Consider the following 113373-nt stretch of genomic DNA (forward strand, 5'->3'; position numbering starts at 1 on the left):
TTGCCGCCGCAGTCTCCTCCGGCCGCTCCACCTGCCACCAGTGCCCGCACCCCTCAAAGCACGCGACACGCGCGCCCGTTGCCTCGCCGATGCGCTCGGCAAACCGAGGCTCCGCGTAGGGATCCGTCTCGCCCCACAGTACGAGACCTGGCACGCGATCCCGGATGCCGGCAAGCTCTGGCCCCCACGTCGCGAACACGTCCCGGCCCGACCGGTAGAGACCGAGGATCGACTCTTTCATGCGCAGGTCGATGTTGGCCGCCGTCACCCGCGCGTCGGTTTCCGAAAGGCCCGCCAGGCGCAGCATGTCCACGGCAATATCGGGCGTAAGCCGGTCCATCGCTTTTTCTCCCGCGCCCGGCGTCTGCCAGAGCCGCGCAGTCGGATGCCACGCGTAATCCGCGGAAAAGGGCGCCCCGCCCCCGGCCCAGCTTCGGATCAGATCCGGCCGCAGCGTCAGCACACGCAACATCAGGATGGAGCCCCAGTCGTGCGCCACCACGTCGAGCGGACCTGGAATTGCCTCGAGCGCGTCGATGATCCAGGCAAGATAGCGCTCCTTGGTCGGCTCGAACCCAGCAGGCCAGCCACACCCGAAGCCGGGAAGATCGAGGGCAACGACGTGCTCGTCCGGGAGCAGCGGCAAAAGACGGTCCCACACCCGCGCCGTGTCTGGAACCCCGTGAATGAGCACCGTCGTCATGCATCCCTCCCCGCTCCGAGCGAGCGTTCGCGCTGCCTTAGCATGGCCGTCAGCCCTGCAAGAGGCCCTGAGTTCACTGAAAGTTAGGCCGCTCCCGCCATGCTGTGCCGAGCGCTCCCCAGCCGGAGTGGAAACAGGGAACACCCCGCGTCACACATGGTCAGCCACGCCGAGCCCGATTCCAAGCCGCCTCGCATCGTGGTGCTCACCGCCCAAGGCGCGCTGAGCCGGATCGTCGTCAACGGACTCGCAGCCCGCCTCGGCCCCCTGACCGTGATTTCCGAGCAGCCGGAAAGCAAAGGCGAGATCCTCCGCAGACGCATCCGCCTGCTCGGCCCCGTCCGCGCGGCGGGCCAGGTCGCCCTGAGCTTCGCCCTTCGCCTCGATCCGAAGCGCAAGGCCCGATACCAGCGCGTTCTCGAGACCCATCGCCTCGACGCGAGCCCCGACAATCCCGCGGTGACGCTGCATAGCGTGCCGTCCGTCAACTCCGACGCGTGCCGCGATCTATTGACGAAACTCGCCCCCGCCGTGGTCGCCGTCTACGGAACCCGCCTGCTGAAGCGGGCGACACTCCAGGCCGTCGATGCCCCGTTCATCAACTACCACGCGGGTATCACCCCGAAGTACCGCGGCCAGGATCCCGGCTACTGGGCACTCGCCACGGGAGACGCCGGAAATGCGGGCGTGACCATCCATCTCGTCGACGAAGGGGTGGACACCGGCGCCGTGCTCTATCAGGCGCAAGTCACTTTCGATCCCCGCGATACCATCGCCACCTACCAGTACGTCCAGGCCGCGACCGCCCTGCCCCTTTTCGTCCGCGCCATCGAGGATGCCCTTGCCGGGCGCCTCACCCCCCGGCGGGTCGATCTGCCGAGCCAGAAGTGGTTTCCGCCGACGCTCTGGGGATACCTCGCCACCGGCCTCACCCGCGGCGTCTGGTAAGCGGGCTCCATAAATCTGATTTTCCAAATCAGGAATTGCGCCATTTTCGCCGCCCTCGCCGGGTGTGAAGCGCGACCTTTGCGCACGGTCAAAGCCCCCGTCTGCCCCCCTCGCTATAGGGTCGGAGTTTCACCAAAACAGGTGCCTCCAATGGCACATACGCCGAAGTTGCAGACACACAAGGCCGATAGCCGGATGAAAGCTGTGCCGCGCAAGGAACTCGCTGAGCAGGTCTACGAAGAAATGCGTGCCCTCTACGGCAACGATCGCTATCGCCCCTGGACGGAGCTCGGGCCGCTGACGCGGAGCCGATTCCTGATGATTGTGGCCGACATGGAGAACATCGGCCTCATCGATCCGCTCTATCCCGAGCACAATCCCTAGAGACGCGATCCACGTGCCGAATCCGCCAGAAAACAGCGTGAAATCGGCTTCAACCTGGGCATTTGGAGATGGCTGGGACGGGAGGGTTCGAACCTCCGAATGGCGGAATCAAAATCCGCTGCCTTACCACTTGGCTACGTCCCATTATCCGGCAGCCTTCGGCATCATAGGCCGGGAGCTGGGCGCCGCACCATAGTGACACCGCCGCGCGACGGCAATCCTCGGAGAGTGGAAAATCACATGCGGGATCAGCTTGCCCTCCGGGGGACGTGTCGCTATAAAGCCGCCTCGCGCTTCGCCACCCACCCGGGCTGACGAGGCGCAACCCTCATGCGACGTCTAGAGCACGTTGGGTTTTGATTGCACCAATCAAAGCCACGAAACACGCTCTACTTCATGAGTTTAGGCAGACGCACCGCGAACCCCCAGGGTTGGCGCGCATCGGTCTAGGACACACGGTCGGGCGGAGCGTAGCGCAGCCTGGTAGCGCACTTGCTTCGGGAGCAAGGGGTCGGGAGTTCGAATCTCCCCGCTCCGACCAGTGTCCCTAGTCGCACGGGACGAATCCGGCGACGCGCCCTTCACGGGCACCCACTTCTCACGGACGAGCCGTAACGAAAAAGCCGGGCGGCCTGACGCCACCCGGCCGAACGTAACGCGGGAAGCCGACTACTTCTTCTGCAGACCCTGCATGGCCTCGCCGACCAGACGGCCGAGTTCCTGCGCCTGCAGTGCGTAAGCCTGCATCTGCGCCTGGGCGAAACGGCTCTGGTGCGCGAGCACCTCCTGAATGTCCTTGGCGCTGGCGAGGTCGCTCGCGAGCGCGAAAGCGGCTTCGGCGTTCTGCTTGGCGAACTTCGTCGCGCGGTCCTGCACGACGCGGAAGCCACTGGAAACGTCGTTGGCCGGCAGCGATTTCGTCCAGAAGCTCATCGCCTGGGTCATGGCATCCATGAACTGACCATAGGCCGCCCGGGCCTGGTCGACGTTCTTCTCAGCCAGATCGCGCATCTGTTGAGGGATTTCGAACGGGTTTTGTGACATGAGCTTCTCCGGCTTTATTGCTGAACTTGGGGGTGACTGTATTGGTAGCGCCTATCGCGCTTCACGCATACTGGCTTCTTGTGACTCCTTGCATGAAAAGCCAGCACTCAAATTACTCCGGCAGCGGGATAAACTCTTGTCCGTCCGTCGGAACCGGGGCGAAACGCCGAGCTTTCCAGTCTGCTTTTGCCGCATCGATCCGGTCTTTGGAGGAGGAGACGAAATTCCACCAGATATGGCGCGGCCCATCCATCGGCTCGCCGCCGACCAGCATCAGGCGCGCCATCGAGGTCGCGAGGATCGAGATCCGGTCGCCCGGCCGGAACACCAGGAGCCGTCCCGCCCCGAACTGCTGCCCCGCCACGTCGATCTCGCCCGAAACCACGTAGACCGCACGCTCGTCGTAGTCGGCATCGAGCGGGAGCACCGCGCCCGGCGCCAGTGTCGCTTCCGCGTAGAAGCAGGGCTGGGGAAACTCGGCCGGCGACTGCGCGCCATAGAGCGAGCCCATGATGAGCCGCACTGTCTTGCCCTCGCCCGAGATGCGCGGAAGGGACGGCGCGTCGTAGTGCGCGAACGTCGGCTCGCCTTCCTCGTGCGATTTCGGCAGCGCGGCCCACGCCTGGATGCCGAACAGCCGCGGCCCCTTGGCCCGCTCTTCAGGGCTCGCACGCTCCGAATGCACGATGCCGCGCCCCGCCGACATCAGATTGAGCTCGCCTGGGCGGATCGGCAGCTCCGTGCCGAGGCTGTCACGATGCATGATCTCGCCGTCGAACAGATAGGTCACTGTGGCGAGACCGATATGAGGATGCGGACGAACGTCGATGCCGGTCCCGATCAGAAACTCGGCCGGGCCCATCTGGTCGAAGAAGATGAACGGCCCCACCATCTGCTTTGCGGCGGCGGGAAGCGCGCGACGCACCTCGAAGCCGCCGAGATCGCGCACCCGCGGCACCACGATATGCTCGATCGCATCGCAAGAAGCCGCGTCGCCAGGCTTCGGATCGTCACAAGGCTGCCAGCTCATTGCGTTCTCCTTCGCCCGAGGGGCAAGCGGCGATTGGGACCATAGGGGCGTTCTCCGACAGTCCCGTGACCCAACTTCGCCTTTGCCAGACTATCCACACACCATTACCGTGCATGAAAGATAAGGATTTCTGCCCGAGGATCACAAGACACCCCATGGCAACCGACGATACCGCGGACTTGATCGACAAGGCCGCAGCCAATCTGGGGCTCACCATCGCGCCCGAATGGAAGCCCAACGTGCAAATGTTCTTTGAGGTTGCACGCGGCATGGCCCGCATGATCGAGAGCACGAACGCGGTCACGGCCGCCGAAGCCGCCCCCGTCTTCACGCCAAGATCATCGGAATGAGCACTTTGCACAGCTTTGCCTCAGCCCGCACGATCGCGAACGCCGTCTTGCGCGGAGAAACCTCGGCAGAGGAGATCACCCGCGCCGCGCTCGATCGCGTGGCGGAGCAGGATGGAGCGATCGGCGCCTTCACCGACATCACCGCCGAGCGCGCTCTCGAGGAAGCGAAGGCGGTGGACCGCGCTCGCGCTGCGGGCGCGGCGCTGGGACCGCTCGCCGGCGTCCCCTATGCCGTCAAGAACCTCTACGGCGTGACCGGACTTGCCACCCGCGCAGGATCGAAGATCAACGCCGCCGATCCGCCGGCACATGCAGACGCGCTGCTCGTTTCGCGCATGAAAGCCGCAGGCGCCGTGCTTCTCGGCGCCCTCAACATGGGCGAGTACGCCTACGACTTCACGGGCGAGAACGCCCACTATGGCCCCTCCCGCAATCCGCTCGATCCCACCCGCATGACCGGAGGATCGTCAGGCGGCTCGGCGGCGGCGGTCGCGGCGGGCTTCGTGCCCGTGTCTCTCGGCTCCGACACCAACGGCTCCATCCGCGTGCCAGCCGCCTTCTGCGGCCTCTATGGGTTGAAACCCACCTACGGCCGCCTGCCGCGCACCGGAACCTTCCCTTTCTGCGACAGCCTCGATCATCTGGGACCGTTCGCGCGATCGGTCGAGGATCTCGCACTCACCTACGATGCGCTGCAGGGTCACGATGCGTCCGATCCGGTGTGTGCACGCCGCCCGGTGCAGAAGACGTCGCCCGAGATCGCGAAGGGCGGAGACGGCTTGCGCATCGCCGTTGCGGGCGGCTATTTCCGTAACGATGCCGAGCCCGGTGCGCTGGCCGCGCTCGATTGGGCGGCGAAAACCGTCGGCGCGGTCGACGAGATCGACGTCCCCCAGGTGGCCGAGGCGCGCGCCGCCGCATTCCTCATCACCAATGCGGAAGGAAGCGCCCTGCACCTCGAGCGCCTCCGCAAGCGTCCCGCGGATTTCGATCCCGACACCCGCGACCGCTTCATCGCGGGCGCCATGATTCCGGCCTCCTGGTACGTCTCGGCCCAGCGCTTCCGCCGCATTTTCGAGAGCACGATGGCGGAGCTGTTCGAACGCTACGACATCATCCTCGCCCCCTCCGCGCCATGCCGCGCGCCGAAGCTCGGCCAGAAGACCATCGTGCTCGGAGGCCGCGAGGTGCCGCTGCGCGCCAACATGGGGATCTACACGCAGCCGATCTCGTTCGTAGGCCTGCCCGTGGCAGCCGTTCCCGTGCGCGAGAGCGATGAGCTTCCCTACGGCATTCAGGTGATCGCCAAGCCGTGGCATGAGCACCATTGCCTGCGCATCGCAGCCGTTCTGGAGAAGGCCAGCGCCGCACGCGGCTAGGACGCGCGGCGCACCTTCCGCAAGCTCGGAGACGCCGGCGCGCCGAACGTCAGGCGGAATTGCCGCGCAAAGTGCGCTTGATCCGCGAAACCCGCCGCATGGGCGGCTTCCGTGAAGGTGCTGCCAGCCACGATCTCGCCGATCGCCGCACGCAGCCTCTGCCACACACGGAAACGCCGGAACGGCACACCAACCTCCTCGGCGAAGAGATGCTGGAACCGGGAGGACGAGAGCCCGACGCTGCGCGCCACGTCGGCGGCGGGCATCGCGTCCTGTGCGCGCTCGGACAGCAGCACGACGGCACGCGCGACGCGTCCATCGAGCGGGCGCTTGGCGCGCGGCTTCGAGAACGCGATGAGACTGTCGAGCGCGTCGCCGACGGCTCCCGCCCCCGACGATGTTTCGTAGAGATCGCGGAGGAGTGCGATCTCGCCATCATCACCGATCAGCGCGCCCCGCTCGTCGCAGGCCCCACGCACCAGCGGAGCGAGCGCATGAGCTCCCGCCTCGTTCGGTTCGAGATAGAGCACCGCGATGGGCGAGCCGCCCACATCGAGCTCGTAGGAGACCCCCGCCGGCACGACTGCTGTCCGGCAGCGTATCCATGCGCCGCCAGCGACCCGCAGTCCGAACGCTTCGTAGAGACCGGCGAGATAGACTGGCACGCTATGGGCATGCGGCGCATTGTAGGTGAGCGGTCCCACGAACAGCCCGCGGCCCCGATCCAGATGCCAGATCGGAAGGAAAGCACCGGAAGCTGTCGCAGCACGTTCGTACAAGCGCCTGGGGTCCCCGATCGCTAGCCTCTCCCGATCGCGCATAGCAATTCGGAGAGACGACCTCAATGTCCATCGCAGATTTCCGCCCGAGCCGCAGGCAAATGCTGGGCTCCGCGGCTCTCCTCGCCGCCGCGCCCTTGGGGCTCGACGCCGTGCTCTCGCCCGCCGGTGCAAAGGCCGGCAAGCTCGGTCCGTGGCAGCCGAGGCACTGGCGCTACAAAGTGGGCGGTTTCGAGATGACCGTGATCGCGGACAGCGAGGTCTTCATCGACGGCCCTTATCCCATCATCGGCGCCAACGCCAACGAAGCCGACGTCCGCAAGCTGATGCGGGAGAACCTGCTGCCCGAAGGGCGCTATCAGCCCGGCTTCACGCCCACCCTCATCAATACCGGCCGCGAGGTCGTGCTGTTCGACACCGGAAACGGCGAGAACGGCTTCGTGCCTCGCCCCAACGGCGGCTGGCTCGCAGCCGGCCTCGCGCCCGCGGGCTTCAAGCCCGAGGACATCGACGTGGTGGTGTTGAGCCACGGCCACCCCGATCACGTTGGCGGCCTCATGGAAGGCGGCAAGCCGCTTTTTCCGAATGCGCGGTATGTCATCGGCCAGGTCGAGTACGACTTCTGGGCCCCGGAAGGAAAGCACACGGGCGATCTCGAAAAATTCGCAGCCGTGTTCCGCACGAACACCAAGGCGATCGCCGGCAAATTCACGTTCCTGAAGCCCGGTGACGACGTCGTGCCGGGTATCCGCGCCGTCGAAGCCTACGGCCATACGCCCGGCCACCTGAACTTCCACATCGAGAGCGAAGGACAGGCCATCTATTTCTGGGGCGATTGCGCCCACCATCAGGTGGCGTCACTGGCCGAGCCCGGCTGGCACTGTGTTTTCGACAGCGACAAAGAACAGGCCGCAAAGACCCGCAAGCGCGTCTACGACATGCTCGCGACGGAGCGCATTCCCGTCATCGGCTATCATATGCCGTTCCCCTCCGTCGGCTACATCGAGCGGCGCGGAAACACGGCGTACAGCTGGCTGGCGCACACCTACCAGCTCAATCCCTGATCTGCGAAACGGCGCCCGGAAATAAGCAAGCGACCGGGCGCCGCCTTTGCGGCACGCCCGGGATCGACTAACGTCGGCCGCTTGAGCAACCTCCGGACGCCGATGTCGCACGAGCTGTCATTCAAGACGACCATGAATTTCGCGTATGGCGAGCCCGCGCCGGTGAGCCCTGGGATCGTGCGTGTCGTCGCCAACAATCCGAGCCCGTTAACCTTCAAGGGCACGAACACCTATCTGGTCGGCATGACCGAGCTCGCGATCATCGACCCGGGTCCGCTCGACGACACTCATCTGGCTGCCATTCTGAAAGCGGCGGCCGGCCGTCCCATCCGCCAGATCCTGGTTACGCACGCCCATCGCGATCACGTGGACGGCGCGGCCGCCCTGCAGGCCGCGACCGGCGCGCCGATCATGGGGCTGGGACGCGATCTGATCGCCGCCGAAGGTCCCTCCGTCAATCCGCAGGGCGCCGAGTTCATCGACTATGTTTTCACGCCCGACGTGAAGCTCGCCCACGGCGACATGATCAACGAGAAGGAATGGAGGATCGAAGCCATCCACACGCCTGGCCACGCTCCCGATCACCTCTGCTTCGCGCTTCACGGCCGCGGCATCATCTTCTCGGGCGACCACGTGATGGCCTGGAACACCACACTCGTCGCGCCGCCGGAAGGCTCCATGAGCGACTACGTCAAATCTCTGCAGCGGCTGCTCGAGCGTCCGGAAAGCCTCTATCTGCCGGCTCACGGCGGCAAGCTGGACGAGCCGCAACGCGTCGTCAAAGCCTACCTGCTGCATCGCCGCTGGCGCGAGGAGTCGATCCTGGAAGCGATCCGCGAAGGCGCAGGCACCATCGAGAGCATCGTGCCAGTCGTCTACCCCACCATCGACCAGAAGCTCACCCGCGCCGCCGCACTTTCCGTGCAGGCCCACGTGGAGCACCTCATTGCTCGCGGGCTCGTGACTTGCGACGGGTCTCCGACTTGGGACCGCCATCTCTCTCCGGCTTAGCGCCCTTGCGCTGCTTGGCCTGTTCGCGCCCTTCCTGCGCGGAGGGCATCGTGGCATCCACGCGCGCCTGGATCTCCTTGATCAGCTCCCGCACGCGCTCCGCGTTGCGGCCCATGTCGCCGGACCCGAAACGGGAGGCGGAGCGGATGTCCACGCGTGAAGTCTCGCCGTCGCCGGAAACCCGGATCGCGACGTCGTCATAGAAGCCCATGATCAGCGTGCGATCCACCGCTTCCACCATCCCGGGAGTGCCCGCATCGAGGTCGGGTGCATCCTCGCGCACGAGTTCCATCTTGAGGCGCTTCACGGCATCGACCACGAGCGCATAGACCTCCTCACTCGAACGGCCGATCGTCATCGGCTTGATATCGGGATAGGCGTGCGCCTGCGTTTCGGCCGAATGGCGCCGGTCGTAGGCGACGGAGTTGCTGCCGGGCGTTCTGAGTTGCGTAACGGCCGTAAATTCCGGCGGACGATCGAAATCCGTGGTGACGTCGAAAATCTGCGGATAGTCGCGCACCCAGACGACGAACAGAAGCGGCGCCGTCAGAATGGCGAGGCTGAAGCAGACTGCGAACAGCACGCGCGCGGTGCCCGGCCGCCCCGTCTGCCAGATCATGAAAGCCGCGGCCAACGCCGACGCGATCGAGAACACGGCAATGCCGAGCGCGACCATGACCAGGTTGAAGGCCACGGGCGTCGCCATGCCGAACACGCGATGGAGAAAAGCGGTCGTGACGATCAGGCCGAACGAGAACAACGCAGCGCGGCTTGCCCAACGGCTTGCGGACGGCTCTCTCTCGGGAACGGCGAGCATGGGGTTCGAGCAACCTTGCCTGTTTGGAGGACTCGTCGGAGGATAGCTACAGAATCAGACGAAATGTAGCACCGCTCTCGACCGATGACCGGTCGGCTTCGACAGAGGATGCCGCGTGCCACGGCCATTGAGACGCCTGCTCTCGAAAAAGCGCCACGGCCACGCTTTCGCGGCAGCGTGTACCGTCCTCGCGAGCCTCATCGTCGCCGCGCTGCTTGCCGCCCGGCCGGGCCACGCGGCCGAGGTCTCGCGCCGGGGCAACCCCGGCCCCCTCACCATCGCCATCCTCGATCTGGCGGACGCCTCCGACCTCGCCCCTGTCAAAGCACCCGAATCCTCGCGTGCCGCCTGGCGCACATCGTTCGGCTCCGAGCGGCAGAATGAGCCCGAGGTCAAACCCGTGACTGCCGATACACCGTTCGCGGCCCTCGCCGAAAGCGACGCGGTCCTCATTCAGGGCGTGAAGGCAGCAGCCCCCTTGCGGCGCCTCTTCCCGCCACGCACCTGGCGGCTCATCGTCTCGCGCAGCATCATCTCGCCCGGCGACCCAGAAGCGACCGAGACCGAGCGCATCGATCTTCCCGCCGCGACAGCCATCGCGGTGAAGGCGAAGCAGACGCTGCGCGTCACCGCCCGCGCCCACGCGCTCCGCCTGGACGATCCGGCGGCCCTCGATCAATCCCGGACGAGCGAGCAGACCGCCACGGCAACCGCCGTTCGTCTTGTCGATCGCGGGCGCACGCTGTGGCTCGCCTCCGTCGCCCTGCCCGCCTCTTGCACTACCGACGCCACGGCTCCCTGCCCCGCCCGGCAGGAGCTCGAAGCCTGGCGCGAAGCAAAACGCGGGGCGGGCGAGGCAACGCTCGTCGGAGGAAGGTTAATTGGCCCAGCCGCGGCCGATACTGGGCCGAAATCCGCGTGCCCATCCCACCGGATCGAATCCGATCTCCCGCCGCAGACCCTCCCGGCCGCGGACTCCACCAGGCAACCGGAGCCCGCCACCGGTTGCATCTCCATCGTCCGCATCGGTGGTTGAAGCGCGCTTACCGAGTTGCGCGCCGTCAGTAGAAAATTGTCAACAAGACCGGCTATTATTCGGGAATACCCAATTTTTCCCGGCAGCAATCTGCGCGCGCACATGGCCTTCCGTTTCAAGCTGGACGAGCCCATCGAGAAGGATTTTCGCCGCATAGGGCTGGAGCAGATCCAGCGCGCCCGCACGCAGTTGGCCGCGAACGCCGACGCGGCGACGGAGGTCCATGAAGCGCGCAAATGCATCAAGCGCATTCGCGCCTTGCTGAGGCTCGGCCGCGAGGGCCTGGGCGACCGGACGTTCCGCGCGGAGAACGCACGCTTCCGGTCCATCGCCGCGCTGATGGCACCCGCCCGCGACCAGCACGTGGTGCTGCAAACGATCCTGAAGCTCGAAACCGAAACACCGGAACATGCCGCCCCCGCGCTCGCACGCCTCAGAGCAGCAGTGCTCGATCCCAGCCTTGCAGCGGACACGAACGCAAGCCGCGAGAGCATGAACGAGGCGAGCGCCGCACTCGAGCGCGCCGCAAAGCGCTTTCGCAATCTCCGCATCGCGCCCGACGACTTCGCGACCTTGGTGAAGGGGCTGACGCGCAGCTACAAGCGCGGCCTCAAATGGCTCGAAACCGCCTACGCCGACGGCAGCGACGAAGCCTTCCACGAGTTGCGCAAATGCGTGCAGGCGCACTGGCGGCACATGGCGCTTCTCTCCCGCGCGTGGCCGGCCCTTTTCGAGGCCCGCATCGCGGCCGCCCGCGAGCTTTCCCAAATCCTGGGAGACGACCATGATCTCGCCATCCTGAAGCTCAAGGTCGCGAGCTTGTCCGGCAACGCGCTTGCCGACGACGATGCACGCGAGGCCGAAGCCCTCATCGCCGAGCGCCAGCAGGCGCTACGCCTGGCCGCCAAGCCTCGCACCCAGCTCATTTTTGCGGCGAGCGCCAAAGCCCATGGGCGCTGGATCACGTCCGTATGGGACGCTGCCACCGCAAAAAGCCGTCAGGATGCCGCCCTCGCCGCCAAAGGCGAGGCCGCCGAGCTCCTGCCCGCGGCCTCGTCTGCCCGCGCCTGACGAGACGCCGCCGGCGCCGTGCCATCCCGGAGCAAAAAGACGCATCCAATTCCCTGAGAACCGCGTAAAACAGACCCGTTAGACACCGAAGCGGGAGCACCACGCGGGGATGCCGCCACAATCGCAAAGCACGTTCGAGCCCGACCGCAGCCACTGGCCCAAGGACCATCCAAATGTCCAGCACGGCCGTATCGGCGTTCTTCTCCTCAACCTCGGCACGCCGGACGGCACGGACTACTGGTCCATGCGCCGCTACCTCAAGGAGTTCCTCTCCGACGAGCGCGTGATCGAGGAGCCGAGGTGGAAGTGGTGGCCGATCCTCAATCTCATCATCCTCACGGTCCGCCCCGGCCGAAAGGGCAAGGACTATGCGACCATCTGGAACAATGAGCGGGATGAAGGCCCGCTGAAGACGATCACGCGCGGCCAGGCCGAGAAGCTCAACCAGCGCCTCGCCAATCCCCGCGTCATCGTCGACTGGGCCATGCGCTACGCCAACCCCACCACGGAGAGCCGCATCAACGCTCTCGTCGAGGCGGGCTGCGACCGCATCCTTCTCGTGCCCCTCTATCCGCAGTACGCCGCCGCGACCACGGCGACGGCGGCCGACCAGGCGTTTCGCGCGCTGATGAAGCTGCGCAACCAGCCGGCCGTTCGCCTGGCGCCCGCCTATCACGACGATCCGGTGTACATCGCGAGCCTCGCCCGCTCGATGAAGGCAAGCCTCGCCAAGCTCGACTTCGAGCCCGAGCGCATCATCGCCACCTTCCACGGCATGCCGGAAAAATACTTCGCCCAGGGCGATCCCTATCACTGCCAGTGCCAGAAGACGTCGCGTCTTCTGCGCGAGGCGCTGGGCTGGCCGAAAGACCGCTGGCTCACGACCTTCCAGTCGCGCTTCGGCAACGATCCGTGGCTGCAGCCCTACACCGACAAGACCGTCGAGCGCCTCGCAAGTGAAGGCATCAAGCGTCTGGCCCTCGTCGCGCCCGGCTTCTCCGCCGATTGCCTCGAGACGCTGGAAGAGCTCGATGGCGAGAACCGCCACATCTTCGAGGGCGGCGGCGGCGAGAAGTTCGCCTATCTCCCTGCCCTCAACGACAGCGAGGAAGGCATCGACGTGATCGAGGCCGTCGTGCGGCGCGAGCTGTCCGGCTGGCTCTGATCGTCCGTGCCCGCCTGTTCCCGGCGAGACAGAAGCCGGGAGCAGTAAGGATCAATTTACCCGTCGGCAGACGCCGCCCTGAAACGCCCATAGATTGGTAATATCAGGGCGGTATGTCTCAGCAGACAGATTGATCGCGGGAAAGGACACTTGAGATGTATGGCGGCGGATTCGAGGTCTTTGGCCTCCTTCTCATCGTATTGGCGGCGGCAGTGCTGTGGTCGACCGTCAAGGTGGTGCCGCAGGGCTTCCACTATACGGTCGAGAGCTTCGGCCGCTTTACGCGCACGCTTCACCCTGGCCTGCACTTCCTCGTGCCCGTCGTCGAGCGTGTCGGCCACCACGTGAACGTCAAGGAGCAGGTGATCGACATTCCGAGCCAGGACGTCATCACCCGCGACAACGCCATGGTGCGCGTGGATGGCGTCGCGTTCTTCCAGGTGCTGAATGCCGCCAAGTCGGCCTACGAGGTGGACAACCTCGAGAACGCCATCGTCAACCTCACGATGACGAACATCCGCACCGTCATGGGCTCCATGGACCTGGACGAGCTGCTCTCCAACCGCGACCAGATCAACGCCAAGCTGCTGCACGTGGTCGACGCCGCGACGGAAGCCTGGGGCGTGAAGGTCACGCGCATCGAGATCAAGGACATCGCGCCCCCGCGTGACCTGATCGATGCCATGGCCCGCCAGATGAAGGCCGAGCGCGAGAAGCGCGCGCAGATTCTCGAAAGCGAGGGCCTCCGCGCCGCCGCCATTCTGAAGGCCGAGGGCGAGAAGCAGGCCGTCGTGCTCGAAGCCGAAGGCCGCCGCGAAGCCGCCTTCAAGGACGCCGAGGCCCGCGAGCGCGCCGCCGAAGCCGAAGCCAAGGCGACGGAGCTCGTGTCGAGCGCCATCGCATCCGGCAACGTGCAGGCCATCAACTACTTCGTCGCCAACAACTACGTGAAGGCCCTTGAATCCCTCGCCAAGGCACCGAACCAGAAGGTGATCCTGATGCCGCTCGAAGCCTCGTCGGTCATCGGCTCGCTGGCGGGTCTCGCCCAAATCACGGGCGAAGCCTTCGGAGGCCAGGGCGCATCCTCCGGCGCCGCTCCGGCCCCTGCGCCTCGCGGCGGAACCAGTGTCCCCTCGTCCCGCTAAGGACGACCGCGGAGACGATTCAATCGGCTCCGCTTCTGTGCCATGATTGCAATGCCATTGGAGTGCGGCCGCCTGAAAGAGATCGGCCGCACGCAGCAACCTCGGGGTTTCGCCCATGATCGTCGATCTCGTCACCGGCCTCGGTCCCTGGAACTGGTTCATCGCCGGCGTTCTGCTGATGGCGCTCGAGACGCTGGTCCCCGGCGTGCATTTCCTATGGTTCGGCCTCGCAGCCGTCGTCGTCGGCATTCTGGTGTTCGCGCTCACGGCATCGGGGCTCGGTGAGGCGCTGAGCCTGCCTTGGCAGCTCGTGCTGTTCGCCGTGATTTCCGTCGCAACCGTGTTCTGGGTGCGCCGCTTCGCGAACGCCCAGAACGTCGAAAGCGACGAGAAGGATCTCAACGATCGCGGTGCCCAGTATGTGGGCCGCATTGTGGTGGTGGAGGATGCGATCACTAGCGGGCGCGGACGCGTCCGCGTCGGCGATACGCTCTGGCCCGCCTCCGGCGCCGACGCGGAGAAGGGTGCGCGCGTGCGCATCACCGGCTCTCACGGCACGGTCTTCATCGTCGAGCCCGCCTGAGTTGCCGCTCCCCTCCCGCTTCGGGAGGGAGCCGGTGCAATCCTTAAACGCTCCTTAACCACCCCTCCCTACTGTCGATTTGAACGGCATCCGATTTCTCGGATGCCGCCGGTCATCAGTGTGCGTTCGCGTGCGGTTCTTTCCTCATGAGGGCGCCACTGTGGCAGTGGTCTGGCGGCTTGGCTTGATGCTTTTCGGCTTCGCGGCGGCAACGCTCGCGGCTGCGGTCTTTCATGCCCCCGGCGCCCGCGCGCAATCGGCTGAGACGGGCGCACAACGCCCCACCCTTTCCACCTCCTCACGTGACGGCGCGGCGCAAGGCGCAACGCGCACGCAGAAGCCCGCCGCGAGCGACCCCGCGACGGCTTACGAAACGCCGCCCAAGCGCTTGCGCGGTGCGGTGCCCGATAGCTTCGCGGACGGCGAAGCCTCCGAGCAGAGCGACGAGGCACGCGAGGTGGATTCGTCTAACGACCAGGACGGAGGCGAGCAGGCGCCCTCGGATGGCGTTGCCAACGGGGACGGCGTGATACCTGCCGACGGCGCCGCGACCGCCGATGGCATTGTCGATCTCAGCGAGCCGCAGCCCTTCGAGGATGGCTCAGATCCCACCCGCGACACGCGCCCTCCGGAGGACATTGAGGTCTTCGAGAACCCGCCTGCCGGCCACGATCCGCTCTTGTTCCAGATCGAGGACACCGATCCCATCGAGACGGACCGCCGTCCCGCGCGGCTCGCACGCTTCGAGCCTTACGATCCGATCGGCATCCGCGTCGGGAGCTTCGTGTTCTTTCCCGAAACCGAGATCGCAGGGCTCTCGACCAACAACGTGCTGAGCTCGCCTGACGCGCGATCCGACATCGCAGCCGTGATCCAGAGCACCTCGCGCCTCGTCTCGAACTGGTCGACACACGCCCTCGAGCTGAAGGGCACGAGCCTCGCGAGCTTCCACGACGATTTCCCGAGCGAGGACGATCGCGCCTGGGGCGTCGAAGCGCGCGGACGCCTCGACATCACGCGCCGAACCAACATCCAGGCTTTGGCCGCTCACAACCGGAGCCAGGAGTCTCGCTCGGCGATCGACGCCAACCAGATCGGCAACCGCGCCAACGTGACGACGGATCAGGCCCAGCTCTCGCTGAACCACCGCTTCAACCGCCTGTCGGTCCAGCTCAGGGGATCGGTCGCAGACACGACCTACTCCGAGACCGACGGCCAGAGCAACGCGGACCGCGATACCCTCGAAACTCAGCAGGCCGTGCGCGGAAGCTGGCAGTTCAAGCCCACATTCTCCGTGTTTGCGGAGCAGGAGCTGAACCAGCGCGACAAGAAAGCCGCGCCGAGCGACGGCATCCCGCGCGACTCGGACGGAACGCGTACCCGCGTCGGTCTCGACTTCGGCTCGACCGGCGCGATCCTGCGCGGCGAGGTGAGCGTCGGCTATGGACGGCAGACGCCGAACGACCACCGCCTTGACGCGGTGGATGCTTTCCTGTTCGACGCCAATCTCGCGTGGCGTCCCACGGAGATCACCTCGTTCCTGCTCACCGCCCGCAGCGATATCTACGACACGACCACGCCGGACTCGGGCGGCGTCGTCTCACAAACCGTGGGCCTCGAAGCGCGCCATGCCATGCGCCGTTATCTCATCGCGTCCGCTGGCCTCAGCTACACGCACTACGACTACGACGCTTCCCCCATCAAAGAGAGCGCGCTCACCTCGTTCCTGGGCGCCGAATACTATGCGAGCCCCGAATTGGTGCTATTCGCGCGCTATCAGCACCTCAGCTATGCCTCAAATCAGGTGAACAGTGACTATGACACCGACGAGGTTCGCGTCGGCGTCAGGCTGCGCAAGTAGGCCGTCTTATGCTCACCGGGAGCGTTGCGTCCCGGCCTTCGCGGATTATCTTGGTCACAGGATTGATTCGCTTCGAGTTTCGACCGCATGTCGCAGCAGCCCGATCGGCACGATCGCAGATTTGACAGCAGGGAGCCCGCCATGTCTGACCGTACTCAGTTCGCCGTCGGCCGCCATAAGGTGGCGATGCCCCGCGTTATGAAGAGATCGCTTCAGGTGGCCTCGGCTGCGCTTCTCACCGCAGGCGTGGTTCTGTTCGTGATGATGATCAACGGCTTCCTGGTTGGCCGCGGCGGCACGCTGGCCGGCGTCGACGTCTGGCTCGCCTTCATCAAGCGCAGCGACATCATCGGCACCATCATCCTCACCGCGCTGGTGACCACCTTCTTCCTCTACTGGCAGCGCGACAAGGAGCGCCGGTAGTCGAACACGATTTTCCATGCATCTGGACCCCGACCACTGTCGGGGTGACGTCATACTTGGGCGAACACACCGTCTCCCGAGACGTCACACCGCCAAAGGTCGGTGTCCGGATACGTAACGGCTAGAAAAAGCCGGCTACACTGCAGGCATCGGACCGCCCGGCCCGAGCTGTGGTTCCGGCACCAGCGCTTCCGCCCTGCGCGGCGCGCTCGCCATCTTCTCCTTGGCGAGCTGAAGCGCGGCCACGTAGTCCGGCTTGCCGCTGCCGAGAAGCGGAATGCCCGGCACCACCAGAATGTCCGCAGGCACCATCAGCTCGTTGGCGCCTTTCTGGCGCGCGTAGCGGCCGAAAGCATCGCGCGTGGCTGAAGCGTCGGTGGTCATCAACACCAGGCGCTCGCCTTTGCGCGCATCCGGCAGCGCAACCACCACACTCGTTACGGCGGGCCAAAGCTCGGTCGCCAAGGCTTCCACCGCCGACAGCGAGACCATCTCGCCCGCGATCTTGGCGAAACGCTTCGCGCGGCCCTTGATCGAGATGAAGCCGTGCTCATCGATGGCGACGATATCGCCCGTGTCGTGCCAGCCGTCCGCCGGCGGCTCCAGCACGCCCGGGTTCTCGGCCCGCATGTAGCCGAGCATGACGTTGGGGCCGCGCACGTAGAGGCGCCCCGCGCCTTCGATGCCGGGAACCGCCTCCAGGCGGGCTTCCATCAGCGGCGAAAGGCGGCCGACGGTGCCGGACTTGTTCGCAAGCGGCGTGTTGATCGCGAGCACCGGCGCCGTCTCCGTCACGCCATAGCCCTCGAGAATGCGAACGCCGAACTTCTCCATGTAGATCTGCCGCGTGCGCTCCTTCACGGCTTCCGCACCAGCGAGGATCAACCGCACGCGTGCGAAATCGTACGGATGCGCCGAGCGCGCGTACCCGTTGAGGAACGTGTCCGTGCCGAACAGGATGGTGGCGTTGGAACCGTACACCAGCTCCGGCACGATGCGATAGTGCAGCGGCGTCGGATAGAGATAGACCGGCACACCGCCCACCAGCGGCATCACGAGCCCGGCCGTGAGGCCGAACGAATGGAACACTGGCAGCACGTTGAACACCTTGTCCTGCCCGTTCACGGCAACACGCGTGAGGCTTTGCATGGCGTTCGCCAGCATGTTCCGGTGCGAGAGAACCACGCCCTTCGGCAGTCCTTCCGAGCCGGACGTGAACAGGATCGCGGCCGGATCGTTGGCCTTGCGCACGACCTGCGGACGCGAGCCTAGGAGAAGACCGCGCATCTTGTCTGAGAACGAGATGCTGGCCTTCACGTCCTCCAGGTAGACGATCTTCCGCCGCTCCGAGAGCTTCGCCACCACCGCTTCGAGATGCGCCTTCTCGACGAACGTGCGCGACGTGAGCACGACGTCGACCTTGGCGGCCGTGCAGGCCGCCTCGATGTTGTTCGGGCCCGCCGTGAAGTTCAGCATGGCGGGAACGCGGCCGATGGTCTGAAGCGCGAAGAACGTGACGGCGACGCCTGCCGAGTTCGGCAGCATCACGCCAACCGCCGCACCTTCCGGCGCGAGCGGCGCGAGCTTGGCGCCGAGCACCTGCGCGCCGAGGATAAGCTTGCCATAGCTGAGCTGCGTCCCGAGCGGATCCTCGATCGCGGGCTTGCCCGTGTCGCGCGTCGCCTTCGCTTCGACGAGCGCGGAGAACAGCGTCTGATCGAGATTGGCGGTCCGCACGGCCGTATCCACCATCAGATCCTGCAGCGCCATGCCGGCGGCCTGCCGCCGCGCCTTGCCCTTGAGGCCTTCGGGCACCGCGAGCTTCACGGGCGGAAGGATGGTGACCGTCGTCTTCGGGAACAGCGACTTGCGCGCCTGGAAGCGGTTGAGATAGCCGAAATAGGAGCGCTCCGGCCCGTCGATGCGCACCGGCACGATCACGGCGTCCGCTTTATCGGCGATCATCGCCGTGCCGTCATAGACCTTCATCAGGCCGCCAGTCACGGTCAGGCGCCCTTCGGGAAAAATGACGAGCGTCTCGCCCGCCTTCACCGCCTGGATGAGATGGCGCGTGCCGAGCGGCTTGGTGGGATCGATGGCGTGCGCCTTGACGAGCTTGAGGAACGGCTTGATCCAGCTCTTCTGCGCCATGCCCGTATCGATGGCGAAAGCCGCGTGCGAAGGCAGGATCGAGTGCATGATCGGCGCGTCGAGCAGGCTCACGTGGTTCGGCGCGATGATGGTGCGCGTGCCCTCTGGCGGAAGGTTTTCATAGCCCTTCACCTCGAGCCCCATGAACGTCTTGAACAGGAACGCGCCGACGTCCTGCACGCCCTGCTTGCCCCAAGCACGCAGGATGAGCGCCATGGCCACGAGATTGCCTGCGCCGAGCAGCACGAGCAGCAGACCGAGGCTCGCCCCCTGCCACTGCAACAGCGCGACACCGAGGCTGCCGGCGGTCATGAACAGCGCCGACATCACGTTGCACGCGCCGATGGTGCGCGCGCGCTCCGCGACGGGCGCCCAGAGCTGCACGGCGGCGAACGAGGGAACGATGAAGAGGCCGCCCGCGACCGCGAGACCAGCGAGATCGACGAGAACGCGCCAGCCGGACACGCTCTTGAGCAACGCGCCGACCGTCAGCACTTCCGGCGATTTCACGAGCCCCGAGACCGTCAGCGCGAGATCGAGCGAGAACGCGCCCATCAACAAGGCGCCGATCGGCACCAGCGCGAGATTGGGGCGTGTCTTGCTGGCCCGCGCCGCAAGACCCGAGCCGACCGCGATGCCGATTGTGAAGATCACGAGCGCCAGGATAGTGACGCTTTCCCCGCCACCAAGCGCGTCCTTGATCAGCACCGGCAGCAGCGACAGCACCACCGTGCCCACGAGCCAGAACCAGGCAGTGATCAAGCCGCCGACCCACAGACGACGGTCCCCGCGCAGATGGCGGATGAGCGTCATGGTCGAGGTCCAGGGATTGAAATCGATGGCGAGCCCCGGTGCGGCGGCTCCTGTCTTCGGAATGAGCGAAGCGGAGAACCAGCACAGCGCGGCGAGACCGACGACCAGCCCCGCGAGCACCCACACGCCGTTGGCATCGGATGCCGCGAGGCCGCCGCCGATGGTGCCGATTAGGATGGCGGCGAAGGTGGCGCTTTCCACGAACGCGTTGCCGGCGGGCAATTCGCGGGGCTCGAGCAGAGCCGGAAGAATGCCGTACTTGATGGGACCGAACAGCGCAGCGATCACGCCATAAAGACCAAGTGCGACGAACAGCACAGGAACCGAGTGCGTGACAAAGCCGACGGCCGCGATGATCGCGACCGGAATTTCCGCGCGCTTGAGCTTCTCGGCGACGACAGCCTTGTCATAGCGGTCCGCGAGCTCGCCGCCGATCCCTGACAGAATGAAAAAAGGCGCGACCAGCACCGCACCCGCAAGCGCCACCAACGCACCGCCCGATTGCGAACCGAGCTTGAACAGGATCAGGATCACCAGCGCATTCTTGACGAAGTTGTCGTTGAGCGCCGACAGGAACTGACACCAGAACAGCGGTGCGAAGCGGCGGCTTGTAATCAGCGCAGTGAACATGGGGAGAGATCCTGTAAACGGCCGTAAAGGCCGTTCGAGAAACGAATGAGGCCGAACCTAGAGCACGTCCGGCTCGATCAGTCACGGGTAGGCCGTCGAGCCGGGGGACGTGAAAACGAATGAGCACCAAGGCCGTGACGCCGCGATCCGAACATCCACTAGGGGCCTGATCATGGTCAAACCACGGCCCTTTATGGAGAGCCGAAAAAACGGTTTAAGACCAGTTGCATGGCCTCTGGAGTGCCGACGTCACCTAACTAAGCTTGAGAAACCCCGCAACCCTGTCAAATCACTGATAAAGTCACGTTAATTGACAGGCTCGCGCCGGGGGCCGATGCTAGCGGCCCAGATGTTATTTACGAACCTGAAAGACAAGATTTGAACGCCCATAAACCAGACGATCGAGGAGCTATCGCGGCCGCGGACCGGCTGCGCGAGGTCACGCTCAACGGCCGCCCGCTCTCCACCGCCGCCGAGACGCTGGCCGACCTCGTGGCGGAGCAGGGCTTCGGCGACGTCAAGGTCGCCACCGCCGTAAACGGAGATTTCGTCGCCGCGCGGCTGCGCGAGAGCGCCCCCGTTCGCAACGGCGATCGCATCGAGATCCTCTCGGTCCGTCAAGGCGGCTGAGCCATGAACCAGACAGAACCTCTGCGCCGCGCCATGGCGGGCGCCACCTCAACGCCCCTTTCCTTCTATGGCGTGCAGGTGTCCTCTCGCCTTCTGCTCGGCACCGCGCTCTATCCCTCGCCGCAGGTCATGAGCGAGGCGGTTCGCGCCGCCCGCGCCGGCATCGTCACGGTGTCGCTGCGCCGCGAGCAGGCACGCGGGCGCAGCGGCGAGCGCTTCCTGGATCTCATCCGCGCGCTCCCCGTGCATCTGCTTCCGAACACGGCGGGCTGCCGTACGCCGAAGGAGGCCATCACCACCGCCGAGATGGCGCGCGAGCTTCTGGAGACCGATTGGGTCAAGCTCGAGGTGATCGCGAACGACGACACGCTCCAGCCCGATCTGTTCGGCCTCGTCGAAGCCGCCACCGAGCTCGTGAAGCGCGGCTTCAAGGTGTTCCCCTACACCACGGAGGACCTCTCCGCCGCAGAGCGCCTCGTGGCCGCCGGATGCCGCGTACTGATGCCCTGGGGCTCGCCCATCGGCACCGGCCGCGGGCTGTCCAACCCCTTGGCGCTCAAGACCATGCGCGCCTACTTCCCAGACCTGCCCCTCGTCATCGACGCGGGCATCGGCGCGCCCTCCCATGCCGCCGCTGCCATGGAAATGGGCTACGACGCCGTGCTCTTGAACACGGCCGTCGCCAAGGCGCAGGACCCGGTCACCATGGCCGCCGCCTTCGCGAATGCCATAGACGCCGGCCGCGCGGCGTTCGAATCCGGCCTGATCGAGCCCAGCGACCGCGCGCAGCCCTCGACCCCGGTCGCCGGCACGCCGTTTTTCGATTTCGAGCCGCCACACTCCGGCGGCACCCGCCGATGAGCCTCCCATGACCGCCCATCCTGCCCCCGATGTCTTCTACCCGATCGTTCCCAGCGCCGCTTGGCTCGAGCGCATCGCACCGCTCGGCGTGCGCACCGTGCAGCTCCGCGTGAAGGACCTGGAGCCCGGCGAGGTGCGCGAGGAGATCCGCGCGTCGATCCCTGTCGCGAAGGCCGCGGGCTGCCGCCTGATCGTGAACGACTACTGGGAGGAGGCCATCGACCTCGGCGCCACCGAGATCCATCTCGGCCAGGAGGACCTGGCCCGCGCCGATCTCAAGGCCATCCACCGTGCGGGCATCGCGCTCGGGGTCTCGACCCACAGCGAGCACGAGTTGGAGATCGCACTAGAGGCTGATCCGGCTTATGTCGCGCTCGGTCCCATCTACGAGACCAAGCTCAAGGTCATGAAATGGGCCCCGCAGGGTCTGGAGCGCATCGGCATCTGGCGCAAGCGCATTGGCACGTTGCCGCTCGTGGCCATCGGCGGCATCACGCCCGAGCGCGCGGGCCCCGTGCGGACAGCCGGCGCCGACAGCATCGCCGTCATCACCGATTTCATGACGGCACCCCATCCCGAAGCCCGCGTGCGCCTCTGGCTCGACTGGGCGGCCACCGTCCGCACGTGAGCCTCTCACGGGTAAACCAGCGTCACTCCGCGCGATCGTCCGTCGCGCCGATCCCCGGATCGGCGACGATCGCCGATCGCGTGACGAACACCGTGCTGCTGTCGTGGCGTTGCACCCGGATGAACTCGTTGAAGCCCACGCCTACCTCAGGCTGGTCCAGCAATCTCTCGCCCGGATAGAGAAGCACGCAGCCGTCAGGCGCGGCCCCGTCGTGCGAAGCCTGCGATGGATCGAGCTTGGCGAGCGTCTCGCGATCCCGGCATCCGACGACGCCCGAGGATTTGACCATCCAAACCTCGGCATGGGCGGAAACTGCCAGGACCACGACGCCAACGATCAAAGTGACTATGCGCAGCATTGTGCCTCATCCCCGCGGGTGCCATGCAGGCATCTCACACTCGAGCGCGAGCATGTGCGCGCAGACGCAGCGTACGCAAGCTTCAAATCGTCCCTTGCGTGAGGGACATCCTTCCCGGAGACGCGCCTGATATTTTCGCACGCGCCAGGCTGCTATCGCAGCGGCTGCCAGCCTGGATGATCGAACTGCTTCGCGTAGCGCGCCAGCGCCTCGTCGATGGCCACGATCCCGTCGATGGCTTCCGTCGAGGACGGTGAGCGTCCGATGGCCTTGGCGCCGGCGAGAATATCCTGCGTGAGATTTTCGATCTCGTCGCGCTCGCCGCCGTCCAGCGTCGTCTCGGTCCGGAGACGTTCTACGGCCGCCTTGACGCGGGCGTGATAGGTGCGGGCATCGGCGGGCGGCATACGCCGGTGCGTCACCAGCGTGTGCACGTTCAGCGTCAGGTCGCGAATGGCCTTCATTTCGCGGCGAACAGCGTCATCCGTTGCAAGCTTATCTGCGGCAACGGCGGCGGAGACGGCAAGCGTCCACGCCAAGACCATGCCCGGCAAGAGGCTTGCGAACCGCCCCATCACGTCTCTCCCGCCTTCTCCCGCACGACTGCGCGCCACCCGATGTCGGTCCGGCAGAAGCCGCCCGGCCAATCGATCTTGGCGATCGCCGTATAGGCGCGCTCCTGCGCTTCGCCGACAGTGGCGCCGAGCGCGGTCACGTTGAGCACGCGCCCGCCGTCCGCGAGAAGGCGCCCCCCGTCTCGCCGCGTCCCCGCGTGGAAGATCTGCACGCCCGGCACCTGCCCCGCGATTTCGAGGCCACGAATCTCTGTGCCCTTTTCCGGCGTGCCGGGATAGCCCTTGGCCGCGAGCACCACCGTGAGCGCCACGTCCTCGCGCCAGCGCAGATCGCAGGCATCGAGCACGCCGTCCGCCGTCGCCAGCATCGCCGTCAGCAAATCGGAGGTGAGCCGCATCATCAGCACCTGCGTTTCGGGATCGCCCAAGCGCACGTTGTACTCGATGAGCTTAGGCCCTTCCTTGGTGATCATGAGGCCTGCGAACAGCACCCCCTTGAAAGGCGTGCCGCGGGCCGCCATGGCTTTGACAGTCGGCCGGATGATCTCGGCCATCGTCCGCTCGACCAGCTCCGGCGTCATCACGGGCGCGGGCGAATAGGCACCCATGCCGCCCGTGTTTGGCCCGGTGTCGCCGTCACCCACGCGCTTGTGGTCCTGCGCGGTCGCGAGCGCGAGCGCCGTCTTGCCGTCGCAGAGCGCGAAGAAGCTCGCCTCCTCGCCGTCGAGGAACTCCTCGATCACCACCTCCGCACCCGCCGCACCGAATGCGCCCGAGAAGCACGCATCGATGGCGGCTTCGGCTTCGGCCCGCGTCGTCGCGACGACGACGCCCTTGCCGGCCGCGAGCCCGTCGGCCTTGACCACGATTGGCACGGGCTGGCGCGCGAGATAGGCGTGCGCCGAGGCAGCATCCTTGAAACGGCCATAAGCGCCGGTCGGAATGCCCGCCTCGCGGCAGAGATCCTTGGTGTAGCCCTTCGAGCCTTCGAGCTGGCTCGCCGCCTGAGAGGGACCGAAATGCTTGATGCCCGCCGCCGAGAGCGCATCTCCGAGCCCGCCGACCAGCGGCGCCTCCGGCCCGATCACGACGAAGCCGATGCCGGTCTCGGCAATGAAGCGCAGCACCGCCGCGTGATCGGTCACGTCGAGCTTGACGCACTCGGCAAGCTCCGCGATCCCCGCGTTTCCGGGCGCGGCATAGAGTTTCGTAAGCAGCGGGCTGGCGCTCAGGGCCCAGGCCAGCGCATGCTCGCGCCCGCCGCCGCCGATCAGGAGAACATTCATAGGTAAGAAGATCCTGGCGATCTTGGATGGGGTTTTGCCCATCGTGTATCATGGATGGCTCGCCGAACAAGCAAGGACCGATTCGTGGTTTCCACTCCCTCCCCAGCCTCAAGCCAGGGCAACAACGTCGCCGAATTCACCGTTTCCGAGCTCTCGAACGCGGTGAAACGGGCGCTCGAGGACGGATTTGGCCACGTGCGCCTGCGCGGCGAGATCTCAGGCTACCGCGGCCCGCATGCCTCCGGCCATTGCTACTTCTCGTTGAAGGACGACAAGGCCAAGATCGACGCCGTCGTCTGGCGCGGCAACTGGAGCAAGCTGCGCTTCAAGCCTGAGGAGGGCATGGAGGTCATCGCCACCGGCAAGATCTCCTCCTTCCCCGGCTCATCCAAATATCAGATCGTCATCGAGAGCCTGGAGCCCGCTGGCCTCGGCGCGCTGATGGCGCAACTCGAGGAGAGGAAGCGCCGCTTCGCCGCCGAGGGCCTTTTCGCCGAGGAGCGCAAGCGGCCCCTTCCCTTCCTGCCCAAGGTCGTCGGCATCGTGACGAGCCCCACCGGCGCCGTCATCCGCGACATGCTGCACGGTTTCCGCGAGCGCTTCCCGACGCGCGTCGTCGTCTGGCCGGTGCGCGTGCAGGGCGAAGGCAGCGCGGCCGAGGTCGCAGCCGCCATCCGTGGCTTCAACGCGCTTTCACCGGAAGGCGCAATTCCCCGTCCCGACGTGCTGATTGTCGCGCGTGGCGGCGGCAGCCTGGAAGACCTCTGGGGCTTCAACGATGAAGCCGTCGTGCGCGCCGTCGCCGCGAGCACCATCCCCGTCATCTCTGCGGTCGGCCACGAGACCGACTGGACGCTGATCGACCTCGTCGCCGATGCCCGCGCACCCACCCCCACCAAGGCGGCAGAATGGGCCGTGCCCAAGCACTCGGATCTCCTGCAGGAGACCGGCAAGCTCACGCTTCGCCTCTCCGTCGCCATCCGCCGTCTTCTGGAGACGTTGCGCCGCGACCTTAAATCCGCAGAGCGTGGACTGCCGCGTGCGGAGGACCTCGCAGCCCTTCCCCGCCAGCGGCTCGACAATGTCGCCATGCGGCTCGACGCAGCGCTCAGAACCCGCGTTCAGCGCAGCCACACGCGCTTCGCTCAGGTGGCCGGACGTCTGCCGAGCCCGCGCACCCTCGTCATCCATCACCGCCAGCGCATGGATACGACGGGGCTGCGCCTCTCGCGCGCCCTCTCCGCCAACACGCAAGCCCATCACACACGCCATGTGCGCATCACGTCCCGGCTCGATCCCCGTCTCCTCGAAATTCGCTTCCAGCGCTCAGCCGACAGGCTCGACGGTCTCGCACGCCGCGCGCGCGACGGCCTTGCGCGCACAGCCGCCGTGCGCCGGGCCCGGCTAGAGCGCTCCTCCGGGCGGCTTCAGCCGGCTCCCATCCGCCATCGCGTGGAACGGTGCGGCGAGCGCCTCGAAACCCTCGCCCGCCGCCTCGATCGCGCCTTCACGGGCAGCCTCGCGCAGCGCCGTCACACCCTCGAAGGCCAGGCCAAGCTCCTGGGTTCGCTCGGCTATCACAGCGTCCTGGCGCGCGGTTTCGCCCTCGTCCGCGACGCCGATGGCGCCATGGTCCGCTCGGCCGCGGCCGTAACCGTCGGACAAAGCCTGGAAATCGAGTTCGGCGACGGACGCGTCCAGACCGACGTCAAGGGCGTGAGCCCCGGAAGGCCCCCCCCGACACCCTCCCCGCGCGCAGAGCCGGGCCGCAAAGCGCCCGAAAAGCCTGCAACGACAGCCCAGAAGCGGGGCCCGGGGGAGCAAGGCTCGCTCTTCTGATAACAAAATTCGAAGTCCGTCCCTTGACGCCGCCCCCCCAATTGGCGATTTGAACGGTGCGACAGGCTCACGAGCACGCATTTCGAGCGTTCCGGCCGGCACGTATTTGCAGGACAGAGGTAACATGAACCGCTTCGACAAGCTGTTTGGCATTCGGGGCGAAGCCCAGGTGCGCTACCTCGACGGCGAGTTCCAGGTGGTCTCGCCGGGCGATTTCGTGCGCTGCGCCGTGACGGGGCAGAAGATCGATCTGGCGGATCTGCGCTACTGGAGCGTGGAGTTGCAGGAGCCCTATGCCTCCTCCGAGATTTCGCTCCAGCGCTATCTCGAATCCGTCCGCAATCGCAAGGCAGCCGGCTGACCGCCCTCCGCCTCAGCCGCGCGCAGCCCCTTTCAGCACTCCGTCCACCAGAGAGCGCAGCCGCACAAGATCGCGGTCGTCGAACTGTACCTCGATAGGCAGCGTGCGCGAGAGCGACGCAAGCTCTCCAGGCGCACCCGAGCCCCCCGCGAGACGTGCCAGATCCTTCTCGGTCGTGACCAGATCCGCGCCCAGCGCCTTTGCTTCGGCGATCAGCCCCGCGGCTTCGCCCTCCGTGAACGCGTGATGATCGGGAAACGTGCGGCGCACTAGTCTGTCCGGCCCGAAGCTTTCCAGCAGACGGAAGAAGCGCTCCGGGTTCGCGATGCCGGCATATGCAAGCAGCGACTTTCCCGCGATCCAGCCGCAGTCCCCCGTCGGCGCCACCGCCCCTCTCAGCACCGGGCCGGGAAACCGCTTCTTCAACTCCTCGAAAATCGGCGACGGCCCCTCCGGTGGATCGGCACCCATCACCACGATGCAGTCAACGAGACCGAGCTGGAAATCGAGGCGTGCCCGCAACGGACCCGAGGGAATGACACGGCCGTTACCGAATCCGCGGCCCGCATCCACGACCGCGATGGAGAGGTCTTTCGCGAGGCTCGGATTCTGCAATCCGTCGTCCATGATGACGATCTCGACACCCTCGCTCGCCGCGATCGCCGCGAGGCCCGCCTTGCGATCGCGCGAGATCATCACCCGCGCCGTCCGCGCAATGAGCAGCGGCTCATCGCCGACCTCACCTGCGCTGTGACGCTCGGGCGCGACCCAGACGGGACCGGCAAGCGAGCCGCCGTAACCCCGCGTAAGACAGACCGGCGTGACGCCATCGCCTGCGAGCATCGAAACCAGAAAGCGTGTGAGCGGCGTCTTGCCCGTGCCGCCTGCCGTGAAGTTGCCGACACAGATCACCGGCAGGCCGCACCGGAAGGGCTGCACGGCCTTGAAGCGGCGCTCGACAACACGGCCGTAGAGATCGCTTATTGGACTGAGCAGGCGTTCGGCGAGGTGCGAGCCACCGGCTGCCCCATACCACCACGAGGGCTCCTCAAGAGGCACGGCGCACGCGCGAGCCTTCGGGCAGCATCTCGATCAGCGCCTCGACCGTCCGGTCGAGCGCGCCGGCGAGCGAAGCCAGCGCCGTCTTGGCGCCGCCTCTCATGCGCTCGAGCTCACCCTCCTGCGTGAGGATCTGCTCGACCGCCGCCGCAAGCTCCTCGGCCGAGCTCACTTCGCGCGCACCCTTGCGGCGCAGAAGCGCAGTGTAGAAATCGCGGAAGTTCGTCCAGTGCGGCCCGGTAAGCACCACGGCGCCATGGCCGACGGCCTCCACCGGGTTCTGCCCGCCATGCCGGATCAGTGATCCGCCGACGAACGCAATGTCGGTAAGCGAATAGAGCGTGCCGAGCTCGCCGATGGTGTCGGCGACGTAGATGTCGGTATCCGCATCCGGCAGCTTGCCCTCAGAGCGCAGCGCTACGCGGAACCCCTTGCCCCGGAGCATCTCGGCGATCGCCTTGCCGCGCGCCGGATGACGCGGGGCGATGATCGTGCAGAAGCGCGGAAGCTTGCGCGCGATGAGAGCGTGTGCACGGCCCACGATCTCCTCCTCGGGATCGTGCGTGCTGGCAGCGACCAGGATAGGCCGTCCGTCGAGCGCCTGGCGCAGCCGCTCGAGCTCCATCACGTCCACGACGGGAGGCGGCGCGTCGATCTTCAAATTGCCGATACCCTGCACGCGCCGCGCGCCCAATCCCTTGAAGGCGCGCGCGAGCTGATCGTTCTGCGCGAGCACCAGATCGAAACGCGAGAACAGCGGCAGCGAGATGCCCTTGAGCCGTTTCCAGCGCTTGGAGCTGCGCGCCGACATGCGCGCATTGACGAGCGCGATCGGAATGGAGCGTGCCGAGGATTCCATCACGAGGTTGGGCCAGATCTCGCTCTCCGCGAACACCGCGAGATCCGGCTTCCAGTGCGAGAGGAACGCGCGCACGTACTCCGGCACGTCGAGCACGATGAACTGGTGGAACGCGCGCGGCCCAAGCCGCCGTTTGGCAAGCGCCGCCGACGTCACCGTGCCGGTCGTGAGCAGAACGGACAGATCCTCCCGTTCCGCGAGCAGCCGCTCGATCACCGGCAGCACCGCATTGGTCTCGCCCACGCTCGCCGCGTGCACCCACACGAGCGGACCGTCCGGACGCGGCAGGCCCGCCTTGCCGTAGCGCTCACCGCGTCGCTCGGGATCTTCCTTGCCTTGCCGGCCGCGAACTGCGAGCAGCAGCGGCGCGACGAGCCCGAACAGGCGGGTTCCGCCCCGGTAGAGCTTGAGCGTCAGCCCCTCGGCCGCCGGAGCAGTCAACGCCTCGGGCGGAGCAGGCGGCGTCACGCGCGCCAGATTTCCGCCCACGATCTCATAGGCACGCGCCGTCACGCGGTTGAGGCCTGCTTCCACCGCGCGCCGGCGTTCTTCGAGCACATCCTCCCCCGCGTCGGGCGGCACCCAGATCGGATCGCCGATGACGTAGGCCAGCTTCGAGAACGGCAGGTTGATGGTCATTCGGCTCCACGTCGGCAGCACGAGAAAGCGCGACGTGGCGACCGCGAACGGAACGATGGGACGGCCCGAATAGCGGGCCAGCATGGTAATGCCGGTGCCGGCCTTGCGCGCAGGCCCCGGCGGAATGTCGGCCGTCATGGAAAAGGTGCTGCCGCCCTTGAGCAGCCGCGTCGCGATCCGGAGCGCCGTCGCACCTCCGCGATCCCGCTTGCGCTCGCCCGCGCCTGCTCCCTGCACGACCTCGATGTCGAACTCGCCGAGCATGGTGCGCACCACCGCCGCATCGGAATGGCGGGCCGCGATTGCCGACACCGGAAAGGCGCCCTGGTGCAGCGTCGGCATCAACACGAACTGGCCGTGCCACATTGCCAGGATGAACGGGTGTATTTCACCCGCGCGCGCAACTGCGTCGGACGGCTCGTAGACGACGGTGGACGTATTTCGGACGAAGCGCGTGTAGCGCGCCGCAAGCAGACCGGCGAATCTGCCAATTCTCGACTCTGGCTTTGGCGATTGTGCCATCGATCGGCCTCTCTCGCCTCTCCCTGCTCGAGCCGCAATAATCCTGACGCCGTTTTCCGGACATTTCCCTATAGAGCGCTTCCGGAAAAGTGTGAAGCGGTTTCCCACATAAGAAGCACGCCAGAACAAGGACGTAGCCGATGTGGATGTTGTGGCGACGCCTGTGGACGCTGAATCATCGACAGATCCGGCAGGATAATGCTAGGGAGCCCATAGACTGGACCGCTTTGAGAGGCCGCCGTGGAACGCTCCTCTCCAGACGCGGCAATTTACGCGGGAAATCAAAGAGCACATGGCATCCCTCACAAAACGGGCACGGCGCGTTCTACGCCGCTCGGGTTGGGCGGGGCTGAGACTTGTGACGTCGGCGCTGCCGGTGTCTTGGCGCCGGCGTGCGGAGCCGTATGCCCGCTATCTCGACATGCTGCTGCTTGACCATCTTATCATCCGCCTGTTTTTCCCCAACCGGCACCGCCTGTCCGATCAAGCTTGGCGTGCCGCCCAGCCCCTGCCCCACCAGATCCGAGACGTCGCGCGGCGCGGCGTGCGCACGGTGGTGAACCTGCGGGGTCAGCTCGATACCTCCACCTACGCCTACGAGCAGGCGGCATGCCGGGAGGCTGGAATCAATCTGGTCGACTACCGGGTCCGCTCGCGCGCGGCTCCGACGCGTGACGAGGTGCTCGGCGCCCGCGAGCTGTTCAAGACCGTCGAATATCCCATTCTCATGCACTGCAAATCGGGTGCGGACCGCGTCGGCCTGATGAGCGCGCTCTACTTGCATACGCGCCACCAGATCCCGATCGCAGATGCGCGCAACCAGCTATCCCTGAGATACGGCCACATCCGCCAGGCCGACACCGGCATCCTCGATCACTTCCTCGAAGCCTATCTCGCCTATGCGGAGAAAACGCCCATCTCGTTCTACGAATGGGTGGAGACGGTCTACGATCCGAAGGACGTAGAGGCCCGCCTTCACTCCCAGAGCTGGGCTAACCGCGTCGTCGACAAGATTTTCCGCCGCGAATAACGGCCGGCAGGCCGTGCCCTGCAGCCGGGCGAGCTGTCGCGCTTCAGTTCAAAGGCAATCCCGGCGGCGGGCTGTCCGCATCGGAATCCGACAGCAGTTGCGCGCGCACGAGGCGGGCATAGGCCCCACCCCGGGCGATCAACTCGCTATGCGAGCCGGATTCGACGATGGTCCCGCCGTCCATCACACAGATGAGATCCGCGTTCTGCACCGTCGAGAGGCGGTGCGCGATCACGATCGACGTGCGCCCGCGCGTGAAATCGGCCAGCGCCTGCTGGACGAGCCGTTCCGACTGGGTATCGAGCGCGCTCGTGGCCTCGTCGAGCAGGAGGAGGGGCGCGTCCTTGAGAATAGCCGCCGCCAGCGCGAGGCGTTGGCGCTGCCCGCCCGAAAGCCGCACGCCGCGATCGCCGATCAGCGTCTCGTAGCCCTGCGGCTGGCTGAGGATGAACTCGTGCGCCGCCGCCGCCTTGGCCGCCGCCACGATCTCCTCGTCGCTCGCGCCGAGCCTGCCGAGCGCGATGTTCGCGCGGATCGTATCGTCGAACAGCGTGACATCCTGGCTGACGAGGGCGATCGAGGAGCGCAGCGACGCCAGCGTCACCTCCCGGATGTCCTGCCCGTCGATGCGGATGCTGCCGCCCGTCACGTCGAAGAGCCGGGGCACGAGATTGACGATCGTGGATTTTCCGGCTCCCGACCGGCCCACCAGCGCGACCGTCTGCCCGCCCTTGGCCTCGAGATTGAAATCGATGATCGCCGGAATCGACTCGTCGCCGTAGTGGAACGACACGTGATCGAAGCTGACCGCGCCCTCTGTGATGTGCAGCGGCTTCGCCCCCGGCAGATCCTTGTTCTTCGGCTTCTCGTCCAGGATCTCGTAGATGCTCTCCACGGCCGCGAGGCCCTCCTGGAGACGCGCCATCAAACCGCCAACCGCCTTGAGAGGCTGTGCCGCCATCAGAAGAGCGGCGGTCAATCCCATGAAATCGCCGACCGTCGAGGCTCCGCTCGAAATGCGCCAGTAGGCGACCCAGATGACGCCAGCCACGGCCGCGCCGCCGAGCGCTTCCAGCAACGCTTCCAGCCGCGCCTTCACAGCGACGCCTTTGAGCCTCAACCGGAAGACCTCCTCGAAGCTCCGGTTCACGCGGGAGGCCGCGTAGTCCTCGAGACGATAGGTCTTGATGAGCCGCGTCGCGCCGAGCTTTTCGACCAGCAGCGAGGTCATGCCGCCGAGCTCGGCCTGCGTGCGCGTCGAATTGTGGCGCACCCGACGCGCGATGCTCGCGATTGGCACGGCCGCGAACGGATAGACGCCGAGAACGACCAGCGAAATGAGCCAGTCCAGATAGAACATCGATCCCACGAGCGCGACGATCGAGAGCGTGTCCCGCATGATCGAGTTCATCGAGGCGAGGGAAGCCTGCTGGATGAACTGCACGTCGTTCGTAAGTTTGGACATCAGCCGCCCGGGCGTATCGCGGGTGAGGCGCGCATAGTCCGCGTTGATCAAATGGCGGAACGTGACGCTCTGCATGTCCGCCATCAACCGGAGAACGATCCGCTGCGTAGCAACCGTCTGCAGGTAAAGGAACGTGCTTCGCGCGAGCGTGATGAAGATGATCGCGGCGAGCACCCACGGCAGCCACGAAACGTCACCCGCGAGCAGATTGTCGAACGAGAACTTGATGACCATCGGATAGGCGCCGGTCGCCGCCGCCAGGGCCGCCGTCAGCGCAAGCGCGACGAGCAGCTCGCGCCAGCGCGGCTTCACCCAGTCCGCCAGGAAGCGAGAGAGAAGCTTGCGCGAATGGGCGTCGAGGGCAGCCTTCTTCGGGCGCGCGGTTTGCCCATGCCGTGGTGTGCGTGCGGTCGCCATCGACTGTGAAGGGCTCCTAAAGAAAACGACGGCAGTCCGCCTCTGGGCTACGCACGGCTCGGGCACGCGAAAAACGCCCGATTTTATCTTCGAGCTTAGCGGAAGTCAGCACGGCAGCCGACCGACCTCCGGTGGAGAGCTGGTAATAAGTGTATGATTTGGCGCCCATGTGGCCCTTTTCGGGGCCGCGCGGAACGTCCCGTCAGGCCGGCGCCTGCCCCGCCTTCGCCAGGGGCTCAAGAAGGCGATGCATATGCACGATGAAGTAACGCATCGCAGCATTGTCGACCGACTTCTGGGAGGCCGCCCTCCAGGCAACGAGAGCCTCCGCATAATTCGGAAAAATGCCAACGATATCCAGGCTCTTGAGGTCCCGGAACTCGATCCCTTCGAGGTCCTGCAGCTCACCGCCGAAAACGAGGTGAAGGAGCTGCTTGGGAGCGGTTTCGAGCTGGACGGTCATTCTGGATCCTCTAGATCGACAATTGAGTGCAACTTCTTTTCCTGCCCCATCCCCCAAAAGGGTTCAAGGCTGCGGCAGCGCCTGCAGGGCCGCGACCTTTTCGCACCTGTTGAAGTAGCGCGGCGCCCAATTCGCCCCTTTTCCGGCAAAAACCGGCGAATGGATCAAATTTTCATGCGTTGCTAAGCAGTTTCTTTAATCGGATCTCCAATTTGCCGTGCCAATATCTCCCCATGGCCGCACGAGACGGCTGCTCAGAAGTTGACAGGGCAAACGGGGGAACGGCGCGGAAAAAGGGGGAAACCTTACCGCGCCGAAACCTTTTCTGAGATCCGGGCTTATGCCAGCCCGGCTCCTCGGCAGACCGCCGAGGCCGCGCGACTCACAGAAGCGCCCACGGCACCATCAAAACGAGCACCGCGACCACCCATAACGCCACGTTTTCTAGCTTGGGCTCCGTCATTTCCGCCTCCCTTGCAAAGAGGGACTGACGACACACCCGAAGATGCTATAGACCCGCGCCCGAGTTTCAAGGCACAAACCGCAAAGCTTCACAGTGAAGTTGCCCAATATGTCGGCAGACGCTGGCGTGCCGTCAGGCAACGACAAGCCCGTGCGCGGATCGACATTGCCGCCGCGGGTGTCCTTCGCTAGCGTTGACCGCACCACAACCAAACCAAGAACCGACGGCCCCTGATGAGCGAAAACCCCTACTCCATCGGTCTCGACAAGAACCCCGCCAACTATCAGCCGCTGACTCCGATCGGCCTCCTGGAACGGGCCGCCGCCGTCTATCCAGAGCACACCGCCATCATCCACGGCTCGAAGCGGGTGTCCTACTCGGAGTTCTACGCGCGCGCCCGCCGCCTTGCGTCCGCCTTGGTGAGCCGCGGCATCGGCCCCGGCGACACGGTCACCGTGATGCTCTCAAATACGCCGGCCATGCTCGAAGCGCACTATGCCGTGCCGATGACGGGCGCCGTGCTTCATTGCCTCAATACCCGGCTCGACGCGCCGATCATCGCCTTTCAGCTCGATCACGCGAACTCGAAAATCCTGATCTCCGACCGCGAGTTCTCGGGATTGATGAACGAGTCGCTCGCGCTCGCGAAAGCGAAACCACTGATCATCGACTACTACGACACCGAATACCCGGACGCGGCAGGCCCCGCGCTCTCCGATCTCGATTACGAGGCCGTCCTCGCCGGCGGCGATCCGGCCTTTACCTGGCGCACCCCGCCGGACGAATGGGACGCCATCAGCCTCAACTACACGTCAGGCACCACAGGCAATCCCAAAGGCGTCGTCTACAGCCACCGCGGCGCGGCGCTGATGTGCTACGCCAACACCATCGCCACCGGCATGGGCAAGCATCCCGTCTATCTGTGGACGCTGCCGATGTTCCATTGCAACGGCTGGTGCTTTCCCTGGTCGCTCTCCGTCGTCGCAGGCACCCACGTCTGCCTGCGCTGGGTGCGAGCCAAAGCGATGTACGACGCCATCGTCGATCACAAAGTCACGCATCTCTCCGGCGCGCCGATCGTCATGGCGACGCTGCTCAACGCCAAGGACGAAGAGCGCCGCGAGATCACCCATCGCGTGGCGTTCAACCACGCCGCAGCCCCTCCGCCCGAGAGCGTGATGGCGCGCATGAACGAAGCCGGGTTCGCGCTGACGCATCTCTACGGCCTCACCGAAACCTATGGCCCCGCGACGCTCAACGAATGGCATAGCGCCTGGGACGACCTGCCCAAGCCCGCCAAGGACGCGCGCCGCTCGCGCCAGGGCGTGCGCTATCCTGCCCTCGAAGCCCTCACCGTCATGGATCCGGTGACGATGACGCGCGTTCCCGCCGACGGCGAAACCATCGGCGAGGTCATGTTCCGCGGCAACATCGTGATGAAGGGCTACCTGAAGAACCCGGAAGCCACCGCCGAAGCCTTCGAAGGCGGATGGTTTCATTCCGGCGACCTCGGCGTGCTCCATCCGGACGGCTACATCCAGCTCAAGGACCGCTCCAAGGACATCATCATCTCGGGAGGCGAGAACATCTCGTCGATCGAGGTCGAAGACGTTCTCTACAAGCACCCCGCAGTCGCGGTCTGCGCGGTGGTCGCGAAGCCCGACGAGAAATGGGGCGAAACACCCTGCGCCTTCGTGGAATTGAAGCCCGGAACGAGCGCCACCGAGGAGGAATTGATCGCGTGGTGCCGCGAGCGCCTCGCGCACTTCAAGGCGCCCCGGCGTATCGTCTTCATCGACGTGCCGAAAACATCGACCGGCAAGGTGCAGAAGTTCAGGCTGCGCGAGCTCGCGAAGGACGCCTGACGGCAGCCCGCGCTTGCTCCGAGCCCGTTTCGCTCCAAGCCACAAAGCCACCGCCAAGCTCTTTCGCGAGCACGTCGCGAGAGCCTGTTTCGCACATACGCGCGACCCGGCAGACGACACACGAGCCCTTCGGCCGTGACGCCGCTTGTGAGGCGCAGCAATGTGGGAAATTATGAAACGAGGCGATGCCGGGAGATGCGATAGCAGCTGGGAGCCAGCTCCACCGCAGCTCCGCGGAGGATCACCGAGCGCGCCTTAGTGGCGTGTCTCGGCCCCAAGCCTTACGATCTCGTCTTTGAGTTTTAGTTTCTCCTGCTTAAGCCGGCGGATCGTTACGTCGTCCGAAGCAGGTCTTGCCGTCTCCTCTTCAATCCGACGCTCGAGTTGCCGGTGCTTCTCTGAGAGTTCCTGAAGATGAGCCGAAAGCGCCATCCTGACCTCCTTTTCAGAGTTTGAAGACCGAAGCATTGTTACAGATATGCCACGAATTGTCTATTGGAAGAGCAGTCGTCGCAAATAGGACATTAAACGGCGCGCGCCCGTTAACGCGTCGCTAAGCATCGGTTTATCCATGTGTTTTATCTCAAACGCATACCGACTTGCTTGCAGAACGCAGCAAATGAGACGATAGTCCCGCCGGACCTGCGCCCTGCGTTTTCTTTGAGCACCACGCAGATCCGGCTTTCGAACGAGCATCGACATGCAGCGGCAGAACGACAGGGAGCTTCGAGAAGAGCTTGTTAAGCTCCGCTCCGAGCACCGCTTGCTGGACGACGAGATCCTCGCTCTCGAAACGGGTGGGGCGGCCGATCAGCTCACCATACGGCGGCTGAAGAAGAAGAAGCTCGCCCTCAAGGATCAGATCACCAAGATCGAGGACCAGCTGCTTCCGGACATCATCGCCTGAGCGCTGCGGACGCGCGCCCGGGATTGCGCGAGCCTAAGAACGGGCCTGCCTGGAAACCGATGACGGCCGATCCGCATTCCTGAGCCTGTCGTAGATATATGCGGGGCCAGAGGTGAGGAGAGCTGCGGCGTGAGTGCCATGCGTTCTGCCGGAATAGACCGATGGCTTTACCCAACTGACCGCGGTCTCTACTGCGAGCCCGCCGACGCCTACATCGATCCCGCGAGCCCCGTGCCCCGCGCACTCATCACGCACGGGCACAGCGATCACGCCCGTCCCGGACACGGATCAGTCCTCGCCACCGCCGAAACTATCGAAGTCATGAAGGTGCGCCTCGGCGCCGAGGCGGCCGGACGCTTCGAGGCGACCCCTCTCGGCGCCACGCAATCGCTCGCGGGCGTATCGGTTCGGTTCGTTCCCGCGGGGCACATCCTGGGCTCCGCGCAGATCGTGCTCGAATGGAATGGACAGCGGGCGGTGATCTCGGGCGACTACAAGCGCAGCGCCGATCCAACCTGCCCGCCGTTCGAACCGATTGCCTGTGACGTGTTCGTGACCGAGGCGACGTTCGCGCTGCCGGTCTTTCACCATGAGCCCGCCATCTCAGAAGTCGGCCGCCTGCTCGCCTCTCTCCGCCGCAATCCAGACCGCACGCATCTGGTCGGCGCCTACGGCCTCGGCAAGTGCCAGCGTGTGATCCGCCTCGCACGCGACGCAGGCTACGACGCGCCGATCTATCTTCATGGCGCGCTCATGGGCACGACCGAGCTGTACCAGCGGCTCGGCATTCCGCTCGGCGAAATCCGTGCGGTCGCGGACACACGCCCCGCCGATCTCGCGGGCGCCCTCGTGCTCTGCCCGCCCTCCGCTCTCGCCGATCGCTGGTCGCGCCGCTTTCCAGATCCCGTGACGGCGTTCGCGTCGGGATGGATGCGGATCAAGGGTCGCGTGCGCCAGAGCGGCGTGGAGCTTCCGCTCGTCATCTCCGATCATGCGGACTGGCCGGAGCTGATCGAAACCGTGCTCGAAACCGGGGCCGAGGATGTCTGGGTGACGCACGGCCGCGAGGACGCCCTCGTCTACGAGCTCGGCCGCCGCGGCCTCAACGCCCGCGCGCTCGCGCTCGTGGGCTTCGAGGACGAGGGAGACTAGTCCGGTATGCAGCCCTTCGCGCTTCTCCTCGACACCCTCACCACGACCCCGTCGCGAAAAGGCAAGCTGTCGCTCCTCGTCGATTACTTTCGCGCGAGCCCCGATCCCGATCGGGGCTTCGCCCTCGCCGCGCTGACCGACGGCCTGTTTCCGCGCCTTCCCCTCCGGCGCAGCCTCGCAGTGCTGCTCGAGACGCGCGTCGATCCGGTGCTCTACGCGCTCTCGCGCGACTATGTGGGCGACACGGCCGAAACGGTCGCGCTCATGTGGCCCGAGCCGAAGCTCCGCGGCGAGCCCCCCCGCTTGAGAGAGGTCGTCGCTGCCTTCGCAAAAGCGCAACCGACCGAGGTGCCCGCCATTCTCGGCGACTTCCTGGATCGCCTCGATGTGCGCGGCCGCTGGGCGCTTCTGAAACTCATCGGCGGCGCACCGCGCGTCGGCGTCTCGGCACGCCTCGCCAAAACGGCACTCGCCGAGATGAGCGGCCACGACGTCTCCGACATTGAGGAGATCTGGCACGCCATTGCGCCGCCCTATACGGATCTGTTCCGCTGGCTCGAAGGCGAAGGGCCCCGGCCTGATGCCGGAGGGAAACCGGTCTTCCGCCCCCTCATGCTTGCCCACGCCATAGAAGAGCAGGATTGGACGACGTTCGAGCCCGGCGAGTTTGCCGCCGAATGGAAGTGGGATGGCATCCGCGTCCAAATCGCGGCGCACGGCGGGCACGCGCGCATTTTCTCGCGCACCGGCGACGACATCTCGCGCTCGTTTCCGGAGATCGTCTCCGCCTTCGAAGGGCTCGACGTGCTACTCGACGGCGAGCTGCTGGTGGCGAGACGCGGTATCGTCGCGCCTTTCAACGATCTGCAGCAGCGCCTCAACCGCAAGGCCGTCACGGGCCGAATGCTGAAGGATCATCCCGCCCACGTGCGCCTCTACGATCTTCTCATCGACGGGAGCGAGGATCTGCGATCCTTGAGCTTCAGAGAGCGCAGAGTGCGTCTCGAGGGTTGGTACGAAAGGAAGCGCCCTCCCCTCTCCGACATCAGCCCGCTCGTGCCCTTCGCCACGCGCGAGGAGCTGGACACATTGTGGGCCGACGCGCGCGACACCGGCATCGAAGGGCTGATGCTCAAGCGCTGGACGAGCCCCTACCTCTCGGGCCGCCCGCGTGGTCACTGGTTCAAATGGAAGCGCGCGGCGCTCACACTCGACTGCGTTCTGATGTATGCCCAGCGCGGGTCCGGCAAGCGCTCGTCCTACTACTCGGACTACACCTTCGGCGTCTGGCGCAGCATCGAGGAGCCGCAATCGGAGACGAGCCCGCGTGGAGACGTGTATCCGGGGCACGAGCTCGTTCCGGTCGGCAAGGCGTACTCGGGCTTCACCGACGCGGAGCTCACCGAGATCGATCGTTTCGTGCGCAACCACACCACCGAGCAGTTCGGCCCTGTTCGCGCCGTGGAGCCGAGGCTCGTGCTCGAGGTCGCCTTCGACGCGATCTTCCGCTCGCCCCGTCACAAATCGGGCCTCGCCATGCGCTTTCCGCGCATTCATCGCATCCGGTGGGACAAGCCTGCCCGTGAAGCCGATACCATCGAAGCCGCCCGCAACCTCATGGAAACACCCCGGACAGATCAAATTTCCGGCGCCAATTGACCGCAGCTCGACGCGCCGGAAGATTTAGGAAAAATTAGCAAATAGCTACTGTTAGATGAACAAACTGAAATTCAAAATTAAATCATCAGACATATGATCCTGCGCATTCGCATGAATATTTCAGCGCAGGACCGCCGCAATGTTGTCGCCGCCTTTCATCCCGAAATCACTGTCCGGCCGCGCAACTGTTGTATGCGGCGCCTGCCTCGTGGCCACGCTCATCGCAGCCACAACCAGCATCCTCGTACGCAACCGGCTGATCGAGAGTCTCGACAACTCCGTGGTCCTGACTACCGCAGTCCGTAACCACACCACGCTCGACATGTACCACGACGGCCTCCGCGCCATCGTGCTGGCCGCCCTCACCTCGGGAGAGCTCGGAACCTCCGAAAAGGAGATCCGGGCGGAGCTGGACGAGATGAGCACCCATTTCGTGGAGCTGGTGAACGCGAACAAGGCGCTGCCTCTTTCCGGCACCATCAAGGCCGAGCTGTCCCGCGTCGATGCCCCGCTCGCCAGGTACCTCGAAGAAGCCAAATCCACCGTGACCGCAGCGTTCGGCGATCGGCCCCGCGCCCTCGCCGCGATGCCCGCCTTCAACGCCCGTTTCGAGGAGCTGGAGCAGTCGCTCGAAGCCGTCGGTGAAAAGATCGAGCAGGATGCCAAGACCTTGGGCGCGGAGGCCGCGGCCTTCGCCGAGATGACATCGTGGATCACCAACACCGCCGTCGTGCTCTCCATCGCCGGCGTCCTGATGACGCTCGTCTTCATGATGCGCGGCATCGTGCGACCGCTCGCCGGCCTTGAGCAGGCGATGGTCCGCATGTCGGATGGGAAGCTCGACACCGTCATTCCGAGCACGGAACGCGCCGACGAGATCGGCAACATGGCACGCACCCTCGGCGTGTTCGCACGCGGCATCGAGGAGAACGAGCGCATGCGCAAGGAGCGGGTGGAGGCAGAGCAGCGCGCCGCGGAAGCCCGCCGGCTCACCATGCAGCGCCTGGCGCAAGAGTTCGAAAGCTCCGTCGGCGCCATCATCGAGAAAGTCAGCATCGCGGCCAATTCCCTCGAAGGCACCGCCAAGACGCTCACCCGCTCGGCGGATGCCACCCGCCAGCTCTCGACCATGGTGGGCACCGCTTCCGAGATCACGTCCGGCAACGTCGGCAGCGTCGCAACGGCCACCGAGCAGCTTTCCACCGCAGTGGGCGAGATCGAGCGACAGATCTCGCAAAGCGCCGCCGCCGCCCATCAGGCCGTCGAGAAGGCCCACTCCACGAACACATGCGTCACGGCGCTCCTGCAATCCGCCCATCGCATCGGCGACGTCGTGGGTCTCATCAGCACCATCGCCTCGCAGACGAACCTGCTCGCGCTGAACGCCACCATCGAGGCGGCACGCGCGGGCGAGGCCGGCAAGGGATTTGCCGTCGTCGCGCAAGAGGTGAAGGCGCTCGCCACCCAGACCGCCAAGGCGACGAACGACATCGCCGTCCAGATCCAGGGCATGCAGGGCGCGACGCAGGAAGCGGTCAACGCCATCGGCGGCGTGGTGGAGACGATCGGCAAGATCTCGGACATCTCGAACGCCATCTCCGCCGCCGTCGCCGAGCAGGCGACCGCGACCCAGGACATCAGCAACAACGTCATGGAAGCGGCCAAGGGCACGTCCGAAGTGACGGCCAACATCGTCGAGGTCAACAGCAGCGCCAGCGAGACCGGAACGGCCTCTGCCGCTGTTCTACACTCCGCGGTGACGCTCTCGAGCGAGAGCAGCGTGCTGAAGGCCGAGGTCGCCCGCTTCCTGAGCACGGTTCGCGCCGCCTAGGGTGGCGCGTGCCGAAACGTGAGAAGCGGCAGAGCGGTGTCGTGCACCGCTCTGCGCGGTCTTAGAACCCGCCGAAGAACGAGCCCAGGAAGTCGTCGTTCGCTGACTTCCCTCCGCTCGCCGCCTGCTTCTGCGGCTTGTCCTCCAGATGCGCCTTGTCCGGCACGACGGGCGCGAGATGATCGCGGCCCTTGGCGATCTGCTGCCACTTGCCGTCGAGTGCCTGCGTCACGCGCTTCTCGTGGCCGTAGATGTCCGAATAGGTCTTGAGCTTGCCGTCCTCGTCCACCCAGGCCGTGAAATAGGCAATGTGCATACGGACACGCTTGTCCATCGCCACCTCGTTGTTCATCGGCCCGTTCCGGGCGAGGTCCTGCACCTTGTCGGCGTCCCAGCCCTTGTCCTCCTTGAGGAGGATCTCGGCGACGGAGAGCGGATTGCGCAGCCGGAGGCAGCCGTGGCTCAACGTGCGCTGTTGCGAATTGAACATCCACTTGTCGGGCGTGTCGTGCATGAAGATCGTGTGCTGGCTCGGGAACGAGAACTTGATGACACCCATCACGCTCTTGCGCCCCGCGGGCTGTACCACCTCATAGTTGCGAATATCGAGCGTGCGCCAATCCATGGTGCGATAATCGAGGCGCCGTCCGTCCTTGGTCTCGACTTCGAGACCGTACTGGCGCATCAGCCCGCCGCCGCGCAGCAGGCTCGGCCACAGCTCGTTGACCTTGATGCTCTCCGGCACGCGCCACATGGGCCGGAACGTCACGCTCTTCAACGGCCGGGTGAAGATTGATGTCTGCTTGCCGATCTCACCGACGACGATCCGCTCCGTGTGCACGACAGCACCGTCCTTGACGACGCTGATCATGTAGGTCGGCACGTTCGCCAGGAGATAGAGATCGCCGAGATCGTCGTGCATCCAGCGCCACATCTCCATGTTGGCGAGGATCTTCTTGGCACCCGCATTCGGCTTGCCCCCGTTCTTGGCGAGCGCCTCGACATACTTCTCGCGCAAGCGCTGGAACTGCGCGTGCTGCGGATGCGTACCGACGAGATAAGCCGCCTTATCGGAAGCCGCCGCGAGCCCGTCGAGCACCTTCGCCGGATCGAGAAGCTGCGGCTTGCGGTCTAGATTCGAGTTGAGCTGCTCGGCAGGACGCATGATCCGCCCGCCGCGCGCATAGCGCGCATACTTGAGAACCGTGAGCGAAAGCTCAGCCTCGGCGGCGGCCTGGGCCTCGGGAGACAGTTCACCGCCCGCGATCTTCGGCGCCGGAAAATCCTCCGGCGCGAGCCCCCATGACCCGGCCGTCGAGAACGCCTCGATGACGCCGTTGGCGTCGCTGTTGAAGCCCTGGGCGTTCACCCACAGCGGCGCAAAGGCGCGCGCGCCGTAGAAGGCGATCAGCGCCGCGCGCTCCTTGTTCTCCTCGTCGGCTCCATCGCCGGGAATGGCGTCGAGCCGTGCCTTGAGCGCAACGGCCGCAGGGGTCGTGGGCTCCGCTGCAGCAGGCTTGGCTTCCGGCGCCGCGGCCGTCTCGGGTTTCGCATCCGCCGCTGCGGCGCCCCCCTCGTCGGTTGCGCCGGCAGCCTCTTGAGAGGCGGCGTCCGCCTCGGGTGACAGCGCCCGCGCGGCTGGCGCGGAAGTGGCCGCTGTGGCAGCAGGCGATGCGGTCTCGGCCAGCGCCGCACTCGAGGCCCCGGCCATCAGGAGCGAGGCAATCGCCAAAAGAATCAAGCGGCCCATCACGCGTCTCCGATGTGTTCCTGCAAAACCTAGATCGTCATCGTCCCCGGCGTCACGGCCGGAGGCTTTTGCCGCCGCCGGTTACCCGCCGGGTGTGCTCACGCCGCCGCAATGCTCAGATCCGGCGAAACCGTGGAGGCGGAGCCCGACCTCTCGATGACGCCAAGCGCATCGAGAATAGGCAACCGCTTCTGGGCGAAATCCTGACCCATGCTGGCGAGCTCGGCGATATTCTCCGCCGCCGACGCGATCGGCTTCCCATCCCGCATCAGCCGCTGGTTCTGCGCTTCCATCAGCGGCCAGATATCGAGCGCCCACTCCTGCGGCGTGGTCCGCCCCCTCCGGATCGCGCGCAGGAAAAGCTGCTGAATGCGCCCGACCGGAACGCCCGCGCCAGTCACCGGGCTCGCCAGGAAGCCGATTTCATTCGAGAATACAGCCTTGTCGACCAAGTGGCGGTTCAGCGCCTGCGTTCGTGCGCGCACGGCTGCCACCTGAACCTCGTCCTGCGCGGCGCTCACGTTGCCGAGCCCGGTGAGCACGAACAGGGCCTGGGCGAGCTGAGCGGGCGTCACCTTCTTCATCAGCGGATGAGCGAGCATCTCCGCAGCGCTCTTCGGCGCATGACCGCGCTCCGCGAGCACGGCCAGCATGGGCCGGTAGACCTCGGCCTGGAGGTGCGCCTCCCCGGCAGGGCCATTCAGCTTGAGCGCGACGTCCCCTTCGCCCACCTGCAGCACGAAGCGATGGCTCTGGAGGATCTCGAGCTGACGCTGTGGCGAAAGCCCGCGCGGACCTTTGACGAACACGTCGCGGCGGAACTGCTGGTTCTCGCAATAGTCGCGCACGGACTCGCGCAGCACCGGATGCGCGATCGACGCAAGAAGCTGTTGCTGCTGGGGCGTGAGATGCAACGTGTCGATGTGAGAAACGAGATTGGACGAGGCCGCGAACGAGAGCTTGGCCTGCGCGAGCAGGTCCGCAGCCTCCGAGAACGGCATCGGATGCCAATCCGCGTTGAAGAACTCGTGCGCGAGATAGTTACGGTTATGCCCCTTGATGCCCTTGAGCCGTTCCGCAACGGCCGGATTGGCGCGGAAATAGAGCGCGTTCGAATCCACGACCTGCTCGGCGAAATCGACGGCCGCGTCGATGCGCGAGCCGAGACCCGTCGCTTCACCCGTCGCCAGATTGAGATGCAGCGACATGAGATGGCGCAACGGCATCGCCGGAGACCAGCCGGGCGTCGTGTTGTAGCTCATGTAAAATAGCCCGCCGACCGCGAGCCGGTTGCGCGCAAGATCGACGATCACCCGCCGGTTCTCGTCCGAGATCCAGCTCCAGATGCCGTGCAGCACGATGATGTCGAACTCCGGCAGATCCGCGCGGTCGCGAAGCTCGGCAAAGGAGAGATCGAATACCTTGAGATCGGCGCCCGAAGCCGCCGCGAGCTCCCGCGCGTTCGCGGCCTGGGTAGGGTTGAAGTCTGTGCCCCAGAACTCGCCCTCGCAGGCGGCCGCGTGGATGTTGAGCGAAAGCCCCTGCCCGAAGCCCAGCTCCAGATAGCGCAGCGGCCGCTTCACGCTGTGCGCCTGCAGCCGCGAAAGCATGGCCAGCTCGAGATTGAGAGGGCTCATCTCACGGTAGTATCCGTGCGTATAGTCCAGCTCGGACACATAGCCGGCGGTCCAGGAAGGTGCGCTCGTTGTCATGAGGGAAGGGCCCAAAAGCCGACGCGGCACGCCGCCTGAGCCGAAAGCGCAGGCGGCGGAACAGTAGGCGATTCGAGCCTGACCGAGAAAAGCGCCACTCCGTCAGGGTCGCCCCTTGCCCACTGCCGTTAACCCAAGACGCCCCGGTTTTACCCACCATACCGCCGCTTCCGCCTTGCAACCGGACGCGGGCTCCTCTAAATGGCCCGTTTTCCCGAAGGGCATCCGCCGCCGGGCCTCGATTCGGAAGTGACGGGCCAATGACCAAACACCGCGCCGATGTGGGGATCATCATGGGCAGCCAGTCCGACTGGCCGACCATGAAGAAGGCCGCCGCCGTCCTGGACGAGCTGGGCGTCGCCTACGAGGCCAAGATCGTCTCTGCCCACCGCACGCCGGATCGCCTGGTCTCCTACGCCAAATCCGCCGCCGAGCGCGGTCTCAAGGTCATCATCGCCGGCGCCGGGGGTGCCGCCCATCTGCCCGGCATGACCGCTTCAATGACCGCCCTTCCCGTCCTCGGCGTTCCGATCCAGAGCAAGGCGCTCTCCGGTCTCGACAGCCTCTACTCGATCGTTCAGATGCCGGGCGGCATTCCTGTCGGCACGCTCGCCATCGGGGAAGCCGGAGCCACCAACGCCGGGCTCCTCGCGGCGCAGATCCTGGCGCTCTCCGACAAGGAGCTCGCCGCTCGCATCGCCGAATACCGCGCACGCCAGACCGCGAGCGTCTCCGAAGACCCCAAAAACGAATGACGAAGACGGAACGCATGACGACGGCCCTCCCTCCCGGATCCACCATCGGCATTCTCGGCGGCGGCCAACTCGGCCGCATGCTGTCCCTCGCCGCCGCACCCCTCGGCCTCAAGTGCCACATCTATTCGGATGTGCCGGGCCCCGCGTTCGACGTCGCCGCGGCTTCGACCGTCGGCGCCTACGAGGACACCGCGAAAATCCGCGCCTTTGCGGAAAGCGTCGATGTCGTCACCTACGAGTTCGAGAACGTGCCGCTCGAAGCAGCAGCCGCCGCCGAGGCGATGACGCCTGTTCGTCCCGGCCCCAAGGCACTGGCCGTTGCCCAGGATCGTCTTGAGGAAAAGACCTTCATCCGCGGCATCGGCATTCCCGTGGCCCCCTTCGCGCCGGTCGACAGCGACGCGTCGCTCGAAGCCGCCATTCACGCCATCGGCGAGACCGGCATCCTGAAAACCTGCCGCCTCGGCTACGACGGCAAGGGCCAGGTCCGCATCAAGAGCGCGTCCGAGCTTAAGCCTGCCTTCGAAAGCCTGAAGCGGGCCCCGTGCGTGCTCGAAGGGCTCGTGCCGTTCGCCTACGAGGTCTCGGTGCTCGTCGTCCGCAGCATCTCGGGCGAGGTGCGCTTCTACGACTTGCCGCTCAACACCCACAAGAACGGCATCCTCGATACCTCGACGGTGCCCTCCCCGATCTCCGAGACCCACGCCGCCCGCGCCAAAGAGATGGCCGCCGCCATCGCGACCGCCCTCGGCTACGTGGGCGTTCTCGGCGTCGAAATGTTTTACCTAGGCCCCGACGCGGCCGAGCCGCTCGTGGTCAACGAGATCGCGCCCCGCGTTCACAATTCCGGGCACTGGACCATGGACGCCTGCCTGGTCAGCCAGTTCGAGAACCACATCCGGGCCGTTGCAGGCTGGCCGCTCGGCCCAACCGGCCGGCATTCGGACGTCACGATGACGAATCTGATCGGCGAGGACGTGGACGCCTGGCAGGCCCTTGCGGCCGAGCCCGGCGCCGCCCTCCACCTCTACGGGAAGCCCGAAGCGCGTCCAGGCCGCAAAATGGGCCATGTTAACCGGGTGAAGCCCCGGTCATAATCAGCGAAAAAGGACGAAAACGTTAAGAAGAGCCCGTGGACAAGCGCTACGGCGTTTGATAGAAGCCAGCCAAACCAATTCCGCTCGAAGCGCCGGGGGCCGCCCGCCGGGGCTTTGAGTTGTGTTATTTTCTGAGAAGATTCAATCACAGAGGTCACCTTTGCAGGTTCTCGTTCGCGACAACAACGTCGATCAGGCCCTTAAGGCGCTCAAGAAGAAGATGCAGCGCGAGGGTATTTTCCGCGAGATGAAGCTCCGGAACTATTTCGAGAAGCCCTCCGAGAAGAAGGCCCGCGAGAAGGCTGAGGCCGTCCGCCGCGCCCGCAAGCTGGCTCGTAAGAAGCTGCAGCGCGAAGGTCTCCTCCCCGGCAAGCCCGCAGCAACGCGCGGCGGCCCTGGCGCCAAGGGCGCTGGCCGTGGTGGCCCCGGCGGCGGTCGTGGCCCCGGTGGCGGCAGCGGCTTTGGCGGCGGCGCTGGTGCTGGCGGCGGCGGCGGTTTCGGCGCTCGCTGATCCGAGCGGCCTCCGAGCCCACTCGATTGGAATTTCGCAACCGCTGGCAGGTCTGCCGGCGGTTGTTTTTTTGGTGGATCGCCGATCCGCGCCGGAGCTTTTGCGGGGTAATCACTCTGGCTCCGTATACGGAGCCAGACTATCGTCAGAACAGTTCTACGCACGAGATGAGGGCGACAGCGCGAGCATCGCTTCTCGTTGAAACGCTATTCCAGCAGGAGTGAGCGCGCACAGATGGCCAAGCTTTATTTCGCTTCCCTCGTGACCCTTTCACTCCTCACCGCGATGGTGGCAGGCGTGGTGATCGCCGCCCTCGTCGCAGCCGGCAGTCTGGACGTGGGCTTTGCCCTTGTCCTGGTTCTCATCATCAACGCCGTCATCTTCTTCATCAGCCCCTGGATCACGGACTGGATGCTGCGGTGGGTGAACAAGGTCGAGTTCATCGACGACGCCACGCTGAAATCGCGCTACCCGCACGTCCACGGCATCATTCATGACGTTGCGCGAGAGTACCGCTTCAAAGCGCCGTCCGTCGGCATCATCCCCGATCGCAACCCCACGGCCTTCACCTACGGCCTGTTCCGGCCCGGCGCGCGCATCGTGCTGACCGATGGCATCTTCGAGTTCCTGAACGAGGAGGAGACGCGCGCCGTCGTCGCCCACGAGCTGGGCCACATCGTCAACCGCGACTTCCTCGTCATGACGGTCGCCGGCACGCTCGTGCAGATGCTCTACGTCATCTACTCGAGCCTCACGCGCCAGACCCGGTCGTCCGGAAGCTCCAAGAGCAAGAACAATCTCGCCATCGTCGGCTTCGCCGCCTACGTGATGTACGTGCTCGGCACCTACATCCTGCTCTACCTCAGCCGCACGCGCGAATACCTCGCCGACAGCTTCGCCGCCGATCGCGTGGAAGCCCGCCACCTCGCCAACGCTCTCGTAAAAATCGCATACGGAATCGCGGAAGCGGCCGACACCGACCAGACCCGCGAGCTTCTCGCTTCCACGCGCCACATGGGCGTCGTGGACTTCAAGGGCGCGAGCCATCTGGGGCTCGTCGTGGAAGCCTCGAAGCTGCACCCCGAGGCCACGGCCAATGCGATGCTGTTCGACATCTACAATCCCTGGGCGAAGCTCATCGAGCTGAGCTCCACGCACCCGCTCACGGGAAAGCGCATCAACGCGCTTGCAGCCATCGCCAAGGCCAAGCAGCAGAGTTTCCAGGAGATCGACATCGAAGGAGCCGCGCGGCGCGCCAATGTCGACAAGCCCGCCTTGTGGCGGAAATTCCTGCGCGAGCTGATGCTGCCGCTGCTTCCCCTCGCGACACTCGTCGTCGGCGTCGGAGCGGGCCTTGCGACCGGCATCCCGATGATCGCCGTGCTGGCGGTTCCCGCCGCCATCCTCGCATGGGCATTGCTCATCCCCATCACCTATCCATTCTCGGCACCGGCGAACCAGACCGTTGTCGAGCTGATGGGGGACGTGGCCGCCTCACCCATCGTGGGCCGCCCGGTGCGTCTCGAAGGAGAGGTCATCGGCCGCGCCAACGCAGGCTCCGTGATCGGAGAGGACACCATATTCGCCGATCGCACGGGCCGCACGAGCGTCGATTTCCGCTCGCTCTGGGGGCCGCTCGGCGATCTGTGGACCGGCTGGAAGCGCGTGAAGCCGCATATCGGGGCCAAGGGCGAAGCAACGGGATGGTTCCGCCGCAGCATGGGCGGTTACGTCATCCTGAGCGAGCTGAACACGACGGCGGGACGGCTCAAGGCATACCCCTACCTCGCGGGGATAATCGTGCCGCTGCTGGTCTACGCAATCCTCGCCGTGATCGGGCTCGTGACGTTCGCCAGCGCCACACCGTGACGGCGGCGGTTCCGGCCTACCCCGATTTACTGCGGCGCAGGGCCTCGTTGCTTCGCAAGGCGTCGATCCAGGCGTGGATGGCCTCGTAGGAGCCGAAGAGGTAGTGGTCCGCGTGACCCGCGCCGCGAAACGTCTTGAGCGTCTTCTCGCCCGGCGCGAGCGCGTAGATCTTGCGGCCCATTTCCACCGGCACGATGTCGTCGGCCTCGCCATGGATGATCAGCAGCGGCGCCGTCACGCTCGCGATGTGCCGGTAGGTCTCGTAGCGGTCCGTCATGAACCAGCGGCCCGGGATGAAAGGATGATGGAGCGCCGCAAGGTCCACCATTGATGTGTAAGGCGCATCGAGCACGATGCCCGCGACGGGCTTCACCGCGGCCACCTGCACCGCCACGCTCGTGCCAAGCGATTCCCCGTAGACGATGATGTCACGCGCCGCGACGCCCTTCGCGACGAGACGGTCATAAGCAAGCATCGCATCCGCCACGTTCGCGGCTTCGGACGGATGCCCCGTGCTGCCGCCGAAACCGCGGTACGTCATCATGAAGATGCCGACGCCACGAGCCGTGTACTTGCGAATCCGTTCGGTGCGCGTCTCGAGTGAGCCAGCGTTGCCGTGGAAATAGAGAAGCGTAGGCTGTCCGGGCTTCGCCGGTCCGTACCACGCGAGCACGCGTGCCCCGTCCGGCGTTTTCAGCACCTCCTCGGATACGCCCTTGAGCCCTGCGCGCTCCGGCGTGAAGTACGTCGTATCCGGAAAGTACATGAGCTTGCGCTGAAGCGTGGGAACGATCGCCGCCAACAAACCCATCGCCATCACCACTCCCGCTGCTGCCCCGAGGATCACCCTCAATCTCAGATCTCCGCAACGCTTACCTTCGACGCGACCATATCACGGCCGGCGCCGCGATCCTTAAGGCTCCATTAACCAAAAGCTGCGCTTCTTGAGGTTGTATGCGTTTGCGGAGTAATTGGTCATGCGTTCCCGTCCCCGCTCAATCGGCGCCAGCGCGCTGGTTCTCTCCGGCCTGTCGGCCACTCTCGCCGGTTGCAGCTCCGGCGGCACCCAGGAATCCTTCACCTCCGCAAGCCTCTCTCAGCGCCCCGAGCAAGGCATGGTGCGCGAGCAGCCGCGCTCCTATCCGGACGGATCGTCGCCCGGCTCCTATTCAAACTACGGCAACGGCAGCGCCTACTCGAACGGCACCTACGGCCGCCCCTACGCCCAAGCTCCGCGCCAATACGTAGATCCCGGCCAGCCCACGCCGCGTCAGGTGGCTGCGGCCCCTTACTACGGCGGCCAGCCCGGTTACGCTTCGTCCCCCGTACAGACGGGAAGCCTTGGTCCTTCCGGCGACCCCGGCCTTCGCTGGCAGCAGACGCCACGCACCCAATGGACGCAACCTCAACCCCAAGCCTCGGCTCCGGTTCCCCCGCAGCAGCCGACGCATAGCCCGAACATCGTCGAGGTGCGGGAGGGCGATACGCTTTACGGTCTCTCGCGCCGCTACAATGTACCGGTCGGAGATCTCGTGGCCGCCAACCGGCTGCCCAGCGAACGCATCGCCATCGGCCAGCGCCTCGTGATCCCCACGCGCTACCGCTGAGGTTGGCGCTACCGGCTATGGGCGTAAATCGCGGGCTCGCTCGCAGGCGTATCGAAACACATCAGGATGTACGCCTGCCGCTCCGGTCCGGCCAGATGGCCGAACTTCGAGCCGTTGCTCTTCGCGAAGAAGGGCGCGAAGTCCTCCACGTCCTTGCGCGTGAAGAGCCCCGCCCAACGCCCATAGTTGGAGGCCCAGCAATCCGCATCGCGCTCGCTCTGCAAAGTCGGCTGGATGACATGCCCCAGCACGTGATGGGCGCATTCGTGCATGAAGAAGAAGATCTGCAATTTGGCAGGCAGCTTCGCCATCCGCTCCGTATCGAGCGAGATGATCGGCATACGCTGGATGATGGAGGCGCGGCCCACGTCGCCCAGTTGCGTCGTCTGCAGCGTGCGGACGAGGGCGCCCCGATAGTCATAGCAGCGCATCGGGTTGCCGCCGATGATGGGCTGAACCTCCAGCCCTTCGGCAACCGCAGGGCGGCCGCCGATGGCCAGCAGTGCAAGAACGAGCGAGAGTGCCGATACCCTCATTCCGCGACCCCTAGGATGCGTACAGTGCTCGACTGTTGAACGAAGGCTAGAGTCTTCCCGATCTCTCCCGCAAGGGGATAAGTTTGACGCACCGGCGGGCACTGTGCGCAGCCGCACCTCAAGCCGCTGGCGGTCAAGGTCAAATCGAAAGAACGCACCAGATCATCAGCCGGCGGAGGCCCGTGCGATGGCGCGTGTGCGATGGCTGTAGGGGTGTGAGGCTCTGAGAATCGCGTCGCCGTTCTCGGCGTGGCGCTTGCTATTTCGAAACCGGCTCGACCGGAAACCCGGCCTCGCGCCATGCGGTGAACCCGCCGCCGAGATGCGCCACGGAATCGAGCCCCATGTCCTGCGCGGCCTTGGTCGCGAGGGCCGAGCGCCATCCGCTCGCGCAGTAGAATACGAAACGGCGCGGCTCCGCGAAGACCGGCTTGTGATACGGGCTCTCGGGATCGATCCAGAATTCCAGCATTCCACGCGGGCAATGGAACGCACCGGGAATACGCCCCTCGCGCTCGAGCTCGCGGCGGTCCCGCAAGTCGACGAGCTGGATCTCGCCCCGATCGGCGAGGTTACGCACCTCGGCGGCACCGAGCGTCGTGATCTCGGCGTTCGCCGCGTCGAGGAGCTGTCGGTAGCCGACCTTCATGCGTAGATCACCAGCGGCGGCCGCACGAGCGCGCGGCCGCGATCATCGGATTAGTGGCCAAGGGCCTTGGCAATCTCTTCCGTCATCTTCTTCGCGTCGCCGAGCACCATCACGGTGTTGTCGCGATAGAATACGGGATTGTCGATGCCGGCATAGCCCGACGCGAGCGAGCGCTTATTGAAGAACACGGTCGCGGCCTTCCACACCTGCAGCACGGGCATGCCGTAGATTGGCGAGGACTTGTCGTCCTCGGCCGCGGGGTTCACGACGTCGTTGGCGCCGATGACGTAGACCGCATCGGCCTGCGAGAACTCGGAATTGATGTCCTCGAGCTCGAACACCTCGTCATAAGGCACGTTCGCTTCCGCGAGCAGCACGTTCATGTGTCCCGGCATACGGCCAGCCACGGGATGGATCGCGTACTTCACCTCGACGCCGGCCTTCTTCAGATTGTCGGCCATTTCGCGCAGCGCGTGCTGAGCTTGGGCGACGGCCATGCCGTAGCCGGGCACGATGATGACCTTGGAGGCGTTCTTGAGGATGTAGGCCGCGTCCTCGGCAGATCCGAGCTTCACCGGCTTCTGCTCGCCGCCGCCGCCGGCCGCCGCCGTCTCGCCGCCGAAACCGCCCGCGATCACCGAGATGAAGCTGCGGTTCATGCCCTTGCACATGATGTAGGAAAGGATGGCACCCGACGAGCCGACCAGCGCGCCCGTGATAATGAGGGCGATGTTGCCGAGCGTGAAGCCGATGCCGGCGGCCGCCCAGCCTGAGTAGGAGTTGAGCATCGACACCACGACCGGCATGTCCGCGCCGCCGATCGGGATGATGATCAGCACGCCGAACACCAGCGCGATGGCAGTGATCGCCCAGAACAGCGTCGCATCGCCACCCGAAATGCAGAACTTGTAGATGAGCACGGCGAGCGCAAGGAACAGGCCGAGGTTCACCACATGGCGCATGGGCAGGATGATCGGCGCGCCCGACATGCGGCCCGAGAGCTTCGCGAACGCGATCACCGAACCCGTGAACGTGATGGCGCCGATAGCGAGGCCGAGTCCCATTTCCACGAGGCTTGCGGGCGCGATGGAGCCTGGATGGCCGATGCCGAAAGCCTCGGGTGCATAGAGCGCCGCCGCCGCGACGAACACCGCCGCGAGACCGACGAGCGAGTGGAACGCGGCCACCAGCTCCGGCATCTGGGTCATCGGGATTTTCTTGGCGATGACGGCACCGATCCCCGCGCCGAGGCCGAGGCCAGCGAAGATCAGCAGCCACGTCAGCACGTTCTGCGGGCTCGACACCGCGAGCGTCGTCAGCACGGCGATCGTCATGCCGATCATGCCGTAGAGATTGCCTTTGCGGCTCGTCTCCGGATGAGAAAGGCCGCGTAGCGCCAGGATGAACAGCACACCGGCGACGAGGTAGAGGAACGCAGCGGCATTGGCGGTCATGACGAATTAGTCCTTCATGGCTTCAACCGAGCCGGTGGGAAACACCACTCCGGCGAACTCGGGATAGACCTTCCTCAGAATTTCGATCTGCTGCACTTCGCTGACCCGGAGCAGATACCAGGCTCCCCCGTCCATCAGCGCCAGCGTGTGGGAGTTCACCGAGATATTGCCGTTTCCGGCATCCATCACGGTGATAGTCGGGATCAACGCAAACGGCGTTCCGTCGGCAAGCTGCTTCTCCTCCAGCTTGGACGTATCCATGCCGAACGAGACGAGCTTCACGGTCTCGAGCGCCTGCTTCGTCATCCCGATAACGAGCGTGCGAAGCTTGTCTCTCTCGAGGCCCGCCTGCTCCGCGATGTGCGAGAGAACGCGGGGCGGAATGGTGTCCACCACCACGCCATAGTCGCTCCCGCGCATGGCAGCATCGAACCGTTGAACCGTCGCCTTCAGCGAGCCGACTTCGTCGCCGCTGAGGCTGCGGGCGGCGGCGATGCCGTACGATCCGGCGAGCAGGAGAAACGCAAGTGTCAACGCTCCCGGACGGCGCAAGAAGCGCCGAGCCGGCACGGCCGGAAGCCGAAGCGTTTCTCCCAGGCGACGGAGCATCAGTGACGTCCACCCTTGCCGCCGGCGCTGTCCTTCTTCTTGTACATCGCGAGCATGCGGCTGGTGACAAGGAAGCCGCCGAAGATGTTGATCGAGGCCATCACCAGGGCGAGGAACCCGAAGATGCGAGCGAGCGTCGTGCCTTCAGCGACGAGCTCGACGCCGACCGCGAGCAGTGCGCCGACCACGATTACGGAGCTGATCGCATTGGTGACGCTCATCAGCGGCGTGTGCAGCGCGGGCGTGACGCTCCACACCACGTAATAGCCGACGAAGATCGCCATCACGAACACCATGAGGCGATAGATCGAGGGATCGACCGCGCCGCCGATGCCGTCACCGGACGCGAAAGCCGCCTGGCCGGAGAGAGCGAGCGCGAGAGCCGCGCCCAATCCCGCGGCGAGCGGAGAAAGGAAAAGCGATGCCTTTTTCATGAGCAGGACCCTCAGGCGGCCGGTTGCGGAGCGAGGCTGGGATGCACGATCTTGCCGTCCTTGGCGACCAGCGTCCCCTTCAGGATCTCGTCGTCCCAGTTGACCTTGAGCACCTTCTCCTTCTTGTCGAAGAAGAGCTCGAGGAACGTATAGAGGTTCTTCGCGTAGAGGTTCGACGCGTTGACCGGCACCGTGCCCGCAAGATTGATGGGTCCGACGATCTTCACGCCCGAGACTTCCACCGTCTGCCCCGGCACCGTCGCCTCGCAGTTGCCGCCGCGCTCGGCGGCGAGATCCACGATCACCGAGCCGGGCTTCATGCTCTCGACCATGGCGCGCGTGATGAGACGCGGCGCCGGACGGCCGGGAATGAGCGCGGTCGTGATGACGATGTCCTGGGTCTTGATGTGGCTGGCCACCAGCTCGGCCTGCTTGGCTTGATACTCCGGCGACATCGGCTTGGCGTAACCGGCAGCCGTCTGCGCCTGCTTGAACTCGTCATCCTCGACCGCGATGAACTTCGCGCCGAGCGACTGCACCTGCTCCTTCGTGGCTGGGCGCACGTCCGTCGCCGACACCACCGCGCCGAGACGTCGCGCCGTCGCGATTGCCTGCAGACCCGCGACGCCGACGCCCATGATGAAGGCCTTGGCCGCCGGAACGGTGCCGGCAGCGGTCATCATCATCGGCAGTGCCTGTCCGAACTGCGAAGCGGCATCCACCACCGCCTTGTAGCCGGCAAGGTTGGCCTGGCTCGACAGCACGTCCATCGACTGGGCACGGCTGATGCGCGGCATGAACTCCATGGAGAAGAGGCTCGCGCCCGTCCCCGCCAGCGGCTCGATACCGGCCTTGTCGTAGGGGTCCAGGATCGCCGCCACGATGGCACCCGGCTTGAGCTGCTTGACCTCGTCCACCGAGGGACGGCGCACCTTGAGCAGGATGTCGGCCCCGGCCAGCGTCTCCGCAGCCGTGCCGGCGATCTCCGCGCCTTGCGCCTTGAGCACCTCGTCGGAGAAACGGGAGCGAAGCCCCGCGCCGCTCTGGACGCGAACCTTTGCGCCAAGCGCCGCGAGCTTTTTCACCGTCTCGGGCGAGACCGCGACGCGCGGCTCATCCGGCCCTTCGGCCGTCACAGCAATCGTAACCATCGGACCATCCGTAGACACGTCGATGAGACCGGCCATGCCGGCCCCGGGGCCATCCCCGGCAAGCACAGCGTGCCAGGCGTCCACAACAGCGAGCCGTGCGAAAAATCGCCAGTCAGCGCGCCATCCGACACCCGGACACGCTCGTGAAGTCTTGGATTAGACGAGGAAGAACGCCATGCCGGCAAGCAGCAGGACAAGGAACACGATCGCGAACTTGGTCCAGCCGATGAAGTTTGCATACGTGCGGTTGTGCTCAGCGTAGTCCATTGCCGGATGACCGCCCGCTGTATTGACCCCCATAAAAACCTCCCGGGATGTGCATTGGTTATATTCGCTTGGTAACCCAAGCCACCCCGCGCATCAAGCCCGCCGCGCGTTCTACGTGCGGAAGATCAAACCCCGGAACTGCCGCGGGAAGGGCCTAAATCTGGGCCAAATCAGGTGTCAGTACCGGCAAGCCCCTCCAAACGTCGACCAAAGACGGAGTGGGCTGCAGGAGCCTCTGATGCCCAAACGTCTGACCGCCGGACCGTTTCTCGACGGAACATACACCCGATTTGGTCGACTCGCTGCCGCCCTGGCCGCGCTCGCGGCACTGGCTCTGCCGGCCTTCGCGCTCGAAGAGCCACCCGGCGAGATGCCCGCGCTCAAGGCCTGCGAAAAGCGTCTCTGCACGATGATTCTCGACAAGAGCGCCAAGGGCGACGACCTCAAGTGTGACGTTCAGAAGACCTGGGCGAAATCCTCCCTAGAGGGCGGCGAAAGCAAGGGTGTGTCCTGGGGATTCGGCGATGCGCGCTGCTCGGTGAACCTGAAGCTCGGCCGCGCCGACATCGTCGCGGCGCTCACCAAGCCGAAGCACACCGTTTTCATCCCCGCCCACGAGGTCAACTGCGTCATCGAGCGTGAAGGCCAGGTCAAGCCGCTGACCGCCAAGGTCGCGCCGAAGCTGGTGTTCAAGGGTGGAAAGGCCGACAAGGTCTGGATCAACCTCGAAAGCATCGACGGCCCGGCCGACGTCAAGTCGACCATCTGGACCGCCGCCAAGCTCGAGGATTCGATCGGCATCTTCCACCGCCCGATGATCAAGTCGATCAACAAGTTCATGCACTCCCAGTGCGCCAAGCGCTATGGGCCCGACGCGAAACCGGAAACGGCGGACAAGAAGGATGGGAAGGACAGCAAGACCAAGGTCGCGGCGCCCGCGGTGAAAACCCCGGCCGCCAAAACGGAGGCTGCGAAGGCCGCCACGAAGGCGGAGAAGCCCGCGCCGGTGAAAGCCGATGCTGCGTCCACGCCCGCTTCCGCCAAGGCCGAAGCCAAAAAGGACGCGCCGAACGAGGCCAGCCCGGCCACCGCGCCGCCGCCGAAGGAGCGGGCCACGGCCTCCGCCCCCTAGCAGGCTCACACGTCCGGCAACGGAAAGAAGACCCCCTCGCTCCAGATCCCGAGGCCGGATCCATCGGGACCTTCGCACGCGAGATCGACGAGATCGTACACCAGCGCCCGCGTCACCAGCGCGTCCAGGCGGCCTCGCACGTGGACATAGGGCTTGAGCCCTCCGTCCCGCCCCTCCGCCACGAACCGGAGCGGATGGTCAGCTCCGCATCTGACGACGTCATCCACATTGGTGCGGAACAGCAGAGACTGCCCGCGCCCCGCCCCGCTGGCCTCCATCTCGACGGCGATGAACGGGACGTCTGCCACCGCCACGTCGACCTTCTCGACCGGGGTCACCAGGAAGTAGCGCCCATCCTCGTCGCGCCGCAGGACGCGTGCAAAGAGCTTCACCAGCGCCGGGCGGGGAATGCGGCTGCCCTGGTAGTGCCAGCTCCCGTCACGGGCGATGGCAAGACCGATGTCGCCGCAATAGGGCGGGTTCCAGCGCTCGACCGGCGCGGCGCCGCTCTGGTCAGCGTTCTTGAGAAGATCCTGGAGCCTGTCCATCGTGTCCGCGTCTCGCGCTCAACTCGTGAAAATCATGGCTCGGTCAGACCATTAGTCAAATGCTCGCCTGCCGCAAAACAGGAGGATGGGGGAAGCCGCGATCGCACCCCGCCTCAGCCCTTCGTTTGCCATCCGCTTCACGCGCATTTCAATGGGTAAGGTAGTATCCCGAGGCGTCTTACCGAGTATTAACTTGACCTGGAGCCCCGCGAGCCGGTCACATCCCTAAGATGCGCGTCAGGCTTGTCCCGGCGGCGCCCCTTTAAACACGAGAGCTGGGCCCTTTCCATCCATGAGCACCGTCATCCAGACTGAAGAAGCGATTGTGCCAAAGCTCGAAGCGGCGGCCGAGCGCATCAAGCGCGCCCACAAAGCGGCCGGCTCGGTGATTTTCGGCCAGGACGTGGTGATCGAGCGGACGCTGATCACCATCCTCTCTGGTGGACACGCGCTTCTCATCGGCGTTCCCGGTCTCGCCAAGACCCTTCTCGTCGAGACGCTCGGCCGCGTGCTCGGCCTCGACGCGAAGCGCATCCAGTTCACGCCTGACCTCATGCCGTCCGACATCATCGGCTCAGAGGTGCTGGAGGAGAGCCCTGGCCAGCGCCGCTCGTTCCGCTTCATCAAGGGACCGATCTTCACCCAGCTTCTGATGGCGGACGAGATCAACCGAGCCTCGCCCAAGACACAGTCGGCCCTTCTACAGGCCATGCAGGAGCATCACGTAACGGTGGCGGGCACCCGCCATGACGTGCCCCAGCCGTTCCACGTGCTCGCGACCCAGAACCCGCTGGAGCAGGAAGGCACCTACCCGCTGCCGGAAGCCCAGCTCGACCGCTTCCTGCTCGAGATCGACGTCACCTACCCGGATCTCGCAGCCGAGCGGCGTATGTTGTATGCGACCACAGGTACTGACGAGCGCGTCGTCGAAAGCGTGCTGAACGCCGGCGAGCTGATGAGCATTCAACGCCTCGTGCGGCAGATCCCCGTGCCCGACAAGGTCGTGGAGGCGATCCTCAAACTCGTGCGCTCTGCGCGCCCGGGCACCGGCGCCAATGCCGACACGGATCGCTTCGTGGCATGGGGACCCGGCCCCCGCGCCAGCCAGGCCTTGATGCTCGCCGTGCGCGCCAAGGCGCTCATCGACGGACGCTTGGCCCCCTCGATCGACGACGTGATCGAGCTGGCCGAGCCGGTTCTCAAGCATCGCATGGCGCTCTCGTTCGCGGCGCGAGCCGAGGGCGAGGAGCTTGGTCCTCTCATCGCACGCCTGGCCCAGGCGGTGGAGTAAAGCTGATGGCGGCGCCCCATGGGGGCATCCCCGGAAAGTCATCCGAACAGCACGACGCGCAGGTTTTCAGCCTGGAGCGCGACGCCCATGGCGTGGCCGACCGGCTGCCCGACCTGCTGCTTGAAGCCGACCGCATCGCGCAGACCGTGGCCCATGGCGTCCACGGCCGCCGCCGCGCCGGTCCCGGCGAGACCTTCTGGCAGTTCCGCACCTACGAGCCTCAGGACGCCGCGCAACTGATCGACTGGCGCCGCTCCGCCAGCTCCGATCATCTCTATGTCCGCGAGCGGGAATGGGAGGCCGCGCACACGCTGTGGCTCTGGCCGGACCTGTCTCCGTCCATGAATTTCCGTAGCCATCTCGCATCCGTCACGAAGCGCGATCGCGCCCTCGTGCTCACACTCGCAGCCGCCGAGCTGCTGGTCAGAAGTGGCGAGCGCGTGGGCCTTCTGGGCCTCACACAGCCGACTTCGAGCCGGCGCGCCGCGACCCGCATCGCGGAAGCCATCGCCTCGAATTCGGACGTACCGCAACTCGCCTCCGGCAAACCGTCGAACGCGCGCGTGAGCCGCTTCTCGGGGCTCATTCTCGCGAGCGATTTCCTTGATCCAATCGAGACCATCCGCGAAAGCGTCGAGGTACTGGCCGCGAACGGCGCGACGGGTCACATGATCCAGGTGCTCGATCCCGCCGAGGAGACCCTGCCTTACGAAGGACGCACCGAGTTCCTCGGCCTCGAAGGCGGAGAGAGCTGGATTGCGGACCGCGCCGAAAGCCTTCGCACCCGCTACCAGGCCCGCCTCAAGGCGCACCGCGACGAGTTGCAGGCGCTTGCCGTGCGTCTCGGCTGGTCGTTCCTCGTCCATCATACCGACCGCCCGGCAACCGAGCCGTTGCTCACCCTGATCATGCGCCTCGAAGGGCGCGATTCCGGATACCGCTGGCAGATACCGACGCCGGGGGCCGCCGAGCACGGCGCGCCCGGCACTGAAGGAGCCCCATGAGCTTCGGCGCCCTGGCATTCCTCAATCCGTGGCTGCTGGCGGGCCTCGCCACGCTGCCGCTGATCTATTGGCTGCTGAAGACCGTTCCGCCCCGCCCGAAGCAGGTGGAGTTTCCGGCGACGCGCATTCTCGTCGGCCTCGAAAACGAGGAGAAGACGCCCGCCAAGACGCCCTGGTGGCTGCTGCTGATCCGCCTCCTCGCAGCCGCCCTTGTCATTCTCGCCCTCGCCGAGCCCGTGCTGAACCCCACGCGCGACCGCGCCCTGACCGGCACCGGCCCCGTCGTGCTCGTCATCGACAACGGCTGGGCCGCGGCCTCGGGCTGGACGCGCCGCACGGGGCTCGCCGAGCAGGTCATCGCCGACGCCCAGCGCCAGAACCGGCCCGTCATCGTGGCCGAGACAGCACCCGAGACGAAGTCGAGAACGCTGAAGCTCGAAGCGCCGAGCGACGCGCGCGCCACCCTCGCGGCGCTCCAGCCGCGCCCCTACGCGCCAGACCGCAAGGCAACGCTTGCCGCTCTCACCGAGACGCTCGCCACCACGAAAGCCGCTGGCCCGAGCATTCTCTGGCTGACCGACGGCATCGATCACAAGGAAGAGGCCGCGGCCTTCGCGAGCGGCCTCGAAACTGCGGCCTCCGGCGGAACGTTTGCCGTGGTCGAGGAATCGAGCGGCGAGGAGCCCTTGGGGCTGACGGCAGGCGTCGGACCGGATGGCAAGCTGATCGCGACCGTTTTGAGGACCGGCGGATCTTCGCGCGCTGGCCGCATCGATGCGTTCTCGGCCCGTGGCCAGCGCCTTGGCGAGACGCCTTTCACGCTCTCTGCAGGGGCAACGGCCGCCGAAGTGACGTTCGATCTGCCCCTTGAATTGCGCAACCAGGTGACGCGCCTCGAAATCGCCTCCGAGCATTCGGCAGGCGCCGTGAGCCTGCTCGACGGACGCTCGCAATGGCAGCGCGTCGGCATGATCTCGGGCGAAAGCCAGGAGCAGTCGCAGCCCCTCCTCGCGCCCCTCTACTATCTCGAAAAGGCCGTGCAGCCCTACGCCGAGATCATCCGGCCAAAGGATCACAACCTCGCCCAGGGCATCGATACGGTGCTGAAACAGAAGGCGAGCGTGCTGATGCTCGCCGACATCGGAACGCTGTCGGGCGATGTGAAGGAGCGCGTGAAATCCTGGGTCGAGAAAGGCGGCGTGCTCGTGCGCTTTGCAGGCCCCCGCCTCGAAAGCGGCGGCGACGATCTCTTGCCGGTCGCGCTTCGCGTCGGAGGCCGCACGCTCGGCGGCGCGCTCTCCTGGTCGAGCCCGCAGCCCCTCGCCGACTTCGACAACACGAGCCTGTTCACCGGCATCCCGGTTCCGAAGGACGTCACCGTCAGCCGGCAGGTGCTCGCCGACCCGGCTCAGTTGACGCCATCCGTCAAGGTCTGGGCCCGCCTGGCGGACGGCACGCCGCTCGTCACCGCGACGACCCTCGGCGCAGGCCAGGTCGTGCTCTTCCACGTGACTGCCAATTCCGACTGGTCGAACCTGCCGATCTCGGGCCTCTTCGTCGACATGTTGCGGCGGATCACAGCCCTCGGCAGCCTGGCTCCGGTCGGCGCCAACGAGGACACCGCCGCCGACAAGGCCGCCACCAGCGAAACGGCCGCGGCCTCTCCCGACGCCTTTGCTCCCGTGCAGACCCTGGACGGCTTCGGCATCCTGCGCCCGCCGCCGCCCACCGCCGAAGGCATTCCGGCTGAAAAACTGGCAACCGTCGAGGCTAGTCTTGTTCACCCGCCCGGTTACTATGGGGCACAAGGAAGTCCGCGCGCGCTCAACGTTCTGGGTCCCAAGGCGACGCTCGCTCCGCTTCCTGCCCGCCCGACCGGAGCCTCGCGCATGCTCTACGAAAGCCAGCCGTCGACGCCGCTCGCCCCCGCGCTGCTCACGGGCTCGCTGGCGCTGATTTTCGCGGACATCATCGCAGTGCTCGCCCTTCTCGGCGCGCTCGGCTGGATCGCGAGCTGGCTGAAGCCGCGAGCGCGGACGGCCGCAGGCGCCCTGCTCGTCGCCCTCGTTTCGGGCGCGCTCCTCACGCCTAACATTGCGAAGGCTCAAACGCCCGCGGGCTCGCCATCCACGCGCCCCGAGAACATCGCCGATATGCCGGGCGGCACGACGGCCCAGAAGGCAACGGAGAACGTCACCCTCGGCTACGTGCTGACCGGAGACCCCGGCGCGGACGCGACGAGCAAGGCCGGTCTCTCCGGTCTCTCACGCATCCTGGCAGTCCGCACCGCCGTTGAGCCCGGCGAGCCGATCGCCGTCGACATCGTGAAGGACGAGATCGCGTTTTTCCCCGTGCTCTATTGGCCCGTCATCGAAGGCGCCAAACCCCTTCCCCAGCCGACGCTCGCCAAGATCGACGCCTACATGAAGCAAGGCGGCATGATCATTTTCGACACGCGCGATTTCGGCACCGGCATGCCCTCGGGATCGACGATGGAGAGCCGCAACGGAATGGCGCTGAAGCGCCTCGTTGGCGCCCTCGACGTCCCGCGCCTCGAACCCGTTCCCGAGGATCACGTGCTGACCAAGTCGTTCTACCTGCTGCGCTCGTTCCCCGGACGCTGGGAAGGCGGCCAGCTCTGGGTCGAAGCGAGCGATGAGGGCGACGGTGAAAGCCGCAAGGCGCGCCGCGCCGACGGCGTCACCTCCATCATGATCACCTCGAACGATTTCGCCTCTGCCTGGGCGCTCGACAGCTCCGGGCGTCCGCTCTACCCGGTCGTTCCCGGCGGCGAGAGCCAGCGCGAGATGTCGCTGCGCACCGGCATCAACATCGTCATGCATGCGCTGACCGGCAACTACAAGGCCGACCAGGTCCACGTCCCCGCTCTGCTCGAGCGTCTGGGGCAGTGAGTTCGCAACGCACACAGTCGAGAGCAAAGAGAAAGGCAAGCCGCACGTGAGGAGCACGTCATGAGTTGGTCGATCGAGTTTGCGCCGCTGGTGCCGGTTCCGCTCATCTGGGCGGCCGCCGTCGCAGCCGTGCTGCTGGTCGCCATCCTGCTCTTCCGCAAGAGCCGCGGCGCCCTCTGGCGCGGCCTCGCGCTCGCGGCCCTGATCGCAGCCCTTCTCAACCCGACGCTGCGCGAGGAGGAGCGGGAGAGCCTCGCCAACATCGCCCTCGTCGTCGTCGACGAAAGCACCAGTCAGGCTCTCGACAAACGCCCCGAGCAGCGCGCCGCCATCCGGACCGACCTGGAGCAGCGCCTCGGCAAGATCAAGAACCTCGAGGTGAAATGGGTGTCCGCCGCCAAGGAGGACACAACCACCGGCCAGGGCACGCAGCTTTTCGCGGCCCTGAACCAGGCCCTCACGAGCACCCCGCCGGATCGCATCGCGGGCGTGATCTTCATCACCGATGGACAGGTGCACGACGTCCCGAAGCAGACGACGGCGCTCGGCTTTGATGCGCCGGTTCACGCCCTGCTGACAGGAACGCCGAACGAGTTCGACCGGCGTATCGAGACGCTGAAGGCGCCGCGCTATGGCCTCGTCGGCCAGTCACGTGACATCGAGATCGCAGTGCGGGAATCCGGAAAATCACCGCAGGCGGGCGGCCCCGTCACGCTGAAGGTGCGCCGCGAAGGACGCCCCGACGAGGTGCGCACCGCCGCCATCAACCAGCCCGTCACCATCGACATGCCGTTCCCGCACGCGGGCACCAACATTCTCGAGGTTGAGCTCGAAACCGCGCCCGGCGAGCTGACCCCCGCCAACAATCGCGTCGTGATTGTCGCCGAAGGCGTGCGCGAGAACCTGCGCGTGCTCCTCGTATCGGGAGAGCCGCACGCGGGCGAGCGCACGTGGCGCAACCTTCTCAAGTCGGATGCTGCCGTCGATCTCGTCCACTTCACCATTCTGCGTCCGCCGGAGAAGCAGGACGGCACGCCGATCAACCAGCTCTCGCTCATCGCCTTCCCGACGAAGGAGCTGTTCTCGGACAAGATCAAGGATTTCGATCTGATCATCTTCGATCGCTACGAGCATCGCGGCATCCTGCAGCTCATCTACTACGACAACATCGCCCGCTACGTGGAAGGCCACGGCGGCGCCGTGCTCGTGGCCGCAGGCGACGACTATGCCGGCATGACGAGCCTCTACCGCACGCCGCTGTCGCCCATCCTGCCGGCTGCCCCCACGGGGCGCGTGCTGGAGGAGCCGTTCCGCGCCAAGATTACCGAGGAGGGATTCCGTCACCCGGTCACCCAGGGCCTTCTCGGCGCGAACTCCATCGGACCGGACCGCCCCGCCACTTGGGGCCACTGGTTCCGCCAGGCCGAGGTTCGCCCCGATCGCGGGCGCGTCGTCATGGAGGGCGCTGAAGACCGCCCGCTGCTCGTGCTCGACCGCAAGGGCAAGGGCCGCGTCGCGCTCCTCACGTCCGATCACGCCTGGCTCTGGGCGCGCGGCTATGAAGGCGGCGGTCCCCACACCGATCTCTTGCGCCGCCTCTCGCACTGGCTGATGAAGGAGCCGGACCTTGAGGAGGAGCGCCTGATCGCCTCCGCGCGCGGCCTCAAGCTCACCATCGAGCGGCGCACGCTGGAGGACAAGGTCGCCCCGGTTACCCTCTCTGCACCCGGCGGCGAGCGCACCGAGGTCACGCTCGAGCGCGAGCGTCCCGGCGTATGGAAATCGACGCTCGATGTGAAGCTGCCCGGCCTCTACAAAGCCGAGAGCGAAGGCCCGTCGGGCACGCTGACGGCCGTCGCGCACGCCGGCGTCGAGGACCCGCGCGAGATGAGCGAGGTGGTCGCCACCGACCACAAGCTGAAGCCGCTGATCGAAGGCACCGGCGGCGGCATCTACTGGACGCGGACCGACAGCACGACGGCGGGCTCAGACGTCACCGTCCCCCGCGTCGCCATGATGTCGGGTGCACGCGTACTCGCGGGCTCTGGTTGGATGGGTCTGCGCGACCGCGAAGCCTACGTGACCAAAGGCGTGAAGCTGACGCCGATGTTCACCGGCTTCCTCGCACTCGCTGCCCTGCTCGCCCTGATGGCTATGGCCTGGTGGCGCGAGGGCCGCTAGCCCGCGCTGCGCGATCGCACGAGGCATCGTCGAGCGGAGCGAGTGTAGACTTGCGTGCTGGCGCAACGTTGAAACCGCAAGCCCGCCCGCTCTCGGAAGCCTTGGCCCTGCTGGAGAGGACCCTTGCCTCCGCGCCGGAGAAAGGTGACCCCTAAGACGTCGCCTGGCTGCTCTTCACCACCACGCGATAGCCCGATGCTTCGAGCCGCGCGAGCACGCCTTCGAGGTTCGAACGGTCCCGCGTCTCGATGACGAGGTTCAATTCCGTTCCCCGCGCGGGCAGATCCGTGAACACGCGCTGGTGATAGACCTCGACGATGTTGGCGCCTGCCTGCCCGACGACTCCCGCAACGCGTGACAGCTCGCCGGGCCGGTCCGGAATATCGATCGTCAGCCGCGAAAGCCGCCCCTCGCGCGCAAGCTCACGCGTCAGCACGCTTGCGAGCAGACGCGGGTCGATGTTGCCCCCTGTCAGCACCAGCCCGACCTTGCGGCCTTTCCAGCGCTGCTTGTCGGCCATCATGGCGGCGAGCCCGGCGGCACCCGCTCCTTCGACAACAGTTTTCTCGATCATCAACAGCGCGAAGGTCGCGCGCTCGAGATCGGTCTCGCTGACGAGCACGATATCGTCCACCAGCTTGCTGATGATGCTCGCAGGAATGAGACCGGGGTCCGCCACGGCAATGCCCTCGGCCAGCGTATCGCCCCGCGTCGGAAGGTGCGTGCCCTTGATCTTGTTGTACATCGACGGGTAGAGCGCGGCCTCGACACCGATCACCTCGATGCTGGGCTTGATCGCCTTCGCGGCGACCGCCATGCCGGAGATGAGCCCGCCGCCACCGACCGGCACGATCAGGACTTCGAGATCGGGCACCGCGTCGAGCATTTCCAGCGCGACCGTCCCCTGCCCCGAGATGACGAGGCGATCGTTGTAGGGATGCACGAACACGAGCCCGTGCTCCTCGCCGTAGGCGCGGGCGAAACGCGCGGCCTCTTCCAGCGTCTTGCCTTCGAGGATGACATGGGCGCCCCAGCGCTTGGTGTTCTCCGCCTTCACCGCGGGCGTGCCTTCCGGCATCACGATCGTCGCGGGAATGCCGAGCCGCCCCGCATGATAGGAAACGCCCTGCGCGTGGTTTCCGGCCGACATGGCGATGACGCCCCGCTTGCGCTCCTCGGGCGAGAGAGCCGAGAGACGGACGAGCGCGCCACGCTCCTTGTAGGATGCGGTGAACTGCAGGTTCTCGAACTTGAGCCATAGATCCGCGCCGAGATCGTGACCCAGCGTCCGGCTTCTGTCGCAAGGCGTGCGCACGACGGCGCCATCGATAATCTTGGCCGCCCGCCGTACGTCCTCGAGGGTGACGGGAAGTTCAGTATCCGGGGTATCGGCCATGAGGTCCTTGCCTTGAGAAAAGCGGCCGCCCGATAGGGTTTGAGGCCGGTGCGGAATTCGATACAACGGCTGCCTGGAACGAGACAAGGATCGAAGCGAATGGCCAAAGTGGCATGGATCGGCTTGGGCGTCATGGGCTACCCCATGGCAGGGCATCTCCTCACGAAGGGCGGCCACGAGCTTCGGGTCTACAACAGGAACGGAGCCCGCTCGGAAGCCTGGGTCGCGGCCTATGGCGCCGGAACCCGCCATGCCACGCCCGCCGCCGCCGCGGAAGGCGCAGACTTCGTCTTCTCCTGCGTGGGCAATGACGACGACCTGCGCGCGGTCACAACTGGCCCCGATGGCGCGTTCGGGGCCATGCGCCCCGGCAGCATCTTCGTCGATCACACCACGGCGTCCGCTGACGTCGCCCGCGAGCTCCACGAGGCGGCCCAGAAGCAGGGCATTTCCTTCATCGACGCGCCGGTGTCTGGAGGACAGGCCGGTGCGGAGAACGGGCAGCTCACCGTGATGTGCGGGGGCGACGCGACGGCATTCCGGGCAGCCGATCCCGTCATCCGCGCGTTCGCGAAGGCGGTTCGTCTGATGGGACCGGCAGGCTCCGGCCAGCTCGCCAAGATGGTGAACCAGATCGCCATCGCCGGACTGCTGCAGGGCCTCTCGGAGGCGATCGCATTCGCCGAGAACGCCGGCCTCGACGTGGGGTCGGTGATCGACACCATCTCGAAAGGCGCAGCCCAGTCCTGGCAGATGGAAAACCGCTCGAAAACCATGCACGAGCGCCGCTTCGATTTCGGCTTCGCCGTGGATTGGATGCGCAAGGATCTCGGCATCTGCCTCGCCGAAGCGAAGCGGAACGGCTCGACGCTCGCAGTCACGGAGCTGGTGGACCGCTACTACGCCGAAGTCCAGGACAAAGGGGGCGGCCGCTGGGACACGTCGAGCCTTATCGCGCGCCTGCCCTCCACGCGGCCCGGCACCTGAAAAACGACACCACTCAAAAAACTGGAGCGTGTGATCCGAGGGAACCCGGCCGCACGCTCCTGGGGCCTCAAATCGCCTTAGTTCCGGATTGGTGTGAGCGGGCCGTTCGCAACGGCTCCCGGGCAACCTCCGATAGGGTGACGCGATGCCGATCACGGCCTTCTACGCTTCGCTACTGGCGTTTCTGTTCCTTCTCCTCACCGCGCGGGTGATCGCCCAGCGCCGGGAGGCCCGCGTCGAGATCGGCCACGGAGAAAGCCCGGAGCTGCTGCGCCGCGCGCGCGTTCATGCGAACTTCGCCGAGTATGTGCCCATCGGGCTCTTGCTGCTCGCCTTCGCGGAAAGCCTCAAAGCGCCGTCCATCGCGCTCCATGCGCTCGGCGCCGCGTTCGTGGCGGGGCGCTACATTCACGCCTACGCGCTCTCGCAGACGCCTCACGTGCTGAAGCTTCGCGTCATGGGCATGTGGCTGACGCTGATAACCATCGGCCTCGCGGCGCTCACCTGCTTCGTGCTGGCCGGCATCAATCTGGTTGTGTAGGAGCGCCGCGCCTCAACCGCTGCGCTTCTTCTCCATCGGCGGCCGGGCAAAGGTCAGCGGCAGCGCGGTCGTGTGCTTGATCTCCTCCATCGCGAACGCGGAGGACACCTTGGCGATCTCTACGTGCGAGATGAGCTTCTTGTAAAACACGTCGTAGGCCGCGATATCTGGCACCGCCACCCGCAGCAGGTAATCCACCTCGCCGGACATGCGATAGAACTCGACGACCTCCGGAAAGTCCGCAACCGCCGCGTGAAACCGCTCGAGCCAAGCCAAGCTGTGCTTGTCCGTCTTGATCGAGATGAACACCGTCACGCCAGCATTGACCTTGACGGGATCGAGCACCGCAACCCGCCGCTTGATGACACCCAGCTCCTCGAGCTTCTGGATGCGCCGCCAGCAGGGTGTCGTCGAAAGCCCGACCTCTTTTCCGATCTCCGCAACCGGCCTCGTGCAGTCTTCCTGCAGGATCGAAAGAATTTTGACGTCCATGTCGTCGAGCATGCGGAGACCAATCGGCTGGAATGGATTTTCCGAATAAAGACTTTCCGCAAGATCAGTTTGTTCCCTCGCCATGGTCAAGCGAATTAATCCGAGTAATTTTACTACTCCCATGGATCAAGGCATCGACCTCCCGCCTGAGCTCCGGCACCAGGTCCTGCTCGAACCACGGATTGCGCTTGAGCCAGGCGTTGTTGCGCCAGGACGGATGGGGAAGCGGGAGGAAGCGGGGCAAGCCTGACCGCCCGAGATGACGGCGGTAATCCCGCACCGTCTCGCCGAGGCTGGGCCCGGCCTCCGGACCCAGATGCCAGCGTTGGGCATAGATCCCGATCAGCAGCACCAGCTCGAGTTGTGGCAACAGCTTGAAAAGCCGGGGCCTCCAGAGCGGCGCGCACTCACGCCGGGGCGGCAGGTCTCCGCCCGCCGCGTCCTGTCCCGGAAAGCAAAAGCCCATGGGGATGATGGCGATGCGCGCCTCGTCATAGAACTCGGCATCGGTGACACCCATCCAGTCGCGGAGACGCCGGCCGGAGGGATCACTGAAAGGAACGCCAGAAGCGTGCACGCGAGTCCCCGGCGCCTGCCCCACCACCGCCAAGCGCGCCGTCTGGCTGACACGCAGCACCGGGCGCGGCGCGTGCGGAAGCGGCGCGCCGAGCGGAGCTTCGATACACTGGCGGCAGCGACGGATTTCACCCACCAGCCGGCCGAGCGCTGGCTTCAAGCGATTGCCTTCCTGCTTGAGACTGTTGTGCCGGATCAGATCTCGCGCTGGAGACCATCCTCCGCGATGCTGACCTTGGGATGGCGGATAGCCTCTCTGTTGGCCAGCGCCTCAGGCCCGAGATGAGTGAGCATCACGGACTTGGCACCCAGCCGGTCCAGATTGGCTTCGATGATCCGCCAGTTGAGATGATAGCGGGCGGGAGCCTCGAAAGCGAAGCATTCGCAGATGAAGAGATCGGCCCCGTTCGCCGCCGGAATGAGCGTCTCCACCCATTCCGTATCGCCGGAGAACGTCAGCACCTTGCCGTCGACCTCGAACCTCAGCGCATAGGGGGTGGCCCCCGAGGGATGGCTGACGACGAACGGCGTGACCCGCACCCCGCCGACCGTAAGGGGCGTAAAATCCTCATAGCTGACAAAAGTAAGCTCGAACCGCCGGGGGGTGGCCGTACACCCAGGAAACAGCGCCTCCGCCGCAACCTTGAAGCGCTCCTCGAGCCCCTTGGGCCCAGCCACGGTCAAAGGACGCGTTCGCCCCGCAACATGCAGCGCATGGATCAGCCACCAGACCAGACCACCGAAATGATCGCCGTGCAGATGCGTGATAAATATCGTAGAAATATTATTCGTATCAATATCTTGCCTAAAAATTCCGGTCAGCGAGGTGGCCCCGCAGTCGATCAGGAACTCCCCGGCGCCAGACGACACGTGAAAGCAGGTTTGCAGACGCCCTCCCGATCCGAAGGCGTCGCTCGATCCGATGATTGTAAGCTTCATGCCCGCTCCAGCACGCGCATTGGCAGTTCAATCTCCCATCTAACCGCGCCGCGCCCTGCTCGCCTGTTCCCTTGGGAACAGACGGAGCGGCCTAGAATGCCGCGGGGATAAACCCATCGTTAGCGAATTCTGGGGACAGTAGCGGTGGGCAGACCCACGACCTATACCCTCGGCAGTCTCGCGACAAGGTCCCGAAAATTCGGGCGGCATTGCGGGCATTTGGCCGTCGTGAAACCCTGCACGGCGGAAGCATGGACAAAGAGACAAGAACAGAAATTCTTGCTGAGCTGAGACAGCGCCACGCCGCCCGTAAGCGCACGGACGAGGACGTGAAGGCCGCGCGCGACCGCCTGACCCGCGGCACCGACATCAAGCCCGAGTTCGAGTTCGAGCTGATGAGCATGTTCGCGCGCAACGAGCTGAGCGCGGCCGTCACCATCTGGGCGCTCGCCGCCATCTTCTCCCTCGCCTCCATGTTCTGGGCGCCCTGGAAGCAAGGCTGCCTGTGGCTGATCCTGGTCATCACCTCGAAGGTGGCCCTGCTCGAGCTCTGCCGCCGCTTCGTCGCTCAGGCCCGCCCCGACAGCGACCTGCGCGTCTGGCGGCGCCGTTTCATCCTCGCGGAGCTGTTCTGCGGCCTCGTGTGGGCCGGCTTCGCGCTCGTCGGCATGGAGGGACAGGGCGCAGCGCCCGCCGCGCAATCCGCCGTCTTCTCCTCTCACGTCTTCATTTTCGCATCGCTGATCGTGCTGCTCGCGGTGCGCATGACCTTCACCTCGACGATGATGAGCCTGCTCTACGTGGGCACCATCCCGATGACGCTCGCCGTCTCCGCCCGCCTCCTCATGCTGGACGAGCCGTTCTACTACGCGCTCGCCACCATGGCCGTCGGCGTGCACATCTACTTCGTGTTCCTCGCCAAGGGTCTCCAGCAGACCACCCTTCAGATGCTCGCCTTCCGCGCCCAGAAGGACATCCTCATCGCGGAGCTCGACGAGGAGAAGCTCGTAAGCGACGAGGCACGCAAGCGCGCTGAGGCGGGAAGCAAGGCGAAGTCCCGCTTCCTCGCCACCATGAGCCATGAGCTGAGAACGCCCCTCAACGCCATCATGGGATTCTCCGAGGTGATGAAGGACGAGCTGTTCGGCGAGCATACGACGCCCGTCTACCGCGACTACTCGCGCGACATCTACGACAGCGGACGCCACCTCCTGCAGCTCATCAATGAGATCCTGGATCTTTCGCGCATCGAGGCCGGGCGTTACGAGCTGGCCGAGGAGCGCGCCCACCTCGGCGACATCGCCGAGGATTGCCAGCGCCTCCTCGCGCTCCGGGCGAGCGGCAAGGGCCTGCAGGTGAACCTCAACATCGCACCGGACCTCTCCCAGGTCTGGGTCGACGTTCGCGCCATGCGCCAGATCTGCCTCAACCTCTTGTCCAACGCGATCAAGTTCACACCGAAGGGCGGAACGGTCACGATCACCGTCGCGCCGACACCAGAAGGCGGCCAGTTCCTTTCCGTGCGCGACACCGGCCCCGGCATCCCGGAGGACGAGATCCCGAAAGTGCTCCAGGCATTCGGCCAGGGCTCGCTGGCTCACGAGACCGCGGAAGGCGGCACGGGATTGGGCCTGCCGATCGTCAAGAGCCTGATCGAGCTGCACGACGGCACGTTCGATCTGCGCTCGGAGCTGCGCAAGGGAACCGACGTCTGCGTGGCGCTGCCGCCGAAGCGCGTGCTTGCGACCGTGGCCCCCCTTCAGCCTCTCGGCGCCGAGCGCCACCGCCAGGTGGCCCCGCCGCCGTCGAGCCGCCAGCCACGCCTTCGCATGCCGCCCAAAACCACGACACCGACCCCGCGCCCGCCCCGCGTCGCCTGAAATCCGGCACACGGCCGCAAAAAGGCGCGTTTGCCGCGCCCGCCTGCCATTGAGGCCGCCGCCGGGACTGCTTAAATTGCTGACCGGAAGCCGAAAAATTACGGAGCCGCCGACGAGGCGTTCATGGATTCTCCCTGCATCAAGGTCTGCGTCATCAACCCGAAGGACGGCCTCTGCGACGGCTGCTTGAGGTCGCGCCACGAGATCGCCCGCTGGTCGTCCTATTCGGACGCGGAGCGCCGTACGATCATGCAGGCGCTGAAGCAGCGCCGCGCGAACGTCAACGGTTAGCACACCGGATGAGGCGCAGGATCAGGCACCGCCAAGCCAGGGAAACAACCTGACATGCTCGCCATTCTCATCGCCATCCTTGCGGGCCTCGTCGCGCTCTACTGGGCTTTGAGCGGCGACACCGATTCCTTTGCCGCCGCGGCCAGCGACAATGCTGCCTACATCGTCGCCGGGCTGGCGCTCGCCGCGCTCTATCTCTCGACGATGAGCGGCGACTACCAGGGCAAGCGGCGCGAGGCCGTCCGCCACGCCGCGACCTGGATCGTAATCGCGCTTGGCCTCATCGTGGCCTACACCTACCGCGAGGAGCTGAAGACGGTCGCCTACCGCGTGGCGGGCGAGGTTCTGCCCCCCGGCCACTCGCTGCTCGTGGAAAACGCGCCGACCGGCGAGCAGGCCGTGCGCCTGCGCCGTCACGACAACGGCCACTTCGTCGCCCGCGGCGCTGTCAACGGCGTGAGCCTCTCGCTTCTGGTCGACACCGGCGCCTCCACGGTGGTGTTGAGACCGGCCGACGCCGAGCGGGCAGGCGTGGACACCAAGTCCCTGTCCTTCACCGCGCCTGTCTCCACAGCGAACGGGACCACCTACGCCGCCCCCGTGCGCCTCAAGGCCGTCTCCGTCGGCCCCCTCGAGATCCGTGACGTCGAGGCCCTCGTCGCCCAGCCCGGCGCGCTGTCCGAGAACCTGCTCGGTATGAGTTTCTTAAAGCGTTTGCGATCCTATGAGTTTTCCGGCGATTTCCTCACCCTCCGGGGCTGACGTGGCCGGTCCTTGAGGCGCCGGATTGGCGCTTCGCACCGGAGCGCAATCCATGGCCCTGTCGTCCGGCACACGGTCCCTACTCGGCGAACTGGCAAGCTGGGGCGCTGCGGCTTTCATCCTGATCGCCGGCGTCACCCACTACGATACCTTGCGCACCGTGATGAACGGCGCTCTCGGCATCCCGGCCTCCGACGGGAGCACCCCGGAAACGGAGGCGTCCGCAGAGCCCCTCCCCGCCCGCAACGGAACGGAGGAGCTGAAAGCAGGCCCCGACGGCCACTACTACGCTACCGCCGAGATCAACGGACGCGCCCTGGACGTCATGGTCGACACCGGCGCCTCCATGGTTGCATTGACATACGAGGACGCCGAACGCGCCGGCATCCGCCTCAAGCCCTCCGATTTCACCAACCGCGTCAGCACCGCCAACGGGGTCGCCGCCGTGGCACCCGTGACGCTCGATCGCGTCAGCATCGGCCGGGTGACCGTACGCAACGTGCGCGCCGCCGTCTGCGAGCGCGGACGCCTGAATAAGACCCTGCTCGGCATGAGCTTTCTGTCTGAGCTTGAGCGCGTGGACATCCGCCAGGGCCGTCTCGTCCTGGTCGAATAGCCGCGCCTCGTCAGGAAACGATTTTAAGCTTCACGCATTGAAGCCGCGCCGTGCGCTGGCAATGCCCTGGGCTTGTGGTGCATAAACGGCGCCGTATACGGACGCCTGTCAGACTGCACGCGTTTTCGCCGTATTCCGGTCCCAAGACCCTCGCCGGCCAGACACGCACTGGAAGACACACGCCGGCAATGCCCCCGATAGACACTGTACCTGCCTCACCGCCGCGAAGCTCCGCCGATCCCAACAAAGGTCCCTCGATGTTTCCGAAACCCCGCGCCGATCTCGTCCCCAACACAGCCGATTTCGAACGCCTGCCGCTGGTGAAGCCAACCGGCTTCCGCGAGTACGACGCGCGCTGGCTGTTCCCGCAAGAGATCAACCTGATGGGCCTCAACGCGGTGGGCCTCGGCATGGCGAAGCTCTTCGAGGAGCGCGGTGTGAAAAAGCGCATCGTCGTCGGCCATGATTTCCGCTGGTACTCCGCCTCCGTCAAGCAGGCGCTGATCACCGGGCTTCTCGCTGGCGGCTTCGAGGTGCACGACATCGGCCTCGCGTTGTCCCCCATGGCCTACTACGCCCAGTTCGCGCTCGATGTGGAAGGCGTCGCCATGGTGACGGCCTCCCACAACGACAACGGCTGGACGGGCGTGAAGATGGGGCTCTCCCGCCCCCTCACCTTCGGCCCCGACGAGATGGGCCGCCTGAAGGAGATCGTTCTCTCCGGCAACCTCGAGCCGCAGGATGGCGGCCGCTATATTTTCGTGCCCGATCTCGCAGAGCGCTACATGGCCGCCCTCGCCGATCGTCCGCGTCTTAAGAACCGCCTCAAGGTGGTGGCAGCCTGCGGCAATGGCACGGCCGGCGCGTTCGCGCCCAAGGTGCTGGAAGCCATCGGCTGCGAGGTGATCCCGCTCGACGCCGAGCTGGACCACAGCTTCCCGCGCTACAATCCGAACCCCGAAGACATGAAGATGCTGCACGCCATCGCCGAGGCAGTGGTGAAGCACAAGGCCGACGTCGGCCTCGGCTTCGACGGTGACGGCGACCGCTGCGGCGTGGTGGACAACGAAGGCCACGAGATCTTCGCCGACACGGTGGGCGTGATGCTGGCGCGCGACATCTCCGCCCGTCATCCGAACGCGGTGTTCGTGGCCGACGTGAAATCCACGGGTCTCTTCATGACCGATCCCGTGCTCCAGGCCGCCGGTGCGAAAACGCTCTACTGGAAGACTGGCCACTCCTACATGAAGCGCTACACCTTCGAGCAGAAGGCTCTCGTCGGCTTCGAGAAGAGCGGTCACTTCTTCTTCCAGCCCCCGCTCGGCCGCGGCTATGACGACGGCCTCGTCGCCGCCCTCGCCGTCTGCGACATGCTCGATCGCGCCCAGGGCCAGACCATCGCCGATCTCCGCCGCGCGCTGCCGAAGACCTACCAGTCCCCCACCATGTCGCCCCACTGCGACGACGAGAAGAAGTACGGCATCGTCGAGCGCGTCGTGGCCGACTACGAGGCCCTCGCCAAGGCGGGCGGCACCGTGGCAGGCCAGAAGATCCGCGACCTCGTCACCGTCAACGGCGTGCGCGTCACGCTGGAGGACGGCACCTGGGGCCTCGTCCGCGCCTCCTCCAACAAGCCGGAGCTCGTGATCGTCGTCGAGAGCCCAGTGTCCGAGGAAAACAAGATCGCCATCTTCCGCGATATCGAAGCGCGCCTCGCGAAGTTTCCCGAGGTGGGCGAGTACAATCAAAAAATCTGAGCCCTTGCACGGCCCCGTTCGTGAGGCGACATTACTCGCCCAACCGCGGAGCTTTGCAACGATGCTGATCGCTAATATTACGGCTGCGGCGTGCGCCTTCGCCATTGCTGGCGGCGGTCTTTGGGCGTACGGCGCGACACCGGCCGAAGGTTCATGGCCCATGCAGTGGGGGATCACCGGAGACGTGAACTGGCGCGCGCCGCGGATTGCCGCGCTCGCCTTCACCTATGTCATCGGCGCCTTTGTCCTCGGCGTAACCGCTCTGGCTGCGAACGGACGCGACCAGCCTTTCCTGCTCATCGCCACCTCGCTCGTCTCAGCGCTCGTCTTCGTCCTCTACTACGCCGCGGTCGTACGCGATCAGAGCGCCTGACATATCTGTCGAGCCAATCCGGTCAGGCACTTCGAGCGCACGGGTTGCGCGTCAAACCACCGAGATCAGAAGCCGCATCGCGACCGTGAAGAGAAACGCCGCGAACGCGAGTTCGAGCTTGCGCCGCGAGATGCCGTGCGCCACGCGCACGCCGAGCGGTGCGGTGAGCACGCTCATCGGGATGATGATCGCCGCACCGAGCACGCTCACGAAGCCGAGCGAGACCGGCGGCAGCTCCGGATTGCCCCAGCCCGCCCACACATAGCCGAGCAGTCCCGGGATGGCGATCAGCGGCCCAAATCCGCTGGACGTGGCGACTGCCTTCAGGATCGACCAGCCGCAGAGCGTGAACATCGTCACAAGGAACATACCCCCGCCGATGCTCATCAGCGTCGAGACGAGTCCGATCGCGAACGCGGCGAACCGCACGAGCCAATTGTCCGGCACATCGTTGGCGAGCCGCCAGTCCTCGCGCCCCAGCGCCATCTTGAGGGAGAGGAACCCCGCGCAGACGATCCAGACCCACTTGAGCGCCACACCGCTCACGCTGGAAACAAGGGCGATCCCGGCGAGCACACCGCCGATCACATAAGGCGCGAGCCGCTTGAGAACGCCCTCGTCCACGGCCCCCTTGGCGCGATGGGCGCGGAAGGACTGGATCGCCGTCGGCACGATCACCGCGAAGGAGGTGCCAAGCACCATGTGCATCCGGATGTCGTCCGGCACATGCAGGAACGTGAACGTCTCGTAGAGGATCGGCACCAGCACGCCGCCCCCGCCTATCCCGAGCAGGCCCGCGAGAAAGCCCGTGATCAATCCGGCCGCGAGCAGCGCGACCACGAGCCAGGCGAGTTCGCCGTGCGCCAACGCAAGATCCATGAGGGAGAGCGCCCCTATTCTGCCGCGACGGCATCGCGTTTGCGCGCGGAAGACGTCCCTTCCGCCAGCGCGATCGCCTCGACAAGCACGTCGAGCCCCGGCCCCTCGCCGACGCCGTGCTCGGAGAGATGGCGGCGGAACAGCCGCGCGCGCGGCTGGCCGTGATAGAGCCCGAGAATGTGCCGCGTGACGGAATTGAGCCGCCCGCCGTCCACAAGATGCGCCTGCACATAAGGCAGGAGACGCTCAAGCGCCGCGCCGCGAGACACGGCGGGCTCCGGCGAGCCGAACAGAGCGCGATCCACCTCCGCCAGCAGATAGGGCGTCTGATAAGCCGCGCGCCCGAGCATCACGCCATCCACGTGCTGGAGATGCCCGGCCGATGCGTCGAGCGTTTCAATTCCGCCATTGACGACGATGGTGAGATCCGGCCGCGCCGCTTTGAGCCGATAGACGCGCCCATAGTCGAGCGGCGGAATTTCCCGGTTCTCTTTCGGAGAGAGCCCTTGCAGCCACGCCTTCCGCGCGTGCACGATGAAGATGCGAACGCCCGCGGCGGACACGGTCTCGACGAAGCGCGTGAAATCCGCTTCCCCATCCTGCTCGTCGATCCCGATCCGGCACTTGACCGTGACGGGGATCGAGACACGCGCCTGCATCGCGGCAGCGCACGCGGCAACGAGCGCCGGCTCCGCCATCAGACACGCCCCGAAACGCCCGTCCTGCACGCGGCTTGAAGGACACCCGACGTTGAGATTGATTTCGTCGTAGCCGAACGCTTCCCCGATGGCCGCGGCCTCGGCGAGCTTTGCCGGATCGGAGCCCCCGAGCTGCAGCGCGATCGGATGCTCTTCCGCCCCGAACCCGAGCAGCCGCTCCCGGTCGCCATGGATCACGGCATCCGCCGTAACCATCTCCGTATAGAGCCGCGCCTCCCGCGACAGGATGCGATGGAAAAACCGGCAATGCCGGTCCGTCCAATCCATCATAGGGGCGATGCAGAACCTGTGAGATCGGTCGTTCAAAAGAGCCTCGGGCCAAGTCTCTGGCAGAGCCTCATTTACCCTGCAAAACGTTGTGTGGCCAAGCCCAAGAAATTGGACCCGATGCCGCGCCGACGATTGCGGAACTGGAAGCGCAGAGGGTGGTTACGCGCGGGATGCCGGATAAACCAAAAAAACGCAGCGGTGGTCGCGGCGAGTGATGCAGGAGGGCGAAGCTGCACCCGCGCACGCACTAAGCGCACGCCCTCCGGCACGGTACGCCAGCCGGGCTGCCGCGCGCCGAGCCCCGCTGGCCTCCTTCGCTGCGCTCAGTCCATTCAATCACATAGTCAGTCAACAAACAAATTGTGGTGATCTCGTAACTCTGAACAGAAAATCACCGAACAGAGTATTATCACGCCTTCGCACCACACTCCGAATCGTAGCCCTCTCGCAGCCGTTAATATTTACTTGCTCAAGGGATACTGGGATGACGTCAGATTGCGAGATTGGAGTGTTGAACTCCGCAGGGGGCCGGCCGAAGCGGAAAATTGCGTCCTCATTTCTGGGTGCGGCGTGCGCGCTCTCCTTGATGGCTACGCCCTCGGCGGCATTTTTGCCGTCTTTCTTCAGAATGCCCGGCGTGGCCGATCCCTTCGAGTCGCTGCTGCTGATGTTCCTGCTGCTCGATCCGCAGGTCACCTACCATTCCTCGTCGCATGATCCCTGGCGCTCCAATATCAACGCCGGCTTCGCTCCAGCGGCCCAGGAGACGGATACGATTACAGCCATGACCTGGGCTGCTCAGGACGTGAGCAAGTATTTCGGCCTCAGCGCCAATGAGCAACTCGTAGTTGGCGTGCAGTATACGCGCTCGTGGTCCGACACCGACCACATCCTCCACTTCCCCGGCGCCGCGCCGTTCGTCGTCGCGCGCCAGGATACCGACGAGAATAGCCTGGGCGTGAACTTCGGCTACGTGAACGGCGCCTGGCACGCCACTGGCGTCGTCGGCTATAAGTGGGGCGAGGCCCGCCTGACCGACATCGTCGGCGACAGCGGCAGCTTCGATACTGACGGCTTCTTTGCCGCCACCGAGATCGGCCGTGTGTTCACGCTGAGCGGAGAAGGCTACACATCCAAGACTCCGCAGACAGTCACCACCAGCTCTGTCTACCTCGACCCGGCAGTGCGCATCGCGCGAATCGACAGCAGCGCAGACGCCTACGTCGACAGCGGCGGCTTTGCATACGGAGAGGAAGAGCAGAGCTACTGGAGCCTCGGCGCAAGCCTCCGCCTCTTTGCACTGCTGCCGCGCGATGGCGTGGTCTACAACCCCTTTGTGAAGGTCTCCATCGACCAACTCGTGGATTACAAGGGCACGATCGACTCGGTCGCCGCAGGCCAGACATTCAACGTCTTCCAGGATGAGACATTCGGAAAGGTCGAAGCGGGCCTCAACGTGCTCATCGGCGACAGCGCCATGCTTGGCGTAAGCGGCTTCTACAGTGGAAGCGGTGATTCAGAAGACGCCGGTGCACGCGCGATCCTCCAGTTCGATCTCTTCGGCCACCACCGGGCGGAAGCCGCACCCCTTAAATAGGCAGCCACGCATCGCCTGCGTCGCAAATTCGAGCCAGCCTCCTGTCCGGGAGGCTGGCTTTTTTGCGGACACAGCGACGACACACTTCGGACGGCGAGAAAGCAGCGGCAGATCAGGGGTAAAAGGACGTGGCGGAAAAGCGGAGGCGTGAATCCGTGCAAGTGGATAAGGCGGTGACTTCAGTTGGTCACTCCATTTTCACGTCCTCAATTTTTCGGTGTGCCTGTGACCAAATCGACCTTGGATGAAGCGCACCGCTATGCCAGCCTATAGGAAACACTGGAATATCGGGGAAAATCTTATGCCTCTTGACGGAGCCTTTGGCGGCGAGGAGCCGCACGGGCCTTGGTGCGCGCACTGCAAGGCGCCGATCTTGAAGGATGAGCGCAGCGTTCGCCTCCACTTTGACACCGATCCGTATGGCTTCGACGGGCTTAGCGGCGAGTATCACGAGCGGTGCAGCAAACCGTTCGCGTCGATCGCACACGCCCTCGACATGCTGTCGTTGCGCAGGTTCTAGATCGCACGTCATTGCGTGCCTCAGGAATAAACGGGCGGCGGGGGCGCTCCAGCCGCCCGTCCGTGCGTGGCGGCTAGTGCATCCCACCCCCGACGGCTTCCTTCATCTTGTCCATCACTTGGTCAATGCTGAAGCTCGCCGCTTTCTGTAGAGGCGGAAATTCTTTGAAGCTCTTCAGGAATTCCGCCACGCCCGCCTGCGCGGGGACCAAGATGAATGCGCGGCTCAGCAGCCAGTCATAATAGGAATTGGACGTGATATCCGCGCGTTCGTAGGGATCCATCCGCAGATTGAAAAGTTTGGGGACACGGAGCGGCACGAAAGGTTCCGCCCAAATTCGCAGCGTGCCCGGCGCACGCTGCTCGGCGAACACCACTTTCCAATTGTCAAAGCGAAGACCGGCGAGATCGCCGTCATCGGTAAAATACAGGAAACCCTCGCGTTCTGGCTTCTTCGCCTTGCCGGTGAAGAATGGCATCAGGCTGAAGCCGTCCAGATGAGACTTGAACTTCTTGCCGTTGGCTTCAACACCACCCTTCAGCAGCTTCTGTTTGATGTCCGGATCTCCGGCCGCATCGACAATGGTGGGCAGCCAGTCGAGGTGAGCGACGATGTCGTTGACCACCGTGCCGGGCTTTATGACGCCGGGCCAGCGCACGAGGCACGGCACACGGTAGGCACCTTCCCAGTTTGAGTTCTTTTCGCTCCGGAACGGCGTCATGCCGGCATCTGGCCACGAGTTCATGTGCGGACCGTTGTCGGTCGAGTACATGACCATGGTGTTGTCTGTGACACCGAGTTCGTCGAGCAGATCAAGCATCTGTCCGATATGCTTGTCATGTTCGATCATACAGTCGTGATACTCCGACTGCCAGCGCCCGGACTGCCCGCGGATTCGGTCCTCGATATGTGTGCGAAAGTGCATGTGCGTGGTGTTGAACCAGACGAAGAACGGCTTGTCGTCCTTGACGGCCTTCTTGATGAAATCCTTCGCGGCTGCGAGGAATTCTGTGTCGACCGACTCCATCCGCTTTATAGTGAGCGGGCCGGTGTTCTCGATCTTCTGTCCGCCCTTGCCGTCGGCCCATGAATGCAGCACTCCGCGCGGGCCGAACTTCTTCTTGAAGTTGGGGAAGTCTTTTTCGTTAGGATAGTCCGGGTTCTCTGGCTCTTCCTCGGCGTTCAGGTGATAAAGATTGCCGAAAAACTCGTCGAAACCGTGCACGGTTGGCAGATGCTCGTCTTTGTCGCCGAAATGATTTTTGCCGAACTGCCCCGTGACATATCCCAGCGGCTTCAGCAGTTCCGGAATGTTCGGATCCTCGGCGCGCATACCTAGTTCAGCGCCCGGCATGCCCACCTTGGTGAGTCCGGTTCGCAAGCCGCACTGACCGGTGATGAAGGAGGCGCGGCCAGCCGTGCAACTCTGCTCGCCGTAGTAGTCGGTGAAGAGTGCGCCCTCTTCGCCAATGCGGTCGATATTCGGGGTCCGATAGCCCATCAAGCCTCTGGTATAAATGCTGAGGTTCGACTGGCCGATGTCGTCGCCCCACAAGATCAAGAAATTTGGCTTCTTGCCGCTTGCGCCTTTCGGATCCTTAGCCATTACGCGTTACTCCCGGCTGTTTGCTTCTCCTCCCCCGTTGACGTTGGTTACCCCGTGACCGTGAAAGTCAAAGTGTCACCTCGTCTACATGCCTGCCTCCTCTCCCTCACCCAAATGGGCCCGCGTGGAACACCATGCTGATGATGGCGAAGATGCCGATCAACAGCAGGATGCAAGCCGTAACGAGCGTCAGCGAAACAGGGAACTGGCTTTCGCCGTGCACGAGCCCGTCGCCCATCATGGCCGTGCGCTGCTCGCGCAGATGCACCATGAATTGGACGTGATAGATGATGCCGCCAATCAGCATCAAGATGCCGAGCAAGACCAGGGCCACGCCGAAGTTGCGCGCCGAACCCGCATGCGTGACCGTTCCAGCCTCGCGCAGCTTCTCAAAAAACTGGAAGATCGTGAATCCGAATCCGATCAGCGATAGCGATGTGCGGATGACGGACATCAATGTACGGTCCGCGCTCATGCGCGTGCGCTGGAAACTCATTCCGGTGCGCCGCGACGATAGCTCGACCGAAATGTCATCCGAAGGTGACGTACGTGAGACGTGTGGGCTGTCGCTCATCCGGTCTCTCCTTGCGGCGGCCGATTGAGCCACCAATGGGCGATGCGTTGGACGGGCCCCCGAAGCAGCAGATAGGGCAAAAAGGCAAGGGCGAGCGCGATGATGACCGCCTCGCCCGGAAAAAGTGTGCCGAGCTGTTTGAGCTGATAGATCACGTCCATGCCGATGCCGAGCAACATGATGCGGGCGGTCGAGACGAGCCCTTCGCGCAGGCGACCTGCGCGCTTCGCAGGATCGCTGACGATGGTCCAGAAGTAGGGCGACCGGCCGAGCTGAGCGTCCCTGACGCCGTCATGAACAGCGGCGATCACCGCCATTGCCGGCTGGAGGATGAATCGAAAAGACATCGAACCGCCCGGCCGGCCGGTCAGATCCTGCCATTGGCGCTGTAGAACCTCACTCGACACGCCGTACCAGACGATGCCTAGCAGAACCAACCCCAACACAATGAGAGCCACGATCAAGGCGAGTGTACTGTGCTCGCGATCTTCGCCGGCTCTCGCCATCAAGCATCCCTCCCCGCACGAACGATGCATCTGAACCCCACGTGGCCGGTGGACCTGTCGACAGGCTCACGGTGGCACACCGCAGGGCGATAACGCCGGCAATGGTTGGGCACGCGCAGGTGTGAGACACCCTTCAGTACCTCACGCGGAATCCTGATGTGGGACTGGCAGGGGTCGAAGCTCGCCTCGCGTTTGGGACCGCGCGGGTTCTCGGGAGTGCGGCAGGCATTTTGTGCATACCTGTTTGCACACAGCCCCACCTCGGCTGAGCGTGCTTTCGTCCGAAGCTTGCTCAATTGGATAATCCGGCCGCCGCCTCGGCTTGCGGATCGCCATTCTACGGAATGAGCGTGTCGCTCAGAGCAGTCGATGGTCGCGCGGACGGATGTTTTTCGCATGTGGGCTCCAAAATTGAGCCCCCCGTACATGCACTACGTAATAAACGACTATCATTGGCTATTACCACGAGAGGTCAAAAAAGAAAACTATAGGTTTGTTTGACCGGTAAAATTTTCGCGTCGGTCGTGCTAGAAACTCTCGTTGGCCTGAATATCTGCAATGGTTGGAATGCTGCGAGTCGATAGTCCGTTTATGCGGGTAACTTACTCGTCACGTCACGTGGTCGTCGGCATCGAGCCCTGCGTAACAGCGCAGCATTGGGCTCGAACGATAGCGACACTTGGCAATCAGGCTCGGCTCATGCCGCCGGCATACTTGCGCAGATGCGGAAGCGATCTGCGAAGCAGGGCGATCCCGAACATGCGGTTCGCCGTGATCAAGACGATCAAGCAATAAGGCGTGCCGGTACTGCATCGAACACCAGCAATGCAGGGAACGCGGACGGGTAACACGCCTGGTGCACCTCGCGGAGCGCGGGATGCCAAGAGCATCGGAAGAATTTGGCTTTCTCGACTGCTAGACATCATCTGCCTCCCTGCGCGCGATCAAAACCCGCATCCCCCAAAAGCCTCTAACGTCGCAGTCCCTTCGCCACGCGCGGAGCATCTGCGCTATGGATTGATGTGGCTATGGTTCGAACGGAGACGATCAATGGAATGCGGCGCTCTTGCTCTGCGCCCGATATCGGAGTTGCAGCCCGGCCCGGACGATCAAGGGCTCGCTCTCGTCTACGTCGTAGACCGGGAGTGGGACCTCTGGCTGCTCGATGCATCAGTCGCACTGGAGACGCCGGACGACTTCATCGGCTGGATCGAACGGCGAAACGTCGCCATCCTTCTGGCCAGGGTCAACGGCCAGGCGCCGTGATCGCGCGCCTGGACTAGACCTCACGCCCAGAGGCGGTTCGCGATCAGTGCCGCGACGTAGGCGATGAGGGCACAAGATGGGAACGTCAGCACCCAAGCCATGACGACCCTGCGCAGCACGCCCCAGCGTACGTCCGAAACACGCTTACCCGCGCCGACGCCGACAATCGCGCTCGTGATCGTGTGGGTCGTCGAGAGAGGAACACCGTAGAGCGAGGCCACGAAGATGGTGCTCGACGCGGAGGCCGTTGCCGCGAAGCCCTGCCAGGACGTGAGACGCGCCATCTTGTTGCCGATGGTCTCGATGATGCGCCAGCCGCCCGCGCTCGTGCCGATGCCCATGGTCACGGCGCAGATCAGTATCACCCACCAGGGGATCGAGAACTCGTCCGTCACCCCGCCCGCGAGCAGCGTGAGGGCAAAAACGCCCATGAACTTCTGCCCGTCGTTGAGGCCGTGATTGAAGGCCATGAAGGCCGCCGATCCCATCTGCAGGTAATCGAACGTGCGCTTGGCCCTGTGCGGAGACGCGTTCGCTGCGATCCGGATGATGATGCGAACGAGCAAGACCGCAATGATGAACCCGATGAGGATCGAGCAAACGAGGCCGATGCCGACCTTCTGCCACCCGTGCCATTGCAGCGCGTCGAACCCGCCGCCTGCGAAGCCCGCTCCGGCGAGCCCCGCCAGAAGGGCGTGCGACTTGCTGACGGGAATGCCGAGCTTGGCCGCCAGGGTCCCCCACGCGATGATCGCGACCATGGTCGAGGTGATGGCCGGGATCGTCATGGCGGACGGCGTGACGATGCCCTGCCCCACCGTCGTGGCGACGGCCGTACCGGACATGGCGCCGAGCGTGTTGAGCACGACCGCCATCAGAATAGCGGAGCGCGGCGTCATCACGCCGGTGGAGACCACCGTTGCGATGGCGTTCGGCGCATCCGTCCATCCATTGACGAATTCTGCGACGAGAACCGCAAGGAGAGCGATGACGACGCCCGTCGTCAACGCATCCATTCAAGCCTCCTTGCGGGCAAGGGAGAGGATCTGTCGGGCGACATGATTGGCGTCGTCGGTCATTTCTTCGAGAAGGTGAAAGAGCTGGTGCCAAGCGATGAAGCCGATGGCATTGGCGCCCGGTTGGCTGTACTCCGCCACGAGCATGTGCTCGACCCGCGAGACCAGCCGGTCTGCCTGCGCTTCGGCTTCATCGATGGTGCGCGCGATCTCGCGGACTTTCGCGAGCTTCAACCTCGGCTCTCCCAGCATGGCGACGAGCGCATGCAGACGCGAGACCATGTGATCGCTGAGCTGCATGAGCTCGATGGCTTCCGGCCGCAATTCGAGGACATGCATCCTGTAGATGTCGAGATGAATCGCGACCTTGCGCATTCCGTCGATGACGTTGTCAAGGTCGTCGGTCAGCCTCATCGAATCCGGAATGTCGAACCGCAGGATGAACGAGTTATCGAGGAGCTCGTGAATCTCTTCGACGAGCGCATCCGCCTTGTGCTCGAAGTCCACGATGCCGGGCAGATCGCGCGCCTGCGTCTCCAGGAAATGCTGCGAGCATTTGACGACGGTATCGGACAGATCTTGGAGAAGTGCTGCAAACCTCTCGTTGTTCGAAGGGCCGAACAGGTTCGCCAATGCGCCTTGTTTGATCGCCATTTGGCGTCCTTGGGTCAAGCAGCCGAAAAGTTGGTCGCTGCTGTTAACCCATGGCACTCTTGAGTGCAAGAATAGCACGGGGATTGAGTGAAATGTTGACGCAAAAGTAACACAAACGGAACGGCTGAGCCCTCGCCTGATCTGGATCTGCCGTTTGGGCATGTCAGCCATAAGCGGAGCCCAAACTGCGGAAAAACCCCAGTTCGCAGATGCACAATGATCTTCCGGATCGTGGGATGCGGGCGGTGGGTAAACCCGGAGGCGCCTGGGACGCTCTCAAGAGCTGTGGAAAGAGACTCCTAGCGGGCGGCCCCCCTCTCTCAGGCGCAGCCGCCACGCTCAAGGCCAATCAACCCGACGGTTTCCATTGCCCGGGCTGCGCCTGGGGGGCGATCCCGAGCACGGATCCTCGTTCGCATTCTGCGAGGACCGCGTCAAAGCAGTGGCCTGGGAGGCGACCGACAAGCGCGTGTCGCCGTCCTTTTTCCGGAGCCACACCGTCACCGCGCTGCGGACCTGAACCGATTGTGACCGCACCCAGCGCACGCGCCTCTCCCTGACAGACGAAGGAGCGCGGAGGGTCTTCCCGGCTGCCGTTTAAAAAAAAGCCCCCGGCCACCCCTCGGCTAGGATGGCCGGGCGCTGGCTTGACGCTCCGGTTCAGAACCGGAGGCTGCCGCCAAGCTTTCCGCCGATCCCGAGTTCTCCGTCGTTCTCGAAACCGAAGAGAATAGACGCGTCGAGATCCCAGTTGAAACCGTCGGACAGGGCAAGCCCCGCCGTGACCGAGCCGAACACGCCACTGTTGTCCAGCGAGGCAATACCCGCCGTGGCACCGATCCTCGGCGTAAGCAGCAGCCCGTCCTCGAGCAGATAGCGCCGCTCGAAATCCGCGCCTACGCTGACGCGGAACTGCTCCATGGTGAAACCAGGCAGCAGCAGCCTGTCGCCGGTCGCGTTGCCCACTCCGTAGTCCTCGACCTCCTCACTGAGATAGACGGTGCGAAGACGTGGCGTGAGCGTCGTCACCTCGTCGAGGCTCCACTCTCCTGAGATCTTCGCCGACCACATCCACCGCGTTGTATCGAACGAGCCGTCGAAGAACGTCGTGTCGATGTCGTTCGAGGAGCCGCCATAGAGAAGGCTGGTGTCGAAGAACACACCTGAGCCGATCTCGAGCGACGCATAAGGACCCGCAAGCCAGCCCGTACCCTTGAGCTCGGCATCCTCGTCGGTCGGATCCGTCATCCGGTCGACGTGCAGCGACACACCAACGAGCGCACGCGGCGACAGCAGATAGTCCGCGCCCACCGAAAGCATACCGAACGTGCCCCAATCGCCATCGGTCTCGTCACGCTTGTGGGCCATCAGCGTGCCATCCACCCAGACGTTGAACGCTTGCTGAGCGGACAGGCCACCACTCTGGGCTGCGCGCATCTCGGCAAGGCTCGTGGACATGCCGAGCATCATGCCGTTGCCATTCGGCGAGGCGAGCGTCGTCACCGCATCGCGCGCCTTGCCCATGCGGCGCCGCTCGATGAGTCCGGGAACCTTTACGTTGGACGCAACCAGGTTCTGCCGCGCCTGAACGAAACTGTGCACGTGACCGTCGATCTCCGCTGCAACGGCCGTGGGATCGAAGGAAACGTTGTAGGTCACGACGCCCATGTTGGACGTGCCCAGCGCGCTGATCAGCTTGAAGCCGACTTTCGCCGCGCCCGAATACCCATGGTTGGGTGTGAACTTCAGGTAGAACCCGAACGGGCCGGTTGGTCCCGCCTGCGCCAGCTCGCCCTGAATGATCCGGGCCGTGCCCGCGTTCGCCGGCTCCACCGTCACCACCTCGCCCGAGGTGAACGGCCCGCCAGTCGCACCGTTGTTGAGATAGACGTTTGGCGGCGTGCTGCCCGGCTGCACATCCACGCTCTTGTCGGAGACCGTGATCGATCTCTCGACGGCCTTCAGCGTGTACGAGGCCGAGCCCTGGAAGTACGCGTTGTCCTCGGCCGAGATGGTGAAGCTGTAGTCGCCCAGGGCGTTTTCAGCGAGGGTGCCGCTGACCTCGCCCGTCGAAACGTTGAGGATCAGGCCCGGAGGCAGCGCGCCCGCGGAGATCGAGAATATCGGCGTATTCGCTGCGTTGGCGTTTGTGGTGATGCCCGCCGCGTAGGTTTCACCCGCCATGCCGTCCGGCAGCGCGCCACTCGCGGGCGCGAAGGCGATGACGCCCGGCGCCGCGCGCATCAGCGTGATCGTGTAGTTTTGCGTCGTTGCACCGTCCTCCGCCGTGACCGCGACGGTGATCGTATTGGCACCCACGGAGAGCGCGACCGGCGTCGAGGGCGTGCCGTGCGTGACCATCGAGCCGTTGACCGTCGCCGAGGCGGCATAGTGGCCGATCCCCGCCGTGACCGTCACCGACGAGACCGGATTCGGAACCGTGGCGGAATAGCTGTACGTACTGCCGGAGAATGAAGGAGAGAGCGTCCCCTGGCTGAGACTGAGTGCGCTGAGCACAGCGGTGCTCGAAGGTGCGCGCACGACGTCGACGGTATAGGTCTTCGTCGTCGTGCCGTCTTGCGCCCGGACCAGGACGGCCACCGGATTGGATCCCACCGACATCGAGAGCATCGGCGAAGCCGTGCCGGAGGCAACCGCGTTCCCCCCGACCTCGACGGTTGAGTTCGCATCGGCAACGGTCGGCGTGATCGCGACCAGGGCGGCGGAGTTGGGAACCTCGACCGTATAGCTCGTTGTCCCGCTCGCGAACGCCGGATCGAGCGTTCCGCTGCTGATGCTCAGGGCGGAAAGATTTGCATCGGTGGAAGCCTCCCGGGTGACCTCGACCGTATACGTGTTGCTGGTCGTCCCATCCTCGGCTGTGACGCGCACCGCGATCGTGTTGGAGCCAAAGTTGAGCGCGATGGGCGCCGTGGCCACGCCGGACGTTACCGCCACATTGTCCACCGTCACCGTCGCATTGGCGTCATCGGTTGTGGGCGTCAGCGCGATGCTCGAAACGCTCGAAGCGACCGTCGCGACGTAAGAGGCCTGGCCGCTGGAAAACGCGGGCGACAGTGATCCCGCGCTCAGTGAAAGGTTCGCGAGATCGGCATTGTTCGAGCCCTCACGGGTCACGGTGACCGAGTAGGTCTTCTTCGTCGTGCCGTTCGCGGCCGTCACCTCGATGCTGATCACGTTCGAACCCACATCGAGCGCGATCGCGCTTGATGTGTCTCCGGAGGAAACCACCGTACCCTGCACCTTGATGGTCGCAGCCGCTGCACTGCTGGTTGGCGAGACCTGGAGGGACGAGACTGAATTGGAAACGGTCGCCGTATAGCTCGTCGTCCCGCTTGAAAATACGGGATCGAGTGTCCCGGACGTCAGCGCAAGCGCCGAGAGATTGGCGTTGGTCGGATCAGGAGCCCGCGTCACCACGACGGAATAGGTCTTGGTCGTCGTGCCATCTGCGGCCGTCACGACTGTATTGATCGTATTGGGACCGACATCCAGTGGAATCGCACCAGAAAGGGTTCCGGAGGTGACGGAAACTCCGTTCACTGTCACCGTCGAGTTAGGCAGAAAAACCGTCGGCCTCACCTTTGTCGTCGACGCCGAGTAAGGAAGCGACAGCGTGTAGCTCGTGATTGCCGACGAAAAGGCCGGGCTCATTCCGCTGGAGATGACGAGGTTCGATAGATCGGCATTCGGAGGCCCCGTCTCGCAAGTGATACTGAATGAAATGCTGCCGGAGGTGCCCACGGTTTGCACACGAAAGTTGCCCGAAGTGACGAGTAAGTCGCCACTTGTCACCGCGGCAATGCTTTCGGTGAGAGCGCTCAGCGACAGCTTCATCGTGCCAGAAACGCTTGTCACGCTGTAGCGGATGACTTCTCCGGGGGTGAAAGAGCTTCTGGAGTCGAAAACATTGCTGCCGGCGGGCTTCGCGATCGTCATGCCGCCGCCGTAGGTGGTGTTGATCGCATCACAATCGGCCGATGGCGCTGCAAAGGCCTGCCGCGGAGCGTGCGCCACGGCCATCGCCGCCAGCATCATCGCCAATGCGATCTTCAATCCCCGCGCGATCATGTGCCCCCCGGCATCGCTTGCGACTGCGCGAGCTGCACAGACCGCAGACAAACCACACCCGCTTCCGCGAACGCTGGTTCGCGGATCTGCGTCGACTGAATGTTGGAGTTCGCTTCCCTTCTACGCTCGGGATAGCCGGTCATGCCCCCGCACAAGTCGGGCCGATAAAGGCCCCAAAAAGACCGACTCACGCATAGACTGCTAAACACACCTAAGATTGGTCCTGACACCAGTCAATCGAAGTTTGGTAGTTGCACCAAACTTCGTAGTCACGCGTGCGAACAGGCTACGGCGCCCCTCAAGCTCCCTTAAGTGCCTGCAATCGCTTGCCGCCCAAGGCAATCTCGTGAATACATCGCGTCATGACTGCGACCTCCCAACCGCCGGGCAAGCCGAACCGCATGGGGGCGGCCACCCGCACGAAGATCATCGATGCGGCCATCGCCGTGCTGGCTGAGAAGGGCTTCTCCGGCTTCACGCTGCAGGCCGTCGCCGATCGCGCGGGCGTGTTCTACGGGAATGTCACCCACCACTACGCCACCCGTGACAAACTCGTCGAGGCCATGCTCGACGGCATCCTCGAGCGCTATCGGGCCCGCTTCGACGAGCTTGTGGCCTCCATTGAAGCCCAGCAGGAAAGCCCGATCCGCGCGCTCGTCACCTGGCTCGTCGACGATGCGGTATCACCGGAAACGGCCCCTGTCTTTCTCGAGCTCTGGGCCATGGCCACGCACAATCCGCAGGTAGCGGCAGGCTTGGCCCAGCTTTACGACAACGCCGTCGAGGTCTGCATGAAGTCGCTCGGCGTCTCGGTGCAGGCGGAAAAAGCGCGGCGCCTGCGCGATTCCCTCTACGTGCTCGGAACCGTGCTGGAAGGAAGCTCCTCGATCTTCTTCAATCGCGATCGGGAAAACGGGCTCTACACGGGCGTCCGCCGCGAAGCCATCGAGATGCTCGTTCCCTATCTCGAGCAGCGGCTCGCGGAAGCGAGAGACGGCGCCTAGCCTCATCGCACCTGCGCAACAAAAAAGACGGCGCGGGATGACCGCGCCGTCCGTGATGTGTCCTGTGTGACGCGCCGCTTTCGAAGCGGCCCGTGCGTTAGGCCGCACGCACCGTGGAAAGGAAGTTTTCCACCTGCGAGTGAAGGTTGCCGCTCTCGCTTGCAAGCTGCCGCGCGGAGGCGAGCACCTGCGAGGAGGCCGAGCCGGTGTGGGAAGCGCCGTTGGTCACGTCGGTGATGCTGCTTGCAACTTCCGACGTACCGCGCGCGGCTTCCATCACGTTGCGGCTGATCTCCTTCGTCGTGGCATCCTGCTCCTCGACGGCGGCAGCGATGGCAACCGAGATCTCGGAGATCATGTTGATCGTGTTCGTGATCTCCTTGATGGCATCGACGGCTTCACGCGTCGCGGACTGCATGCCCGAAACCTGCGAAGCGATCTCGTTGGTGGCCTTGGACGTCTGAGCGGCAAGCGCCTTGACCTCCTGGGCAACCACCGCGAAGCCCTTGCCCGCATCGCCGGCACGTGCAGCCTCGATGGTGGCATTGAGCGCCAGCAGGTTCGTCTGACCTGCGATGGTGTTGATCAGGCTCACGATGTCACCGATACGGTCAGCGGACTGCGACAGCGCATTCACCTGCTCGTTGGTCTTTGCCGCCTGGCTCACGGCCTGGCCGGCGATAGTGCTGCTCTCCTGAACCTGACGGCTGATCTCGGTCACCGTCGAAGCGAGCTGCTCGGAAGCCGCAGCAACCCCTTCCACGTTCGCCGAGGTCTGCTCGGAGGCCGCAGCCGCGCTGGTCGAGAGCGTCTGCGTGGTTTCGGCAGTCTTGGTGAGAGACAGCGCAGCGCCTTCGAGCTGGGTCGCAGTCGACGACACGGTCTGTACGATGCCGCCAACGGCACGCTGGAACTCCTCGGCGAGACGGTTCATCTCCGACTTGCGCTGAGCCGCGAGGGCTGCATCACGAGCCACCTTCTCTTCGGCCTCGATACGGGCCTTCTCCTGCAGGCTGTCGCGGACACGCATCACAGCCTTGCCGATCTGCCCGACCTCGTCCAGACGCTCGGCGCCCGGGATGGGCGTATCGAGATCGCCGGCCGCCATGCGGTCGAACGACGTGGAGAGCGCAGCCAGAGGCTTGCCGACGAAGCTGCGGAGCACGAAGAACATGAGACCGGCGATCAGCACGATGCAGGCCGCCGACAGCGCGAACATCGAACGCTGCGTGGTGGTAACCGTCGCCTGGAGCGTAGCAACCGGCACGCCGACCACGACCGCCCACATATCGCTCGTGCCGCCAGCCGAAACCGGAACGGCAAGGAAATGCCAGCCTTCGCCATCGGGACCGATGCCATCCATCGAGACCGACGTCTTGCTCTCGATCGCCTGCTTCGCGGCGTTCGCCGAGGGGGCGTCGAATTCGGAGAGCGCCTTGCCGACGGCAGCCGTGTTCGGATGCGTCACGGCGCGGCCGGCCGACGAGACCACGGTCACGAAGCCCGTGCCGAACGGCTTGATCTTCTGCATCTCGACGTTGAGGCTCTCGAGATTGATATCGACGCCGCCGACGCCCACAGTCTTGCCGTCGACCACGATCGGCACGCCGAACGAAGCGATCAGCACGTCACGGCCGTTGATCGGATAAAGGTAGGGCTCGATGGCCACCGCACGGTTCTGCTTGTAGGGCTGCTGGTAGTAATCGCCAGGGCCTTCCTTGGTGTAATCGACCAGAACGTCACGCGCGATCTTGCCGTCGGCACGGTTCCAGTAGGGGACGAAACGGCCGGTCGCATCATGGGCGGTGGCGCCCGCGAACTCCTTGTCCTTCCCGTCGAGAGCGTCAGGCTCCCAACCCGTCCAGGTACCGAGCAACTCAGGGTTCGTCTCGAGAAGCTGCTTGAGCGTCTGGTCGAGACCATCACGATCCACAATGCCCTTTGTTTTCATGGCAACGGAAACGGACGCGATATTCTGGGCCACCCGGGCGGCGACATCCAGTTTGCGGCTGGTATTCAAAGCCTCCACTTGACCGATTCCGGTCTGAATTTCGGCGTTCTGCTGATCCAGAACGTGCCCCGCATTCGAAGCGAGAAAATACGTTCCGATACCAAAAACAGTTGCGATCGTTGCAGCAGCGACGAGCGCGATTTTCACGGGAAGCGAATGCATATGCATGACAGTGACCCAAGAAGAAGCTGATAAAACATACATTTGCAGACATTTGATGGAAAAACGCTTAAACTTATAGCAGTCGGAAATTTTCTTTCATCGGACCGCGCGGGGCGGAACGGGCTAGGGCAACGCCCCGCCCTCACATCGCCCACGGGGGAATACGAAAAAAAAGAGAGAAACACGGATCTCCGGGAGAAAAAGGCCAAACAATGCGAGCCCGACGCGCACGCATATATAGAGTGTGAAAAAGGATGGATCGAAATGAAGGCCGAGCGAGACTGAAAAAGATTAGCCGCGATCGAGCGCGGCTCCGGCCACGGGTACCGGAGTTGCAGGCACCAGCGGCCCTTCCCAGTCGCGCCAGCCGTCCGTCCCCTCGGGGAACCAATAGAGAGTTGTATACCCGTACTCCGAAGCGCGCTTGGTCGCGTTCCAGCTCATCCAGCAATCCGCCTGGCAATAGAACACGAGCGCGCGCGCCCGGTCTCCCTGCGTCAGCCGGGCGAGTTCGTCCCTGAAGTAGGACTCCATCAGCGGCGTAAGCGCGCCAGCCCCGACGTCCGGAAGCCACGTGGAGCCCGGAATGTGCTCATGCTGCCGGAGCATGCGCCACCGCCCCGACGCCGTGTCGAGCCCGGCTCCGTTGGACGGCATGACATCGATCAGAAGAGCACTCTTCTCCGAGACGAGACGCTTCACCGCTTCGGAGTCGACGCGCGCGCCGCCCGGAACGCTCTCCGGCACAGGCGCGCGATAGCGCGAAATCCGATAGCCGGTCGCTGGATCGAAATTGTCCGCCGCATGCGCAAGCCCCGGCGCCGCGAGCATGGCGGCAACCAGCAGCCAGCACCGGCTCGATAACCGCGTCCCGCGCTCAGCGTGTCTCGGTCTCATGGGTTCCGGACGTGTGCGTCGGCATGGGGCGGACCGCCGCGCCCCAAGGATAGCGGCCGACCTTGATGGATTTGATGGGCTTGCGCGTGCCGGTATCGATCACCGTCACGTCGTTCGACACCCCGTTGGTGGTGAAGAGCATGTTCTCCTCGGGCGTCAAAGCGAGATGCCAGACGCGCTGCCCCACCAGCACGTAGTCGATCACCTTGAGCGTGCGCGTATCCACGATCGCCACGCGGTTCGCCGGCCCGAGCGCAATGAACGCGGTGCCGCCGTCACTCGTGATCCGGATGCCGACCGGCTGCACGGAATCGCGGGCAACACCCGGAATTTCGAAGGTGAGCCGCGTTTCCACTTCCCTCTTCGCCATATCGATGATGCTCACCGTGCCGCCGATTTCGGAAGACACCCAGAGCTTCGAGCCATCCGGCGAGAACTCGGCATGACGGGGACGCTGGTCCACGAGCACGTTCGCGACAACCTCGTTGGTCCGGGTGTCGATCATGTGCGCCATGTTGGTGGTCTCGGAGGTCGTGACCGCGATGCTATCGTCCGGCGACACTGCCATACCCTCGGGCTCCACGCCCACATCCACCTGCGCCACCACCTTCCGCGATGGAATGTCGACGATGGTGGTCACCGCATCGTCCTCGTTGGCGATGTAGAGACGGCGCCCGTCGTGCGAGACCGCGAACTGTTCCGGGTCAGCGCCCGACGGAAGATTGTGAAGCAGCGTCTCGCCCGCCGCATCATAGACCTGCACCGCGTTGTCGTCGCTCGCGCACACGTAGAATGTCTTGAAGTCACGCGCGAACGTGACCCCGCGCGGACGCTTGCCCACCTTGAATGTTCGCACGACCTGAAGCGACTTCGTCTCGATGACGGAGACGGTGTTGTCCTTCTCGTTCGAGATGTAGACCTCGTGCGCCGCCGCGTAGGGACAAGCGAGCAGCGAGGCAACGGCGCAGGCAAGGCTGATGTGGCGCATATCGGAACCCTTGGCAAACACGGGAATGCAGGGCGCGGCGCACACGAGTTTTGGCAGCCCGCTTAAGAAACGAGCATGACAAACGCAAAATCCCAGAGATATTCGACCATGGTACAATGCCCGACAAAGAAGGGACTTTTCTGATCCAATCGGGAAATTTGCACCAATGGGCAATATCGGTTCGCTCCGCGACCGACATAAGTTGCGCCTCCGCGAACCAACAAAGAAACGATGCGGGCAGGAAACCGGAGCGCTTTTGAATGTTTGTACGTCCTTTCGTGGCGGCCCTCGCCGCGGCAATTCTATTGATTGCGACTGACAACACGCGCGTGCTCGCCCACGGCGACGTGACGCCCCAGCCGATCGATACGGCCGGCCTCGAGCCGCTCGGCGAGGAATGGCGCAAAGAAAATCCCTACCGGGACAACGCAAAGGCCATCGAGATCGGCGAGTCCGGCTACACGCAGAATTGTGCGCGTTGCCACGGCCTCGAAGTGATTTCGGGCGGCCTCGCGCCTGACCTTCGTCATCTCGACAAGGGTCCGGTCGGCGACGAATGGTTCATGGAGCGCATCCGCCACGGCGCGAAGAAGACCGACGGCACCACCATCATGCCGGCCTTCGAGGGCACCTTCAGCCAGGAGGCCATGTGGGCCATCCGTGCCTACGTCGAGTCGAAATTCAGCGAGCAGTAAGCGCCGAACCCAAGGAGGGCCGTGAGTGTGACCCACTCGCTCCTTCATCGCTTCTCTACGGTGCTGCTGGGGGCTGTCCTGATCTCGAGCAGCGTAACGGCGCGCCCTCTCGACGAGGTCATCGCCGAGGGTACCTTGCGCGTCATCGCCTACCTCGACAACGCTCCGTTCTCCGAGGAGGAGAACGGCGTGCCGCGCGGAATAGATGTCGATCTCGCGCACGCCATCGCCCGCGAGCTCGGCGTCAAAGCCGAGGTTATCCTCAGGATGCAGGGCGAGAAAGCCGATGACGACTTGCGCGCCAACGTCTGGCGCGGCCCGCTGACCGGCGGCGGAACCGGCGACGTGATGATGCACGTGCCCATCGATCGCGAGTTCGCGCTCCGCAATCGCGAAGCGGTTCTCGGCAACGCGTATTTTCAGGAACGCGTCGCCGTGGCCATTCATCCCGAGCTGACCGGAACAAATCCCAACTTCGATGTTTTCAAGACGAAGAAGATCGGCGTGCAGCTCGCGACGGTTGCCGACTACTTTCTAATGACCTACGAAGATGGAGCGCTCATCTCCAACGTTTCGCATCATGTGAAACCGGAGTTGGGAGCACGCGAGTTCATTTCGAAGGATACGGCCGCATTGATGGGGGTTCGTTCGAAAATCGAATCCCTCCTTCATCGCGACGGCATGAAGCCCACGCTGGTGGAACCGCCGATGCCCGGCATCGTTCGAACCGACTGGCTCGTCGGCATGGCGTGGAAGGAGAACAGCCGCGATCTCGGATACGCGATCGAGGCCGCCTTGAAGCGCTTGCGCGAAACCGGCGAACTATCCCGCATGTTCGAAGCCCACGGCGTCACCTACGTGCCGCCACCTCCACCGCCCTAGGACACGCACATGATGCGCACGGCTTTCTTCCTGCTCTTTCTCGCAACCAGCTTCGGCATTGCATCGGCGGCACCGCCGCAGGATCCTCTGCAATCTCCGAACTGGCAGGATATGGCCGAGCGGCTTCTCTCGGGACACGCCATCGAGTTCGACGAGCGCGTGAAGATCAGCGTGCCGTCGACCGTTGAAAATCAGGCTCAGGTACCTGTCACCGCCGACGCGCGCGCACTTCCGAACGTCGTGAAGATGATCGTGTTCGCCGATCTCAACCCGATCCAGCACGCGCTCACGCTAACGCCCGGCCAAGCCGCTCCCTTCATCTCGTTCCGCATGAAGATCGAGCAGGCAACGCCGATCCGCGCGGCCGCGCTGACGAGTGACGGGGTCTGGCACGTGGGCGGCATCTTCCTCAACGCAGCGGGCGGCGGATGCTCGGCTCCCGCGGTCGGGCGCGGCGAAGCCTCCTGGTCGGAAACGCTCGGCCAGGCAAGCGGACGCCTCTGGCGCGAAGCGGACGGCTTCTCGCGCCTGCGCTTCCGCATTCGCCATCCGATGGACACCGGCCTCGCGAAGGACAACACGCCCGCCTATTACATCGAGCGCATGGAGTTCAAGGGAAACAAGGGCGAGCCGCTTGCCTTGCTCGAGATGTATGAGCCCGTGAGCCAGGATCCCACGCTCACGCTGCTGGTTCGCCTGCCCGCGGGCGACACCGCGCTCGACGTGCAGGGACGCGACAACAACGGCGCCATCTATCGCTCCTCCGTTCCGGCTCCCTGGCGGCAGAGCATCCTCGCACCTACGAAGCAGCTTCTCGAGCAGGGACCCGCACGATGCTGACCCGCCGCAACGCGCTGAAACTCGTTGCCGGAGCAGCGAGCCTTCCCCTGCTTCCGAGCAAAGCGCACGCCGCGCCCCTCACCTACGAGCTGCGTCCCGAAAAGCTAGAGCAGGGCATCTGGATGGTGCCCGGTGCACAGCAGGCCATCACGCAGGAGAACGGCGGGGCCATCGCCAACATCACCATTCTCGACTCGTCCGCCGGCGCCATCGTCGTCGATACCGGTCCGTCGCTCCGCTACGGCGAGGCGCTCCTCAAGCTCGCCCAGGAGCTGACCGGCAAAAGCGTGGCGCGTGTGTACCTCACGCATTTCCATCCCGATCATTGCTTCGGAAACCAAGCCTTCGATCCGGCCCTCATCGCCACCACGCAGGGTGTTGTCGACGGCATGAAAGCCCTCGGCGAAGGATTTTCCGATTCCATGTATCAAACCGTCGGCGACTGGATGCGCGGTACCGAGGTCGTTCTGCCTAAGGTCATCCTCTCCGCTCCGGTCGAGGATTTCGGTGATCGCCGCATCCGGGCTCTGCCGATGCGCGGTCACACCGCATCCGATCTCGTCCTGTTCGACGAGGTCTCGGGCGTCTTGATCTCAGGCGACCTCGTGTTCCTGGACCGCGCGCCGACCACGCCGCACGCCGATTTTGAGCGCTGGCGCATCAGCCTCGCGAACCTGGGAGGAATTCCACACAATCGTCTCATCCCCGGCCACGGACCAGCCGAGCCCGGCGATCGCGGAATCCGCCAGACGCGCGAATGGCTCGAAGGCATCGAAGCCATGATCAGGGATGCCTTCGACCGCGGCCTCGACATGAACGAGGCCATGGCGCTGCCACTGCCGAAATGGGCCGAGAATATTGCGGTTTCTCGTTACGAGTACGAGCGCAGCGTGATGCATCTTTATCCGAAGCTCGAAGCCGAAAAACTTCCGCGCGTGGATCAGAAATCCTGACGCAATTGACATTTCACAAAGCTGCGACTTTAGGCGAATAGACCAATTGCCAATTATTCCCGACTTCAAGCTCGAATAACGTCCTCTTCGACCTGCATTCTTCCCATTTCGTAGCGGGAAATAATCCGGAAGCAGGTGGGAAACGCAACAAGAAGGGGATCCCAATGAAGTCCTGGAAAGTTTTGATCGCGCCAAGTGTGTGCGCGATGCTCGCAGGCTTGGCTGCACCTGCACTCGCCGACGTTTCAATCGAAGACATTGTGAACGACGCGACCACGACGAACGACGTGGTCACCTCTGGCCTTGGAACGCAGGGCCAGCGTTACAGCCCGTTGAAGACCATCAACGCCGACAACGTCGCGCAGCTCGTGCCCGCCTGGGCCATGTCGCTCGGCGGCGAGAAGATGCGCGGCCAGCAGGCGCAGGCTCTCGTCAAGGACGGCGTGCTCTACGTTACCGGCTCCTACAGCCGCATGTGGGCCGTGGACGTGAAGACCGGCCGCGAGCTCTGGCAGTACGATCATCGCCTGCCCGAAGGCATTCTGCCGTGCTGCGACGTCGTCAATCGCGGTGCAGCCCTCATCAACGACAAGGTGATCTTCGGCACGCTCGATGCCAAGCTCGTCGCCCTCAACCAGAAGACCGGCAAGGTCGTCTGGACCAAGGAGATCGACGACTACAAGGGCGGCTACTCCTACACCGCAGCCCCCCTCATCGTTCCTTCCAAGGCACACGGACCCATCGTGGTGACCGGCGTCTCGGGCGGCGAGTTCGGCATCGTCGGCCGCGTCGAAGCGCGAAAGGTCGATGACGGCGAGCTGGTCTGGTCGCGCCCGACCATCGAAGGCCACGTCGGCACGCTCAACGGCAAGCCCTCGACGATGACCGGCAAGCAGGGCGAGACCTGGCCGGGCGATCTTTGGAAGACGGGCGGCGGCGCCACCTGGCTCGGCGGCACCTACGATCCCGAGACCAACCTGATCTTCGTGGGCGCGGGCAACCCGGCTCCCTGGAACAGCCACATGCGCCCGGGCGACAACAAGTGGTCGTGCTCGCGCATCGCGATCGATCCCGAGACCGGCAACATCAAGTGGGGCTATCAGACCACGCCGAACGACGGCTGGGACTATGACGGCGTGAACGAGGTGGTCTCTTTCGACCTCAACGGCACCAAGGCCGTGGCCACGGCCGACCGCAACGGCTTCTTCTACGTGCTCGGCCGCGAGGACGGAAAATTCATCTCCGCGACGCCGTTCGTCGAGCAGATTTCCTGGGCCAAGGAGATCGGCAAGGACGGCCGTCCGGTGTTCGATCCCGCGAACCGCCCGGGCGATCCGAAGAAGGCCGCTGATGGCAAGAAGGGCTCGTCGATCTTCGCCGTGCCGAGCTTCCTCGGCGGCAAGAACCAGCAGCCGATGGCCTACAGCCCCGACACCAAGCTCTTCTATGTGCCCGCCAACGAGTGGGGCATGGATCTCCACAACGAGCCCGTCACCTACAAGAAGGGCGCGGCCTACCTCGGCGCTGGCTTCACCATCAAGCCGATCTTCGAGGACCACATCGGCGCGCTGAAGGCCGTCGATCCGGCCACGGGCAAGATCGTGTGGACTTACAAGAACAGGGCGCCGCTGTGGGGCGGCGTGCTGACGACCGGCTCGAACCTTGTGTTCTTCGGCACGCCCGAAGGCGAGCTCAAGGCCCTCGATGCCACGGACGGCAAGCAGCTTTGGAGCTTCAACACCGGCTCGGGGATCGTCGCTCCTCCGATCACCTGGGAGCAGGACGGCGAGCAGTACGTCTCCGTTCTGTCGGGCTGGGGTGGTGCAGTGCCTCTTTGGGGTGGCGAGGTCGCCAAGACCGTCGCCAACCTGAATCAGGGCGGCATGCTCTGGACGTTCAAGCTTCCTAAGAAGCTGGCCGAAGCCAAATAACGACGTCTCTTCCTCCTCTCCTCCGGGGCGGGCCGCTTCTGGCGTCCTGCCCCCTTTTCTTTTCGAGGAGCTTCACGCCATCATGGCGCATCCCATCCGTCGCCCGCAGCCGTCATGAGCATGCCACCGCCCGCCGCTCTCTCCGCGAGATCACGCATCTCGGTGCGCTACGCACTGGCGTTCGCCGCCCCGGCCTTGATTGCACTATGGGCCGTCTCGTCGGCAACGGCCCAGGCACCGGCCGAGATCGATACGGCTCTGGTCCTTGCCGTCGACGTTTCAGACTCTGTGGACGAGGCCCGTTACAGGCTTCAGATGGAAGGCATCGCCCGCGCCATCGAGGACCCCGCCGTGCTCGACGCCATCACCGGCGGAGCGAAAGGCGCCATCATGCTCTCGCTCGTCGCCTGGGCGGACGACGCGAAGCTCGCGATGCCCTGGCAGTTGATCCGAAATCAGTCCGACGCATTCGAGGTGGCACGGCGCGTTCGCAGCCTCCCCCATCACTCCGGCCAATACACCTGCCTCGCCCGCATGCTGCGGAGCGTCGAATCCGAAACGATGCCGGCTCTTCCCGCCCGCGCGGACCGCGTTGTCATCGACGTCTCCGGCGACGGCATCGACAATTGCGAGGTCTCCGCCGCTTCCAACACGGCACGCGACACGCTCGTGAAAGGCGGCGCAACGCTCAACGGATTGCCGATCATCGTGGCGGGCGAGAACGACGTCGTGGGCGCGGGAACCTTCCGCAGGCCTGGCTTCGCATTCGAAGACCTGGGGCTCGACCGCGATAGCACCACGCTTGACGCATGGTACAACGCCCACGTCGTCGGCGGGCCGGGAAGCTTCATCTCGCCCGCTGACGGATACGAGGACTTCGGCCGCTCCTTCCGGCGCAAGTTCATCACCGAGATCAGCGCGCCGGCTTCAACGCCCCTTCATCTCACGCCCTCCGCCAGACGCGCCTTGAGCGCCGCGTCGAACCGCGACGACATGAAGAGCCACAGCCCCGCAACCGGGATCGAAGCGAGCGCGACGGCCGCGAGCGGCAGCCCCATCGCCTTCGTGAGCCCGTTGAACACCGCCCCCGACAGCGCATCTCCTCCGCGATAGATCACGGTGTCGATGAAGTTCTGCGCCTTGTAGCGCTCATCCGCGTCGACGGCCGTGTAGAGAACCTTGGTTGCAGGATTGGAGAGCGCGAATGCGGCCACCCGCTCCGCCACCATGATCGCCGCTACCACATGAAGCTCGGGCCATGCGGCGTAGATCGCGAGCCCGAGCACGGTCAGCGCGGGCAGCACCGAGGCCGCCGCGCTGACGCCAAGCCAAGACATCACCCGCCCGGCGAGAAACACCTGCACCAGCACCGTGAGGATGCTTGTGATCAGGTCCCGCTCGGCAAAGAACTGGACACGGGCCGTCGCATCCGCAATCGTCTCGCCCGCGAGCCGTGACTGCTCGAGATAGAAGAAGGTCGAAAGCAGGTTGGCGATCAGCACATACCCCGCAATACGCAGAAGGTAGCTGTCGCGCACGACGCGCTCCGCGCCCGAGAGAAGCGTGCGCAGCGTGGGCGGCTCGTCGAGCGCAGCACTCTCCGGCGCAGAGCGAATCGCCACCCCGCGCAGCCAAACCGAAAGCGCAGCCGCCACAACGAAAATCAGAGCCGCAATCAGCAGAAGGTTCTCCTGCCCGACGATCCGGACCAAGCCGTTCGCGGCGAACGGGCCGAGAACCGCCCCCGTCGTGCCACCCGCCGCGATGAAGCCATAGAGGCGCTTTGCCTGCGCGCTGTCGTAGATGTCCGACATCAGGATCCAGAACAGCGAGACGACGAACAGGTTGAAGACGCTGCCGAACACGAAGAAGGCGCCACCGAGCGCGCCGGTCCCGTCCGCGCGTAGCGCCGCCCAGAAGAACAGCATGAGCCCGACGAAGAAGGCATACACGCCGGGCAGCACCGCCTTGCGCGGCACCCGCGCCACAACCCAGCCAAACACGGGAACGGCGGCGAGCATCGCGAGAAACACCAGCAGGAACCAGAGCTGGCGCTGATCCGCGGTCGCTTCCGCGCTGATGTTCTCGCGCACCGGGCGGATGAGGTAGTATCCGCCGAGCACCAGCGCGAACGTCACGAACGATCCCAGCGCCGCGACCACCTCGGACCGTTCGACATCCACGGCACGCCGCAGGAGTTTGTGCACGAGCGAGCGCTCCGGCACCGGCGCCTCGTCTAGATCCATCTGATTTGCCCCCTCTGCGCGGCCCCTTCGCGGAACCTCGCATGTCTCGCGCGAGAGAGCTAGCGGGCTCGGCGAGCGGCCGCCCGAGCCTCAGCCAGTACCGTTGGCGGCATCTGGCTCGGCCCAGCTCACGCCAATCTTCTCCCGCCATCCGAACCGCACCAGATGGTCCTCTACGATCAGCTTCACGCGGGTAAGCTCAGGCTCCGTGCCTGCCTCGCAGCGCACCACCAGCTCGTCGCCCGCCGCTGTCATCAGGCACAGACCCGGGCGGAAATCGACGCGGCCTTGCTTGTCGTCGTATTCGGCCGGCGTCTTGTGCGCGAAATGCTTGCAGAGCTGAATAAGATAGCGGCTCGCCTTTTCGGACGTCACCCGCGCTTCTGCAATGTACATGTCCCGAGCCTCCCCGCTCATGGCAGTGCTAGCTGAATAGGTGAAACGGCCAGCCGGTCGAGCTGGCCGTTCCCTTAAGTGCAGCGGCTGGGCAGCTCGTTGATCTCGCCCGGCAGCAGCCCTATGCCGGTCAGAACTCGACCTTGCCCGAGAGCAGGAACGTCCGGCCCTGGTTGGCGATCGGCACCAGCGTTCCGCCGAACGCGTTCGCCCGGTCGATGTAGTAGGTGTCGAACAGGTTCAGCACATCGGCACGAAGCGTCAGGCTCTGAGCGAAGTTCGGGACCCACTGGGCGTAGATGTTGTGAACGTCATAGCCCTCGAGAACCCCATACGGGCCTCCGGGACCCGGCACGAACTCCAGGTCGTCGTAGTCGAACACGATCTGCGACAGGAAGCCGACCGCCAGCCCCGTGTTCGCGAACTCGTAATGGCCGTATATCTTGAGCTGGTCGCCGATGGGCGTGCCATAGTACCAGCTCGTGGTCGTCAACGGCCCGTCTCCGTACTCGGTGACCGCATGGATGTAGTTGGCGCCGATCGTGCCGGAGCGCCACGAATAGCGCGCCGAGACGTCCACGCCGCGGGTTTCGATGTCGTCGTCGTTCACGACCACCGCGCAGCTGGGGCAGACCGGATCCTGGATGCGCGTGTTGAAGTAGCTGGCCTCGATCAGGAGGCCGCTCTCCGAGAACTGCAGACCGGCCTTGTAGCTTTCCGAGTTCTGCGGATCTAGTCCCGGGGCGTACGCCGAGGGATTGTTAGGCCGCAGCAGCATCGCCTCGTAGAGCGGAATGCCGCCGAAGCTGTAGCCGTAGGATGCCTTCGCCGTGATCTGACGCGTGAGGTCGTACTCGAGCGCGATGTTGGGGCTCACCCCGCTCGTGTCGAGATCGCTCCCATCCGCGGCTTCGAGCCTGTTGGCGTCCGCACGCAGACCGGTCGAGACGCGCAGATGCTCGATCGGCTCGAAGCGGTACTGCACATAAGCGCCGAAGTTGGTGAGCGTCTCGCCGAAGCGGCCCGCAAAATTCACGTGCATGTTGGAGGGATGCACGGTCGTCGTCTCGTCACGATAGAAGTCCACGCCCGCCGTGAGCTTTCCGGGGCCGACCACGAAGGTGTTCTGCACCTTTCCGCCGATGCTCTCGATATCGACAGTGCCGTAAGCGGTGCATCCGAAGCTGGCCGCCGCCACGCCGCACACCCCGGCCGGCCGGCGCCGCTCGAGCTGGCTGTCGTTGTAATAGAAAGAAACCTCGGGATCGTACCAGGCCGTCGGCCGGGTCGTGCTGTACTGGAACGTGTAGGTATCGCGCTCGGAGATCGCGAACGCGGGACCAAAGCCCGGATGCAGCACGCTGAGGTTGGTGCGGAATGGGCGAAGGCCCTCGTCGCTGATGTGTTCCGCTGACGCCGAGAAGCGATGCCCATCGGCCGACTCATAGGCCAGCTTGCCAAGGTAGTTCACGAGATCGACATCCGTCGCGGCCACGATGTTGCCGCGGCCGTCCTCGTAAGCATCCCCGTCCGATCCCGACGCATAGCCGAGGATCTCGAAGCCATTGCTCTTTCCGTAGGCGGCGCCACTCTTCTTGAACACGTTCGCATTGGTATCGTAGCTGAGCTCGGCAAAGCCGCCGAGCTTTTGGCCCTCTTTCAGAAGGTCGGAGACGTCTTTCGTCGTGTAACGGATGGCGCCGCCCAGCGCGTTGGGGCCAGCGTCTGCGCTCGAGACACCCGCATCGACGGCAACGCCCTTCAGCATTGAGGGATCGATGACGTTGTTCCCGTTGTGGTGGAAGCCGTTGCGCTGCGCCTGCCGCGCGCCGTCGATCTGCACATTGAGCATCGTCTCCTCAATGCCATGCACGTAGACCTTGGTGCTCGATTGCGTGGTACCGCCCGCCGTGACCGCCGTCTCGCGGGAATAGAGATCCTGGATGTTCTGCGGCTGCGTCCGCGCCAGCTCCCCTTGCGTGATCGTGACATCAGCCCCCTTGCCCAGCGGACCTTTGACGGTCACCTGATCGACTGGTAGCTCGGCGGACGATTCCGGCTCGGCCACAGCTTCGAGAGGCGCGGGAGCGGGCGCTTTCTTCTTTGCCTTGCTCTTGGCAGGCTTGGCAGCTTCGACCGTGATCGGCGGCAGCGGCTGACTTTTGTCAGCCGCGCTCTGAGCCTGTGCGGCGCCGGGCGCAGCCAACATCAAGGCAACCAGCGATAATCCGTACCCGCCAGCGGCCCCCCGGCCGGCTGAGCGCACTCCGCATCCAACTTTAGTCATTCCAGTCCCCCAAATACCCCAGTCACTCTGCATAACCTTGACTGTTACTTTCAAGTTTATAAGTTGGGGCCTAGCATGCCCAGCGGCGATGCCTTTGCGCGATCGCCAAAGGTTTTTGACGAAACAGCGGTTTTCCGGTCGTCCGTTAGAAACGAACACGGATGCCGGTATCAAAGCCGGGGGGCGGAACGGACGAGCGCCGGACCGACACGTTCGGGGGAAAGTAGATGGCCATCACCACAGACGTATCGAGGGGATGCGAGCGCCCGCAGGTGAGCTGTGCGGAGATCTCGCGCCAGATGCACCACGCCGGCACCGACCACACGTTCATCCGGCCGGATCTCGAACCCAGCGACAACGCGATCGAGGGCCGCTTCCTGCTCTGCCGCCTCAAGTCCGGCATCGTGCTCCACGCGACCGAGATCAGGGATCTGCACGAGATGACGACGCAGCTCGTCGCCGGGCCGGACCTCACCTTCTTCGTCGTGCTGGATGGCCTCGTCGACTTCTCCATCGACAACCGCCAGTTTCTCGCTGCGGACCGCCGCAACGCCCTGCGGAATGCCGACTGCAGCGCGCTGATGCTGACGGAACACGCCGTCATGACACGCCGCGCTCATAAGGGCGACCGCACCCGCAAGGTCACCGTCTCCGTCGATGGAGACTGGCTCGCGGAGATGGCCGACGGCAGCAACGGACAGCGTCTGCGCCAGTTCACGACGTCGCATCTCTCGCACGCCACCTGGCGGGCCTCCCCGCGCCTGCTCGCGCTGGCCGAGCAGATCCTCAATCCACCCGACCACTGCACCGTTCTCAGGGACATGTACATCGAAAGTCGCAGCATCGAGATGATCGCCGAAGCCGTCTCGACCCTCGGCGGCGAGGACGCGCCCGCAATCACCACCGGGCTCGCGACACGCGATGCCCGCAAGGCGCGGGCGGCGCGCGACTACATCGAGGCCAATCTCGACAAGGTGCTGAGCCTCCCGGAGATCGCGCGCGAGATCGGCGTGAGCCCCACCTCGCTGCAGCGCCGCTTCAAGGCGGCATACGGAACCACGGTTGTCGATTTCCTGCGTGCACGAAAGCTCGACAAGGCGCGCGACGCACTCGAACGCGACGGCCTCAGCATCGGAGAAGCCGCCTTCCTCGCCGGTTATTCGAACCCGGCCAACTTCACCACTGCATTTCGCCGCGCCTTCGGCATCCTGCCCAAGGCGATCAAGCGCTAGCAGAGCGCGGCCCTGCCTCTCATCCAACCGAAAGGAAACCTCGTGATCGGTCTCATCTGCGTGCGCTGGCACAAGATCCGCGTGAGTGCCCTCGCGGCAGCCTGCCTCGCCCTGATCGGTCTCGCTGCGCCCGCCCGGGCCGAGCCAGTCGTCGTCAAACACGTGCAAGGCGAGATCACGCTGCCGGCAAGGCCCCAGCGCGTCGTCACGCTCGACTTCACCTCACTGGAGACGCTCGACGCGCTCGGCGTGCCCGTCACCGGAGTGATCGGAACGCTGCTGCCCGATCACCTCGCGAAGTACAAGGACGCAGCCTACGTCAAGGCCGGGACCCTGTTCGAGCCAGACTACGAGGCCATTAACGCCATCAAGCCGGACCTGATCATCGTCGCCGCCCGCTCCGGGCCGAAGCTTCCCGAGCTCGCCAGGATCGCGCCGACCATCGATCTCACGGTCGACGAAGCCAACTATGTGGCGAGCGCGCTTGCCAACGCGCGCACCCTCGGACGCATCTTCGGCAAGGAAACCGAGGTCGAGGCCCTGATCGGCAAGCTCGAAGCCTCGATTGCGGCCTTGCGCACGAAATCTGCAACCGCCGGCAAAGGCCTCATCGTTCTGACCACCGGCGGAAAGATGAGCGCCTACGGCCCCGTCTCGCGCTTCGGCGCCGTGCATCGCGATTTCGGCTTCGCGCCGGCTGTCGAGAGCCTCGATAAGGCGGTGCACGGACAAGGCATCTCTTTCGAGCTGATCCTCAAAGCGAACCCCGACTGGCTGTTCGTGATCGACAGAGACCTCGCCGTGGGACGCACCGGACAACCCGCAGCCCAGTTGCTCGAAAATCCCCTCATCGCCCGCACCACGGCCTGGCAGAAGAAGCAGGTCGTCTATCTCGATCCCGTGCGCTGGTATCTCGTGGGCGGCGGCTTGCCGTCGCTTCAGAACTGCGTCGAGCAGATCGCCCAGGCGATCGAACGGAAATAGCACCCGCCGCCCCGTCCGCCAAACTATCGAGCGAACACCGCCATGCTCCCCATCGCCCTGGGCATCGCCATCGTCGTGAGCCTCGCGCTCACGAGCCTGTTCATCGGCGCAAGCGACGTGACCCTTTCCACGTTGCTCGAATCCGGATGGCAGGACGGCCCCATGCAGGTCCTTCTCATCAGCCGGCTTCCGCGAACGCTTGCGCTTATTCTCGCAGGTACCGCGATGGCGGTTTCAGGCACCCTCATGCAGATGCTAGCCCGCAATCGCTTTGCCGAGCCGTCAACCGTGGGAACGGTCGAAGCCGCGAAGCTCGGCTTTCTTACCGTGCTCATCGCAGCTCCCGGCGCGCCCATCTTCGTAAAGCTGATCGTGGCATCCATCTTCGCCCTCGCCGGAACCGCGATCTTTCTTCGCATCCTCCAGCGGCTCCCCCTGCACTCGACCCTCATCGTGCCGCTCATCGGCATCCTTCTCGGCGGCGTCATCAACGCGGTCGCAACCTTCATCGCCTACCGGTTCGAGCTGATCCAGTCGCTCGAATCCTGGAGCACGGGCGACTTCTCGATGATCCTGAGCGGCCGCTACGAGTTGCTCTGGCTCGCGTTCGCCTTGACCGTGATCGCCTATCTCATGGCCGATCGTTTCACCGTCGCCGGCATGGGGCGGGATTTCACCGTCAATCTCGGGCTCGACTATCGCTCGGTCGTCTCTATGGGCTTGATCATCGTCTCGGTGGTGACGGCCGTCGTCGTCGTAACCGTCGGCATGATCCCCTTCCTCGGGCTCGTGGTGCCGAACCTCGTAAGCCTCACCCTGGGCGACAACGTCCGGCGCACCGTGCCATGGGTGGCGCTCCTCGGCGCGGGGCTCGTGCTCGCCTGCGACATCGCCGGACGCCTGATCAACGCGCCTTACGAGATCCCCATCGGGACCATGCTCGGCGTCGTGGGCAGCGCCCTCTTCCTCCATCTCCTGTTGCGCAAACATGCTCGCCTGGCTTGATCCCGCCCACCGCCGCCCGCTGCAGGTCATCGCGGCGCTCGCCGTCGCCACCCTGCTCGCCGCCGTCGCGTTCATGACGGTCGGCGCCAAAGGTCAATGGGATTTCGTGCTTCCCTTCCGCGGCACCAAGCTCGCGGCCATGGCGCTCGTGGCCTACGCCATCGCCGTCTCAACCGTCCTGTTCCAGACGGTGACCGCCAACCGCATCCTCACCCCATCGATCATGGGATTGGACTCCCTCTACATCCTGATCCAAACGAGCCTCGTCTTCGCGGTCGGCAGCTCCCGCGTCACGACACTCGGCCCGCAGGCGCTGTTTCTCACCCAATGCGCCGCCATGATCGCCTTCTCCTGGATGCTATACCGCGCGCTGTTCTCGGGCCGCATGCAGAGCCTGCATCTGGTTCTTCTGGTGGGGCTCGTGCTCGGCGTTCTCTTTCGCAGCCTCTCGAACCTTATGCAGCGCATCATGGCGCCGAACGAGTTCGTGGTGCTGCAGGACCGCCTCTTCGCCAACTTCAACACCGTGCACAGCGACGTGCTGCTCATCTCAGCCGTCGCTCTCGTCGCCGCCACGTTGCTCGGCTGGCGCCACCTTCGCACCTTCGACGTGCTGGCGCTCGGACGCGACGCCGCCATCAGCCTCGGCGTGGACTACAAGGCGACCGTGACACTGATCCTCGTGATCGTGTCCGTCCTCGTCTCGGTCTCGACCGCCCTCGTCGGCCCGGTTACCTTCTTTGGCTTGCTCATCGCGAGCCTCGCTTATCAGATCACCGGCTCATCCAAACATATCCATGTTCTGCCGGTGGCCATCCTGCTCGCCATCCTCACCCTCGTCGGAGGCCAGATCGTCCTCGAGCGGGTGTTCGCCTTCGAAACCGCCCTCAGCATCATTATCGAGTTCGCTGGCGGCATCGCCTTCATCATTCTCACCCTTAGAAGTGCACAACGATGATCGAGACAAAGGCCCTGACGAAGAGCTACGGCAGCGCCGTTGTCGTCGACAACGTCTCGCTCAGCCTCCCGCGCGGCGGCATCACGTCCATCATCGGCGCGAACGGAGCGGGCAAGTCAACGCTGCTCGCGCTCATCAGCCGCCTGCTGACGCCGACAGCCGGTTCGGTCACGGTCGATGGCCTCGATGTTGCAACCACCGCCGGGGACGTGCTCGCGCGCCGCCTCTCGATCCTGCGGCAGGACAACCACATCGCCGCCCGCCTCACCATTCGCGATCTCGTGGCCTTCGGGCGTTACCCTCATTCCAAAGGCCGCATGACCGCCGAGGACCAGAGGATGGTCTCGGAAGCCATCAGCTATTTGGCGCTCGACGACATCGCGGACCGCTTTCTGGACGAGATCTCCGGCGGCCAGCGCCAGCGGGCCTTCGTGGCCATGGTTCTGTGCCAGAACACCGACTACGTGCTGCTCGACGAACCCTTGAACAATCTCGACATGAAGCACGCGGTCGGCATGATGAAGCTGTTGCGGCGCATCGCCGATGACCTGAAAAAGACCTTCGTCATCGTCATCCACGACATAAATTTCGCATCCATCTATTCGGACCGCATCGTGGCCATGCGAGATGGCATCGTCGTGCGCCAGGGCTCGCCTGCGGAGATCGTGAGAACCGACGTTCTGCGTGAGATCTTCGGCATAGACATCGCCATCCACGAGGTCGATGGCCACCGCGTGGGGCTGTACTACCTCTAGCCCAAACAGCCACCGGCGCGCAGAGCCTCAGCCTTTCCCGGACTTCTCGTCCTTCTTGAAGGTCGAGCCCGCTTCCTTGAACTTCATCAGGTGCGCATCCTCCGCAGAGCCGCGCGTCTCGCCGACGACGCCGAACGGCAACGGCTCGTCCTGCGCATAGCGTTTGCCGAGACGGTAGGCGATCTCCGCGCGCGCGGTCTCGACTCCGAGATAGAAGGCGTGGCCCGCGTCCGATCGCGTCTCGAGATGCGGGTAGAGCTGGAACGGATCGTCGGACACGTGATGTCCGTTCTTGTTGTAGATGTGGATGCCGTCCTCCGCGACCTCGATGCGATAGTTCACGTCGCGGATCTGGGTCGCAAGCGTGCGGATCTCCTCCGGCGTGGAGGCAAAGCCGCGCCGATCCCGAAGCGCCATCAGCCCCATGCCGAAACCCTGCGGCAGCGAGTTGGCCTTCTTGGCCGCGAAATATTCGCGCCGCGCGCGATCGAACTCGCGGATCGCCGTGCGGCAATGCGGGCTCACCTGCACGGCCAGCACCGCCGTGATGTCGAGCTCCGAGCACAGTCCCATCAGCAGCGCATTGATGCCGGTCGTGTCCGCGTCTGTGAGCTCGGTGACGTTACCGATGCCCATCAGGATCGGCACGTCCGGCCGCCGCTTGCGCAGGTCCACATAGCGCGCCACCGAAGCCGCGAACCCGTAGTGGATAGGATCGAGAATGGGATCCGCATAAAAAGGCTTCCCCTTCGCAATCATCATGTCGATGGCGCGATCGAGCGAAGCGGCATCCGCCGCGCCCGCCGAGACCAGGATCGGTACGGCGGGTCCTTCGTCCGCGATGCCGATCGTCTTCTCGGAAAGGCTGAGCAGGAAGTCCGCTCCAGCCTTGGTGGCGCGCGACAGCTCCTCGGCATTGAAGGAATCGACGCTCACCCGCACGCCATCCGCCTGCAGCGCCGCAATCGCCTCCTCGAGATGAGGAAACGGGCTATCCGGCAGGCAGCCGAGATCGATCACGTCCGCGCCGTCCGCCCGCAGCTTCCTTGAACGCTCGACGATCTCCGCCGGGGTCATCAAAGTTGCATCCACGATCTCCGCAAAGATCGTGACGTTCTGCTGGGAGAGATCGACCTTCTCGCGCGCATGCCCGAGATATTCCGGCAGATCGGCCACCTCGTCCGGCCCGCGCTCGAAACGCGTGCCGAAGTGATCCGAGAGGCGGTCCAGATCGCCACGGAAGCGGCCGGGCATCACCACCCGGTCGGCCCCTTCCGGCAATGTCAGGCGCCGCTCCACGATGTCCGTGGTCATCAACGCGGCGACTTTGACGCCGACGTTGGCGACGACGGGATCGAGCTTATCGCTCGCCACCTGCTCAGCCACGCGCTTCACGCGCGGCTCCGCCAGCGACCCGGTTACAAGCACCACACGCTCGGCCATCGCCTGCCTCTCAATCGTCCTCTGCTTTTCTGCTCATGGCACGCCGGCCGCCCCCAGCGCAACGCCACCCGTCATGAGTGGCAGTGTCAGAAGCAGCCGTCGTTAAGGCAAGGCCACCCGCAATGCCCGGAATCAGGCGTCCGGACGGCCTGCCCCATCCGCCAGGCGGGCTGCGGCCGAATCTCCCACCAGCGCCGTGAAATCGCGCCGCCACGTCTCTGCACCTTCGGCGACGGCCCGATAGACCGCCTTTCCGACGGCCTCTCCGATCGCCGTGTGAAGCCCGGCGAACCGCGCGCCGTGCGCCCCCCTGGGCGCCGCCACGACAATGCAATCCGTACCGGTCCCCGTGATGGCCGCGCCCGCCCGGCGCACGTCCGTATCGAGGATGGCGGCCGTCCGCGCCTGAGCCACGATCGAGACCGTCTCGACCAACGCGCCCGGCGTCAGCGGCGAGGAGACATGGACGAGCGTATTGACCGTCCCCGGCAGCCACACCGGCTCGGCACACCGCTCCCCCACACGCTCCCCGTTCGAGAGCCCGACGGTCGCGAGGCACGTCGCCGTCTCCCCCTCCACAGTCGCCTGAAAGAGATGATGGCGCGCGACGTTGCGCGAGGTGATCAGCGTGACGGCGTCCTCGATATGATGATCCCGCATCAGCCGCTCGATGCTCACGAGGGGATCCTCCGAGGCGGGGAGATCCACGTTCCGGACTTCGAGCCACGCCACGCGCTGCGCGTCTTGAAACCCGGGCTTCGTGAGCGACCAGCTCAGCATCGCCTGAGGCGCGTCAAAGGTCGCGACCAGAAGCGGCGCTCGAAATGAGATCGAAAAGGGCAGGTTCAAGCGGGGAGCACTTTCAGCGTGGGAAGTCTCGATCGTAACGGCGGAGACCGTCTCGAAAAAACGCTGGCCGGTCAAGCGAAGGCCGGAACCATGGGGAGAAAACCTGTCCCGCGCCCGCAATTCCGGCGCGCAAGCGCCGCGCCGTGCGAGGCTCCGCCGAAGGGCGCCCATTGACAGTTGCAAATCATTCGCATATGCATAAAGGAGCGATGCAATCCAGGAGTCCTGCATGCAGCCTGCCGCAACGGGAGAAATCCGCCGCTCCATTCTGATGGGAGCGATCGCGGGCTTCATTTTGCTCGCCCTGGCGGCCCTGCTGGCCCCTTCCCGCGCCGCAGACGAAAAGAAGGCCAAGCCCTTCCGCGTCGTCACGACCTTCACCGTGATCCAGGACATCGCCCAGAACGTCGCCGGAACGTCGGCCGTCGTCGAATCCATCACCAAGCCCGGCGCCGAAATCCACGACTACCAGCCGACCCCGCTCGACATCGTCAAAGCCCAGTCCGCCGACCTCGTGCTGTGGAACGGCATGAACCTCGAACGCTGGTTCGAGAAGTTCTTCGAGAACGTGAAGGACGTGCCCAGCGCCGTCGTGAGTGACGGCATCGAGCCCATGGGCATCACCGACGGCCCCTATACGGGCAAGCCCAATCCGCACGCCTGGATGTCGCCCTCCAACGCGCTCGTCTACATCGAGAACATTCGCAAGGCCCTGGTGCAGCATGATCCGGATCATGCCGAAGCCTACAATGCCAACGCGGCCGCCTACGCAGCAAAGATCAAGGAGCTGGACGCCCCGCTCCGCGCCCGCATCGGTGCCATCCCGGAAGCCCAGCGCTGGCTGGTCTCGAGCGAAGGCGCCTTCAGCTATCTGGCCCGCGACTACGACATGCGCGAAGCGTTTCTCTGGCCCATCAACGCCGACGAGCAGGGCACGCCCAAGCAGGTCCGCAAGGTGATCGACCTCGTCCGTGCCAACAAGATCCCTGTCGTATTCAGCGAAAGCACAATCTCCGACAAGGCCGCGAAGCAAGTGGCCAAGGAGACAGGCGCCCGCTACGGTGGCGTGCTCTACGTGGACAGCCTGAGCGCCGCGAACGGCCCCGTTCCGACCTACATCGACCTCCTGAAAGTCACCGTGGAAACGATCGTCGAAGGTTTCACATCTTGACCGAAAGCCTCGAAACGGCCGGCGCGCATCGAAAAAGCCCTGCAACAGGAGTTCCGCCGGGCCGAGCCCCCTCCATCGGCGTCCGCAACGTCACCGTCGTCTACAGCAATGGACACGTCGCCCTCGACGACGTGTCCTTTTCGCTGTCTGCGGGCACCATTTGCGGCCTCGTCGGCGTGAACGGCAGCGGCAAATCCACCCTCTTCAAGTCCATCATGGGCTTCGTGCGCCCGACCCGCGGAGAGATCCGCATTGCGGGCCTTCCCGTCGACGCGGCCTTGAAGGCCAACCTCGTCGCCTATGTCCCCCAAAGCGAGGACGTGGACTGGAACTTCCCCGTGCTCGTCGAGGACGTGGTGATGATGGGCCGCTACGGCCACATGGGCTTTCTGCGCATTGCCTCCAAGGAAGACCGCCGCCGCGTGGACGAAGCCCTCGAACGCGTCTCCATGACGAGCTTCCGCAAGCGCCAGATCGGCGAGCTGTCCGGCGGCCAGAAGAAGCGCGTCTTTCTCGCCCGCGCGCTCGCCCAGCAGAGCCCCATCATCCTGCTCGACGAGCCTTTCACCGGCGTGGACGTCAAGACCGAAAGCGCCATCATCGAGCTCCTGCGGGATCTGCGCGCACGCAACCATCTTATGCTGGTCTCG

103 protein-coding genes, 2 tRNA genes and 3 pseudogenes (2 of these 108 running past the window's edge) are annotated in these 113373 nt (G+C 64.9%); 61 read left to right on the forward strand and 47 right to left on the reverse strand.

The features are described from left to right. A protein-coding gene (locus F812_RS0119835) for an alpha/beta fold hydrolase (protein ID WP_020087729.1) crosses the window boundary here: on the reverse strand, nucleotides 1-703 show its 5' portion. 35 nt of this gene lie to the left of the window's left edge; the window shows 703 of its 738 coding nt (coding positions 1-703); the start codon lies at nucleotides 701-703; its stop codon lies off the left edge, out of view. A gap of 156 nt (nucleotides 704-859) precedes the next feature. On the opposite strand from F812_RS0119835, the gene F812_RS0119840 reads away from it, so the two are divergent. Both F812_RS0119840 and F812_RS0119845 read left to right on the forward strand, forming a co-directional pair. After that, complete coding sequence (locus F812_RS0119840; RefSeq protein ID WP_020087730.1) at nucleotides 860-1651, forward strand: formyl transferase; 792 nt, start codon at nucleotides 860-862, stop codon at nucleotides 1649-1651. Between the two features lie 150 nt (nucleotides 1652-1801). Next, complete coding sequence (locus tag F812_RS0119845) at nucleotides 1802-2035, forward strand: hypothetical protein (RefSeq protein WP_020087731.1); 234 nt, start codon at nucleotides 1802-1804, stop codon at nucleotides 2033-2035. A gap of 69 nt (nucleotides 2036-2104) precedes the next feature. On the opposite strand, the gene F812_RS0119850 is transcribed toward F812_RS0119845, so the two are convergent. Further along, nucleotides 2105-2179: transfer RNA gene (locus F812_RS0119850), tRNA-Gln, on the reverse strand. A gap of 320 nt (nucleotides 2180-2499) precedes the next feature. On the opposite strand from F812_RS0119850, the gene F812_RS0119855 reads away from it, so the two are divergent. Continuing rightward, nucleotides 2500-2576: transfer RNA gene (locus F812_RS0119855), tRNA-Pro, on the forward strand. A 128-nt stretch (nucleotides 2577-2704) separates the two neighbouring features. Here the strand turns inward: F812_RS0119855 and F812_RS24795 are convergent. Then, complete coding sequence (locus F812_RS24795; RefSeq protein ID WP_083929276.1) at nucleotides 2705-3079, reverse strand: phasin family protein; 375 nt, start codon at nucleotides 3077-3079, stop codon at nucleotides 2705-2707. A 112-nt stretch (nucleotides 3080-3191) separates the two neighbouring features. Next, complete coding sequence (locus tag F812_RS0119865) at nucleotides 3192-4109, reverse strand: pirin family protein (protein WP_020087733.1); 918 nt, start codon at nucleotides 4107-4109, stop codon at nucleotides 3192-3194. Between the two features lie 155 nt (nucleotides 4110-4264). Here F812_RS0119865 and F812_RS0119870 point away from each other — a divergent pair, with 155 nt between their 5' ends. After that, entirely contained in the window at nucleotides 4265-4459 is a 195-nt protein-coding gene (locus F812_RS0119870) for a DUF4089 domain-containing protein (protein WP_020087734.1), read from the forward strand. Further along, complete coding sequence (locus tag F812_RS0119875) at nucleotides 4456-5838, forward strand: AtzE family amidohydrolase (RefSeq protein ID WP_020087735.1); 1383 nt, start codon at nucleotides 4456-4458, stop codon at nucleotides 5836-5838. Before F812_RS0119870 ends, F812_RS0119875 begins: the two co-directional genes overlap by 4 nt. Here the strand turns inward: F812_RS0119875 and F812_RS0119880 are convergent. Next, nucleotides 5835-6617, reverse strand: coding sequence for a helix-turn-helix domain-containing protein (locus tag F812_RS0119880; RefSeq protein ID WP_020087736.1), 783 nt, complete (start codon nucleotides 6615-6617; stop codon nucleotides 5835-5837). The genes F812_RS0119875 and F812_RS0119880 overlap by 4 nt on opposite strands. 65 nt (nucleotides 6618-6682) lie before the next feature. Here F812_RS0119880 and F812_RS0119885 point away from each other — a divergent pair, with 65 nt between their 5' ends. Further along, nucleotides 6683-7681: an MBL fold metallo-hydrolase gene (locus tag F812_RS0119885; RefSeq protein ID WP_020087737.1), complete on the forward strand. Its 999-nt coding sequence runs from the start codon at nucleotides 6683-6685 to the stop codon at nucleotides 7679-7681. Between the two features lie 102 nt (nucleotides 7682-7783). Beyond that, nucleotides 7784-8692, forward strand: coding sequence for an MBL fold metallo-hydrolase (locus F812_RS0119890; RefSeq protein WP_020087738.1), 909 nt, complete (start codon nucleotides 7784-7786; stop codon nucleotides 8690-8692). On the opposite strand, the gene F812_RS24800 is transcribed toward F812_RS0119890, so the two are convergent. Next, nucleotides 8625-9509, reverse strand: a complete 885-nt coding sequence (locus F812_RS24800) for a DUF1499 domain-containing protein (RefSeq protein WP_020087739.1) — start codon at nucleotides 9507-9509, stop codon at nucleotides 8625-8627. The two genes, F812_RS0119890 and F812_RS24800, sit on opposite strands and share 68 nt — an antisense overlap. Before the next feature lie 115 nt (nucleotides 9510-9624). On the opposite strand from F812_RS24800, the gene F812_RS0119900 reads away from it, so the two are divergent. The 7 genes from F812_RS0119900 (at nucleotide 9625) to F812_RS0119930 (ending at nucleotide 16793) form a co-directional block, all read left to right on the forward strand. Then, nucleotides 9625-10545 carry a hypothetical protein gene (locus F812_RS0119900; RefSeq protein WP_156827570.1) on the forward strand — a complete coding sequence of 307 codons (921 nt, stop codon included), beginning with the start codon at nucleotides 9625-9627 and terminating at the stop codon, nucleotides 10543-10545. 102 nt (nucleotides 10546-10647) lie between these two features. Beyond that, a complete protein-coding gene (locus tag F812_RS24805) occupies nucleotides 10648-11616 on the forward strand; it encodes a CHAD domain-containing protein (protein ID WP_020087741.1) in 969 nt (322 codons plus the stop codon). A 109-nt stretch (nucleotides 11617-11725) separates the two neighbouring features. After that, nucleotides 11726-12781: a ferrochelatase gene (gene hemH, locus F812_RS0119910; protein WP_020087742.1), complete on the forward strand. Its 1056-nt coding sequence runs from the start codon at nucleotides 11726-11728 to the stop codon at nucleotides 12779-12781. A 155-nt stretch (nucleotides 12782-12936) separates the two neighbouring features. Then, entirely contained in the window at nucleotides 12937-13926 is a 990-nt protein-coding gene (locus F812_RS0119915; protein WP_020087743.1) for an SPFH domain-containing protein, read from the forward strand. Nucleotides 13927-14041: 115 nt separating this feature from the next. Continuing rightward, the gene (locus tag F812_RS0119920; RefSeq protein WP_020087744.1) at nucleotides 14042-14509 is read left to right on the forward strand and encodes an NfeD family protein; all 468 of its coding nucleotides are present in this window, start codon (nucleotides 14042-14044) and stop codon (nucleotides 14507-14509) included. 187 nt (nucleotides 14510-14696) lie between these two features. After that, nucleotides 14697-16370 (forward strand): outer membrane beta-barrel protein, encoded by a 1674-nt coding sequence (locus F812_RS0119925; RefSeq protein WP_020087745.1) that lies wholly within the window; start codon nucleotides 14697-14699, stop codon nucleotides 16368-16370. Between the two features lie 141 nt (nucleotides 16371-16511). Next, a complete protein-coding gene (locus tag F812_RS0119930) occupies nucleotides 16512-16793 on the forward strand; it encodes a hypothetical protein (protein WP_020087746.1) in 282 nt (93 codons plus the stop codon). 135 nt (nucleotides 16794-16928) lie between these two features. On the opposite strand, the gene F812_RS0119935 is transcribed toward F812_RS0119930, so the two are convergent. Beyond that, nucleotides 16929-20387: an acyl-[ACP]--phospholipid O-acyltransferase gene (locus tag F812_RS0119935; protein ID WP_020087747.1), complete on the reverse strand. Its 3459-nt coding sequence runs from the start codon at nucleotides 20385-20387 to the stop codon at nucleotides 16929-16931. Between the two features lie 378 nt (nucleotides 20388-20765). On the opposite strand from F812_RS0119935, the gene thiS reads away from it, so the two are divergent. Genes thiS through F812_RS0119950 form a run of 3 tightly spaced genes read left to right on the forward strand, consistent with a single transcriptional unit; the run spans nucleotide 20766 to nucleotide 22506 of the window. After that, nucleotides 20766-21017 (forward strand): sulfur carrier protein ThiS, encoded by a 252-nt coding sequence (gene thiS, locus F812_RS0119940; protein WP_020087748.1) that lies wholly within the window; start codon nucleotides 20766-20768, stop codon nucleotides 21015-21017. Between the two features lie 3 nt (nucleotides 21018-21020). Then, on the forward strand, nucleotides 21021-21878 hold the full coding sequence (locus tag F812_RS0119945; RefSeq protein WP_020087749.1) for a thiazole synthase: 858 nt from the start codon (nucleotides 21021-21023) through the stop codon (nucleotides 21876-21878). A gap of 7 nt (nucleotides 21879-21885) precedes the next feature. Beyond that, the gene (locus F812_RS0119950) at nucleotides 21886-22506 is read left to right on the forward strand and encodes a thiamine phosphate synthase (protein WP_020087750.1); all 621 of its coding nucleotides are present in this window, start codon (nucleotides 21886-21888) and stop codon (nucleotides 22504-22506) included. 22 nt (nucleotides 22507-22528) lie between these two features. On the opposite strand, the gene F812_RS0119955 is transcribed toward F812_RS0119950, so the two are convergent. The 3 genes from F812_RS0119955 to purD all read right to left on the reverse strand — a co-directional run bounded on the left by F812_RS0119955 (nucleotide 22529) and on the right by purD (nucleotide 24725). Continuing rightward, on the reverse strand, nucleotides 22529-22864 hold the full coding sequence (locus F812_RS0119955; protein WP_020087751.1) for a hypothetical protein: 336 nt from the start codon (nucleotides 22862-22864) through the stop codon (nucleotides 22529-22531). A gap of 152 nt (nucleotides 22865-23016) precedes the next feature. Further along, a complete protein-coding gene (locus tag F812_RS0119960) occupies nucleotides 23017-23439 on the reverse strand; it encodes a hypothetical protein (protein WP_020087752.1) in 423 nt (140 codons plus the stop codon). Beyond that, nucleotides 23439-24725: a phosphoribosylamine--glycine ligase gene (gene purD, locus F812_RS0119965; RefSeq protein ID WP_020087753.1), complete on the reverse strand. Its 1287-nt coding sequence runs from the start codon at nucleotides 24723-24725 to the stop codon at nucleotides 23439-23441. Before purD ends, F812_RS0119960 begins: the two co-directional genes overlap by 1 nt. A 54-nt stretch (nucleotides 24726-24779) precedes the next feature. Here purD and xseA point away from each other — a divergent pair, with 54 nt between their 5' ends. Together xseA and F812_RS0119975 are read left to right on the forward strand one after the other, a co-directional pair. Then, nucleotides 24780-26564: an exodeoxyribonuclease VII large subunit gene (xseA, locus tag F812_RS0119970; protein ID WP_156827571.1), complete on the forward strand. Its 1785-nt coding sequence runs from the start codon at nucleotides 24780-24782 to the stop codon at nucleotides 26562-26564. Nucleotides 26565-26688: 124 nt separating this feature from the next. Beyond that, nucleotides 26689-26925, forward strand: coding sequence for a DUF2093 domain-containing protein (locus F812_RS0119975; RefSeq protein WP_020087755.1), 237 nt, complete (start codon nucleotides 26689-26691; stop codon nucleotides 26923-26925). A 12-nt stretch (nucleotides 26926-26937) separates the two neighbouring features. On the opposite strand, the gene lpxK is transcribed toward F812_RS0119975, so the two are convergent. After that, nucleotides 26938-27984, reverse strand: a complete 1047-nt coding sequence (gene lpxK, locus F812_RS0119980) for a tetraacyldisaccharide 4'-kinase (protein ID WP_020087756.1) — start codon at nucleotides 27982-27984, stop codon at nucleotides 26938-26940. Further along, nucleotides 27974-30004 (reverse strand): glycosyltransferase N-terminal domain-containing protein, encoded by a 2031-nt coding sequence (locus F812_RS26205; RefSeq protein WP_020087757.1) that lies wholly within the window; start codon nucleotides 30002-30004, stop codon nucleotides 27974-27976. The genes lpxK and F812_RS26205 overlap by 11 nt, the downstream gene beginning before the upstream one ends. A gap of 292 nt (nucleotides 30005-30296) precedes the next feature. Here F812_RS26205 and F812_RS0119990 point away from each other — a divergent pair, with 292 nt between their 5' ends. After that, entirely contained in the window at nucleotides 30297-31034 is a 738-nt protein-coding gene (locus tag F812_RS0119990) for a fused DSP-PTPase phosphatase/NAD kinase-like protein (protein ID WP_026868302.1), read from the forward strand. 43 nt (nucleotides 31035-31077) lie between these two features. Here the strand turns inward: F812_RS0119990 and F812_RS0119995 are convergent, their stop codons facing one another. Together F812_RS0119995 and F812_RS0120000 are read right to left on the reverse strand one after the other, a co-directional pair. Then, nucleotides 31078-32916: an ABC transporter ATP-binding protein gene (locus tag F812_RS0119995; protein WP_020087759.1), complete on the reverse strand. Its 1839-nt coding sequence runs from the start codon at nucleotides 32914-32916 to the stop codon at nucleotides 31078-31080. A 202-nt stretch (nucleotides 32917-33118) separates the two neighbouring features. Next, complete coding sequence (locus F812_RS0120000; protein ID WP_020087760.1) at nucleotides 33119-33379, reverse strand: DUF4170 domain-containing protein; 261 nt, start codon at nucleotides 33377-33379, stop codon at nucleotides 33119-33121. A gap of 696 nt (nucleotides 33380-34075) precedes the next feature. Between F812_RS0120000 and F812_RS0120010 the strand changes: the two genes are divergently transcribed. Next, complete coding sequence (locus F812_RS0120010) at nucleotides 34076-35707, forward strand: acyl-CoA synthetase (protein WP_020087761.1); 1632 nt, start codon at nucleotides 34076-34078, stop codon at nucleotides 35705-35707. A gap of 255 nt (nucleotides 35708-35962) precedes the next feature. Here the strand turns inward: F812_RS0120010 and F812_RS26210 are convergent, their stop codons facing one another. Continuing rightward, nucleotides 35963-36139 carry a YdcH family protein gene (locus F812_RS26210; protein WP_020087762.1) on the reverse strand — a complete coding sequence of 59 codons (177 nt, stop codon included), beginning with the start codon at nucleotides 36137-36139 and terminating at the stop codon, nucleotides 35963-35965. Between the two features lie 268 nt (nucleotides 36140-36407). Between F812_RS26210 and F812_RS0120020 the strand changes: the two genes are divergently transcribed. From F812_RS0120020 to F812_RS24815, 4 genes are all read left to right on the forward strand, one after another. Then, a complete protein-coding gene (locus tag F812_RS0120020) occupies nucleotides 36408-36614 on the forward strand; it encodes a YdcH family protein (RefSeq protein ID WP_020087763.1) in 207 nt (68 codons plus the stop codon). Between the two features lie 138 nt (nucleotides 36615-36752). Then, nucleotides 36753-37766, forward strand: coding sequence for a ligase-associated DNA damage response exonuclease (locus F812_RS0120025; protein ID WP_020087764.1), 1014 nt, complete (start codon nucleotides 36753-36755; stop codon nucleotides 37764-37766). 6 nt (nucleotides 37767-37772) lie between these two features. Next, nucleotides 37773-39425, forward strand: a complete 1653-nt coding sequence (locus F812_RS0120030; protein WP_020087765.1) for a cisplatin damage response ATP-dependent DNA ligase — start codon at nucleotides 37773-37775, stop codon at nucleotides 39423-39425. A gap of 139 nt (nucleotides 39426-39564) precedes the next feature. Further along, entirely contained in the window at nucleotides 39565-41256 is a 1692-nt protein-coding gene (locus F812_RS24815) for a methyl-accepting chemotaxis protein (protein ID WP_083929280.1), read from the forward strand. A 61-nt stretch (nucleotides 41257-41317) separates the two neighbouring features. Here F812_RS24815 and F812_RS0120040 read toward each other — a convergent pair whose 3' ends face one another. Together F812_RS0120040 and F812_RS0120045 are read right to left on the reverse strand one after the other, a co-directional pair. After that, nucleotides 41318-43006 (reverse strand): L,D-transpeptidase scaffold domain-containing protein, encoded by a 1689-nt coding sequence (locus F812_RS0120040; protein ID WP_020087767.1) that lies wholly within the window; start codon nucleotides 43004-43006, stop codon nucleotides 41318-41320. Between the two features lie 98 nt (nucleotides 43007-43104). Further along, a complete protein-coding gene (locus F812_RS0120045; RefSeq protein WP_020087768.1) occupies nucleotides 43105-44718 on the reverse strand; it encodes a class I SAM-dependent methyltransferase in 1614 nt (537 codons plus the stop codon). A 260-nt stretch (nucleotides 44719-44978) separates the two neighbouring features. On the opposite strand from F812_RS0120045, the gene purE reads away from it, so the two are divergent. From purE to F812_RS0120065, 4 genes are all read left to right on the forward strand, one after another. Beyond that, the gene (gene purE, locus F812_RS0120050; protein WP_020087769.1) at nucleotides 44979-45473 is read left to right on the forward strand and encodes a 5-(carboxyamino)imidazole ribonucleotide mutase; all 495 of its coding nucleotides are present in this window, start codon (nucleotides 44979-44981) and stop codon (nucleotides 45471-45473) included. 14 nt (nucleotides 45474-45487) lie between these two features. Then, entirely contained in the window at nucleotides 45488-46570 is a 1083-nt protein-coding gene (locus F812_RS0120055) for a 5-(carboxyamino)imidazole ribonucleotide synthase (RefSeq protein WP_026868303.1), read from the forward strand. A gap of 160 nt (nucleotides 46571-46730) precedes the next feature. Continuing rightward, nucleotides 46731-47081 carry a 30S ribosomal protein S21 gene (rpsU, locus tag F812_RS0120060; protein ID WP_020087771.1) on the forward strand — a complete coding sequence of 117 codons (351 nt, stop codon included), beginning with the start codon at nucleotides 46731-46733 and terminating at the stop codon, nucleotides 47079-47081. Nucleotides 47082-47315: 234 nt separating this feature from the next. Then, on the forward strand, nucleotides 47316-48950 hold the full coding sequence (locus F812_RS0120065) for a zinc metalloprotease HtpX (protein WP_020087772.1): 1635 nt from the start codon (nucleotides 47316-47318) through the stop codon (nucleotides 48948-48950). Nucleotides 48951-48966: 16 nt separating this feature from the next. Here F812_RS0120065 and F812_RS0120070 read toward each other — a convergent pair whose 3' ends face one another. Next, complete coding sequence (locus F812_RS0120070) at nucleotides 48967-49797, reverse strand: alpha/beta hydrolase (RefSeq protein ID WP_245257728.1); 831 nt, start codon at nucleotides 49795-49797, stop codon at nucleotides 48967-48969. Between the two features lie 130 nt (nucleotides 49798-49927). Between F812_RS0120070 and F812_RS0120075 the strand changes: the two genes are divergently transcribed. Continuing rightward, nucleotides 49928-50557: a LysM peptidoglycan-binding domain-containing protein gene (locus F812_RS0120075; protein WP_020087774.1), complete on the forward strand. Its 630-nt coding sequence runs from the start codon at nucleotides 49928-49930 to the stop codon at nucleotides 50555-50557. 8 nt (nucleotides 50558-50565) lie between these two features. On the opposite strand, the gene F812_RS0120080 is transcribed toward F812_RS0120075, so the two are convergent. From F812_RS0120080 to F812_RS0120110, 7 genes are all read right to left on the reverse strand, one after another. Then, on the reverse strand, nucleotides 50566-51093 hold the full coding sequence (locus F812_RS0120080) for a hypothetical protein (protein WP_020087775.1): 528 nt from the start codon (nucleotides 51091-51093) through the stop codon (nucleotides 50566-50568). A gap of 259 nt (nucleotides 51094-51352) precedes the next feature. After that, nucleotides 51353-51742 carry a rhodanese-like domain-containing protein gene (locus F812_RS0120085; protein WP_020087776.1) on the reverse strand — a complete coding sequence of 130 codons (390 nt, stop codon included), beginning with the start codon at nucleotides 51740-51742 and terminating at the stop codon, nucleotides 51353-51355. Between the two features lie 50 nt (nucleotides 51743-51792). Continuing rightward, a complete protein-coding gene (locus tag F812_RS0120090) occupies nucleotides 51793-53196 on the reverse strand; it encodes an NAD(P)(+) transhydrogenase (Re/Si-specific) subunit beta (protein ID WP_020087777.1) in 1404 nt (467 codons plus the stop codon). A gap of 6 nt (nucleotides 53197-53202) precedes the next feature. After that, nucleotides 53203-53805, reverse strand: coding sequence for a hypothetical protein (locus F812_RS0120095; protein WP_020087778.1), 603 nt, complete (start codon nucleotides 53803-53805; stop codon nucleotides 53203-53205). Continuing rightward, nucleotides 53805-54239 (reverse strand): proton-translocating transhydrogenase family protein, encoded by a 435-nt coding sequence (locus tag F812_RS0120100; protein WP_020087779.1) that lies wholly within the window; start codon nucleotides 54237-54239, stop codon nucleotides 53805-53807. Before F812_RS0120100 ends, F812_RS0120095 begins: the two co-directional genes overlap by 1 nt. 11 nt (nucleotides 54240-54250) lie before the next feature. Next, the gene (locus F812_RS0120105) at nucleotides 54251-55390 is read right to left on the reverse strand and encodes a Re/Si-specific NAD(P)(+) transhydrogenase subunit alpha (RefSeq protein ID WP_026868305.1); all 1140 of its coding nucleotides are present in this window, start codon (nucleotides 55388-55390) and stop codon (nucleotides 54251-54253) included. A 156-nt stretch (nucleotides 55391-55546) separates the two neighbouring features. Next, entirely contained in the window at nucleotides 55547-55690 is a 144-nt protein-coding gene (locus tag F812_RS0120110) for an aa3-type cytochrome c oxidase subunit IV (RefSeq protein WP_020087781.1), read from the reverse strand. A 205-nt stretch (nucleotides 55691-55895) separates the two neighbouring features. Here F812_RS0120110 and F812_RS24820 point away from each other — a divergent pair, with 205 nt between their 5' ends. Next, complete coding sequence (locus F812_RS24820; RefSeq protein WP_020087782.1) at nucleotides 55896-56789, forward strand: hypothetical protein; 894 nt, start codon at nucleotides 55896-55898, stop codon at nucleotides 56787-56789. Nucleotides 56790-56794: 5 nt separating this feature from the next. On the opposite strand, the gene F812_RS24825 is transcribed toward F812_RS24820, so the two are convergent. Next, nucleotides 56795-57337, reverse strand: coding sequence for a DUF1285 domain-containing protein (locus F812_RS24825; protein WP_020087783.1), 543 nt, complete (start codon nucleotides 57335-57337; stop codon nucleotides 56795-56797). 292 nt (nucleotides 57338-57629) lie between these two features. Here F812_RS24825 and F812_RS0120125 point away from each other — a divergent pair, with 292 nt between their 5' ends. From F812_RS0120125 to F812_RS0120140, 4 genes are read left to right on the forward strand one after another with little or no spacing between them, the layout of a single operon-like run. Then, nucleotides 57630-58628, forward strand: coding sequence for an AAA family ATPase (locus tag F812_RS0120125; RefSeq protein ID WP_020087784.1), 999 nt, complete (start codon nucleotides 57630-57632; stop codon nucleotides 58626-58628). Between the two features lie 5 nt (nucleotides 58629-58633). Continuing rightward, nucleotides 58634-59632, forward strand: a complete 999-nt coding sequence (locus tag F812_RS0120130) for a DUF58 domain-containing protein (protein WP_020087785.1) — start codon at nucleotides 58634-58636, stop codon at nucleotides 59630-59632. Beyond that, nucleotides 59629-62544 carry a DUF4159 domain-containing protein gene (locus F812_RS0120135; RefSeq protein WP_020087786.1) on the forward strand — a complete coding sequence of 972 codons (2916 nt, stop codon included), beginning with the start codon at nucleotides 59629-59631 and terminating at the stop codon, nucleotides 62542-62544. Before F812_RS0120130 ends, F812_RS0120135 begins: the two co-directional genes overlap by 4 nt. Before the next feature lie 60 nt (nucleotides 62545-62604). Then, nucleotides 62605-64725 (forward strand): hypothetical protein, encoded by a 2121-nt coding sequence (locus F812_RS0120140; protein WP_020087787.1) that lies wholly within the window; start codon nucleotides 62605-62607, stop codon nucleotides 64723-64725. Nucleotides 64726-64876: 151 nt separating this feature from the next. On the opposite strand, the gene F812_RS0120145 is transcribed toward F812_RS0120140, so the two are convergent. Next, nucleotides 64877-66121, reverse strand: a complete 1245-nt coding sequence (locus F812_RS0120145) for a threonine ammonia-lyase (protein ID WP_020087788.1) — start codon at nucleotides 66119-66121, stop codon at nucleotides 64877-64879. A 99-nt stretch (nucleotides 66122-66220) separates the two neighbouring features. Here F812_RS0120145 and F812_RS0120150 point away from each other — a divergent pair, with 99 nt between their 5' ends. Further along, the gene (locus F812_RS0120150; protein ID WP_020087789.1) at nucleotides 66221-67108 is read left to right on the forward strand and encodes an NAD(P)-dependent oxidoreductase; all 888 of its coding nucleotides are present in this window, start codon (nucleotides 66221-66223) and stop codon (nucleotides 67106-67108) included. Between the two features lie 145 nt (nucleotides 67109-67253). Further along, nucleotides 67254-67649, forward strand: coding sequence for an MAPEG family protein (locus F812_RS0120155; protein ID WP_020087790.1), 396 nt, complete (start codon nucleotides 67254-67256; stop codon nucleotides 67647-67649). A 12-nt stretch (nucleotides 67650-67661) separates the two neighbouring features. Here the strand turns inward: F812_RS0120155 and F812_RS0120160 are convergent, their stop codons facing one another. Genes F812_RS0120160 through F812_RS0120170 form a run of 3 tightly spaced genes read right to left on the reverse strand, consistent with a single transcriptional unit; the run spans nucleotide 67662 to nucleotide 69656 of the window. Next, nucleotides 67662-68153, reverse strand: coding sequence for an Lrp/AsnC family transcriptional regulator (locus tag F812_RS0120160; RefSeq protein ID WP_020087791.1), 492 nt, complete (start codon nucleotides 68151-68153; stop codon nucleotides 67662-67664). Between the two features lie 52 nt (nucleotides 68154-68205). Next, nucleotides 68206-68877 (reverse strand): uracil-DNA glycosylase family protein, encoded by a 672-nt coding sequence (locus tag F812_RS0120165; RefSeq protein WP_020087792.1) that lies wholly within the window; start codon nucleotides 68875-68877, stop codon nucleotides 68206-68208. A 35-nt stretch (nucleotides 68878-68912) separates the two neighbouring features. Next, the gene (locus F812_RS0120170) at nucleotides 68913-69656 is read right to left on the reverse strand and encodes an MBL fold metallo-hydrolase (RefSeq protein ID WP_020087793.1); all 744 of its coding nucleotides are present in this window, start codon (nucleotides 69654-69656) and stop codon (nucleotides 68913-68915) included. 251 nt (nucleotides 69657-69907) lie between these two features. Here F812_RS0120170 and F812_RS0120175 point away from each other — a divergent pair, with 251 nt between their 5' ends. The 6 genes from F812_RS0120175 (at nucleotide 69908) to F812_RS24835 (ending at nucleotide 75335) form a co-directional block, all read left to right on the forward strand. Then, nucleotides 69908-71536, forward strand: a complete 1629-nt coding sequence (locus tag F812_RS0120175) for a sensor histidine kinase (protein WP_020087794.1) — start codon at nucleotides 69908-69910, stop codon at nucleotides 71534-71536. Nucleotides 71537-71659: 123 nt separating this feature from the next. Continuing rightward, on the forward strand, nucleotides 71660-71827 hold the full coding sequence (locus F812_RS24830; RefSeq protein ID WP_020087795.1) for a DUF1289 domain-containing protein: 168 nt from the start codon (nucleotides 71660-71662) through the stop codon (nucleotides 71825-71827). 54 nt (nucleotides 71828-71881) lie between these two features. Continuing rightward, a complete protein-coding gene (locus tag F812_RS0120185; protein ID WP_020087796.1) occupies nucleotides 71882-72589 on the forward strand; it encodes a retropepsin-like aspartic protease family protein in 708 nt (235 codons plus the stop codon). A 52-nt stretch (nucleotides 72590-72641) separates the two neighbouring features. Further along, the gene (locus F812_RS0120190) at nucleotides 72642-73205 is read left to right on the forward strand and encodes a retropepsin-like aspartic protease family protein (protein ID WP_020665395.1); all 564 of its coding nucleotides are present in this window, start codon (nucleotides 72642-72644) and stop codon (nucleotides 73203-73205) included. 257 nt (nucleotides 73206-73462) lie between these two features. Beyond that, nucleotides 73463-74962, forward strand: a complete 1500-nt coding sequence (locus tag F812_RS0120195) for a phosphomannomutase/phosphoglucomutase (protein WP_020087798.1) — start codon at nucleotides 73463-73465, stop codon at nucleotides 74960-74962. A gap of 61 nt (nucleotides 74963-75023) precedes the next feature. Further along, on the forward strand, nucleotides 75024-75335 hold the full coding sequence (locus F812_RS24835) for a hypothetical protein (protein ID WP_020087799.1): 312 nt from the start codon (nucleotides 75024-75026) through the stop codon (nucleotides 75333-75335). 51 nt (nucleotides 75336-75386) lie between these two features. Here F812_RS24835 and F812_RS0120205 read toward each other — a convergent pair whose 3' ends face one another. Then, the gene (locus F812_RS0120205) at nucleotides 75387-76214 is read right to left on the reverse strand and encodes a sulfite exporter TauE/SafE family protein (protein WP_020087800.1); all 828 of its coding nucleotides are present in this window, start codon (nucleotides 76212-76214) and stop codon (nucleotides 75387-75389) included. 14 nt (nucleotides 76215-76228) lie between these two features. Beyond that, entirely contained in the window at nucleotides 76229-77239 is a 1011-nt protein-coding gene (dusA, locus tag F812_RS0120210) for a tRNA dihydrouridine(20/20a) synthase DusA (protein WP_156827572.1), read from the reverse strand. Nucleotides 77240-77840: 601 nt separating this feature from the next. On the opposite strand from dusA, the gene F812_RS0120215 reads away from it, so the two are divergent. Continuing rightward, nucleotides 77841-78800, forward strand: coding sequence for an autotransporter outer membrane beta-barrel domain-containing protein (locus tag F812_RS0120215; RefSeq protein WP_156827573.1), 960 nt, complete (start codon nucleotides 77841-77843; stop codon nucleotides 78798-78800). 301 nt (nucleotides 78801-79101) lie between these two features. Next, on the forward strand, nucleotides 79102-79320 hold the full coding sequence (locus tag F812_RS0120220; protein ID WP_020087803.1) for a thioredoxin domain-containing protein: 219 nt from the start codon (nucleotides 79102-79104) through the stop codon (nucleotides 79318-79320). A gap of 73 nt (nucleotides 79321-79393) precedes the next feature. Here the strand turns inward: F812_RS0120220 and F812_RS0120225 are convergent, their stop codons facing one another. From F812_RS0120225 to F812_RS27075, 4 genes and pseudogenes are all read right to left on the reverse strand, one after another. Continuing rightward, nucleotides 79394-80926 (reverse strand): arylsulfatase, encoded by a 1533-nt coding sequence (locus F812_RS0120225; protein WP_020087804.1) that lies wholly within the window; start codon nucleotides 80924-80926, stop codon nucleotides 79394-79396. 106 nt (nucleotides 80927-81032) lie between these two features. Beyond that, nucleotides 81033-81500 carry a YidH family protein gene (locus F812_RS0120230; RefSeq protein WP_026868307.1) on the reverse strand — a complete coding sequence of 156 codons (468 nt, stop codon included), beginning with the start codon at nucleotides 81498-81500 and terminating at the stop codon, nucleotides 81033-81035. Further along, on the reverse strand, nucleotides 81497-81958 hold the full coding sequence (locus tag F812_RS26700) for a hypothetical protein (RefSeq protein ID WP_245257730.1): 462 nt from the start codon (nucleotides 81956-81958) through the stop codon (nucleotides 81497-81499). The genes F812_RS0120230 and F812_RS26700 overlap by 4 nt, the downstream gene beginning before the upstream one ends. A gap of 47 nt (nucleotides 81959-82005) precedes the next feature. After that, nucleotides 82006-82242 (reverse strand): annotated as a pseudogene (locus F812_RS27075) (formylglycine-generating enzyme family protein); the annotation flags it as partial. A gap of 814 nt (nucleotides 82243-83056) precedes the next feature. On the opposite strand from F812_RS27075, the gene F812_RS0120245 reads away from it, so the two are divergent. Then, nucleotides 83057-83272, forward strand: a complete 216-nt coding sequence (locus F812_RS0120245; RefSeq protein ID WP_020087808.1) for a hypothetical protein — start codon at nucleotides 83057-83059, stop codon at nucleotides 83270-83272. A gap of 20 nt (nucleotides 83273-83292) precedes the next feature. Here the strand turns inward: F812_RS0120245 and F812_RS0120250 are convergent, their stop codons facing one another. Further along, nucleotides 83293-84288, reverse strand: a complete 996-nt coding sequence (locus F812_RS0120250; RefSeq protein ID WP_020087809.1) for an inorganic phosphate transporter — start codon at nucleotides 84286-84288, stop codon at nucleotides 83293-83295. Then, nucleotides 84289-84942: a DUF47 domain-containing protein gene (locus F812_RS0120255; RefSeq protein WP_020087810.1), complete on the reverse strand. Its 654-nt coding sequence runs from the start codon at nucleotides 84940-84942 to the stop codon at nucleotides 84289-84291. Between the two features lie 209 nt (nucleotides 84943-85151). Here F812_RS0120255 and F812_RS26220 point away from each other — a divergent pair. After that, nucleotides 85152-85456 (forward strand): annotated as a pseudogene (locus F812_RS26220) (CbbBc protein); the annotation flags it as partial. 146 nt (nucleotides 85457-85602) lie between these two features. On the opposite strand, the gene F812_RS25765 reads toward F812_RS26220, so the two are convergent. Next, on the reverse strand, nucleotides 85603-89034 hold the full coding sequence (locus tag F812_RS25765) for a cadherin-like beta sandwich domain-containing protein (protein WP_020087811.1): 3432 nt from the start codon (nucleotides 89032-89034) through the stop codon (nucleotides 85603-85605). Between the two features lie 362 nt (nucleotides 89035-89396). On the opposite strand from F812_RS25765, the gene F812_RS0120270 reads away from it, so the two are divergent. Further along, nucleotides 89397-90038, forward strand: a complete 642-nt coding sequence (locus tag F812_RS0120270) for a TetR/AcrR family transcriptional regulator (protein WP_083929281.1) — start codon at nucleotides 89397-89399, stop codon at nucleotides 90036-90038. 97 nt (nucleotides 90039-90135) lie between these two features. Here F812_RS0120270 and F812_RS27080 read toward each other — a convergent pair whose 3' ends face one another. The 3 genes from F812_RS27080 to F812_RS0120285 form a co-directional block, all read right to left on the reverse strand. Continuing rightward, on the reverse strand, nucleotides 90136-92217 hold the full coding sequence (locus F812_RS27080; RefSeq protein WP_020087813.1) for a methyl-accepting chemotaxis protein: 2082 nt from the start codon (nucleotides 92215-92217) through the stop codon (nucleotides 90136-90138). A 285-nt stretch (nucleotides 92218-92502) separates the two neighbouring features. After that, nucleotides 92503-93108, reverse strand: a complete 606-nt coding sequence (locus F812_RS0120280; RefSeq protein WP_156827574.1) for a rhodanese-like domain-containing protein — start codon at nucleotides 93106-93108, stop codon at nucleotides 92503-92505. Then, nucleotides 93089-94096: a YVTN family beta-propeller repeat protein gene (locus F812_RS0120285; protein ID WP_040498971.1), complete on the reverse strand. Its 1008-nt coding sequence runs from the start codon at nucleotides 94094-94096 to the stop codon at nucleotides 93089-93091. Before F812_RS0120285 ends, F812_RS0120280 begins: the two co-directional genes overlap by 20 nt. A gap of 260 nt (nucleotides 94097-94356) precedes the next feature. On the opposite strand from F812_RS0120285, the gene pedF reads away from it, so the two are divergent. From pedF to F812_RS26225, 6 genes are all read left to right on the forward strand, one after another. Next, a complete protein-coding gene (pedF, locus tag F812_RS0120290) occupies nucleotides 94357-94791 on the forward strand; it encodes a cytochrome c-550 PedF (protein WP_020087816.1) in 435 nt (144 codons plus the stop codon). Nucleotides 94792-94818: 27 nt separating this feature from the next. Next, nucleotides 94819-95673, forward strand: coding sequence for a substrate-binding periplasmic protein (locus F812_RS0120295; protein ID WP_020087817.1), 855 nt, complete (start codon nucleotides 94819-94821; stop codon nucleotides 95671-95673). A gap of 9 nt (nucleotides 95674-95682) precedes the next feature. Then, the gene (locus F812_RS0120300) at nucleotides 95683-96513 is read left to right on the forward strand and encodes a quinoprotein dehydrogenase-associated SoxYZ-like carrier (protein WP_020087818.1); all 831 of its coding nucleotides are present in this window, start codon (nucleotides 95683-95685) and stop codon (nucleotides 96511-96513) included. Beyond that, entirely contained in the window at nucleotides 96507-97466 is a 960-nt protein-coding gene (locus F812_RS0120305) for a quinoprotein relay system zinc metallohydrolase 1 (protein ID WP_020087819.1), read from the forward strand. Before F812_RS0120300 ends, F812_RS0120305 begins: the two co-directional genes overlap by 7 nt. A gap of 164 nt (nucleotides 97467-97630) precedes the next feature. After that, nucleotides 97631-99397 carry a PQQ-dependent methanol/ethanol family dehydrogenase gene (locus F812_RS0120310; protein ID WP_198011245.1) on the forward strand — a complete coding sequence of 589 codons (1767 nt, stop codon included), beginning with the start codon at nucleotides 97631-97633 and terminating at the stop codon, nucleotides 99395-99397. Between the two features lie 114 nt (nucleotides 99398-99511). Further along, the gene (locus F812_RS26225) at nucleotides 99512-100510 is read left to right on the forward strand and encodes a DUF1194 domain-containing protein (protein ID WP_026868311.1); all 999 of its coding nucleotides are present in this window, start codon (nucleotides 99512-99514) and stop codon (nucleotides 100508-100510) included. A 47-nt stretch (nucleotides 100511-100557) separates the two neighbouring features. On the opposite strand, the pseudogene F812_RS27230 reads toward F812_RS26225, so the two are convergent. The 3 genes and pseudogenes from F812_RS27230 to F812_RS24850 all read right to left on the reverse strand — a co-directional run. Continuing rightward, nucleotides 100558-101643, reverse strand: a pseudogene (locus F812_RS27230) (NTP/NDP exchange transporter); the annotation flags it as partial. 90 nt (nucleotides 101644-101733) lie between these two features. After that, nucleotides 101734-102039: a DUF2218 domain-containing protein gene (locus tag F812_RS0120325; protein ID WP_020087824.1), complete on the reverse strand. Its 306-nt coding sequence runs from the start codon at nucleotides 102037-102039 to the stop codon at nucleotides 101734-101736. 130 nt (nucleotides 102040-102169) lie between these two features. Continuing rightward, complete coding sequence (locus F812_RS24850; RefSeq protein WP_020087825.1) at nucleotides 102170-104248, reverse strand: TonB-dependent receptor domain-containing protein; 2079 nt, start codon at nucleotides 104246-104248, stop codon at nucleotides 102170-102172. Between the two features lie 305 nt (nucleotides 104249-104553). Here F812_RS24850 and F812_RS0120335 point away from each other — a divergent pair, with 305 nt between their 5' ends. From F812_RS0120335 to F812_RS0120355, 5 genes are read left to right on the forward strand one after another with little or no spacing between them, the layout of a single operon-like run. Beyond that, nucleotides 104554-105558: a helix-turn-helix transcriptional regulator gene (locus tag F812_RS0120335; protein WP_020087826.1), complete on the forward strand. Its 1005-nt coding sequence runs from the start codon at nucleotides 104554-104556 to the stop codon at nucleotides 105556-105558. A gap of 42 nt (nucleotides 105559-105600) precedes the next feature. Next, on the forward strand, nucleotides 105601-106542 hold the full coding sequence (locus F812_RS0120340; RefSeq protein ID WP_020087827.1) for a siderophore ABC transporter substrate-binding protein: 942 nt from the start codon (nucleotides 105601-105603) through the stop codon (nucleotides 106540-106542). A gap of 42 nt (nucleotides 106543-106584) precedes the next feature. Continuing rightward, the gene (locus tag F812_RS0120345; protein WP_020087828.1) at nucleotides 106585-107547 is read left to right on the forward strand and encodes an ABC transporter permease; all 963 of its coding nucleotides are present in this window, start codon (nucleotides 106585-106587) and stop codon (nucleotides 107545-107547) included. After that, entirely contained in the window at nucleotides 107531-108505 is a 975-nt protein-coding gene (locus F812_RS0120350) for an iron chelate uptake ABC transporter family permease subunit (RefSeq protein ID WP_020087829.1), read from the forward strand. The genes F812_RS0120345 and F812_RS0120350 overlap by 17 nt, the downstream gene beginning before the upstream one ends. Beyond that, complete coding sequence (locus tag F812_RS0120355) at nucleotides 108502-109260, forward strand: iron ABC transporter ATP-binding protein (RefSeq protein ID WP_020087830.1); 759 nt, start codon at nucleotides 108502-108504, stop codon at nucleotides 109258-109260. Before F812_RS0120350 ends, F812_RS0120355 begins: the two co-directional genes overlap by 4 nt. Nucleotides 109261-109287: 27 nt before the next feature. Here F812_RS0120355 and F812_RS0120360 read toward each other — a convergent pair whose 3' ends face one another. Next, the gene (locus F812_RS0120360) at nucleotides 109288-110703 is read right to left on the reverse strand and encodes a DUF6513 domain-containing protein (RefSeq protein ID WP_020087831.1); all 1416 of its coding nucleotides are present in this window, start codon (nucleotides 110701-110703) and stop codon (nucleotides 109288-109290) included. 132 nt (nucleotides 110704-110835) lie between these two features. Next, on the reverse strand, nucleotides 110836-111552 hold the full coding sequence (locus F812_RS0120365; protein ID WP_020087832.1) for an adenosylcobinamide amidohydrolase: 717 nt from the start codon (nucleotides 111550-111552) through the stop codon (nucleotides 110836-110838). A gap of 229 nt (nucleotides 111553-111781) precedes the next feature. Between F812_RS0120365 and F812_RS0120370 the strand changes: the two genes are divergently transcribed. Then, the gene (locus tag F812_RS0120370; RefSeq protein WP_026868314.1) at nucleotides 111782-112723 is read left to right on the forward strand and encodes a metal ABC transporter substrate-binding protein; all 942 of its coding nucleotides are present in this window, start codon (nucleotides 111782-111784) and stop codon (nucleotides 112721-112723) included. Next, a protein-coding gene (locus F812_RS0120375; RefSeq protein ID WP_020087834.1) for a manganese/iron ABC transporter ATP-binding protein crosses the window boundary here: on the forward strand, nucleotides 112720-113373 show its 5' portion. Its footprint extends 282 nt past the window's final position; only the first 654 of its 936 coding nucleotides appear in the window; the start codon lies at nucleotides 112720-112722; the stop codon falls past the right edge of the window. The genes F812_RS0120370 and F812_RS0120375 overlap by 4 nt, the downstream gene beginning before the upstream one ends.

The sequence above is a fragment of the Hyphomicrobium zavarzinii ATCC 27496 genome, from assembly GCF_000383415.1.
GTDB classification, from domain to species: domain Bacteria; phylum Pseudomonadota; class Alphaproteobacteria; order Rhizobiales; family Hyphomicrobiaceae; genus Hyphomicrobium_C; species Hyphomicrobium_C zavarzinii.

Bases quoted from the DNA above. Each gene is read 5' to 3' on its own strand.
- F812_RS0119840 (WP_020087730.1), top strand. From the start codon at position 860: ATGGTCAGCCACGCCGAGCCCGATTCCAAGCCGCCTCGCATCGTGGTG.
- F812_RS0119845 (WP_020087731.1), top strand. From the start codon at position 1,802: ATGGCACATACGCCGAAGTTGCAGACACACAAGGCCGATAGCCGGATG.
- F812_RS24795 (WP_083929276.1), bottom strand. From the start codon at position 3,079: ATGTCACAAAACCCGTTCGAAATCCCTCAACAGATGCGCGATCTGGCT.
- F812_RS0119865 (WP_020087733.1), bottom strand. From the start codon at position 4,109: ATGAGCTGGCAGCCTTGTGACGATCCGAAGCCTGGCGACGCGGCTTCT.
- F812_RS0119870 (WP_020087734.1), top strand. From the start codon at position 4,265: ATGGCAACCGACGATACCGCGGACTTGATCGACAAGGCCGCAGCCAAT.
- F812_RS0119875 (WP_020087735.1), top strand. From the start codon at position 4,456: ATGAGCACTTTGCACAGCTTTGCCTCAGCCCGCACGATCGCGAACGCC.
- F812_RS0119885 (WP_020087737.1), top strand. From the start codon at position 6,683: ATGTCCATCGCAGATTTCCGCCCGAGCCGCAGGCAAATGCTGGGCTCC.
- F812_RS0119890 (WP_020087738.1), top strand. From the start codon at position 7,784: ATGTCGCACGAGCTGTCATTCAAGACGACCATGAATTTCGCGTATGGC.
- F812_RS24800 (WP_020087739.1), bottom strand. From the start codon at position 9,509: ATGCTCGCCGTTCCCGAGAGAGAGCCGTCCGCAAGCCGTTGGGCAAGC.
- F812_RS24805 (WP_020087741.1), top strand. From the start codon at position 10,648: ATGGCCTTCCGTTTCAAGCTGGACGAGCCCATCGAGAAGGATTTTCGC.
- hemH (WP_020087742.1), top strand. From the start codon at position 11,726: ATGCCGCCACAATCGCAAAGCACGTTCGAGCCCGACCGCAGCCACTGG.
- F812_RS0119915 (WP_020087743.1), top strand. From the start codon at position 12,937: ATGTATGGCGGCGGATTCGAGGTCTTTGGCCTCCTTCTCATCGTATTG.
- F812_RS0119920 (WP_020087744.1), top strand. From the start codon at position 14,042: ATGATCGTCGATCTCGTCACCGGCCTCGGTCCCTGGAACTGGTTCATC.
- F812_RS0119925 (WP_020087745.1), top strand. From the start codon at position 14,697: ATGCTTTTCGGCTTCGCGGCGGCAACGCTCGCGGCTGCGGTCTTTCAT.
- F812_RS0119930 (WP_020087746.1), top strand. From the start codon at position 16,512: ATGTCTGACCGTACTCAGTTCGCCGTCGGCCGCCATAAGGTGGCGATG.
- F812_RS0119935 (WP_020087747.1), bottom strand. From the start codon at position 20,387: ATGTTCACTGCGCTGATTACAAGCCGCCGCTTCGCACCGCTGTTCTGG.
- F812_RS0119945 (WP_020087749.1), top strand. From the start codon at position 21,021: ATGAACCAGACAGAACCTCTGCGCCGCGCCATGGCGGGCGCCACCTCA.
- F812_RS0119950 (WP_020087750.1), top strand. From the start codon at position 21,886: ATGACCGCCCATCCTGCCCCCGATGTCTTCTACCCGATCGTTCCCAGC.
- F812_RS0119955 (WP_020087751.1), bottom strand. From the start codon at position 22,864: ATGCTGCGCATAGTCACTTTGATCGTTGGCGTCGTGGTCCTGGCAGTT.
- F812_RS0119960 (WP_020087752.1), bottom strand. From the start codon at position 23,439: ATGGGGCGGTTCGCAAGCCTCTTGCCGGGCATGGTCTTGGCGTGGACG.
- purD (WP_020087753.1), bottom strand. From the start codon at position 24,725: ATGAATGTTCTCCTGATCGGCGGCGGCGGGCGCGAGCATGCGCTGGCC.
- xseA (WP_156827571.1), top strand. From the start codon at position 24,780: ATGGCTCGCCGAACAAGCAAGGACCGATTCGTGGTTTCCACTCCCTCC.
- F812_RS0119975 (WP_020087755.1), top strand. From the start codon at position 26,689: ATGAACCGCTTCGACAAGCTGTTTGGCATTCGGGGCGAAGCCCAGGTG.
- F812_RS26205 (WP_020087757.1), bottom strand. From the start codon at position 30,004: ATGGCACAATCGCCAAAGCCAGAGTCGAGAATTGGCAGATTCGCCGGT.
- F812_RS0119990 (WP_026868302.1), top strand. From the start codon at position 30,297: ATGGCATCCCTCACAAAACGGGCACGGCGCGTTCTACGCCGCTCGGGT.
- F812_RS0119995 (WP_020087759.1), bottom strand. From the start codon at position 32,916: ATGGCGACCGCACGCACACCACGGCATGGGCAAACCGCGCGCCCGAAG.
- F812_RS0120000 (WP_020087760.1), bottom strand. From the start codon at position 33,379: ATGACCGTCCAGCTCGAAACCGCTCCCAAGCAGCTCCTTCACCTCGTT.
- F812_RS0120010 (WP_020087761.1), top strand. From the start codon at position 34,076: ATGAGCGAAAACCCCTACTCCATCGGTCTCGACAAGAACCCCGCCAAC.
- F812_RS26210 (WP_020087762.1), bottom strand. From the start codon at position 36,139: ATGGCGCTTTCGGCTCATCTTCAGGAACTCTCAGAGAAGCACCGGCAA.
- F812_RS0120020 (WP_020087763.1), top strand. From the start codon at position 36,408: ATGCAGCGGCAGAACGACAGGGAGCTTCGAGAAGAGCTTGTTAAGCTC.
- F812_RS0120025 (WP_020087764.1), top strand. From the start codon at position 36,753: ATGCGTTCTGCCGGAATAGACCGATGGCTTTACCCAACTGACCGCGGT.
- F812_RS0120030 (WP_020087765.1), top strand. From the start codon at position 37,773: ATGCAGCCCTTCGCGCTTCTCCTCGACACCCTCACCACGACCCCGTCG.
- F812_RS24815 (WP_083929280.1), top strand. From the start codon at position 39,565: ATGTTGTCGCCGCCTTTCATCCCGAAATCACTGTCCGGCCGCGCAACT.
- F812_RS0120040 (WP_020087767.1), bottom strand. From the start codon at position 43,006: ATGGGCCGCTTGATTCTTTTGGCGATTGCCTCGCTCCTGATGGCCGGG.
- F812_RS0120045 (WP_020087768.1), bottom strand. From the start codon at position 44,718: ATGACAACGAGCGCACCTTCCTGGACCGCCGGCTATGTGTCCGAGCTG.
- purE (WP_020087769.1), top strand. From the start codon at position 44,979: ATGACCAAACACCGCGCCGATGTGGGGATCATCATGGGCAGCCAGTCC.
- F812_RS0120055 (WP_026868303.1), top strand. From the start codon at position 45,488: ATGACGACGGCCCTCCCTCCCGGATCCACCATCGGCATTCTCGGCGGC.
- F812_RS0120065 (WP_020087772.1), top strand. From the start codon at position 47,316: ATGGCCAAGCTTTATTTCGCTTCCCTCGTGACCCTTTCACTCCTCACC.
- F812_RS0120075 (WP_020087774.1), top strand. From the start codon at position 49,928: ATGCGTTCCCGTCCCCGCTCAATCGGCGCCAGCGCGCTGGTTCTCTCC.
- F812_RS0120080 (WP_020087775.1), bottom strand. From the start codon at position 51,093: ATGAGGGTATCGGCACTCTCGCTCGTTCTTGCACTGCTGGCCATCGGC.
- F812_RS0120085 (WP_020087776.1), bottom strand. From the start codon at position 51,742: ATGAAGGTCGGCTACCGACAGCTCCTCGACGCGGCGAACGCCGAGATC.
- F812_RS0120090 (WP_020087777.1), bottom strand. From the start codon at position 53,196: ATGACCGCCAATGCCGCTGCGTTCCTCTACCTCGTCGCCGGTGTGCTG.
- F812_RS0120095 (WP_020087778.1), bottom strand. From the start codon at position 53,805: ATGCTCCGTCGCCTGGGAGAAACGCTTCGGCTTCCGGCCGTGCCGGCT.
- F812_RS0120100 (WP_020087779.1), bottom strand. From the start codon at position 54,239: ATGAAAAAGGCATCGCTTTTCCTTTCTCCGCTCGCCGCGGGATTGGGC.
- F812_RS0120105 (WP_026868305.1), bottom strand. From the start codon at position 55,390: ATGGTTACGATTGCTGTGACGGCCGAAGGGCCGGATGAGCCGCGCGTC.
- F812_RS0120110 (WP_020087781.1), bottom strand. From the start codon at position 55,690: ATGGGGGTCAATACAGCGGGCGGTCATCCGGCAATGGACTACGCTGAG.
- F812_RS24820 (WP_020087782.1), top strand. From the start codon at position 55,896: ATGCCCAAACGTCTGACCGCCGGACCGTTTCTCGACGGAACATACACC.
- F812_RS24825 (WP_020087783.1), bottom strand. From the start codon at position 57,337: ATGGACAGGCTCCAGGATCTTCTCAAGAACGCTGACCAGAGCGGCGCC.
- F812_RS0120125 (WP_020087784.1), top strand. From the start codon at position 57,630: ATGAGCACCGTCATCCAGACTGAAGAAGCGATTGTGCCAAAGCTCGAA.
- F812_RS0120130 (WP_020087785.1), top strand. From the start codon at position 58,634: ATGGCGGCGCCCCATGGGGGCATCCCCGGAAAGTCATCCGAACAGCAC.
- F812_RS0120135 (WP_020087786.1), top strand. From the start codon at position 59,629: ATGAGCTTCGGCGCCCTGGCATTCCTCAATCCGTGGCTGCTGGCGGGC.
- F812_RS0120140 (WP_020087787.1), top strand. From the start codon at position 62,605: ATGAGTTGGTCGATCGAGTTTGCGCCGCTGGTGCCGGTTCCGCTCATC.
- F812_RS0120145 (WP_020087788.1), bottom strand. From the start codon at position 66,121: ATGGCCGATACCCCGGATACTGAACTTCCCGTCACCCTCGAGGACGTA.
- F812_RS0120150 (WP_020087789.1), top strand. From the start codon at position 66,221: ATGGCCAAAGTGGCATGGATCGGCTTGGGCGTCATGGGCTACCCCATG.
- F812_RS0120155 (WP_020087790.1), top strand. From the start codon at position 67,254: ATGCCGATCACGGCCTTCTACGCTTCGCTACTGGCGTTTCTGTTCCTT.
- F812_RS0120160 (WP_020087791.1), bottom strand. From the start codon at position 68,153: ATGCTCGACGACATGGACGTCAAAATTCTTTCGATCCTGCAGGAAGAC.
- F812_RS0120170 (WP_020087793.1), bottom strand. From the start codon at position 69,656: ATGAAGCTTACAATCATCGGATCGAGCGACGCCTTCGGATCGGGAGGG.
- F812_RS0120175 (WP_020087794.1), top strand. From the start codon at position 69,908: ATGGACAAAGAGACAAGAACAGAAATTCTTGCTGAGCTGAGACAGCGC.
- F812_RS24830 (WP_020087795.1), top strand. From the start codon at position 71,660: ATGGATTCTCCCTGCATCAAGGTCTGCGTCATCAACCCGAAGGACGGC.
- F812_RS0120185 (WP_020087796.1), top strand. From the start codon at position 71,882: ATGCTCGCCATTCTCATCGCCATCCTTGCGGGCCTCGTCGCGCTCTAC.
- F812_RS0120190 (WP_020665395.1), top strand. From the start codon at position 72,642: ATGGCCCTGTCGTCCGGCACACGGTCCCTACTCGGCGAACTGGCAAGC.
- F812_RS0120195 (WP_020087798.1), top strand. From the start codon at position 73,463: ATGTTTCCGAAACCCCGCGCCGATCTCGTCCCCAACACAGCCGATTTC.
- F812_RS24835 (WP_020087799.1), top strand. From the start codon at position 75,024: ATGCTGATCGCTAATATTACGGCTGCGGCGTGCGCCTTCGCCATTGCT.
- F812_RS0120205 (WP_020087800.1), bottom strand. From the start codon at position 76,214: ATGGATCTTGCGTTGGCGCACGGCGAACTCGCCTGGCTCGTGGTCGCG.
- F812_RS0120220 (WP_020087803.1), top strand. From the start codon at position 79,102: ATGCCTCTTGACGGAGCCTTTGGCGGCGAGGAGCCGCACGGGCCTTGG.
- F812_RS0120225 (WP_020087804.1), bottom strand. From the start codon at position 80,926: ATGGCTAAGGATCCGAAAGGCGCAAGCGGCAAGAAGCCAAATTTCTTG.
- F812_RS0120230 (WP_026868307.1), bottom strand. From the start codon at position 81,500: ATGAGCGACAGCCCACACGTCTCACGTACGTCACCTTCGGATGACATT.
- F812_RS0120245 (WP_020087808.1), top strand. From the start codon at position 83,057: ATGGAATGCGGCGCTCTTGCTCTGCGCCCGATATCGGAGTTGCAGCCC.
- F812_RS0120250 (WP_020087809.1), bottom strand. From the start codon at position 84,288: ATGGATGCGTTGACGACGGGCGTCGTCATCGCTCTCCTTGCGGTTCTC.
- F812_RS0120255 (WP_020087810.1), bottom strand. From the start codon at position 84,942: ATGGCGATCAAACAAGGCGCATTGGCGAACCTGTTCGGCCCTTCGAAC.
- F812_RS25765 (WP_020087811.1), bottom strand. From the start codon at position 89,034: ATGATCGCGCGGGGATTGAAGATCGCATTGGCGATGATGCTGGCGGCG.
- F812_RS0120270 (WP_083929281.1), top strand. From the start codon at position 89,397: ATGACTGCGACCTCCCAACCGCCGGGCAAGCCGAACCGCATGGGGGCG.
- F812_RS27080 (WP_020087813.1), bottom strand. From the start codon at position 92,217: ATGCATATGCATTCGCTTCCCGTGAAAATCGCGCTCGTCGCTGCTGCA.
- F812_RS0120280 (WP_156827574.1), bottom strand. From the start codon at position 93,108: ATGAGACCGAGACACGCTGAGCGCGGGACGCGGTTATCGAGCCGGTGC.
- F812_RS0120285 (WP_040498971.1), bottom strand. From the start codon at position 94,096: ATGCGCCACATCAGCCTTGCCTGCGCCGTTGCCTCGCTGCTCGCTTGT.
- pedF (WP_020087816.1), top strand. From the start codon at position 94,357: ATGTTTGTACGTCCTTTCGTGGCGGCCCTCGCCGCGGCAATTCTATTG.
- F812_RS0120300 (WP_020087818.1), top strand. From the start codon at position 95,683: ATGATGCGCACGGCTTTCTTCCTGCTCTTTCTCGCAACCAGCTTCGGC.
- F812_RS0120305 (WP_020087819.1), top strand. From the start codon at position 96,507: ATGCTGACCCGCCGCAACGCGCTGAAACTCGTTGCCGGAGCAGCGAGC.
- F812_RS0120310 (WP_198011245.1), top strand. From the start codon at position 97,631: ATGAAGTCCTGGAAAGTTTTGATCGCGCCAAGTGTGTGCGCGATGCTC.
- F812_RS26225 (WP_026868311.1), top strand. From the start codon at position 99,512: ATGAGCATGCCACCGCCCGCCGCTCTCTCCGCGAGATCACGCATCTCG.
- F812_RS0120325 (WP_020087824.1), bottom strand. From the start codon at position 102,039: ATGTACATTGCAGAAGCGCGGGTGACGTCCGAAAAGGCGAGCCGCTAT.
- F812_RS24850 (WP_020087825.1), bottom strand. From the start codon at position 104,248: ATGTTGGCTGCGCCCGGCGCCGCACAGGCTCAGAGCGCGGCTGACAAA.
- F812_RS0120335 (WP_020087826.1), top strand. From the start codon at position 104,554: ATGGCCATCACCACAGACGTATCGAGGGGATGCGAGCGCCCGCAGGTG.
- F812_RS0120345 (WP_020087828.1), top strand. From the start codon at position 106,585: ATGCTCCCCATCGCCCTGGGCATCGCCATCGTCGTGAGCCTCGCGCTC.
- F812_RS0120350 (WP_020087829.1), top strand. From the start codon at position 107,531: ATGCTCGCCTGGCTTGATCCCGCCCACCGCCGCCCGCTGCAGGTCATC.
- F812_RS0120355 (WP_020087830.1), top strand. From the start codon at position 108,502: ATGATCGAGACAAAGGCCCTGACGAAGAGCTACGGCAGCGCCGTTGTC.
- F812_RS0120360 (WP_020087831.1), bottom strand. From the start codon at position 110,703: ATGGCCGAGCGTGTGGTGCTTGTAACCGGGTCGCTGGCGGAGCCGCGC.
- F812_RS0120370 (WP_026868314.1), top strand. From the start codon at position 111,782: ATGCAGCCTGCCGCAACGGGAGAAATCCGCCGCTCCATTCTGATGGGA.